Origin of the sequence: Psychrobacter sp. AOP7-B1-24 (assembly GCF_052376215.1) — a bacterium.
Taxonomy (GTDB): domain Bacteria; phylum Pseudomonadota; class Gammaproteobacteria; order Pseudomonadales; family Moraxellaceae; genus Psychrobacter.
In genome coordinates this window covers 1-92,399 of record NZ_JBQSVL010000004.1, presented here as the reverse complement: position 1 = coordinate 92,399, position 92,399 = coordinate 1, and the positions used below count along the sequence as shown (strand labels likewise).

The following is a 92,399-nucleotide window of genomic DNA, read 5'->3' as shown; positions in this document are numbered from 1 at the left end:
GTAGTTTCTCTGATTTTAAAAAAATATTGCCCGTAATAATGGCAAAGATTGATAAGTTGTCAGAGAAGTTTGATTCTCCTGTTGTTTGGTTGCGGCTTGAGTGGATCAATCAAGCTTCACTCACGACTTGGTCAGATTTTCGGCAAAGTCTAAAGAAATTTAAGCGGAACTATTACCGTTCAGGCATTGCCTTTGCAGGCCAGCGTGAGCCATGGTTATTGCTTACCGAAATGGAGTTAAATGCGAATGCTTGTCTGTATTTAGGCAATACCGTTTCGCATGCGGGGGTGAATGCCAACAACCTGAACGTGTATGTAAAGGCACGCCATGGTAGCAGCCAAATTCCAACGTTTAGCGATGACTTACCTGTTATCAATTTTAATACAGCTGGTGTATTTATTGATGAGGAGACGGGTGAGTGTCATAACCTCGATACACAGCCACGTTTTAAAGGCCATCGTAAATTGTTGCCTTTATCGGCAAGTAGCACGCAACCCATTATTGCGCAGGCCACGCAATACCTTGCCAAACAGGTCACTCCTTCGGGTCAGTATGTATATGGGCATTTTCCTTGTTTTGGTCGTACCATCAACACTTACAACAGCCTGCGCCATGCCAGTAGTACCTATGCGCTCATAGAAGGCTATGAAGCCTGCCGTAATTTTGATGCTGGCTATATGGGTGCTAAGACTAATTTAGCGGAGATAAAAAGTAATATTGATAAAGCTATGCACTACCTGATTCATGAGCTTGTCAATATATATGATGAAAAAGCCTATGTGATAGACACAGGCGACGAGATTAAACTGGGCGCCAATGCTGTTGCCATACTGGCACTGGTTAAATATTTGCAAGTATTTAAAGGCACACCATTGGCCGATGAGTACCACGATTTAGCCGCCAAATTGGCAGCGGGTATAGAAGCCATGCAACAAAGTGACGGTAGCTTTGTACACGTATTACATGGCCATGATTTATCGCTTAAGGCCAAAAATCGTATTATTTATTATGATGGCGAGGCCGCTTTTGCCCTCATGCGTTTGTATGGCCTAACCAACAACGAGCGCTGGCTTAACTGTGTAACGCGTGCTTTTGACTATTTTATTGATGCCAAACATCATCAAGCACACGATCATTGGTTGTCTTATTGCTCAAACGAGCTGATTATTTATAAACCAGAAAAAAAGTATTTTCAGTTTGCAGTCGATAACATTAAAGGTTATACCGATTTTATTAAAAACCGCATCACCACATTTCCGACCTTGCTTGAGCTCTCGATGGCATTTCATAAGATGCTAATCAAGTTAGATGAGCATCCCGAGTTTCATGACGTATTAGTGGGCTTTGATGTTCAAGGGTTTTATCAGGCGCTGCATGCTCGTGCTAACCACTTAATGAATGGCTTCTTTTTTCCTGAAATGGCGATGTTTTTTAAAGCGCCGCAAACCATCTTGCATGGCTTTTTTATTCGTCACCACTCATTTAGAGTACGAATTGACGATGTAGAGCATTATTTGTCAGGACTTATTAATTACGGTAATTTTTTACAAACAGTTAATTATCCAAAGCTTGCTGCAAAAAAGTACCAACCAAATCATAATGTAGTCCATGTTGGAAACGTAGACAAAAAAGAGCCAGTAGAATTAAATACTCAAGGCTCAACACAGTTTACGCTGACGGCTAACTCGCTTGTTTTTGCTATTAAAGGAAAGTGGCTAACCCAGCCGCCAGCAGGTTGGTATGCAACAGGCCTTTGTATTTGGCCACCGAGCTTTAAATCAGGTCAAGTTATCGTGGCTCGTGGCAAGCGAATGGACGTAGGTTACTTGTCTAAAACCGCCATTGAGTTGCTTGTCAAAAAAGGCGCGTCTGCCGTTATCACCGATGATGCATCGTCCTATCAACACTTGGGTGTGCCCGTATTGCACGTCAGCAACATACGCCAAGCGACCATAGATATTGGCCGTTATACTCGTCAGGCGTTTAATGGCAAGGTGATTGGCATCACCGGTAGTGCTGGAAAAACCACCACGGTTAATATGCTGGCACACACCTTAAATAGCTTTGGCGGAGCAGGTTACACGCAATCCAGTGCCAATCTGCCAGTAGGCATTGCTTGGAATTTGGCCTGTTTGCCGCAAACGGTTGACTATTGGGTGTTAGAGATGGCGATTGGGTCAATGTCTGCCAATACCGATTTGGTGCGCCCAAACATTGCTTTAATCACCAATATTGCGGCCGCGCATTTAGCGTACCATCATAATGTTGAAAATATTGCCCTTAAAAAATCGCGTATTTTTGAGGGCATGGCGGCAGGGTCTTTAGCCGTGGTTTGCCGAGATATTAAGCAATATGATTTGATTGCACAGCTGGCACATACGTGGGGCATACAGGTTGTCAGTTATGGTGAGCACCCTGACGCCACCATAAAACTGCAAGGTTATACAGAAAAAAACGGCCAAGCCCAAATAGCGATTGATGGGCAGGTACACACGCTAACTTTACAAGCGCGCGGCAAGCACATGGTATTAAACGCCATGGCCATATTGGCAGTGGTGAACCATTACCAGCTACCGGTTAATGAGGCCATTGTTAAGCTTGCCAGTTTTAAAGCCGTGGCGGGGCGCGGGCAAGTGCAGCAAACCACTTATAAAAATATCGCTATTACTTTGTATAATGAGGCTTACAACGCCAACCCGTTATCAATGCAAGCAGCACTTGAAACCTTTGAGCAACTAGACGTACCTGCGCAACATAAAGTATTAATTTTGGGCGATATGTTAGAGCTTGGCAATGACAGCCAAAAATATCACTTACAACTGATACCGATCATCAAACAAATGGCATTCAGAACCATTGTTTTAGTTGGTAAGCAAAGTGCTGCGGTGGCTGATGCGCTCAAGCAATCAAATATTGAAGTATGTCATTTTGATGATGCGCAGGCTTTAAGTCATAATCTTGCCTCGTTTGTTCAAGCGCATGACCATGTGTTTATCAAAGCATCAAATGGTATTGGGCTTAATAAATTGTTTTCGGCTAACACAAAACCTGTTATTCAGAATAAAGCCGATGAAGTGCATCAAAATGTCAACATGATTACTGCGGAAGATACTATTATAAGCAGGCTTGATACCAATACTGCCATACTGCTTGAGCGTTTTGATTTTCAAAATAACCAAATAGCCCATTGCCAGCGAATAACGTCTATACAGGTGGATACCCCAAAAATAATGGCGTCATTGGCCAAATTAATGACAGTGATGTTGGTATGGGATAAAGTAAAGCAAGATAACTTGGACCCTGCATTAACATTCGTTGAGATGCCTGTCGATTTATTAAAAGGCAGTAGTGAATACTATAAGTTTTATCAAAAAAACGAGAAAATACCGTTATCCGTTCTTGTGCAATCAGCATTGATTGCTAGCTCCAATGAGGCCGCTTTTGCATTAGCGTGTTGGCACTCTGGCGATGAAGCCAGTTTTATCACAAAGATGGTGCGAAAGTCACAGGTATTGGGTTTAACCAACAGCCGCTGGTGCAGTAGTTCTGGTTTAAATAAAAACGCCCATACCACGGCGCAAGACATGAGCACACTTGCGAAGGTATTTATCAGTCAATATCCTGAGGTGGCTGCTTATTGTGCATTAAAAAGCTTTACCTTTAATGGTAAAAGAGTGTTGAACACCAATAAGCTGATGCACACTCATGCAAATATTTTAGGTGTGAAAACAGGTAACTTGGTGGGGATTGGGTCTAATTTAATCAATCACTGGACTGATGATGGTGTGCATTACCTAAGTATTGTGTTGGGGGCTGAGAGTCGAAAAACCTGCTATGAGCTATCTACAAAAATGATGATCCAGTGCTGAAATCATCTGAGCAGTCACACTTGCTATTCTCGCTGGCAGGGTTTTACGCTATTGCAGCTGTTTTAGTAAGTTCTCTAAAAACAAGTCGCATTTATCCATTTCAGATATTTCTACATATTCATTGGGTTTGTGGCCTTGTTCCATTGAGCCGGGACCACAAACAAAAATAGGGCTATCAAAGGTTTGAGAAAATAAGCCACCTTCTGTACCAAAAGGTATTTTTCCAACGGTAGTGTCATCTGACAGTAATGACTTCAAGAACTTTAATTCAGGATGCTCATGACTGGTACTTAACCCTGGATAAGCATTCATAAATTGGATATTGGCATACTGACTGTAAGCGTGTTTTTGCAAGTTTGTATTGATAATATCGTTAATCGTGTCAAGACTGTCTTCTGCTATGTGTCGTATCTCGTAATCTATGGTGCAGCTGTCTGAAACCACATTTAACGCAGTGCCACCTTGGATTTTTCCAACATGAATAGTCGTGTAAGGGATGTCGTACTTATCATCACGTTGTCCGCTACGAGCCAATTCATTTTGACTATCTACCAATGACGCCACTACTTGTGTGGCGACATGAATCGCATTACGGTAGTTGGGTGCCATTGACGAGTGACCGTTCTCTCCGCTACAGTGCGCTTGATATACTGCTTTGCCTTTATGCCCAATCGCGATTTGCATAGAGGTCGGTTCACCAATGACAAAAAATCTCGGTGTCTTCATCAAAGTCGGTAACTTAGGTAAGATATTTCTAACACCTAAGCAACCAACTTCTTCATCGAAAGACAAGCATAAATGCAGTGGGATAGTCAGCTTCTGCTGGCTGGCTTGGCACATTATTCTAATGGCACAGGCGACAAAGCCTTTCATGTCTGTTGAACCACGCCCGTAAACTTTATCGTCACGTTCATCAGCAATAAAAGGATCACTGTCCCAACGGTCTTTATTGGCAGGCACCACATCGGTGTGCCCTGATAACAAGACACCATGCGCTTCTATTGGTCCAGTAGAAGCGAATAAATTGGCTTTGTTGCGGTCTTCGCTATAATCGACAATCACGAAAATGCTGTGGCTTTCAAATAGAGATTTAACGGCTTCAATCAAAGATAAATTACTTTTATAAGAAGTCGTGTCAAAACCAATCAAGGCTTTTAATATTTCTATACTGCTGTCTTTATTTATGAGTGTGCTAATTGATGACACGGCTTAGTATCCTTTGAAGTAAATGACTGAGTAAAATTTAGTATAGGTATACTCTAAAACCTTATCTATTCTGATTTTTTGTACTCCTGATTCAGAAATAGTAAACCAAAAAAATATCTGCCTTTATGCTTTGTCATTCATATGCTGTTTTCTGATGATTTTGTTTTTCTGAATCAAGAGTTATTTCAATTGCTGTGGGTTCCCATAGGATGTAAATAGATATTAATTTATAGGAGAAAAAGATGCAGACAACGGACAAGCTAGTATTACAGAAGCATGGTGTAGGCATCGTTTGGACTCTTTAGTTGCCAATGGTCCTTGCTGGCATGATCGTTTTCCTAGCATGTTGTTTGGCGCCGACTAAGAAGGGTTTGTTCATCATGACAAGGTTACTGTTGCTTCCAAAAATACGCTGAAAATATTGATGCGCGCATTCAAACTGACATTGCGGTGACCAAGGTTACGCCTTTGCAAAAAAGACAAGGCTACCATATCACTACTTCAAAGGGAGAGTTGGAAGCCAAGCGAATTGTGGTTGCAACAGGAGCGTTCCAAGTACCTTCTATTCCACCAATTATCCCTTCAATCGCTAGTGTGCAACAGATTCACTCGGATAGTTATAAAAACCCTGAACAGTTACCAGAGGTTGCTGTATTAGTGATTGGTAGTGGCTCATCGGGTGTGCAGATCGCTAAAGAATTAAACGCTGCTGGCAAAAAAGTTTATTTATCGGTTGGTGCGCATGAACGTCCACCACAACGCTATAGAGGTCGTGACAATGTCTGGTGGTTAGGTGTATTAGGTGGATGGGACAAAGAAAAACCAAATGATGGACAATTAAAAGGCTTTGCTGTCAGCGGTATGAATGGCGGAGAAACCGTTGATTTCCGTAAATTGGCCCATGATGGTATTCATTTATTAGGCCTACCTTTCTTATCAGGGCAGGAGTCATGGTTTATCTTGGGTGTTTGGCATGATGCTGGACGCATCACTGAACATATCGCTATCAAAAAAAATACCACAAGCACTGTTAGTGACACAGCATATGCTAATACACAGTGTTTCTATATCATCGGTTCATGCTTAGTTTGATGTGACTTTAGCAGTCAGCAGTCCTAATGTTGGAATGTTCAATAGATCCTAATATCAGCCTGCTTTTTATAACACCATTCAAAAAATTAATTACATCCATGCGTTCACATAAATTTTAGACAATAAAAAACCCTTACAAGTCAATGACTGTAAGGGTTTGAATTTGGTGGGCCCAGTAGGACTCGAACCTACGACCAAAGGATTATGAGTCCTCTGCTCTAACCAACTGAGCTATGGGCCCTAACGTTAGACGGACAATGATACCTGATTTTTTTAATTTTTCAAGTAAAAAATAAGCAGTAATCAAGATATTTTTTATTAAGCGCTATTTTATGAAATATGACCACCAGCCAAGGTTAGGCTGCGACCACCATCCACAGTGATAATCTCTCCAGTGATATATTTTGCCTGTACGAGGTACAGTACACTATGAGCAATCTCGTCAGGTCGGCCAACTCGCTGTAGAGGAATAGCATCGATAATGCTTTTCTGCTGCTTATCATCAATAGCTTGATCACTAGCAGAGTCAGGTAAGACATTCACCCCAGGCGCAACCCCATTGACTCGTATGTCTGGTGCCATTTCTAATGCCAGTGACTGTACCATCATACGGTGAGCAGCTTTTGCCATATTATAGACAGTATAATGGCTAAACGGTCTATCATGGGCGTGAATATCCAATAGACTGATAATACAGCCTCTTTGCTTTTTGAGATAAGGTGATAGTGCTTGGCTTAAAAACAACGGTGCCTTGGCATTGGTTAAAAACAACTCATCCCACTGTGCATGATCGATATTGCCGAGGGGGCTCGGGTAAAACCGTGAAGCATTGTGTACCAATACATCAAGCTGCCCAAAGGTCTCTATAATATCTTTAACGAACACATGTAACGCAGCGCTATCGTTGACGATGGTCAAATCAGCAACAACAACGGCTGCACTATTGGCACGAATATGATTTAACTCGGTGGCTAATTCTTTTGCTTGTTGCTCACTATGATGACAGTGAATGATGACTCGGTAGCCCTTATGATGTGCGGCCCTCACGATGGCTGCACCAATACGCTTAGCACTGCCCGTTACCAACATAACTGGAGAGTGATGACTGGCTGATGGCATGGTATGGGGTGCTTGGTTCATAATCATTGTATGCTTTTTAACGTTGGTTTTGCGCTTGTAAGTGCTCAGCTCTAGCTTGCCTTAGTGCCTCACCAATAGCTGGGCCTTTGAGGTCTGGTGCTATATCTGTCATGCCAATATCGTGAAAGCTATTTAGTGCTATCATCATTTGACGGTGTTGTATTGCCAGTTGTAATACCTGATTACACACGAGTAGTTGTGAGAGTTTATTAGGCTCTTTGTGCGCGCCGCAAGTTTGTAAAAGATCAATTTTTTCAAGAGCAGTAAGAGTGTTTATCTTGCTAAAGTTTTCGGCTTGTTGCACGAATAAACTGGCAAATTGGGTTTGTATTTTTGGTACCTTGGCGGTACTGCCTATATCGTTAATTTCTTTTATATTAGCTGTTTTATTAGTATTTGCATCTGTGCGCCCTAAAGTAAATAGAGATAAGTTCAGGCTAGTCATTAATAAGGCCCAACGTTGTGATAAGTTGAGCTGCATTTGACCTGCGAAATACAGCGCAGTCTGTACAGTCTCTCTTATCTGAGTATTGGCCCAAGCTTGATGCAGTGGCGTAAAATACTCTGTTAGCGCACCGATTTCGTATAATTGTTGCCAATAGACCTGAGGCGATAGCTGCATGGTTGCTCGGCTCGATTCTTGCCAAATACGTTCGCTACTTAAATGGCTAAGCTCTCCAGAGGCCACTAACTCACGCATTAATCTCAAGGTATCATCGGCGATGGTAAACCCTAAGTCATAATAACGGCTATAGAAGCGAGCCGTTCTAAGTACTCGTAGTGGGTCTTCGCTGAACGCACTGGATACATGGCGCAAATTTTTATTTTTGATATCAGCCAGGCCACCGTAATAGTCAATAACCTTACCATTGATAGGGGTGTCATCATTCAGACTGGTAACCTCTATTGCCATGGCATTGATGGTCAAGTCCCGCCGTTGCAGGTCCTCTTTTAAGCTCACATCGAGGCTAGCATGAACACTAAAACCTTGATAGCCTAAGCCTTGTTTGCGTTCCGTACGTGCTAGTGCGTATTCTTCATGGCTACTTGGATGTAAGAACACCGGAAAGTCTGCGCCCACTTGCAGAAATCCTGCATCAAGCATTTCTGCAACTGTCGCACCAACGACGACAAAATCTTTATCTTTGATAGGGCGACCTAATAGTCGATCACGTACCGCACCACCCACTAGGTAGATTTGCATAATATCCTCTTTTATTGAGTAAGCTTAGGCACTCAATTTTTACTGATAAAAAAACCAGTCTATGCCTTTTAAGAGCATTGACTGGTTTTTAGTATAGCAGACGGTTTCTATAAATAAGTAATAGTGACCGTCTTAATAATACGTTTATACTGCCTATGGCGTATTACTGATTTTCATTTTCTAAATCTTGAGCTTCAGTAACGGCCAGCGCAGTCATATTAACGATACCACGTGCAGTCGCTGATGGCGTTAGAATGTGTACTGGCTTATTAGAACCTAACAAAATAGGTCCGATAGAGGCACTGCCAGTGGCTGTTTTGAGTAGATTAAAGGCAATATTTGATGCGTCAAGCGTTGGCAAGATAAGTAGGTTTGCAGCACCTTTTAATGGACTCGATGGCATATGGTTTAGACGAATATGCTCATTCAGCGCGGCGTCACCTTGCATCTCACCATCAAACTCAAAATCTACATTCATATCGGTTAGTAGTTGATATACTTGACGCATTTTGGCAGCACTGGTACGATCTGAAGCACCAAAGTTAGAGTGAGAAACTAGCGCGACACGTGGGGTAATACCAAAACGACGTAATTGTTCAGCTGCCAAGAGAGTCATTTCAGCTAACTGTTCAGCGGTTGGATCTTCATGGATATAAGTATCCGCAATGAAAATATTACGGTCTTGCATGAGTACCGCATTCATAGCATAGAAGTCTTTCATGCCTTCTTTTTTACCAATGACACTTTCAACATATCTCAAGTGCAACTGATAATGGCCGAACGTACCACATACCATGGCATCTGCCGCACCATTATTGACCAACAATGAGCCAATCAATGTGGTCTTACGACGAACATCACGGCGAGCAAGTTCAATACTAACACCGCGACGCTTATTCTGTTCGTAGTAGCCTTGCCAGTAGTCTTTATAGCGAGAATCGTCATCAATATTGACGATAGTAATATTTTCGCCATCTTTTAGACGCAAGCCCAGTTTTTCAATATTGGCGGCAATGACTGAAGGACGACCAACCAAAATAGGCTTCGCTAGCTGCTCATCAACCACGACTTGTACAGCAAGTAAGATGTTATTATCTTCACCTTCACAGTAAACAATACGTTTTGGTGCAGACTTGGCACGAGCAAAGATAGGTTTCATCACGAACGCAGAGTTATAGACAAACTCAGATAGACGCTGACGATAAGCTTGCATATCAGCGATAGGTAGAGTAGCAACGCCTGAATCCATCGCAGCTTGAGCAACGGCAGAAGCAATCTCAATAATTAAGTTTGGCTCTAGAGGTCCTGGGATCAGGTAATCACGACCGAAGCTTTGCATTTTATCGATGTTTCTAACACTGGCAGTTGGTGTTGCTTCGACATGTGCCATTGCAGCGATTGCTTTTACACAAGCCACTTTCATTTCTTCATTGACGGTTGTTGCACCAACATCTAATGCACCGCGGAAGATATAAGGGAAGCATAATGCATTGTTTACTTGGTTTGGATAGTCTGAGCGACCTGTTGCCATGATGACATCTGGACGCACAGCATGCGCCAGTTCTGGCATGATTTCAGGTGTTGGGTTGGCTAGTGCAAAGACGATAGGGTCTTTTGCCATGCGGCGAACCATGTCTTCAGACAAGGTGCCCGGCATAGATAAGCCCAAGAACATATCGACATCGTCCATGACTTCTTCGATAGTGGTCGCAGTCGTCTCACGCGCATAGCGCTGTTTGGTTTCGTCCAGATTTTCACGAATGGTGGTAATGATACCGCGTGAGTCTGAAACAAAGATGTTGTTTTTATTTACGCCAAGTGCGCAAATGATATCCAAACAAGAAATAGCCGCAGCACCGGCACCTGAACAAACCACTTTGATTTCTTCGATTTTTTTGCCAGTAATCAATAACGCATTGAGCATTGCTGCAGCAACGATGATTGACGTACCATGTTGGTCATCATGGAATACTGGAATGTTCATGCGCTTACGTAGTTCACGCTCGATTTTGAAACATTCTGGTGCTTTGATGTCTTCTAGGTTGATACCACCAAAAGTAGGTTCAAGAGAGGCAACCGCTTCAATGAATTTGTCTGGATCGTTTTGTGCAATTTCAATATCAAAAACGTCAATACCTGCGAATTTTTTGAATAAAACACCTTTACCTTCCATGACAGGTTTTGATGCCAATGGACCGATATTACCTAAGCCAAGTACCGCAGTACCGTTGGTAATGACACCAACCAAGTTGCTACGAGCTGTATATTTTGCTGCTAGCGTTGGGTCTTTTTCAATTTCAAGACAAGGAACTGCCACACCTGGTGAGTAAGCCAGCGCTAAATCACGTTGGTTAGCCAGCTGTTTAATAGGGGTGACTGAGATTTTACCTGGACGTGGAAATTCATGGTAATGCAAGGCAGCTTGTTCAAACTGCTCTTTTTCCGAACTAAGGTTATCCGTATTCAAGTTGGTATCGTCATTCATAATAATTGCCATGGTTGGAATAAATTGGAATAAAGTAAATGGAGATAAAAAAACGTTTCGCCCTTAAAAAATTAAGGAATGACAATAATTTAAGGGGTCATTGGTACTAAAGGATTGATGGTCACAGAGATAGTAATCAGTGATTAAATACTGGCATCAAAAATGCAATCTAGCAAAAACTGTTATTCTATCACTATTGGCAATTCACGCCTAGTCAATAGCGATGAATTGCTTGAATAATACAATAAAATGATATTCGTTATTTATCTCGTTGATAATGCCAAAAAATAAGACTAAATACCAATCATAATCTCATAATGTTTCAAAATATTACAGAGTGATAGACTAGGGTATGTCCTAGATTAAGATGAACAGCTAATCGGCATTTGCGGTGCATCAGGCAAGGGTGGTGTGCTATCGAGATCGATGGCGATGTCTTGCAAACGATAGGGGTCAGCCAATAATTCAAAAACCCGGTTAACTTCTTCAAACTGACCTTGTTCTGCTGCTGTGATAGCACGCTGTGCCATACTATTACGTAATATATAAACAGGGTTATGGGTTTGCATATCGTGAATAGCTTGATCGATAGTGAGCTGTTGTACTTGTGCTATATAACGTGTCGACCAATCTTGCCATACTTGTTGTGCATCAATGCTCAATTCATTGGTCATAGTGACCAGTAGTGTTTGTTCGTAGGGATGATCGTTTGGTGAGACTAAACCGAGTAGCGCGCGGAAGCTATTTGTGTAGTCGAGTAGGTTGTCTTCTAGTAACGTCAACCATTCAAAAGCCAGTGTCAGACTTTGAGAACCATGAGGTAAGCCAAGTTTACGGCATAAGCCTTGCTGATAATGCTGCATAAAGGTCGCTTCATAAGGTGACAAGCAGTCTGCTAGTGTGTCACGCGTGACGCCTTCTAAACGCATAAAGTGTGGTAACCAAACATTGAGATTCCAATGACCGATAGCAGGCTGATTTTGATAAGAGTATCGACCTGTGTGGTCGGAGTGGTTGTTGATCCAAGCCGGATTAAACCGTTCCATAAAACCAAAAGGTCCAAAATCTAAGGTGCTGCCCGTGATAGATAGGTTATCTGTATTCATGACACCATGTGCAAACCCTATCAGCTGCCAATCAGCGATCATTCGCGCAGTACGCTCAACCACAGCAGTCAGAAACGCTGGCACAGGATTCTCACTATCACGGCACTCGGGATAGTAAGTGTCAATCATATAGTCAGTAAACTCACTGAGCACATCAGGTGCAAAGCTTGCAATCCACTCCACATGACCAAGACGAATATGGCTATCAGCCACGCGCATCAGTGCAGCACCGACTTCGATACGCTCACGGCGTACTCTTGTATCTGATACAACAAATCCCAACGCGTTAGATGAAGGAATACCAAGTTGAGTAAGTGCATGACCGCATAGATACTCGCGAATGGTACTACGCAGGACAGCGCGTCCATCACCCATTCGTGAGTAAGGTGTGAGACCAGCGCCTTTTAGATGTAAATCGTGAGGTTGGTTCTTACTATCGATTACTTGTGCCATTAATAGACCACGTCCATCACCCAACTGTCCTGCCCATTGTCCAAACTGGTGACCAGAATATGCCATAGCCAACGGCTTAAACTCTGCTGGCACGTATTGGCCACCAAGTATCTCAACCCAGCGTGTCATCAGATCTTTATCTTCTGTCCAGCCCAACTGCTCTGCAACTTGGGTGTTGAAATGACCAGCACGTGGGTTGTCTAATGGCGTGGGTGGTTGCTCATGATAGAGGCGTGTGTCTAGTTTGACATAGGTATTTTGATAACGCATACAAGCCGTTCCTATTAAAACATCAAAATGATGGGACCACTATAACATAGCCACCACAAGACAGCGTTTAGCTTTATCTATCTTGCTGTCTATTTATTATATTCAATAAAAAACCCTCCATCCATGACGGATAGAGGGAAGGAGAAGCTTTACAATAATGAGAAGTCAGCGACTAAGCGGTTGTTTTGTTTGTTCCAATCGCACGGAATGCTGTTTTTAGATTGCTGTTATGCTCAAGTATTTTTTGCTCAACTTTGGCGTAATCGTGCTTTAGCTTATCATCAACTTCATGTAAACGATCAGCAAACTCTGTTTTCTTCAGTTCAATAGTTTTGGTTTTTAGCGCTTGCCATTCTTCTACTGTTTTCGTAAAAGCCTCATATTCAAACTTGATGCGATCTTGAAAATTCTTCATTGCATGAGGAATATCAATACCGCTTGCTGTCGCTGTATCAATCTGCTGTTGAGCGGTTTTAAACTGCATTTGCACTTCAGCATGCTTGATAGTAGTGTCATCTACAGTACGTAGCTCACTGGTTAAACCAATTTTAGATAAGCCTGCAATCAACCATTTGGTAGGGTCATATTGCCACCATTTAACACCATTACGATAGTCGTATTGGAAGAAGTGATGATAGTTATGATAACCCTCACCCCATGTGAAGATAGCTAAGAAAAAGTTATCACGGGCAGTATTGGTATCGGTATAAGGACGTGTACCAAACATGTGGCATAACGAGTTGATGAAGAAGGTAAAGTGATGGGTTAGTACTAAGCGCAGCAAACCAGCAATCAGTAAAGTACCCCAAACATCACCTAATAACCAACCAATACCAGCGACCATACCGACGTTTAAGGCAACTACCCATAAGCCATAGTATTTATGCTGAATTTGTAACGTTTTATCTCTGGTCAAATCAGGAATATTTTTGTAATCAAACTTACCACTAGGATAATTGCGCAGCATCCAACCAATATGGCTAAACCAAAAACCACGTTTTGCTGAATATGGGTCATCTAAACGATCATCTACATGACGATGATGGCTACGGTGACCAGAAACCCAGTCAAACGCTGAGCCTTGTACGGCTAGGGTTGAGCCAAGCAATAAGAAGTTTTTGACAATCGGATGCGCTTTATATGCACGATGTGACAGTAGACGATGGTAACCAGCAGTAATACTAATACCTGTCCATACCATAAAGGCACCAAATACACCCCAAACCGGCGCGCTAACTTGATGAGTCAATAAATACCACGGTGTGATAACGGCAGCAGCAATTGGCGTGGCTACTAATATAGCCGCAGGGATCCAATTGATCGGCGCTTTGGTAAACTCAAACTCCCGTATATCGATCTCACCTTTTTCAGAGGTATCAATTTTTACGGTCGTATCAGCATAGTTGCGTTTAGCAACTGGCAGACTATCGATCGAATTACTCGTATCAAAACGCGTCTTAAAACGTGAGGCTTGAGTGCTGGCTGCTTTTACAAGCGTATCACCAGATTTGATAGCGAAACGTAAGCCTTTCAGCGGTAAGCCAAGTGCTTTTTTTGCGATCATATAATATCCCTAACGGTATTCATTTAAGTCTCTATAATACCCTAAAATTTTCATAAAGTGAACACTCATGCACTATAAAAATATTGCTAAATAACAACAACTTGTATTGATTATGGGATGTATTGACGTAAATAACCTGTGATTTATCAGGCATTAAGGATAAGTGTAAGCACTATATCAAAATATATGAATTTTTTGAGGTAGCTGAAATGAAAAATAGATTTACGAATTTAGTAATAAATGGCTTGGGAAATCGGTAATGATTACATCGGTGTGCCATTGAACCAGTTGTGCAATCGTATCGGTGTTATTGACGGTCCAAGCACTGACTGGTAAACCGTAGCGGTGGCTATGCTCAATAACGGCTTGGTTGATAAGAGGATGGTATATACCCAATTGACCACAGCCAAGCTGTAGTGCTGTATTGGTCGCAGCGATCAAGGCTTTAGGTGTGTCAATCAACAAACCACGCGGAATGTGCATAAGTGGCTTGCTGCGTTGCAACCGCGCATGTAATTCCATATCAAAACTAGTTAACGCAATAGGTAAGTTAGCAAATGAGCTGTCAACTAAATGACGGGTCAAGGCCTTTATTAATTTGGTGTAATTAGTACGGCAATGCGTTTTCACCTCAAGTTCGATATAAGTAAAATCACTGAGTAGGGGCGCTATACTTTCCAATGTCATAATTTGATGATTAAACTGTCGATGGCGCTGAATTTCCGCAATGCTGAGCTGATCAATGCGTGATTGCTGCTGACACATACGTGTTAGGTCGTCATCATGGAACACAACCAAATGGTCATCAGCACTTAGCTGTACGTCAAACTCAATTCCCGTTAAACCATGAGTGTTAAGACGTTGAGCATGCTCAAATCCTATCAATGTGTTTTCCAGTGCTTCACCACGAGCACCACGATGACCAAGTAATCGTGTGTTTTTAAAATTTATCATGGTTGTCATTTCGGCTATTTTTATGAGTAATCATATAGCGTCATATGAGTAGCGTCTAATAAAATTTGTTAAATAGAGCGTTGATATGATGTTTTCCATTATGTTGTTCAATGATAATACTTTGAAGGTGCATTTACATTGAGCGTCGAAGTACGTATTTGTTATGTTTTTGCAACTAAGTGTAGGTTTTACCCATTAAAGGGGGCGTTATTTATGTGTCCATAGGCTACACTAATGACCATTCAATACAAACACCGTATAATAGTCGGTTTTTCAAACCTATGGCAGCTAGGGTTGCGGTTTGGACATCAATCACTGTCCGTCAGTGGCGGTACGAATTAGTAAATTGGGAGCAAAATGAATATGAGCGTAGCAAATAAGGGTTTGAGTAAGTGGCAGAAGATTGCTGGAATTGGTATGGCATGTAGTTTGGTGCTTGCAGGCTGTGATCGCTCAGATAAAGAAGACACCACGGAGACAGCAGAGCTGACAGAGCAGGATTCGGATGCTATTGAAAATGCTGCGGCAACGGCCGTTAGTTGTGATGACCCAATGGTACAAGATCGTCTCAAAACGACGCTAAAAAACACACTCACTCAGCAAGCGCAAGCTTTGGCTACTAACTATGCCAACGATGCGGAGATTAATCTTGCCAGTGGTGCCATTACTGATAAAATCGACGGTATCGTGATTGATGTACAGAATGCCGCAGTTTTACAAGAAGCCAATAGCAATGGTCTGACGACTTGCCAAGCAAGTGTGAGTATGACGTTGCCAAGTGCAGACTTGTATCAATCCAGTCAAGTCCAAGCGGCCAATAATCAACCAAGTCTACAATCACGTTTAGCGGAAAACAATATTCGTATCAATAATAATATGCTCGTGGACGATTCTTTTACCTATGTCGTTGGCACTCAAAATGGTCAGGTACGTACACGTATTGCTGGACAGCCGGCACTGGTAGCTGTCGTTGCTGATGTGATGGCAGGCTCTGTATTGCAGTCAGCGATGAACAGTCAGAGTGCTCAAAGAGAAGCAACACAAAACAATAATACTCAACCTGCACCGATTCGCGAACCTAGAGAAGTCACACCGATTGAGCCAATTCGTCCTACTGAGCCTGCAACACCGCCAACGATTGATAATCCAAGCAATCCTACAGATAACAATACAGCAGCTAGCCAACCAGAAGTACTAAAAGAAGTACCTGAAGATGAAAGTATTGATATGGTTATTACTCAAGACGAAAATGCTACTTACTAATTAGTAAGAGTGGTGCAATTGCTAGGGCGTGTCCTCAATTCAATCGATAGTCATCTAAATGGGTTAAAAATGGCTAAATCTTGCCAAACGGCGTCAAATAGCTGATTAATATCTCGATATTATCTGCGCTATTTTCCTTGTTTAACTGCAGTTTATCTCATTTTTATCACCATTTTTAAAATGAGGACACGCCCTAAATACTAAGTATTAAAAGAGCCCGCGATGTCAAGTTGCGGGCTTTTCTTGATGTCTTAATAATTATGTATAGCTATTTTTTAGCATCAAAACCCTTTAACACTTGACTGTCCCAAAGTACTTCAGAGACTTGTTTTGGATCAGTGCAGAAACGTGCAGCGACGAACAACCAGTCAGATAAACGATTGATAAAGCTCACTGCTGTATTACGAATAGCTGTTGGACGTTGCTGTCTTAACAACACAGCTTGGCGTTCAGCACGGCGACAGACACTACGAGCCACATGTAACTGGCTTACTAAAACAGAACCCGTTGGTAAGATAAAATCCTTGAGCGGTGGCAAGGTGGCATTCATTGTATCAATTTGTTGCTCTAACCATTCAATATGAGTGGCATTAACACCTTCATATTCTGGCATAGACAGTTCACCACCGATATTGAACAGTAAATGTTGAATAATGATTAAGCCTTCAGAAAACTCCTTGGCGATCGATTGGCCTTTGTTGCGTTGTAATTGAGCACGCACTAGACCGATATGTGAGTTGAGCTCATCAATATCACCCATGACATTAAATAGATTGTCAGCTTTACTGATTCGACTGCCATCGGCCATACCAGTGCTACCATCATCTCCAGTACGTGTATATATCTTACTTAAGCGGTTGCCCATATCTAAGTCCTTAACTATTTTTTGATTGAGTGGTATTAGTTGCGTGCTCATTGTAGTATTTTACGGCTGTTTTCGCTAAGATAATGGGTCAAGTTTTATATAACAGTCGTTTTAGTGTTGTTCCTTATGATGAGGGCAATGATAAATCAGGGTTACTGGTTAACAAAACATGGCTAATATTTTAACTTGTATTTAATCTACTTTATTTATATGAAAAGGCTTTTTAATCATGACCACACCTCTTGCAGATGCGATGTCTCAGCTTGCGATTTATGACTCACTGACTGGCGGAAAACGCCAATTCGTACCACTCAAAGCAGGGCAAGTAGGCATCTATGTGTGCGGCATGACCGTTTATGATTATTGTCATATTGGTCATGCGCGGATGATGATTGGTTTTGATATGGCCGTACGCTGGCTAACACAATTGGGCTATGACGTTAATTATGTGCGTAATATTACCGATATTGATGACAAAATTATCGCTCGTGCCGCTGAGAATGGCGAAGAGATTGGTGCACTGACGCAGCGTTTTATTAGAGCAATGCATGAAGATTTTTCTGCACTTGGTTGCTTATCACCTAATGCCGAGCCGCGGGCAACTGATTATATCGATGAGATGCAGCAAATGATCGAGACATTGGTCGAAGGTGATTATGCGTACGCAGGAGACAATGGTGATGTTTATTACGCCGTTGATAGCTTTGCGGACTACGGCAAGTTGTCTAAGCGCAATCTAGATGATATGCAGGCAGGTTCGAGAGTTGATGTTGAAAATGACAAGCGTAATCCGTTTGACTTTGTGCTATGGAAAGCCGCCAAACCTGAGGAGCCTCAGTGGGCATCCCCATGGGGACAAGGGCGTCCAGGCTGGCATATCGAATGTTCGGCGATGTCGACTAAATGCTTGGGCAGTACCTTTGATATTCATGGCGGTGGTCATGATTTACAGTTTCCGCATCACGAAAACGAGATTGCCCAGTCTGAAGCAGCAACGGGTTGCGAGTATGCACGCAACTGGATGCACGTTGGATTTATCAACGTTGATGGCGAAAAGATGTCTAAATCATTAAATAACTTCTTTACCATTCGTGATGTTATGGCCAAGTATTTGCCAGAAACGCTGCGGTTTTTCTTATTATCAAGTCATTACCGTAGCCAAGTGAACTTTTCCGATAGTGCATTGGATGAGGCCCATCATAGCCTAAGCAGATTGTATAATGCATTGAAACTGGCTGAACAGCAAAAAGGGCAAACATTGGTTATTACGGATGATTTGATAAATAAAGCTTATAGCAGCAGCGCTGGACAAGACTTTATTAAAGCCATGAACGATGATTTTAATAGTTCAACGGCTATCAGTGTGCTATTTGGGCTGGCACGTGATATCAATAAAGCCATCAAAGCGGAAGAGGTCGATGTTGCATGGCATTTGGCGGAGCAGTTAAAAGCATTGGCACAAGTGCTCAATATTTTACAGCAGCCAGTACAGCAGTTTTTACAAGCTGTGATTGGTGAGCAGGTCGATAATGGCTTAACGGATGTGGCTATCGATGGCTTAATCAATGAACGCGCAGATGCCAAAACCAACAAAAACTTTGCGCGTGCTGATGAGATACGTGAGCAATTGAAGGAAGCAGGTATTGAGCTCGAGGACAGCCGTGCTGGTACGACGTGGCGCCGTGCTTAAAGCAAATGTGTTACAGAACACTCATACATATAGTCATAAACTAAGTCAGCTTTGAGCTGGCTTTTTTTGTAGACTTAATAAGATATAGGACTCTGATTCAGAATTATCTTCATGAAGGACAGCCTTTGTACGCGACTTTCACATAAACTACTGGCCGTTAAAATATGAATACTCTCAAAACCAGCACTATAGACAATCATAGTGTTGCCACTAATATTGCTACTTGTATTGACAGTGATGAACCTATCAATACTGTCTATGAGGGTGTGAGAAATAACACGCTACCATTATTACTCGCTTTTTTTATGATAGTAATAAGTGCGGTTTGTATGCCTACTTATGCGGCAAATGATAACAATGAGCGAAGTACAAATGAGCAAGAGCGCTCACAGTCAGCAAGCACACCTGATAACGTTACTGAGTATGTAAACGAGAAAATCAGTAATATAAAAGATGAAAGTGTGGGTCTGTCTGGTGTAGTAGGAGAGATGCTCGATCCTACTGAGCGTAGTGTTGTAGAGCAATCTGGACAATTGCAAGGGGATTCGGGACTAACGGGTGAGTACAATGAAAACTATTATTTATTAGATACACTCAATGCTAGCTTACCAACACTGTCTGAGCCACCGAATTTAACGACTCCTTTGGCGACTTTAGAGTTCTTTCAGTCAGCGGTCATGAAGCAACAATATGACTTAGCTGCTTATGCGCTTAATATGAATCTGATTGACCAAAAGATTCAGCGCAACCACGCGCTTGAGCTATCAGAGCGATTGGATTTTTTATTGTCAGAAAGAGAGCTCTATGTCTTTGATGATCTGCCAGATCGCCCAGATGGTTTAATCGAACCGCCACTGGGTAGCACCAGCAGTATCATGGGTGTTCCAAGACGTTCGATACAGTTGGGTTATATCGATTATCGTGAACGCCGTGTTCCTGTTTATTTACAGCGAGTCCGAGTGGGTGATAATGCGCCTATTTGGGTATTTTCTGATCAGACAGTGGGTAATATCGACAATCTTTATGAGCAATATCATCCAGCAGAGTTTGAGCGTTATTTACCCGCATGGTTGAAATTTAAAGTATTCAGTATTGCGTTATGGGAGTTTTTAGCATTATCACTGTTCTTTTTATTAACGATGGGAGTAGGGTGGTTACTGAGTAAAGGTGCTGGAAAAATTATTAGTCATTATATTGATGATGAGAAGTACCGCAATGATTTGGGTAGTATCCATGGTGTAGCAGATTTGGTCAATAAGCTGACGGTACCTTTGACTTTTACCATCAGTTTTTCATTGGTTTTTACGTTGGTTTCTGGTGGCTTTCCTTACTTAGATGCGGTTGCTGCATCGACTAGGCCGCTTATCTGGATAGGTTTGGTTTTTAGCACTATGTGGCTTGGCATACGTGTGATTAACTTTTTTGCCAATCGCTACCAAAATATGCAGATCGAAAATCTGGCTGCAGAGCATTTTGATAAAGAGCGCCGCCGTCGCACCTATGTGTCGATATTTCGCCGAGTTTTTATCTTTGTCATGATTTTAGGTAGTATCTGGATGGGTTTGAGTGAATTTACCAATATGGAAGGCCTTGGTAAAACACTATTAACCTCGGCAGGTATAGCGGGCGTGGTTATTGGTATTGCGGCACAGCCGATATTGGGTAATATTATCGCTGGAGTGCAGGTAGCAGTCACGCAGCCGGTACGGATTGGTGATAGTGTGATAATGGATGGCAATTTTAGTACTGTTGAAGATCTGCGTTACACTTATGCAGTACTAAAAACATGGGATGAACGTCGGCTAGTGGTGCCAATGCGTGAGCTGATTACAGACACGGTAGAAAACTGGTCACATACGGAGGTGCATCAAACTTGTCCTGTGTTTTTATTTGTGGATTATGGTGCAGATATTGATGCCATTCGCCAGCAGTTTATATCGGCGGCTAAAGATAATAAGCTGTGGGACAAAAAAACCGAGCCTGAAATATTTGTAGTCGAAGTGACCGAACATAGCATTAAACTGCGTGGCGCGGTGTCAGCGGTAGGCCCAATAGAAGCGTGGACACTGGCTTGTGAAATACGTGAGCAGATGCTTGGTTATCTATATCGCGAACACAAGCCTTATCTGCCAGCTGACCGTCTGGTGTTAAAAGATAAAGAGGCATAAGTAATCACATTTAAGTCCACATTATTTTAGATAAACGGCACTCTTAGTATATATAGCTTATATTGGTGAAATAATCTGCTAAATATGCATGCGACTTGTTTGCTTATTTGTTATAATGTGGCGTTATTTTTAAGGGATAACTGAGCGATTAAGCGTAAGATTGCACCATATTTATGTAAACTTATGATTCATCACTCAATTGCAGTTTTCGAGCGTTTGATTTAGCTGGTTTATTGCTAAAATCCCACCCATCAAAATAACCACCACTAGGGGTCTGTATGTTGCGAATTGTCGATGAAGCCTTAACCTTTGATGACGTTTTATTATTACCAGCCTATTCTGAAGTTCTGCCAAAAACTGCTGATCTGTCTACTCGTTTGACCAAAAATATCACACTTAATCTTCCGCTCATCTCTGCGGCGATGGATACTGTGACTGAGTCTGAAATGGCCATCACTATGGCGCAGCTTGGTGGCATGGGTATTTTGCACAAGAGCATGGACATTGAAAAGCAGGCCACACAAGTACGCCGTGTCAAGAAATTTGAAGCAGGTACGGTAGTCGATCCTATCACTGTACATCCAGAGATGACCATTGGTGAGTTGCTGCGTTTAACGCAGGATAATAATATTTCAGGTGTGCCTGTGGTAGAAAAGGGTACTGATAACGTGGTAGGTATCGTGACTCACAGAGATTGGCGTTTTGAGACCAATCTGTCGTTACCTGTCAGTAAAATCATGACGCCAAAAGATCAGCTGGTCACGGTACATGAAGGTGAGAGCAACGAAAATATCAAAAGATTGCTGCATGAGCATCGTATCGAAAAAGTTATCGTTATTGATGATAATTTCCGCCTACGTGGTTTGATTACGGTTAATGATTTTGCCAAAGCTGAAAACAATCCAAATGCCTGTAAAGACGAGCAAGGTCGCCTACGTGTTGGTGCTGCCGTTGGTACTGGCGCAGACACGCAAGCACGCGTTGAAGCATTGATTGCTGCTGACGTTGACGTTATCGTTGTTGATACAGCGCATGGTCACTCAAAAGGCGTGATTGATAAAGTTTCTTGGATTAAAAAGAACTATCCGCACGTACAAGTAATCGGTGGTAACATCGCAACAGGTGAAGCTGCTATTGCTTTACGTGATGCAGGCGCTGATGCTGTGAAAGTCGGTATCGGCCCTGGTTCTATCTGTACCACGCGTATTATCGCAGGTATCGGTGTACCACAAATTTCGGCCATTGATAATGTCGCCAGCGCTTTGAAAGACAGTATTCCATTGATTGCTGATGGTGGTATTCGTTTCTCAGGTGATATGGCAAAAGCAATCGCTGCTGGTGCATCATGTATCATGGTTGGCTCGTTAATGGCTGGTACTGAAGAAGCGCCAGGTGAGGTTGAGCTGTTCCAAGGTCGCTACTATAAGGCTTACCGCGGTATGGGTAGTTTGGGTGCGATGTCAGGATTAAACGGTTCTTCAGATCGCTATTTCCAAGATGCCAAAGATGGCGTAGAAAAGTTAGTGCCAGAAGGTATCGAAGGTCGTGTACCTTATAAAGGCCCAGTTGCTGGTATCGTTAATCAGTTGGTTGGTGGATTACGTTCATCGATGGGTTATACAGGTTCTGCAACTATCGAAGACATGCGTACCAATCCACAGTTTATCAAAGTAACTTCAGCGGGTATGAAAGAATCGCATGTGCATGATGTGCAAATCACTAAAGAAGCACCGAACTATCGAGTAAACTAAAGTATGTATTTTGACTAATACGTTTTTGCGGTTCATTTAAAAGATATTGACTAAGACGTAATGCTTTAGCGACTTTAAGATACAAACAGCCAACAATGATTTATTATTGTTGGCTGTTTTTTTTGTAAAATACAGAAACAGATTATTACAATAATAGTGTTGCTGACATATACGCTTGGATTTTTATTTTTTGACTTGAGGAGTGTGCATAATGAGCTATTTTGGTACAGATGGTATTCGTGGAAAATTTGGTGAGTTGCCAATTACACCTGACTTTATTTTGAAATTAGGCTATGTGACGGGACAAGTGCTTATAGAAAATAATAGTAATCCTGCGCGCAGACCTAGTGTGGTCATTGGCAAAGATACTCGCTTGTCAGGATATGTGATTGAGGGCGCGTTACAGGCTGGCTTTAATGCCTCTGGTGTCGATGTTCATATGCTTGGTCCATTACCAACACCTGCCATTGCACATTTAACTCGTAGCTTTAATGCTGATGCAGGTGTGGTTATTTCAGCATCACACAACCCTTATTACGACAACGGTATCAAACTGTTTTCAGGTGACGGTAAAAAGCTGACTGATGAGATGCAAAGTGCAATCAATGATAAGCTACAAGTTATTATGAGTATTGATAGCAGTGATGATGCTATGCCTATCCTTGATCCGTCACAACTGGGTAAAAATAATCGAATCAACGATGCGAAAGGTCGCTATATTGAATTCTGTAAAGGCAGCTTTCCTTATCAATACGATTTGAGTCATCTGACAGTCGTCTTAGATTGTGCCAATGGTGCAGGCTACAGTGTGGCACCAAGAGTCATGCGTGAGTTGGGTGCTAATGTGATAGCTATTCATAATACGCCTGACGGTCTCAATATCAATGCTGACTGTGGTTCTACGCATCCTGAAAGCTTACAGAAAGCAGTTCTTGAGCATAAGGCCGATGTTGGTATCGCCTTAGATGGTGATGGCGATCGTATTGTGATGGTGGATGAAGCTGGTAAGCTAGTCGATGGCGATGGTATTTTGTACGTACTGGCTACTCAAGGTCAGACTAAAGCCAAAGGTGTGGTTGGTACGCTCATGAGTAACATGGGTTTAGAATTGGCACTGAAAGCGGATAATATTGAGTTTACTCGTGCAAAAGTAGGTGATCGTTACGTGATGCATGAGCTTGAAGCCAATGGTTGGATACTAGGCGGAGAACCATCTGGTCACATTTTATGTTTAGATAAGAGTCGTACTGGCGATGCGATTATTGCCGGTTTACAAGTACTGGCTGTGATGCAAGCACGTGGTCGCGCGCTTAGCGATCTTGTTGAAGGGTTTGAAGTGTTGCCACAAAAATTGGTCAACGTCCGTTTGTCTCAGATGCAAGATCCTTTCAAACATCCAGAGCTGGTTGAAACCTTTGATAAGGCTCAGGCTACATTAGAAGGAAGAGGCCGCTTATTGATTCGTCAGTCAGGAACTGAGCCTATGATTCGAGTGATGGTTGAATCAGATGACGAAATAGAATGTGATGTTATGGCAAATGACTTGGCTGATCATATTAAAGCCGTACTGAGCTAGTAGCATATTTATTCAAGCTGAACAGTAGGGCGTGTTGAATATTCAAATATTAGGGCTGCTGATTGCTAAAATTGCACCAAACTAGGCACAAGCCGATGATAATGTCGAGACCTTAACTAGGCTTGTAACGACGTTTGGGGTGATTTTAGCATCAGCCCTTTGGGGCAGTACTCTTTTTCGCCAATATATGGCGAAATTGTTTCACCTAGAATGACTAGGCATCAAAAATTTCACTGCATATTGTCTGAAAAATAGTCGCTGCCAGCACCACATTTGAATGTTCAACACGCCCTAAACTTTAAATGGAATACGCCTTATAATAGCCGTACATGTAATAATGCATCAATATTAAAATAAGGAATGACCATGAGCATGGACTTTACCGATCAACGCCTATCTTATGAAAAAGGTGTACTAGATCAACAGTCAGTACCTGAATCACCCTTTGATCTTTTAAAGGCGTGGATGGATGAAGCAATAGCACAAAAAGTTCAAGAGCCTTATGCGATGAGCTTGGCAACCTGTGGTATCGACAATAAGCCTAGTGTACGTATTGTTCTTATGCGTGAGATTACGGAGACTGGTGTGGTTTTTTATACCAACTACGAAAGCGCTAAAGGGCAAGATATTGCTGAAAACCCTAATGCCGAGGTGCTGTTTTTTTGGCATGAGCTTGAGCGTCAGATTCGTATCAGCGGTAGCATTGCTAAGATAGATGCTCAAAAATCTGCGGCATATTTTCAAAAGCGTCCGCACGATAGCCAAGTAGGCGCTTGGGTCAGCCAGCCACAAAGTGGTGAAGTGACAAATCGTGAGGTTATGGATCAAACCTTTGAACAGCTACAATCAGACTACTCTAACAGTGGAGAAGTACCAACGCCAGAATTTTGGGGCGGCTATGAAATTACGGTTGAGCAGATCGAGTTTTGGCAGGGTCGCGCCAACCGTATGCATGACCGTATTGTGTACACTAGCGAAAATGGCGATAGCTGGAATACCAAGCGCCTGTTGCCATAAGACGGTAGCTGTAAACCTGTAGTTATGAGGTTTCAGCTATAAAATCACTTGGCTAGAATAAAAAATCCCTACTAGTAGCTGTGTTCAACACGCCCTAGTAGGGATTTTTTATGTTTAAGAGCCGCCACTAAAATTAATATTATACCATTCACAAGAATACGATTAGCTGTATCAAAATCGCTTAGCCTACAACGTGTAGTGCTTGCACTCTTTTTCCTTGCTACTCTAATTTTTGTGAATGGTATTATTTCATTTCAGTATCCACATCGACAGAAACGGACATGCCAGGGCGTAAGTTTGCCAGATTCGGTTGGCCTTTATCTAAATCGATACGTACCGGAATACGCTGGGCTATTTTAATATAGTTACCAGTGGTTGGATTTGCCGCTGCTGCACTAAACTCACTACCAGTCGCAGGCGAAATATTATTGATACGTCCTGTAAATTCAGTACCACCAAGGGCGTCAACTCGAATAGTAGCAGGCTCACCTATCGTCATGTTTGCGATTTGAGTTTCTTTAAAATTGGCAATAATCCATACGCCTTTCGGTACGATATACATAAGCTGTGTACCGGCACTAACGTATTGTCCTGACTTTACACTGACCTGGCTCAACTGTCCTGATTCAGGAGCGGTAATAATAGTGTTATCCAAATTTATCTTTGCTTGTTTTTTAGCCGCTTCTGCATTTTGGATATTGGCATCAAGTGAGGCTCGGCTACCATTGGTTTTTTTACTGGCCTGTTTTGCGGCTTGTAGATTGGCTTCTGCTTGCTGTACCGCTGCTTGCGCCTTGGCCAGCTCTGCTCTAGTATGTGCCACTTCCGCTTTTGATACTGCACCAATTGCATCAAGCCCTTGATAGCGTTTAATGTCTTCTTGGGCGCTGTTAACACTCACTTTGGCACTATATACGTCAGCTTCACGTGCTTCTATTTGTGCTTGGCTAGATTGAGTGTCTTGAGCATTGCTTGAGCGGTTGGTTACTGCTACCTCAATATTGGCTTGTGCTTGTTCGAGCTGTTGTTGAAAGGTACGGTCATCTATTTTAACCAGTGCATCACCTTCTGTGACATTTTCAAAATCTTGTACAGCAACGTCGGTTACGTAACCAGAAACCTGTGAGCTGATGATGGTTGTTTGGCCTTTCACAAAGGCATTATTGGTATGCTGTACGGTTGGGGTAAATGGGGGTAGTTTCCATGCATATAGAATTAGAAATACACCGATGACGATGAGAACAATAAAAACCCCTATATTAAAGAACGTTTTTTTCTTAGGGTTCCATCCCGAAGAAGAGGGAATGGGCTCGGTTGGTGGCATGGGTGTTTCATGGTCAGTGCCGCGCTCTATTACCTTTTCCTCAGTTCGGTTTTTATTGTCTTGAGTACTGGTTGTCTCATCAGTATTAGAAGACAGGCTATTGACTGGCGTCTGAGTTTTTTGGTCAGAGTCATTGGGTTTTTGTTGGCTCATGACGCGCTCCTAAGTGGTTAGATTAATATAGTAGATAACTGAATATTTATATAAGAAAAGGTTGCTTAAATTTGAGTGATTTTAGCAATCTGCAGCCTTAATATTTGAAGGTTCAACAGACCCTAAAGTATCTTATTTTTGCTCACGCATTTTGGCGATAACGGCCAGTTCTTTAGCCAATGGGTTGCGTTTATGATAACGATAGTAAAAATAATTGAGTAATAAAATAACAGTAGCACCAGTCGACAGAATGGCCATGATGAAAAACAAATCACCATAAGCAGAGACAGTGGCTTGACGCTGAATACCTTGTAACACTTGCAGCGTAGCTGCGGTATTGGCTTGGGTAGTGTCAGTAATTTGAGGTGATAAAATACTGCGTGCAGTGGTTATTTGTCCCACTAGATCCGGATCACCAAAATTGAGCGAGTTGACCATATTTGTATAATATGCCTGCGTACGAACCGTGGTAAACGCTTGAATAGCGGCTGCACCTGCTAATCCGCCTACCGTTTGTGAAATGCTAAAAATAACGGAAAAACTAATAATATAGGCAGGACCACTGGTAATCGCACGCAAAAACCCTTCAAAAACCAAAGGCCCCATGAAATACACCGCAGCAAAGGCAATCAAAAATTGGCTGAGATAAAACATATAGGGTGCTGAATTAATAGACACAGCCGTATCCATCCAAGAACCTATAGCAATCAATGCCACTGCAAAAATAACAGGTCGGCGCAAATCCATCGCATTGGTACTAAAAATACTGATCACTAAAGCCAATACACTGGCTACCAATATGACAGCATAAAAGGTAATCAGCTGATCGCTACCATAGCCTAAGTTGGCAAGCAATCCTGCAGCGCCGACATTTTGCTCAGATAGCAAAATTCGCATGACAGCGCCGGTAATCATAAAGGCAATAATATTTCGGCTACGCATCCAGCGCACTTGTAGCATCGGGTTTTTGCGATGCGTTTCAATCCATAACGCAACGCTAATACCGACGACGGCAATAATAAGTGGATAGATGAGCCAAGGTGTCGTCCACCATAGAATCCTACCTTGTACTAAAACGACAGCCAATGCAGCCAAACCACTTGCAAAAAAACCAAAGCTTAAAAAATCCAGTTTTTCAAATACTTTTTCTGTATGACCTGGCGGTAGCTCCAGCAAGTTAATCAGCCCAAAACAAATTAGTGCCAAACCAAATTGGAATAAAAATAAGCTTTCAAGCTGACCGTCAATGGTGAGGTAGGGCGAGATAATTCGTGATAATGGGATACCAAATTGTACCAAGCCAAACCCCAATATTAGACCGCTAGTGCGTTTAACGGTTGGCATACCTTGCAAACAGTAGAACAAACCTAATATGGTCATGGCGCTTGCTACCATACCACTCAAGCCACGCGCTATAAGCTCTAAGTAATAAGGGTCAAGCCACATGCCATCAGCAGCCGTCACCAAGCCACTGCTCACAAACCATTGTATACTGGTTGCTAATAGCAAAAAAAACAGGGTGATTTTACTGAATAATGCCATGCCAAATTGCTGACGAATCTTATATAACAATACGGTGATACAAGCATTGGTCATATTATAGGCAACCGATATCCATCCGCCTTCTATAGGCGTTAGGCTAAGGTCACCTTGGATTTGAGTTAGGTTGGCGACCAGCAGACCATTTTGGAAACTGGCAGTCAATCCAACAATAATACCAATGAGCAAGTAACAAACCTTGCGGCGTACAGGATGGTCAGGGTTGGCTGGAGAGCCTACCATCATCGGTTGTTCGTGGGGCTTGAATTGGTATTCATTATTCATGGTTGACGGTCTTTCTAGATGAGTGCTGGATGCAATGATAAGCAAATAACAACACGGTTGATCAAAAAATGAATGGCACCGTTAATGACGACGCAATTAGAAGTTATAGTCAAAGAAACATAAAACCGATACGATTGCATTATGGTGCTATAGTCAATCAATGTTATAAATGATACAAGGCAGACGAGAGCAAGTACTACAGTAGTAGGCTAAGCGAGTCTAACGCCGTAACACTTTAATAGTGGTTCGACTATACTGGTACAAATTTTACTTGCTTGCTGTATTCACAGAGGCCGCGAAAAATTTATCCCAGCAGCACTGTAGCGATTTAAAAATACTTTGACTATACGTGATCAATGATGACAATAGTTTGTAAAAAACAACAACAAAATAGCCCAAGATGGACTTGGGCTATTTTATCAGGATTTCTATAAAACGCTACAGATCAAACCGTTTTACAGCTATTTTGAATCATCATGTTCAGCTTCGAGGCGCATCGCACGCTGATAGCTATCGAGTTTGGCTAAGCTTTCTGCATACTGTCTAATATGTGGATAGTCATCTAGCTTCTGACGCTGTGCAAGAATAATCATATCAAACGATAGCATAAAGTCAGCACCGCTGAGCGTATCACCTACAATGAAAGACTTACCTTTGAGTGATGCGTCTAAATATTTGAACAGTCTGGTTTTTTCTACATCAATATAACCATTCAGAAATTCATTGTCATCGATGCCTGCTTTCTTGCTAAACAGTTCAAGCATGAGTGGCAACATGAGCGAGCTTTCAGCAAAGTCAATCCACTCCAGATAATGACCGTAGTCAGTACTATCAGTAGAAGGACGCAAACGATCTGGTGCGAAGCGCTCAATCAAGAGCTCAGTAATGGCACCTGACTCTGAGTATATTTGCCCGTCCATTTCTATCACTGGTGACTTACCCAATGGATGCACAGCTTTTAGGCTGTCTGGTGCTAAATGCGTTTTAGCATCGCGCTGGTGGCTTACGATTTCATAAGGCTCGCCCAGTTCTTCTAATAGCCATAAAATACGTAGTGAGCGTGACTGGTTCAGATGATGCAAGCGAATCATAATATTACCCTTTTATCTTAGCGATCAAACGTGCAGCAGCTTCTTCAGATGATGCTGGGTTTTGTCCAGTGATTAACAAGCCATCTTCTACCACAAATGATGCCCAATCAGCGGCTTTTTCATAGTGACCGCCGTTGGCTTTGAGTTCATCTTCTACTAAGAAAGGCACGATATCGGTAAGGCCAACTGCGTCTTCTTCTGAATTGGTAAAGCCAGTGACTTTTTTGCCTTTAACCAAATATTCACCATCAACTTTGACATTTTTTAGCGCGCCTGGTGCATGACAAACAAAAGCCACAGGCTTATCTTGCTTAACGAAAGTCTCAATTAGGTTAATAGAGGTTTCATCTACTGCCAAATCCCATAATGGGCCATGACCACCAGGGTAAAAGACCGAGTCAAAGTCTTCTGCTTTCACGTCAGCAAGTTTTTTGGTGCTGGCCAGATGCTCTTGAGCTTCGGCATCACCTTTAAATCGGGTGGTGTCTTTTGTTTGTGCATCTTCAGTATCGCTACTTGGATCAAGCGGCGGCTGACCACCAGCAGGTGACGCTAGTGTGACGTTAGCGCCTGCATCAATAAATGCGTAGTAAGGAGCAGCAAATTCTTCTAGCCAAAATCCCGTTTTTTTACCAGTATCGCCTAGACGGTCGTGTGAGGTTAGTACCATTAAAATATTCATTGTTGTCCTTATTTATTATTCATTAACGTTGAGAGCTGGTGCTGACAGATAAATAAAAAGCCTGTTATTAGGGCATGTCCTCAATTCAATCGATAGTTATCTAAATGGGTTAAAAATGGCTAAATCTTGCCAAACGGCGTCAAATAGCTGACTAATATCTCGATATTATCTGCGCTATTTTCCTTGTTTGACTGCAATTTATCTCATTTTCATCACCATTTTTAAAATGAGGACAAACCCTAGCAAGTCCATCACTAGATGATTAGCAGCCATCTTAAAGTTGTAATAGCAAATGATGACTGCTAATGAAATAACTATTAATAGTATCTATGTTTGTAATGGTATCTATGTTTGAGACTTAATATTCAGTTGTTAAAGACAGTATTTATGTTGTTAAGTAGTCATGTTTTGACGCAAACTATTTGACGTCAGCCACTTTTACAACCGTTTTGCCAAAGTTCTTGCCTTCTAACATATCAAAAAATGCTTGAGGGGCTTGTGCCAGTCCGTCTGTGATATGCTCTTTGGTTTTGATATCGCCTGACTCAACCCATTGCCCCATAGTTTTTAAGAATTCGGGGTAGTGATCGCCATACTCTTCAAAAATAATGAAGCCTTTAACCGTTAGACGGTTGGCCAATATTTGACCCATCAACATACTCAAGCGGTCTTTGCCATCAGGTAAGTCAGTTGCGTTGTACTGTGACACTAGGCCACACACAGGAATGCGTGCATGTGCGTTTAGTAATGGCAATACGGCATCAAATACTTTACCGCCAACATTTTCGTAATAGATGTCGATACCGTCTGGGCAAGCTGCTTTTAATTGTTCGGCGAAGTCTTCGGCGTGGTGATCGATACACACATCAAAGCCAAGTTCATTGACTGCAAAATCACATTTTTCTTTGCCACCAGCCACACCAACTGCGCGTACGCCAAGTTTCTTGCCTACTTGCCCAACGGTTGCGCCAACAGGGCCAGTAGCGGCAGCCACTACCAACGTTTCCCCTTTTTGTGGTTTGCCAATATCAGTCAAGCCCATATAGCCGGTAAAGCCTGGCATACCTAGCACACCAAGACCGTAAGAAGGGTGTGGCATGTTTTTATCAAGCTTTAGCACGCCTTCGCCATCACTGACGCTATAGTCCTGCCAGCCAGAGCCTGATACCACCAAGTCGCCTTTAGCAAAGCCATCGACATTAGATTCGACCACTTGTGCTACTGTGCCGCCCGTCATGACATCGCCAATTTGCAGTGGGTCGGCATAGCTTTTGGCATCACTCATACGTCCACGCATATATGGATCGAGTGATAGATAAACGGTACGAAGTAGCATTTGCTGGTCGTTCGGAGTTGGAATCTCACCAGTTGTTAGCTCAAAGTTGTCACTGGTTGGTGTACCGTGAGGACGGCTCGCCAGTGTGATTTGACGGTTGATTTCTTGGTTTTGATTATTATCAAAGCTCATATTATTATCCTTTTTAATTCTTGGGTTCTATTTCTAAGGTTTATTTAAATTTCTTTTTTTTAACGATCATAAGCTTGAGTAGCTATCCAGTGTAGGACAGCTACTATGAAACCATAACGATATGTAGCGCTTGTTACTATGATGTCTTTTTTAAGATGCTGGCTTGCGAGTGTTTATTAAGAAACTTTGCTAGTAACGGCGCGTTGTAAGATACGGCGTGACACATCTAAATCGTTAGTGCCATGTTCGCCCAGTTTGACCATATTGTGAGCTTCAAGCTGCTTAATGATTGGATCAATTGCTGATTCAGTCAAGTCAGCATCTTCTAAGCTAACTGGTAAGCCCAAGTCGCGGAAGAAGTTTTCTGTATAAACAATCGCTGTCTCAATGATGGCATCATCATCTTGATCGATATCAGTGATGTTCCATACGTTACGTGCATACTGAAGCAGTTTTTCTTTTTTGCTTTCTTTTAGCTCACGCATAACCGATGGCAACAAGATGGTTAGCGTGCGGGCATGGTCAATTGCATGTAATGACGTTAGTTCGTGACCAACCATGTGCGTTGTCCAATCTTGTGGTACACCAGTACCGATTAGACCATTAAGTGCCATTGTCGCTGTCCACATTATGTTTTTGCGGGTTTCTAAATTGTTTGGATCTTGCTTAACAACCAAGCCTTCATCGATAAGGATTTTTAGCAAACTTTCAGCAAATGCATCTTGAACTTTCGCATTGACAGGGTAGGTCAGGTATTGTTCCATTACATGAACAAAAGCATCGGCAACCCCGTTCATGACTTGACGCTCAGGCAATGTCAACGTTTTGGTAGGGTCTAGAATTGAGAATTTAGGAAAGGCAAGGGCGTTACCAAACGGTAGCTTTGCTTGACGTTCGCTATAGTTGATCACACCGCCCGAATTCATCTCAGAACCAGTCGCTGGAATGGTTAATACGGCACCCAAGTCAATGGCCGAGTCAATATCTTTGCAATAGCCAGTGAGTGCGTTCCATGCCTGTTCACGTGATACCGTACCATCTTTTTCTGTTAATGAAGATACTAGAGCCACAAACTTGCTACCGTCAATCACCGAACCGCCGCCAACAGGGAGTAGAAAGTTAATATTGTGCTCATTGACCATGTCGGCCGCTTTTAATAACGTGGTAAATTCTGGATTGGCTTCAATACCACCAAACTCAAATACAGTACGTGAGCCACTGGCTGATAAGGCATTTTTTACCTCGTCTAGTGTCCCAGTACGCTTGGCTGAACCGCCACCGTAAGTAATTAGTACGCGAGCATCGCTAGGCACCAATTCTGATAACTGTTTGATTTGGTTTTCGCCAAAAACGATACGTACTGGGTTGTAATATTGAAAGTTGTTCATAATATTCCTAAATGCGGTTGCAGATTTATTGAGTGTCATTTCCAAAAACGATACGGGCAGATACGTCACCTCGTTTTTGTATTTGCGTGCATTGTAAATATAATTAGACCGGTCGTCTAGTACTGTTTACAAAACTCTCTAATAACTCAATTCATCTCGTTTAAGAATGTCTATTTATAAATGGCTAAACCGTTTGTGTGACATTAACGTCCCAATTGTGAGGTCGTCATTTGCCATACTTCAGCAAGTGGCGTATTGGTCTGGCTGATCTTGGCAATTAAGCTGGCACCCAACCAAGCAAAGTACCAACGTTTTGCGATGCTCTCAGCTGCAATGTTATCAGGCTGTAGAATAGAGCCGTCTGCCCATCCTGCTTTGATTTGATCACTCAACCAATTAACGGTTTGCTGATATCCAGCATTGAGTGCGATACGCATAGGCTCTGACATATCTGCGACTTCAGCACTCAACTTAACTACCAAGCATTTTCCATCATCACAGCCGTTTTGTTGAGTGTCATACCAGTTCTGAAAGTAGTTATAAATCTTTTGCTGAGCATTAATATCTTGACGCTCAATAATATCTAGGCGGGTTTTATAATGGGTAAAGTAGGTATCAATAATGGCTTCGCCAAAGACTTCTTTTGAAGCAAAGTAATGATAAAAAGACCCTTTTGGTACGCCAGCTGTGTCCAGTATTTGTTTGATGCCAACGGCGGTAAAGCCCTTCTTAGCAATCAGTTGATAGCCAGTCTCTAGCAGGTGCGTTTTGGTGTCTGGTGCAATGTTGCTTGATTTAGCAGTGTTGGTAGACATAGTTGACATGTCCTCCTAGATTTCTTGTAAATGTATTTAATTGGGTAAATGTATAGCGAATATTTTTTGAACGTCGTTCAAGGTTGCCTATTATACGTTCTATTTGGGCGTCTATATCTTTTATCTTAGTATCTGTTTCATAGACTATTTATTAATAATACTTGTTACAGATAATCTAACGACAGCGTTACGTATTTTCAACAATATTGAATGGCGAGATATTATTGTTTCTATTACAACTATGTTAGCATTAGACCAGTCGTCTATCAAGTTGCGTTTTGATTCACCTCGTCAAGCACAGTAAATACATGCTGCTATTATATGAAGGTGACGAGACTGATTTTTTATTCGTATCTAGTTGCTCATTACTGAGCGTATTAAGTACTGAGCAACTACCAAACAACTGTGAAAAATCTTAGTTTGCTAAAACCATAAAATAAATAAGGACAACTATGTCAACTGATATTAATAATACACAAGCCGATGCCTATAGCGATTTTCATCTTCAATACATCGCTGGCGTGTGGCAAAAAGGTGCAGATGATAGCATCAATACCAACACCAATCCTTATAACGGCGAAACATTGGTCACCATTCAACAAGCAACAGAAGCACAACTGAATGAGGCTTACGATGCCGCGACCAAAGCCCAAAAAGAATGGGCTAAGCAAACGCCTGCTAGTCGAGCAGCGGTACTTTATAACGTGGTGAATATATTAGATCAGCGTCAAGACGAGATTGTCGATTGGCTCATCAAAGAGTCGGGCAGTACTCATGTCAAGGCAATGGTAGAGTTCAGCACTGCACGTGCCATTACGCTAGAGGCAGCCACGTTCCCTAATCGTGTGCATGGTGAAATTCGCCCATCCAATACTCCTGGTAAAGAAAACTTTATTTATCGCGAGCCTATCGGTGTGGTTGCCGTTATTAGCCCATGGAATTTTCCGCTACATTTGACTCAGCGTTCTATCGCGCCTGCATTAGCACTTGGTAATGCAGTGGTATTGAAACCTGCTAGCGATACGCCAGTAACGGGAGGTCTGTTATTAGCCAAAGTCTTTGAAGAAGCGGGTCTACCTAAAGGATTGCTCAATGTGATCGTTGGCTCTGGTAGCGAGATAGGGGATGCGATTGTTGAACACGAAGCGCCAAGTTTGGTTTCGTTCACAGGGTCAACTTCAGTGGGCAAGCATATTGGTGAGCTTGCCAACGGTGGCGAATACATTAAAAAAGTCGCGCTTGAGCTGGGTGGTAATAGCCCATTTGTTGTATTAAAAGATGCTGACATTGACCAAGCGGTAAAAGCCGCTGCCTTTGGTAAGTTTTTACACCAAGGTCAGATCTGTATCGCCATTAATCGTATCATTGTTGAAGATGCGCTATACGATGAGTTTGTGAGCCGTTTCCTTGACCACGTCAAAACGCTACAAGTGGGTGACCCAAGCAAAGCAGAAACCGCTGTTGGCCCAATCATCAATGAAAAACAAGTGAAATCATTAAAAGACAAAATTGCCAAAGCACAAGAAGAAGGTGCCAATATGATTTTAAGTGGCGAGATCAAAGGTCAAGTCGTGCCGCCACATATTTTCACCGAGGTGACACGTGAGATGGATTTGTCACGTAACGAAGTATTTGGCCCGTTAGTCGGTATCATTCGTGCCAAAGACGAAGATGATGCGTTGTCCATCGCTAACGACTCTATGTATGGTCTATCAAGTGCGGTATTTACGCAAGATTTGACTAAAGGTTTACGCTTTGCACGTGGTATCAAAGCTGGCATGACGCATATTAATGATATCTCGGTGAACGATGAAAGTAATACGCCATTTGGTGGTGAGAAAAACTCAGGTATTGGCCGCTTTAACGGCGAATGGGTACTAGAAGAGTTCACTAGGCTGCATTGGATATCTGTACAAAATGAGCCACGTGAGTATCTATTCTAAAAGAGCCACTTTTCAATTACTGTAAACTGATATGTGCATCATAAAAAAGACCGTTATATAGCGGTCTTTTTTATGGGTAAGATATAAACAATGACTATCTGAATTAAACGTCCTTCAGACAAGCCTTGCTATTTATTATGGTGAAAACCGAGCAGACCTTCAATCTCTTCGATACTGATGTGCCTGACGAGTGCTTGCTCTTCTACTGACAAGCGATTGGTGTGTTCTTTTATCATAGTATGAATGCTGCGAGAAACTTCGGCTGTCGTCGCATAATACATTTGTGGCTGCTCTTTGGTTAGTCTCATTAAAAACTTATTAATGATTTTACGCTTTTCGTCCGGTGCGTTTTCTTCAGTCATATTATTCTCCTAGGGGACAATCATTTCATTAGGCAGGTCATAGCAGCGGCTTAACACGCCTTATACTGTATGCCATATTTTAAACCATTATAGTTTGGGCTAAGCGATTAAATGATGCATTTAAGTATATGAGAGCCAAAATGGAAACCAAAATATGTTAAATCAGCAATCAGATAGTTTACCAAACAAGCTAGTAGATAAAAAAGTAGTATTGGTATTGTTTCATAATGATTTGCGTATCGATGATAACGCGACTGTGACCAAAGCGGCGACATTGGCCGAAAATAATAATGGATCACTGCTGTTGGTTTATGCCGATTCGTTAGCGGATAGTATTGAAGTTTCTAATGTCACTCAAGCCAGTGACAGCCAAGCATATCAATTCGATGAGCTGGGTGCTGCACGCGCGCAGTTTCTAGCAGAGAGTTTGGCTGATTTAGATGAATCGCTACAACGTCTTGGCAACAGATTGCTTTATTTGACATCGCGCCAGCCATCGAAACCAAACGATGAGTTGAAAACGAGCACCTTTGCTCAATTGTGCCAGATGATAGAGCAGCAGCACGTCACGGATATCTGCGTCAGCCGCACGGCAGACTACGCGCAAAACCAAGTCTATGCGCTTTTACAAGAAAAATATCCGCAAATAATGTGGCACAGTCAATCGACCAACACATTATTTGCGTTATTACCAATCGAAGAATTACCCAAAAGCTTTACCCAGTTTCGCAAAAAAATAGAATCAAATCATAACTTATTGAGCGCTAAAGATGATGTGGTTTTGAGCGGTATAACTGAGTTAAAACCACAAGCCTCGGAACCACAAGCATGGCCATCATTACCTAATAACTTACTTATCAATGATAGCAATCTGCTTTTTGAGATGCCTAAGACCGAGCAGCCGTCCACATCTGAGTTTAAGGGCGGGGCAACGAGTGCATTAAGTCATGTCCACGATTATTTTCATTCGGATGCACCCAGCACTTACAAAATCACCCGCAATGCTCTTGACGACTGGACAAGTTCTACCAAGTTTTCGGCTTGGCTGGCGAATGGGTCACTGTCGGTTAACCTACTGCTAAACCGCTTACGTCAGTATGAGCGAGAAGTGGTGGCCAATGACTCAACGTATTGGATTTGGTTTGAGTTACTGTGGCGCGAGTACTTTTATTGGTATGCACTGGTACATCAGCAGCGGCTATTTTGGTTCAAAGGTATTGCTCAGCAGCCACCAACGACCAGTTTGGACGAGACACGCTTGGCACAATGGAAGACTGGAACCACGCCATATCCTATTGTTAATGCTTGTATGAAGCAGTTGCTGCAAACTGGCTATATGTCTAACCGTGGGCGACAAATCGTTGCCAGCTGTTTGATTCATGAGTTGGGGCTAGACTGGCGTTATGGCGCGACGCATTTTGAGCAATATCTGATTGATTATGATGTGGCGAGTAACTGGGGTAATTGGCAGTATTTAGCAGGGGTGGGTGCTGATCCTAGAGGTTGTAGACACTTCAATCTGGCCAAACAAACTCAGCAATACGATCCGAGTGGTAGCTTTATTTTTAAATGGCAAGGTGATAATACCGATGATTATGTACTGAGCTAACCTTAGCGTTGCTGATAAGTTGTTAAAGATTTTTATATTTTATTGTTTGCTCAGTACGCCTTGAGTGTTTAAAAAATAAGAAGCTACCATTTTGGTGGTTTTTTTCTAAAGACCGCTGTTTAAAATGAGGTGGCTAGCTAAAAATATTGCATAACTTATAACATTCATTTAAAATGAATCTTTAAGATGGGTTTTGTCCAATTATCTAAGAAGATCATTATGCAATCTATCAATTTACCTAGTAAGTATCCCAGTTCCCCGCATCCTATTCTTAATTTAGGTTTTCGTGTTTTTTTTAGCACAGGTGCGATATTTGCTATTATCACGATGGCATTATGGGCATTTGTGTTTACAGGGCACACAGATATTAATGTTCAGATATTGAATCCCTTGTATTGGCATGGTCACGAAATGATTTATGGCTATGCACTAGCGATTGTGGCGGGGTTTTTACTGACTGCGGTAAAAACTTGGACAGGGGTGATGATGCCACACGGTTATAAGCTGCTTGGTATTTTTGTCTGTTGGGTGTTGGCACGTTTGGGTTGGCTACTATTTGGGTTGGGTATTGATTTCGGATTTGGGTCAGGCGCTGGATTGCTATATGCAGCGGCAGTGTTTGATTTGTTATTTATGGGTTTGATGGCCTTTGTAATATGTCGAGCAGTTTTGCAAGTAAAGCAATACAAGCAAATGGGGATATTGGCAAAGCTGATATTATTAACGTTAGGCAATGGGCTTTGCTACTGGGGTATTATTAATGCAGATATGAGTATGACCAAGATAGGTATTTATCTCGGATTTTACTTGATTATTGGTTTGGTGTTGACTATTGGTCGGCGTGTGGTGCCTTTCTTTATTGAACGAGGTCTTAGTACGATTAACGATAAAGGCGTTGCACAAACCGTCACCTTGCATAATGGTAAAATACAAGATATCTCAAGTTTATTATTATTTTTAGCATTTTTTATCGCTGATTTATTTTATCCCAATCCGTATCTTCTGACTGTGACAGCGCTTGGTGTGGCAATCGTGAATATCGCCCGTTTGATGGGATGGTACCATCGTGGTATTTGGCAAAAGCCATTGCTGTGGTCGTTATATGTCGCGTTTTTGGGGATGTGCGTAAGCTTTATTTTGTACGCACTGCAACCGTGGTTAGGTTATTCTCATAGTTTGGCGGTACATGGGCTTGCGATTGCAGGTATTGGCATGATGACTGTGGCGATGATGACACGGGTCTCACTTGGGCATACTGGGCGCAGTATTCATCAACCGCCCAAAATGGTCAGTCTGATGTATGGTCTGATGGTATTGGTGTTTATCAGTCGGGTATTGTTACCATTGGCCGATATGAGTCATTACCTATTATGGGTTATGGTCGCTCAAGGTGCGTGGATTGCCTGCTTTGTGCTATTTTGTATCAGTTATTTGCCAATGCTGGCACGCCCTAGACCTGATGGCCTGTTTGGTTAAGAAGCTAGTGGTTAATAATAAGCTTAGAGCTGGAGTGTTTATAAATGAGATTGACCAACTATAGTGACTATGCGCTACGCTCACTGATTTATCTGGCAGTCAAACCAGAGCCGCACACGCTCGCTAACATCAGTGATATTGCCAATAGCTATGATATTTCTAAAAGCCATTTGACCAAGGTTATTCATCAACTGGGTCAGCTAGGATATATAGAAAGTGCACGTGGTAAAAATGGCGGTATACGATTGGCACGCGCACCTAATGATATTAATTTAGGTGCGTTGATTAAACAGATAGAGCCTGATTTTGATTTGGTAGAATGCTTTGCTGTACCAGTGAGTAAGAATAAAGGCTCTCAATCAAAAGACTTACCAATGACCTTCATCGAAGAACAGACAGATAAATCTATAGGCTGTGTGATTACGCCAGTATGCCAGCTCAAAAGTGTGTTTTCTGAAGCGCTAACGGCTTTTATAAAGGTTCTTGAACGCTATACACTAGCAGATATCATCAATAATGAGGAGGAGCTGGCGGCTTTACTATCATAAATGCTTTGTGCTTTGTGCTGTTCTAAAGTTCGATAGTTATAGCTAAACTTGGTCAATGAGGTTGGTTAATCGGTATTGGCACAAAATTCACATTCTAATAAACTATTTAACGCCAATAAATTTTGTTGTGCTGTTGCATCTCCTTGACTTGCTGCTTTTTTGTACCAAAAGAGCGCTTTATTATTGTCGATAGCAACGCCTTCGCCTTGTTGGTACATCCATCCGAGGTTGTTTTGTGCTGATGCAAATTCTTGCTCAGCGGCTTTTTGAAAAAAACTCATTGCTTTGTCATAATCTTGGACAACACTGCGTCCATCACGGTACATGACGCCAAGGTTATATTGAGCTTCTACATATCCTTGATCCGCCGCTTTTTTATACCATTTAAGTGCGAGTTCATGGTTTTTGGTCACATCGATACCGTCGCTGTATAGTTTGCCAAGAACAAACTGTGCTTTAGCAAACCCTTGATTCGCTGATTTTTTAGCTAACGAAAGGGCTTTGGTAAAATCTTTTGGTAAAGCCTTACCTTCGGAGTAGACAATGGCTAAGTGGTATTGAGCGGCAGCATTTTCTTGTTCAACTGCTTTTTTATACCAAGCAAGTGCTTTGACGTAATCTTGTTCGAGGCCTGTACCTGTGTAGTACATAGAGGCAAGGTTGTCTTGGGCTTTTGCATAGTTTTGTTTGGCTGATTTTGTGTACCATTCAGCTGCTTTACTATCATTTTGACAGACAGTTTCTCCATCCTGAAACATAGCAGCTAATTCATACTGGGCTTTTTTATCACCTGCGTTTGCGGCATGTTGAGTGCTTGCGAATTCTGCGTTTGGTATATAGCTATCTTTACAGAGCCCTTTTTTTTCACGATTTAGATGAATTAGATTGTTACGCGCCAAGGCACTGCCTTGAGCGATGGCTTTTTGAAACCATTCGCTGGCTTTATCATAGTTCTGAGGTACGCCTTTTCCTTCATAATAAGCCCAACCAAGGTTGTTTTGTCCCATAGCTTCTCCCTGTTCAGCTGATTTTTGATACCATACAAGGGCTTTATCATAGTTCTGAGGTACGCCTTTTCCTTCATAGTAAGCCCACCCAAGATTGCTTTGGGCCAGTCCATAGCCTTGCTCAGCGGATTTTTGATACCATGCAAAAGACTTGGTATAGTCTTGTGTGACACCCCGACCATGAAAGTACATTGAAGCGAGGTTGTTTTGAGCTTTAGCTTGGCCTTGCTTAGCTGCTTTTTCATACCATTCGATAGCTTTGGCATAATTTTGAGGGGTGCCAATACCGTTTTCATACATAGTAGCGAGTTGGGTTTGAGCATTTTTGTGCCCTGTCAGTGCTACAGTATAAATATCTTTAAATAATGAAATGGGGTCACTAGCATTGCTAGGATCACCAAATATAACAATGTCTTCGCCATTTAGCATGTCAAGGTTTTGCTGCGCTAAGGTATTACCTTGGTCGGCAGATTTTTGAAACCATTGTAGGGCTTGCTTACGGTCCTTCTCAGTGCCAACACCTTTAAGGTACATCAAGCCAACAGTATTTTGGGCGTCAGCATGACCTTTATAAGCCGCTTTTTCTAACCATTCATAGGCCTTGCTATAATCTTGCTCAATATTTTTGTTCTCACCAGTATAGTAGAGTGTTCCAAGGTTATACTCATCTGTACCATTTATCTGTTGCGTTGAACTTTGGTTGCTTATCAAATCTGTATCGCAGGCACTGAGTATCAAACAAGAAGCTAAGCTTAAGATAAGCGCTTTATAAGTAATTATCTGTTTTAGCGTTGGCAATTTTTTATCCTTTGGACGTAAAGGTGTTTTTATTTTTGAGTACTACTATCAAGTTAATAATCAACTTAGGTTGGTATTTTAGCTAGTATGTTGTATGTTGTATGTTTAAAAGTATAAATATAAAATTTTTACATGAATAAAGCGGCTAAAACTAAGTAGCCGCCTTGTTTTATTACCTTAGATTGTTACTTCAAGCATTTTCTAGCTTAGGCCGAGCTTTATTAATTGCTTTCAATAATGCCTTTTCAAACTGACCTTCTTTAAATTGGACCAAATACGAATGCGCTGCACAGAAGTTGCGAACATCACGCCATTCATGGGCAAGATTGGTAGCCCAGTCGCAATAATCCTTGCCAGCACTTGGCTCATTTTTCAGTGCTTTTTTGGTCGTAGGATGTAGTATTAGCTCAGGTAATATCGCCTCTAGTAACTTAGTTGGTGGACTCATAAAAGTGTCATCCACGTGCAAGCTTTTGCTGGCAGGGTGGTAGGCCAATAATGAACCGGCATGAATCGCCTCGTTGGGCGAAATATAGTAGACGCCTTCTGACATAGAAAACTCAAGCTCGGGATAGCGTTCAGCGACTGCATTACTTTCGACCAAGTCATCTGCCCATTGTATCTCTGGCACTTTTTCGTGGTGTCGGCTACTGCCATAGAAAGTGGCTTGTGGGAAGTCTTTTGCCATTTGTGCACAGTGTACCGTATGAAATGGGTGTACGTTCAGTACGGCTTCGACATCTTGTCCATTACTGGTCAACCTCATTACTTCGTCTCGAACGTCGCCCGTTAAGGTGTAACTGTCTAAAAACAGAAACTTGCCTGAATTTAACTTTACTAGCGAGCAGTGTGTACCAATATTTAATACGCCACCAATGCGAAATGATCCGCGTATGTTCCAAAAACCCGACCCTAATTCATGAATTTTATTGCTCATCGATATACGTCCTTAAATATTTAATAATTAGATTTATAAGATTATTGTTGTACAGCTATTTTATGTAGCACTTTATGATTATGGCAATTTGCCTACTCAAAGTCTGTTACAAAGGTAAGACTTTGGTTATGGTTATTATTAATGACTTTTTTTGTGTCATAATTTTTGATATCAATAGATGTGATGGGCTGTGATACCATAATGTGCTTGTCGTTACAAACATAAAGCAATTATCATTGTTGACGCTCGTTTTACTTCTACCACTCACGCCAGTTCAGTGGCGCTCAATATAGTCAGCATCCTTGTGAACAATACTGTCAGTCAGAATAAAAATAACGCCTCATCACTAAACCCTTCAACCAATTCGCCATCGTGGATACTAAAGCTCACGATTGGTTTGATTGGTATGTTTGCTTTTTTGCAGGTGTACTCTATCCAAGCAGTGCTACCAGTCCTAATGGTAGATTTTTCAGCGACCGAAGTACAAGCAGGCATGGTTGTTGGTGCGACGATAATGGCAATTGCTATTATGTCGCCATTTCTAGGCATGCTCTCTGATGCAGTAGGGCGCAAACCCTTTATCGTTGGGGCACTGTTGTTTTTGGCGATACCTACTGCATTAATCGCGCAAAGTCCAAGTATTGGCTGGATGGGACTTTGGCGTTTTATGCAAGGGTTGTCTGTACCGGGCATTACGGTCGTGACAATTGCATATATCGGTGAGGAGTTTGAAGGACGAGTAGTGACGGATTTGATGTCATTTTATGTGTCGGGCTGCGTACTGGGCGGTTTTCTTGGACGGTTTTTACTAGGGCATTTACACGAGCTCATTGGCTGGCGTGCTGGGTATTATGTGATGGCGGCGATGACGCTTGTCGGCGCGATGTGGGTCTGGAAAATGCTACCGTCATCACAGCAATTCGTGGCCAACCCCAACTTTCGAGCAGCGATACAGACGCTTGGAGAGCATTTAACCAACCGTTATGTCGTGACGGCCTGTCTGCTTGGGGCTTGTGTGTTATTCTCGCTAGTGGGCTGTTTTACCTTTATTAACCTACATCTGGCCAATACGCCTTATGAGTTGAGTACAGGTGCACTGGCCAATATTTTTGCGGTTTATTTGATAGGGGTTATTATTACCCCTTTATCAACCACGATGTTACGTCGATTTGGCTCGGCACGCACCGTTAGAGTGGCTATCTTTATCTCTATGATTGGTGTATTGATCACATTAGTAACGCCATTATGGGGCGTGATAGTAGGTCTGGCTATTATGTCCTCTGGTGTGTTTGTTACCCAAGCGGCGACCATTAGTTATATCGCGGTCAATGTCAAAAAGGGTCGGTCCTTGGCATCTGGTCTGTATTATCTCGGCTATTATACGGGTGGAACGTTAGGGGCGTGGCTGTGCGGTATGGCCTATGCAAAAGGGCAATGGTCGCTGACGGTATGGCTGCTCTTATTTGTGCAGATATTGGCACTGTTGGTTGCCAGCTTTGGTATGGTAAAGACACAATCGCGTACTACTTAAAATCTAAGGGTTCATTAACACAACGATATAAAGCAGGAAACCATAATAAACGAATGCACAGTGTCATAGTGTTTACGTGTGCATACTTTACATGGTATGGATTTTTTCTTACTATCGATGAGTCTGTTTTGAAAATTTCATATCAGTCACACGGTCCATTTTTTATACTGACCTGACTATAGCAATAATAATAGGCAACAGTAATGGAGGCTCTTCAGAATATAATTTGTGAAAGCATTTTAATAATGTGAGCCGTTAACGAATTAATGCCAATCAACAAGGAAGTCAATTTTATGTCCAGTATTTATAACGGTGCACCATCTGCTTACGATTATCCACTATTGGTAAAGCAACTATTAAACCGTGCCAAAATAGTATCATTAGATCAAGAAATCGTTTATGCAGATAAGAAGCGATTTACTTATAAAGACCTGTTCAATCGAATCAATCGCTTGGCCAATGTTTTAGCTGATTTAGGGCTTGATGCTGGTGATGTAATAGCAGTAATGGATTGGGACAGTCATCGTTATCTTGAGTCTTACTTTGCGGTACCGATGTCAGAGTATATTTTGCAAACCGTTAATATCCGCCTATCACCAGAAAAAATCCTCTATACCATCAATCATGCTAAGCCTAAAGTACTGATGCTAAATTCTGAGTTTGCGCCATTGGTTAAAGACTATCAATTTGAGAACTCTAGCATTGAGCATATCATTTGGCTCGATGATGATGGCGTGTCATATGAGGGCGTTTTTGGTGGTAATCAGACTCGCGTTATCGGTGAGTATGAGGCATTATTAGAAGCCGCTAACGGTGATTTTGATTTTCCTGATTTTGATGAAAATACCATTGCGACGACTTTTTATACGTCAGGGACGACGGGCGATCCGAAAGGCGTGTTCTTTAGCCATCGCCAATTGGTATTACACAGTTTGGCAGAAGCGGCGACCTTAGGCATGCTCCCTGATAAGCAGGGTGTTAGCTATGGTGATGTGTACATGCCGATGACGCCGATGTTCCATGTCCATGCGTGGGGTTTTCCGTTCACCGCGACGATGGTGGGTCTAAAACAAGTCTATCCAGGACGCTATGCCCCTGATAGCTTGCTTGATTTGATTATCAATGAAAAAGTCAGTATCACTCATTGCGTACCAACGATTTTACAGATGGTACTCAAAGAAGCACAGGATCGCGCTGCGAGTTTTAATGGCCTAAAAATGATCATTGGTGGTTCACGATTGACAGAAGGCTTGGCAAAAGTAGCCATGAGCCAAGGTATCGAAGTCTATACTGGCTACGGTATGTCAGAGACAGCGCCGCTTATTAGCTTGACCGAATTCAGTCTCAATGAGCCTGAGATGTCTGATGATGAAGATATCGCGCGTCGTTGTATGACTGGTAAGCCTGTGCTTATGGTCGATGCCCAAGTTTGGGGTACAGACAATAAATCAGTTGGCACGGGTAAAGACAATACGGGTGAGCTGGTATTGCGGGCACCTTGGCTGACCCAAAGCTACTTAAAGAATGAAGATGCGGGTAAGGAGCTATGGGAAAACGGCTACATGCATACCCAAGATATCGCCTATATACGTCCTGATGGTTGCATTGGTATTACCGATCGTCTAAAAGACGTGATCAAATCAGGTGGTGAGTGGATATCGTCATTGGAGATTGAGACTATTTTATCACTGCATCCAGCCGTGGCAGATGTTTCAGTCATTGGCGTTCGTGATGCACAGTGGGGTGAGCGTCCATTGGCCTTGATTGTGTTAAAGCCTGACGCTCAAGATACCAAAGTTGATGATATCAAAGCCATTGCTGAAAAAGCGGTAGAGCGAGGTATGATTCCTAAGTATGGTGTGCCCAGTCAGTTTAAGTTTGTGGATGATCTGCCAAAAACCTCTGTTGGTAAACATGATAAAAAAGTCATGCGTAAGATGTATGCTGATCAGACTGAAGTATAACTTTATGTAGTTGACCTTTATCATTAGCTCTGCTACATTTTAAACCGATACGTAATGTATCGGTTTTTAGTTTTGGCAAGGATAGCCAGTATTACATTATGATAGTGTGTATATTATAAAGTAGTATTTTATTACTCATCGTTTACGCTAAGGACAGCCATTATGAGCGAGCAAGCCACCAATCAACGCACCGACCAAAGCAGCAATCACGTTTCTATTCAAAACTCACAAGCGCCATCCGATACCACTCAGAATTTTGCTGATATCTATCACGATTCCATCAATAATCGTGAGCAGTTTTGGGCTGAGCAAGCCAAGCGTATCTACTGGCATAAAGAGCCTGAGCAAATTCTCGATGACAGTAATTTGCCGTTCGCTAAGTGGTTCGTCGGCGGTGAGACCAATCTTTGTTATAACTGCGTAGATCGTCACCTCGAAGAGCGCGCAGAGCAAGACGCATTCATATGGTTGTCATCAGAGATTAACCAAGAACTGATCGAAACATTCCCCGCCGTTGTTGATTCGTTTAAAGATCTAGGCAACAACGTCGAGTTTTATACAGACTATACCAAGCGCCGCCTGACCTACAATGACTTATATAGAGAAGTTAATTACTTCGCTGATGTGTTGCAACGTCATGGTATCGGCAAGGGCGATCGTGTCATTATTTATATGCCGATGATATTAGAAGCGGCTTATGCCATGTTGGCTTGTGCTCGTATCGGCGCGGTGCATTCAGTTGTATTCGGCGGGTTTGCTGCACATAACTTGGCGATCCGTATGGATGATGCCGAAGCAAAAATGGTCATCACGGTGGATGCAGGTTTGCGCGGTGGCAAAGTTATTAACTATAAAAGTCTTGTTAATCAAGGGGTCGAACAAGCCAACGTGAAGCCCGAGCATGTGCTGGTCGTCAACCGAGGTGTATTGCCATTTGCAGCACAAGATATCGATGTGGACTATGCGACTGAGCGCCGTGTCAGTTGTGAAGCCAATGCGATTGTTGAGCCTGTTTGGCTTGAGTCCAATACACCATCGTATCTTCTCTATACTTCCGGAACGACAGGTACGCCAAAAGGGGTGCAACGTGATACAGGCGGTCATGCTGTAGCCCTGACGACATCGATGGATTATATTTATGATGGTAAGGCAGGCGAGACGTTTTGGGCGATATCTGATATCGGCTGGGCCGTTGGGCACTCTTATACCATCTATGCGCCATTGCTAGCTGGCATGACCAGTGTCATGTATGAAGGCTTACCACATCGACCAAATCCAGGTATCTGGTGGCGGATTGTCGAGGCCAATAAGGTCAATATTTTGTTCACCGCACCGACTGGTGTACGTATGCTCAAAAAACAAGATGAGGCTTGGATGACGCGCTACGATGTCTCAAGCGTTAAGTCGTTCTTTTTGGCAGGTGAGCCACTCGATGAATCAACAGCTAATTGGTTAACTAAGCATCTGGGTGTCCCTATTTTAGATCACTATTGGCAGACGGAATCTGGATGGCCTATTTTAAGTAATACGCCAAAGTTCAATCATAAACCGCATAAGCAAGGCTCGCCTGGTTATCCAATGTATGGCTATGATGCACAAGTTATCAATGAAGAAACCGGTGAGCTCTGTGCTGCGGGTGAAAAAGGCTTACTTGCAATCAAAGCGCCTCTACCGCCCGGCTGTCTAACCACGGTATGGCGCAACGATGAGCGGTTTGTCAGCAGCTATTTTGGTTTGTTCGATGGTCAGCAGTACTCTACATCAGACTATGCGGTGACGGATGAGGACGGGTATTTCTATATTTTAGGACGCACAGACGATGTGATTAATGTCGCTGGCCATCGCATTGGTACGCAAGAGATTGAAGAAGCGATCAGCATACATCCAGAGATGGCAGAGTGTGCGATTGTGGGTATTCAAGATCAGTTAAAAGGGGAGTTGCCCATTGCGTTCTGTGTGCTGAGAGATCATGAGCAGGTGGCAACGACTGAAAATAGATTCCGTATTGAGCAGCAAGTCATCGGTGCCGTGGTCAAATCTCTTGGTGGTATTGCAAGACCCGCTGCTATCTATTTCCCACAAGCGTTGCCAAAGACTCGCTCTGGTAAAATACTACGCCGTGCCATTCGTGCATTAGCAGAAGGCAAGGAAACAGGTGATATGTCGACACTTGATAATCCACCCGCGATTGATGCGATTAAGCAGTCTATGAAAGATTATTAATCAATGCGGAATATGAGGTGCCAATTTATTAATTGCTGACCAATAACGATACTCAATATTTTACAAAAGCTCATGAATTATCATGGGCTTTTTTGTTTTTAACTTTCCATAATATTCACTGATAAATATAACCGAACATAAAAGTTTGATAAAGCGCTTGACCCTAAAATTGATTTATTGTTATAGTCCATAACGATACATAATAAATCATTTTAAAATTATCTATGTTCGGTAGTTATTGATGAATCTTTAGTTTTTATCAATATAAAATATAATCTGTTTAATATACTTTGGATACAAACAGGCCAAGTGAAAGTACTACGATTTGTAGACTAAGCGAGGCTGATACCGTATTTAGTTTATAGAGGACTGACTATACTGCCGCATGGTAGTTTTGCAAAAAAGATAAGGATATCTTATGCACCACGTTCAGCAGCTCATCAATGGTCAATTCGTCGATTCTAATACCAGTGAATGGATTGATATCACCGATCCCGCCACGCAAGAAGTCATCGCAAAAGTTCCACAAACGACCAACGATGAAATTAACCAAGCAGTCGCTGCCGCCCAGACCGCCTTTCAAACGTGGCGCAAAACACCTATCACCACACGTGCCCGTATCTTTTTAAGGTATCAGGCACTGATTCGTGAGCATATGGACGAGCTAGCAGGGATTTTGACCGCTGAACAAGGCAAAACCATTGCAGATGCTCGTGGTGATGTGTTCCGTGGTCTAGAAGTGGTCGAGCATGCAGCAGGCATTGCAAATTTACAGATTGGTGACTTCGTTGAAAACGTCGCATCAGGCGTTGATACCTATAGCATCTGGCAGCCGCTAGGTGTCTGCGCTGGTATCACACCATTCAACTTCCCAGCGATGATTCCACTATGGATGTTCCCAATGGCGATTGCCACGGGTAACACTTTCATTTTAAAACCGTCTGAGCAAGATCCGATGGTCACCATGCGTTTGGTTGAACTAGCCGTTGAAGCAGGCGTACCTGAAGGCGTACTAAACGTCGTACATGGTGGCAAAGCTACGGTTGATGCCATCTGTGATCACCCTGATATCAAAGCGGTTTCTTTCGTAGGCTCTACTAACGTTGGCAAACATGTCTATGAGCGTGCCAGTCAGTCAGGCAAGCGTGCCCAGTGCATGATGGGCGCAAAAAACCATGGTGTTATTCTGCCAGATGCTAATAAAGAGCAAACCCTTAATCAATTAGCAGGCGCGGCATTTGGTGCTGCTGGTCAGCGTTGTATGGCGCTGTCAGTGGTGGTATTGGTCGGTGCTGCAGGCGAATGGATTGATGACATTAAAGCCAAAGCAACAGGTTTAGTGGTATCAGCAGGTAAGCACGATAAAGATCTAGGCCCACTGATTTCTCCTGCGGCAAAAGCCCGTGTCGAGCATTTGATTGGTACTGGGGTGGAAGAGGGCGCGAGTCTGATTCTGGATGGTCGTGGCATTACCGTTGAAGGATATGAGAACGGCAACTTCGTTGGTCCGACTATCTTCGATAACGTCACAAGCGATATGCAGATTTACCAACAAGAAATCTTCGGACCCGTACTTTGTATCATGCGTGCAGCAGACCTTGATGAAGCGATTGAGATGCTCAATGCCAATCCACATGGCAATGGTACGGCAATATTTACGCAGTCAGGCGCTGCCGCACATAAATTCCAACAAGACATTCAAGTCGGTCAAATCGGTATTAACTTACCGATTCCTGTGCCACTACCGATGTTCTCATTCTCAGGTTCACGTGCTAGTAAACTTGGTGATCTCGGTCCGTATGGTAAGCAAGCCGTGCAGTTCTATACTCAAACCAAAACCGTCACTGCACGTTGGTTTGATGATGAAGCGAGCCGCGGCGTTAATACGACCATTTCAATCTAATCGTTCGTTTGATATGTTTGCGGTATAGCGATAATCCTGCTTAGGGCATGTTTTAGTAAAGCCTGATTTTATGATTGTCGTTATGTCGCTGCTATACTATATAGCCAACGCTAGATAGTTATTGCAGTCACTCTTTTATAGAGGATTGACTATATAAAGAACATTAGAATGACAACTTATAAAATTCCCTACACCATATTTGCGATGCACGCACAAGGATGACCCTATGGATTTTTCATTGACCGATGACCAAATTGCCTTTCGTCAAACCGCTCGTCAGTTTGCCCAAAAAGAGCTAAAACCACACGCCGCAGAGTGGGATCGTACATCACACTTCCCAGTCGATGTCATCAAAAAATCAGGTGAGCTTGGGTTTTTAGGGTTATACACCAATCCAGAATATGATGGTTTAGGGCTACCACGCTTAGACTCTGCCATGGTATTTGAAGAGCTTGCATGGGGTGATACTGCCGTTGCTGCTTATATGAGTATTCATAACATGACTGCTTGGATGATTGGTGAATATGGTAGCGATGCTTTGTGCAAACAGTATTTACCTAACATGGTGAGCGGAGAGTGGTTAGGGAGTTACTGCTTAACGGAACCTAATGCAGGCTCCGATGCGGCTTCTCTGCGTACCAAAGCGGATAAGCAAGGCGAGCATTATGTACTAACGGGAGAGAAAACATTCATTTCAGGCGCAGGGTCTACCGATGTCTTAGTCGTCATGGCGCGTACAGGCGGAGCAGGCGCAAAGGGCGTTTCGGCTTTTGTGGTAGATGCGAATAGTACTGGTATCGAATATGGTAAAAACGAGCATAAAATGGGCTGGAAAGCGCAGCCAACACGTACGATTAGCTTTAAAGATGTGAAAGTTCCAGTAGGGAATTTGATAGGCGATGAGGGCCAAGGCTTTCGTATTGCGATGAAAGGTTTAGATGGCGGTCGTATCAACATTGGTATCTGTGCGGTTGGTACGGCGCAGTCAGCATTAGAGACAGCGGCCAATTACGTGCAAGAGCGTAGCCAATTCGGTAGCCAGATTGCTAATCTTCAGTCGGTACAGTTTAAACTTGCTGATATGCTCACCCAGACCATTAGCGCGCGACAAATGCTTTATCTAGCAGCGAGCAAAGTCGATAACAATGATGTTCAAGCGTCTACCTACTGCGCAATGGCCAAGCGTCTCTCTACTGACTTGTGCTTCGATGTCGCTAATGAAGCATTACAGCTACACGGTGGTTACGGCTATCTAAATGAGTATCCGCTTGAGCGTCATGTGCGAGACTTGCGTGTGCATCAGATATTGGAAGGCACTAATGAGATTATGCGAGTGATTGTCTCGCGTCAGCTATTACAAAATGATGCGTTGGATCAACTGCGTTAATTGTATTAGGGTATTTTCTCAATTTAATTGAAGACATGCCCTAACGTCTAACCATACCAAATTCAGATAAAATAAAGGATTATTTATGACGGATTATACCAATCTCAAGTTATCGATTGACGGTCATACTGCTACTGTAACATTGAATAACCCACCAGCCCATACATGGACGATGGACAGTTTGCCAGCACTCAAACAGCTAGTGACTGACCTAAATGCCAATGATGATATTTATGCTTTGATTATTCATGGTGATGGCGAGAAGTTCTTTTCAGCTGGTGCTGATTTAAACAATTTTTCAGATGGTGATAAAGGCCGCGCAATCAGCATGGCGATTGCTTTTGGTGAAGCGTTTGAGGCGCTATCTGCCTATCGTGGTGTCAGTATTGCTGTCATCAACGGCTATGCGATGGGCGGCGGACTTGAGTGTGCATTGGCCTGTGATATTCGTATCGCAGAAGCGCATGCGCAGATGGCATTGCCAGAGACCGGTGTGGGATTATTGCCATGTGCGGGTGGTACACAGAATCTAACTATGTTAGTAGGAGAAGGGTGGGCGAAGCGTATGATACTGTGCGGTGAGCGCGTTGATGCAGAGACGGCGTTACGTATCGGACTGGTTGAAGAAGTTGCTGCCAAAGGAGAAGGGTTAAAAGTGGCGCAAGCATTAGCGCAAAAAGTTGCTAAGCAGTCTCCTGTTGCCGTCAGTTATTCTAAAACGCTTATCCAAGCCGCGAGAAATACCCCGCCCGCACAAAACCTTATCCATGAGCGCGAAGCGTTTGTTAAGTTGTTCGATACCAACGATCAGCGTGAAGGCGTGCAAGCGTTCTTAGAGAAGCGCAAACCGAATTGGCAAAATAAATAAGCCGTAGGTAAGATATCCTAACAGTCGCTTTACTCATTTTAATTTTTGCAGGTACCTTTTATGACAGAACCCATGACAGCAGCGGATAACAATCAAAAAGTCACAGAAAAAACGGAGCAAGAGGCATCAGTATTGTTCAATACTGAACCGACAGATTGTGGTCATATGATTGGCGTCATGACGCTCAATACGCCAAAATCTCTCAATGCGCTGAGTGTTGATATGTGCAAACTATTAGCACAACAGCTAGATGCGTGGGCAAATGATGCTCAGATAGTAGCGCTTGTATTAAGAGGAGCGGGCGATAAGGCTTTTTGTGCTGGAGGTGATATTCGTAAGCTGTATGACAGTATGTCGACCAGTGCACCGTTACCGAATCCTTATGCGACAGAGTTTTTCAGTCACGAATACAGCCTCTATCGCCAGATGCATTTTTATAATAAGCCCTTAATCCTTTGGGGTGACGGTATTATTATGGGTGGTGGTATGGGCTTGATGGCAGGTTGTAGCCATCGTCTGGTCACTGAGCGTACTCGCTTTGCGATGCCAGAAGTAACTATCGGACTATTCCCTGACGCCTCTGGCAGTTGGTTTTTGCAGAATATGCCCGCCAAAACAGGTCTGTTTTTAGGCTTAACAGGTGCGATGTGTAATGGCAATGATGCGCTATTGGCCAACCTAGCAGAGTATGCCGTCGCTAGTAGTGACTATGATGCTGTCATGCAAAGTTTAAAACAAAGTGACTGGCAACCAGCTGTTAATAGTTCGGATAAATGCGATAACAATAGTGCTCATAGTATCGTTAGCCGTGCACTTGCCGCGCAATCAGTCTCCGAGTTGCCTGCCAGCAATTTAGCAAAATATTGGCAACCTATTCAGCAGTTGATGAATAGTGGTGGTTTAGGAGATATCGATGCCATATTGCAAAGTGATGAGGCATTAGCAGCGTTACATTCAGAATTTGCGGCAGATAGTTGGGTACAGCGAGCAGTCGCCACTTATCGACATGGTTGTCCCGTTACCGTCGCTTTGACTTATGCGCTATATCATAAAGTGACTGATTTATCATTAGAGCAAGTTCTGTACCTAGAAACCAATGTGGCGGTACATTGTGCGGCCAATCCTGACTTTAAAGAAGGCGTGCGCGCGCTATTGATTGATAAAGATAGAAATCCGCAGTGGTCGCGTTCATTAGCTGATTGTCTCAATACAGAGGGGCAGGCATATATCCAACAGCATTTTGTGAACCCTTATGCGACAGGTGAGCACCCATTAGATGATTGGTTGGGTACTGAAGCGGCAGGCAACCAGTTTGTGCGCTAACAATTCAAACTGTCCACTTGAGTGCTACTCGAACTGAACATACCACACTGAACGACATAATGGCATGACGTACACAAAACACAAGCGTCTGCCATGCTGACTATATAACCATCAAGGAATGATGAGATGAATACAAAGGATGTAAATACTGCTGATAATGGTAGTGCGAAGCCAAACATTGCTTTTATCGGGCTTGGTAACATGGGCGCACCGATGGCGGAGAACTTGTTAAAAGCAGGTTATTCGTTGTCTGTCTATGATTTGTCTGAAGATGCGACCCAGCGCTTACAGCAAGCAGGTGCTAGGGTGGCAGATAGTCCTAAAGCTGCTGCAAGCGATGCACAGGTCGTCATCAGCATGTTGCCTGCTGGCAAGCACGTCCATTCTGTCTATCTGGGTGAAAACGGAATAGATGGCTTGCTTGCGGAATTACCACAAGGCACATTGGTTATTGACAGCAGTACTATCGCTGCTGCTGATGCAAGGACAGTGGCAGAAGCGGCAAGCAAGCTGGGTATAGAGTTCTTAGATGCGCCAGTCTCCGGTGGTACGGGCGGCGCTATCGCAGGCAGTTTGACTTTCATCGTGGGTGGCAGTGCTGATGCGTTTGCAAAGGCAGAGCCAATACTGGCAGTGATGGGCAAAAACATCTTTCATGCTGGCGAGCATGGTGCCGGACAAGTCGCAAAAATCTGTAATAATATGCTGTTAGGTATTCTCATGGCTGGGACAGCAGAGGCGATTAATTTGGGCGTCAAAAACGGCTTAAATCCAAAAGTGCTATCAGATATTATGCTACAAAGCTCAGGCCGCAACTGGACATTAGAAGTATATAATCCTTACCCACAAGTCATGGAGAACGTACCATCGAGCAACGGTTATCAAGGTGGCTTTATGAGTAAGCTGATGCAAAAAGACCTTAACTTAGCCTTGCAAACCGCTCAGAACACAAACGTTGATACACCCATGGGGGCTAAGGCTGCAGAGTTATATGAAGCACATACAGTAGAAAATGGCGATAGAGATTTTTCTAGTATTATGGCGCGTCATGACAGTTCGGTATTATCTTAGCTTCAAAATACATCACAAAGATGGGTTCAACTATATAAAAAGGCCTGCACTAAGATATTAGTGCAGGCCTTTTTTTTCTTAATTATTTAACAGACAGTGTCGTTAGCTTTGTAGCTCATATACTAGCGACTGAATATCTTGTGCCGCTGCCTGTAGTCGAGGCACATGTGTCAGCAGCTCATCTAAAGACAGGCGTACGGTTGGCGCATGAATATATAATGAGGCCAGATAGCGTGACTTTTTATCCAAGATAGGTACGGACACAGCCACCATTTCAGAGATAAACTCTTCGTTGTCGATACCCACACCCATTTCAGCAATATAATCTAGCTCTTTATTTAACGCATCGATATCGGTGATGGTATTCTTTGTGAACTTATCTAGCGGCAGACTTTGCAGTATCTTGTTGCGACTGGTGGCAGATAACTGACTCAAATACAGCTTACCTGTAGCGGTACACCACATCGGTGACTTGGCACCTACTGGCAGATAGATCTGTAGTGGTAAAGGCGTCTGTGCACGGTTGGTGTAGAGCATATCCATATGATAAGGAATGGCAATACCACAAGTTTCTTTTAATTCTTCCACCAATTTATGCAAGATCACTTGTCTTTCATTAAAAAATTGGCGTTGCTGCCACAGCTCGACACTTAAGTTACGCACTCGCTTACCAGGGATAATACCACCACCTATGTCAACCGTCACAAACCCTTCATCGACCAAGTTTTGGATCAGTCGGTGAATGGTTGGCTTGGGGATGTTTAGCTGTTGTGATAACTCAAGTGGCGAAAGTGGCTTAGAAGCGTAGGATACTGCCTCGATGATTTCTAAAACACGGGTGATTGACGATACTTTAGGCATATAAGACACTCAATAATATTAAAAACAATACAGTAGGAAATACCACGATTTGTTAATCAACAAGACAGTAGGTAGTAGCAAAAAAATAAATTTGTGACATATTTATTACTACTTCTAATTTAGCATAATATCAAGTTCAGACAAGTGTTAGATAACCTATCTAATAGCCTGATGTAGCAATATTTGTATCATCTGTTTATGTATCTCAAATTGTGTTTAAAGTAATAATAGCTACACTAACTCACAAAGCATAACAAATCGTAGTAATAAGCTATATAACTATTATTGAGTTAGACAGTGAATTGTCACACTATGGTGACATGTTTTGTAATACCTTTACATAAACATTAAGCTGTCCGATATCGATGTTTACGCTATTAAGTTGCTGTAAGAGTGTTGTGTAACAGAAACTAAGAGTTTTACGGATTGATGTAGTAATTATTACAATACCTATGCAATCTTTACATAACGGCAAATAAAAAGCGCATCTATAGGGATGACTTTACGAGCCAGAATTGTTTTAATCTGCTCAACAAAATGATTGATATCAAAATCTGAACTGTCATTTTTTTACGGGAGATTTATCCCATACTTTTAGGAGAAGATTAATGAAAATTATCAAATTAACTGCTATTTCTGCTGCTGTTCTAGCATCAACTGCTGCTTTAGCTGCTGAGCCAGTTGTCGTCGTTGATGAAGCTGATGCAAGCGTATATGAAGCAGAGCCAGTTGCTGTCGCTTATGAAGCAGATCAAATGCAGACCGAATATGGAGAAGCATCTGCTGACACCAATACTGGTATTGTTGGTAAAACCACTGGTGCTGTCAGTAACGCCACTGGTGCAGTTGTTGGCGGTACTAAGACGCTTTTCAATACAGCAGTGAATCCAGCTGCTGTTAGTGCTGAAGTTGGTACATTAGGTTATGGTGCTAATGTTGGTTGGGCACTGAACGAAAATACTGAATTACAAGCTGGTTGGGCCGGTGGCGATGTTGCTGACCTATTCGGTGGTGATTTTGACGCTGGCGATGTAAATTATGATGTTGATGCAGACTTCAGCAACCCTTACATAGGTGTGCAACTACGTCCTACTGGTAACTGGTTCACAGTTGGTGGTGGTATCATCGTACCTGACAACGATTTTGATGTAACTGCTAATGCAGATGGTGGTTTCTTTAAAGTTGATGGTCAGCAATATAATGCTACTGAGACTGGTACTCTTGAAGGTACAATGGAGCATCGTAACAAAGTAGCACCTTATGCAACTATTGGTTTCCGTCCTAACATTACCAATAATTGGGGTGTGTTTGGCGAAATTGGTGCCGCCTATATGGGTAAAACTGATGCAACTGTCCAAGCTGTTAATGCAGATAGTGTAGTTAATTATACAGATGCAAACGGTGTTAGCCAGACAACCACAGCAGGCGATGTTGCTAAAAAAGCAGAAAAAGAGCTTGAAGATAAAGATTGGTTAGAGTGGATGCCAATTGTTAAAGTTGGTGCAACTTACCGTTTCTAATCTAGTCGCAGTCTAAGCACTGTTATTAGAAGAAAAGTAAGTATAAAAAAACGACCCTTTTTAGGGGTCGTTTTTTTTGTTTAAAATAAAGTGAAAGTCATTGTTTAAGGCAACAGGGTTATTGTCTACTTAAAAAACAACGATCGTTTGCTGCGTTGATAAAACAGCAATTTGGTATGGCGATTTATGGTCTGTTATGACAGTCAAAGAGGGTTGTTTTTCAATGGCATCAATCAACTCATCAATAAGATAGGCGTAGTCGACGCCCAAACCTTGTGCCAGTGTGTACTGATAAATTTTAATGAAGCTTTCTTTTATTTGCCATAGTAGTTTAGCGATTATGTCACGTCGCATCATGGGTAATGATTGTAAAATTGCAATCTCGCTGTTTGAGTAAAATCGTTTCGCCACATGCCATGCGACATTGTTGTTCTCTACATCGACACCTATAGGACGATGAGGACTAATCACCACAGCGACTGTACTGCTTAATGGTACATTGATGGTTTGATTCGCATTTTCGTTGAGCTTGCTTTTGCTTTTATTGCCTGTATGACTGAAGCATACATAGTGCCCAGCCTTGACAAGACGATATGGAAAGCTAGACTCATCTAACATATCGCTAAGCGCTAGATGATCGAGTAATTGCTGTAACAACAGACGTACGCCTTGACGCTGTCGTTGGCGTTGGGTGCGAGCAATATCACCCATTGATAAATTACCTGATGGTAGATGGTATCGCCAACTACATTTGTACCATGTATCAGTATTGATATATGCAGGGTTATTAATTGGTCGTTTCAATGACTTGCTCAACCAATCTTGATGTTTAAAGTATGGGGTTTCACTCACCTGTGCGGTGGCACACCAAGTCATGGGCTGTAGCTGATTAAATCGAATATGTGTCAAGCGTAAGGTTGGCATCATGAGTGATATCGGTTGGTATAAGTTTATTTTTTGGTTTAGTAGCACGTAAAAAGCCCAGCAATATAATATCGCTGGGCTTTTATAAATCAAGTTAAGCTTACTTGATTCTGATCGACTTTACGACTCTTAGTAAGACAATTCAGCACGGCGGTTTTGTGCATAAGCGGCTTCAGTATTACCCGCAGCAGCAGGGCGCTCTTCGCCATAACTGATGACACGGATATTATTTGCAGAAACGCCTTGAGCAGCAAGATAGTTGCGTGCTGCTTGGGCACGGCGTTCGCCTAATGCGATGTTATATTCACGGCTACCGCGCTCATCAGTGTTACCTGCGATGACAACACTTGCTGATGGGTTTGAGCGAAGTAAGTTTGCATGTTGATTCAAAACACTGGCTGCTTGTGCTGTGATGTCGCTGCTATCAAAGCCAAAGTAAACAACGGCTTGGAGGTTCTGAGCACTAGCAATAATAGCATTTGAGTTATTCATTGAAATAGCGCCATTGTAGCCACTTTGACCACCTGGAATACCTAGTGGAGCCACCACAACTTCAGAGGTAGCGCTTTTGGTCGCACAACCTGTAATGGCCACAGCACTTGATAACACAGCTAGAACGGCGATCTTAGAAAAATTAATTGACATACTGAGCTCCTAAAATTTTAATTAAATTTGTTTTTTTGAACTGCTTAGGATAAAACTTAGGCAATTGCTATCTATAATATACTAAATGTTACTTTATGTAATTAGTTTTACTGTAAATAATTCTAGAATTTACATATAGATATAAAGCCTGCTACCAGCGGTGCTTCCCCCAGTTTTCAGGGTTGGCCCAGTAGTCAGCATTCAGCCAATTTGGTAGTTGTTTATAGTCATATAAATTAAATTGCCAAAGTGTGGTTGTGGCTGATGATGGTATGTTCGATTCGACTGATTCAGCTTGATTAACGATTGTCATCTCTTCAGGTTTTTCGCTCAATATATCAAATGGCGTAAAGCCATAGGCTTTTAGATCGATGGTGTTGTTGATGGCAATAAGCAGATGTGCTGAATAAAGGTCACGATAGCGCATCAATAGGGGAATATAATGCTGCAGTCGTTCCACTGATAAAGTAGGGAGCCAAAAACAGGCGAGCTCATAACGTTCAGGTGTTTGTTGTTTAGTGAGCTCTAATAGAGTTGCGACCTGCAACATATCAGAATTTGCTATTGCTACGTCATTTTTTTGATGATGCAAGTAATTTTCGAGCTGCGCTTTTACAGCTAACTGTACATTTTTATCTTCTACCACCCATAATAAATCTGTAATGTCACAGGTCTGATCAGTCGTCTTTGGAACCTCTTCTTGTGTGGCTAATGAAGGTAGCAGGGCATCAACATAATTTATTAATAGTGGTAGTGTAATATCTGAGCGGCTGGCAGCGTGCTTTGTCATATAATAGACCGTTTATAGAAAGTGAATCATGGGTGAGTCTATTAAATCATTTTAATCACTATTATCCAATCATTGATTTATGCTGTTAGCTCTATTGCTTCACTAGGTATATCGCAAGTGATGAACATAATAATATTGAGATATACACTTGAAATTTGGCAGTTTAGGTCAATTTAGTTATAAGTCTAGTCAGTCCTAATATCAGTAACAGTACCAACACTAATTTTATATTTATATCATAAAAAATAATAGGAACTCATATGTCTACCGCTGAAACCGCTGCTCAAATAATCAATCCTGAGATGCCTGATGTACCACCAACTGCACCGAGCAAAATCAATTTAAAAGACTATCAACAGCCCAGCTTCGATGTCGAGACGGTTGATCTAGATATTCAGTTGTTTGCAGAGTATGCGCAAGTCAGTAGTACGCTAAAAATGGTACGTCAAGCAGCGGGTGAGCTCGTATTGTTTGGGGAGGATTTAGAGCTGCTTACCCTCAGCATGAATGGTAATGCTTTGACTACTGAGAAATATAAACAAGAAGACGGCAAGCTCATAATAGCGGACGCGCCTGATGCAGTAACGTTAGATATTGAAGTACGTATCTGTCCGCAGACCAATACCGCACTTGAAGGGTTGTACATGGCGGGTAGTGGTGACGACACCATGTTTGTCACGCAATGCGAGCCAGAAGGCTTTCGCAAAATAACTTTTTATCCAGACCGCCCTGATGTGTTAGCGATATTTACCACGCGTCTGGAGGCGGATAAGCGCTATCCTACGCTACTGGCCAATGGTAATTTGGTTGAAGCAGGTGAGGTTGCAGATGCGCCAGACCGTCATTATGCGATCTGGCATGACCCCACCAATAAGCCAAGCTATTTGTTTGCCTGTGTCGTCGCTGACTTGGATGTATTAAGTGACATTTATACGACGAGTGAAGGCCGAGAGGTGGCACTTGAGCTATATGCAAAATCTGCTGATATTGATAAGTGTGATGTCGGTATGCAAGCGTTAAAAGATGCCATGGAGTGGGATGAGGTCAATTATGGCCGCGCGTATGACTTAGATCGTTATATGATCGTCGCGGTTAGTCAATTCAATATGGGGGCGATGGAAAATAAAGGCTTGAACATTTTTAACACAGCCTGTGTATTGTCCAGTCCTGAAACGACGACGGATTCACGCAGCTTTAGTGTCAAAGCCATCATCGCTCATGAGTATTTTCATAACTGGACAGGCAATCGTATTACTTGCCGTGATTGGTTCCAATTGTGCCTAAAAGAAGGCTTCACCGTTTATCGTGATCAATCATTTTCTGCAGACCAGCAGTCGAGCGCTGTACAGCGTATCGATGATGTCGCGACATTGCGTGCGCATCAGTTTGCAGAAGATGCCGGACCGTTGGCACACCCTGTACGCCCTGAGAGTTTTGTGGAGATTAATAACTTCTACACGACGACTGTCTATGAAAAGGGTGCTGAAATTGTGCGTATGATTGCGAATACGCTTGGGCCAGATGATTTTCGTAAAGGAACGGATGAGTATTTCCGCCGCTATGACGGTCAGGCAGTCACGGTTGAAGACTTTTTATCTGCACTCAGTATTACTGACAGCAAGATTGAAGGCTTTATTGATTGGTATCGTCAACCAGGTACACCAGTGGTCTCTGGTCATCAAGATTATGATAGCGCAGCGCAGACATTGACTATTACACTCAGTCAGCAGACCCGTCATGTCAGTGGTTTTGATGCACCAAAACCATTGCCTATTCCGGTTGCGACCGCATTATTTGATCAAGAGTCCGGTGATATTATTGCTGAGCGTATGCTCTTGTTAGATCAGGCTACACAAACCTTTACTTTTGAAAATGTGACTAGCGAACCAGTCGTATCATTGCTGCGTGATTTCAGTGCGCCAGTACAGCTTAACTATGATTATCAAGACAAAGATTTGGCATTTTTACTTCAGCATGAGACCAATGGTTTTAACCGCTGGCAGGTGACACAAATGCTGGTCAATCGTATTTTACTACAAGGTCAAGGTGCGAAAAGCAGTCCTGAAGTATATCTACAAGCATTGGCTCAGACGCTACCCGAGTTAGCTGCTAATGATGCGATGCTTGCAGCGCGATTGCTTGATATCCCCTCAGCCCAAGAGCTGGCATCGGCTATCCATAGTAATTACGATCCAGCAGTAGTCAAAGCGCAGCGTGAGGGCTTGTATCAGCAATTAGCAGAGACGTTAAAAGATCAATGGCAAACGCTTTATGAGCAGTTGCCTATGCAATCTTATGAAGACAGCGCAGCAGCCCGTGGCATTCGTGCCCTGCGAAATGTGGTGTTAGACATGGCATTGACGGCGCAAGTCAAAGATGCAGCGGCATGGGCGCAGCAGCAGTATGATAATGCGAGTTGTATGACTGAGCGTTTTGGCGCATTAAAAGCCATGGTCAATCATCAAGTTGAAAATGCTGAGAGCTACTTGGCAGATTTTTATGAGCGCTTTCAAGCCAATGATTTGGTCATCGATTTGTGGTTCAGTGTGCAAGCGTCTGCTGATACTGTTACGCCTGATGTTATCAACTCGTTGCTCGATCATAACGACTTTGATTGGAATACACCCAATCGAGTACGCTCGGTCATTAGCGCATTTACATCACAGCCAACGGCGCTGTGGACAGCAGAAGGGTTGAGTCTCTATACAGGCGTGATTAAGAAGTTAGATGACTCTAATCCTGTTTTAGCCTCACGTTTGGTACAAGTATTGGCACGCTGGAATACGTTGGCTGAACCACTTCGTCAGATGGCGCATGAGCAATTTATGGATTTGCAAAAACAAGCTTCATCAAAGCATGTACTAGAAAGCTTAAACAGCGTATTAGGCTCAGCAAGTGAGTAGGGTGTAATGATATCAAGACCTGCCATAAACACAAAAATGATGATTGACAACATGAGCCTTATTTAATTGTCATTTTTGTGACTGGTATGAAGTATTTTATCAGTGCATACGCATAAAAAACCCCGCCCGACATTATTATGTCGGGCGGGGTTTTTTAGGTATTCAATAACGGTTTGTGATGACGGTTAACGGTTAGGCAATACGTCTTTTACCATATCGCGTAGATTGTATAATGCAGTCACTGTGCTATCCCAATCTAAGCAACCGTCAGTGATAGACTTGCCATACTCGAGCTGACTTAAATCAGTCGTTAGTTTCTGATTACCACCTTTTAAGTGGCTTTCAATCATCATGCCAATAATAGATTTATTGCCATTTTGGATTTGTTCAGCGACGTTATTAATAACCATAGGCTGTAGGTACGGGTCTTTACCCGAGTTGGCATGACTTGAGTCAATCATAATCTTGCCACTGGTTTTGCCTTTAGCCAGTGCGTTTTCTGCTTCAGAAACTGCCGTTTCATCATAGTTAGGTTTGCCATTACCGCCACGCAATACCACGTGTGCATATGGGTTGCCTTTAGATTTGATGATAGATACTTTGCCGTCTGATGACAGACCTAAGAAGCTATGACCTGCTTTTACGGCTTGCATCGCGTTGACTGCGACAGTCATGCCACCATCAGTACCGTTTTTAAAGCCCACTGGGCACGATAGACCAGAGCTCATTTCGCGGTGAGTTTGGCTCTCAGTCGTACGTGCGCCAATCGCTGACCAGCTAATCAAATCTTGCATGTACTGCGGGGTGTTTGGGTCTAATGCCTCCGTCGCACAAGGCAATCCTTTTTCATTCAAATCCAGTAGCAGCTTACGAGCCATACGTAGGCCTTTTTCGATATCAAAGCTATCGTTCATATCAGGGTCGTTAATCATACCTTTCCAACCAACGGTAGTACGCGGCTTTTCAAAATATACACGCATAACCACAAAGATACTGTCTTCGATTTCTTTTGCCAATACTGCCAAACGATCGGCATATTCGTGGGCGGCTTTGATATCGTGGATAGAACAAGGACCGATGACTACAAACAGGCGTTTGTCTTTACCATCCAAGATATCTTGGATGGTATTTCGACCTTTTAAAACCGTTTGATAGGCTTTGTCTGATAAAGGTAGCTCAGTTTTTAGCTCAGCTGGAGTGACTAAGGGGATGAATTGTTCAATATTCACGTCATCAATATCTGCATTATGGGTAGCTGGTGTCGTCATGATTATATCGTCTAGCTAAATTATAGGAACAATCATTATGCGGACAAAACAAGCGGTTGACAAGGGTAGTCGATGAGTTTATTGACTCATAACTGGAATGATAAAAACAAAACTTAGTTATACTTGTATATTTTTCATTTTGAATTGGCATCTATCGATAGCAAACTTCTATTTATTATAAAATACAAACGTTGCCTTTAAATCACTATAACACTACTTTTATCAGCTAATTTAGCTATTTATACCATCGTCACGTATGATGGCAACATAAATGGTATCTCTCGTGTCTTGCATGTTCGTGGATCACAGCATTTTGGCGTAGAGAATATCTTATAATACGATTTATTTATCATTTACCTTATTTTGATAAACCACTATATTTTTACTATTTCAATATTGAGAGCGTGTCATGACAGATTTTGTAACAGCTGATACACATACTGGTCTAGCAGCACAGACAGGGGCTAACCCTCAGCTTTCTGAGTTGAAGGCTGGGCCACTAGTCATCGGTATCGTTGCAGGCGAAGTTTCAGGTGACAGCTTGGGTGCAGATTTTATGCAGCAGATGAATAACTTGCGCGATGATATTGTCTGGGTAGGTGTGGGCGGTAGCAAGATGCAAGCGCAAGGGCTACAAAGCATCTTTCCTTTGTCACGTTTGGCAGTGATGGGTTTAGTAGAAGTCATGTCACAGCTACCTGATTTGCTAAAAGCGCGGCGTGAGTTGTTGAGCGCATTTAAATTGGTTGATATCGATTGGTTTGTCGGTATTGATGCACCTGATTTTAATCTTAGAGTGTCTAAAAAATTAAAGCCACAAGGCATATTTTGTGTGCAGTATGTCAGCCCTTCTATTTGGGCGTGGCGCGAGTCGCGTATTCATAATATTAAAGCCGCGACCAACCTAGTACTTTGCCTATTTCCCTTTGAGCTATCCGTATATGAGCGCCATAATCATCCTGCCATCTGTGTTGGTCATCCGCTACTGCACACCATTGATCAGACAGTGTTAGAGGTTCCAATCAATCAGCGCCGTAGCGAGTTGGTTTGGCACAATGATGGCTTACAACAGTTTTTTGTTGAACGATTTGATGATGTTAGTCAGCTGATCTGTGTGATGCCAGGCTCTAGACGCGGAGAGATTACGGCTATTTTGCCATTGATGTTAGATGGTATTCAAAAGCTCATACTGCTAGATCCTAAGCTGTGTTTTATCATTCCAACGGTTGACCAAAATCATCAATATATTGTTCAAGAGGTAATAGACAAACGCTCAGAGCAGCTTCGTGCCGCAATCGTCGTGGTATACGACGATAGCCAGCCAACATTTAGTCAGCAGGCGATGGCTGCATCAGATATTGTGATGCTAGCATCTGGTACGGCAACGTTAGAAGCAATGCTATTGGAACGGCCAATGGTGGTGGTTTATCAATTAAACAAGCTAACTTATCAGATAGCCAAACGCTTAGTGAAAGTGCCTTATGTGGCACTGCCCAACATCTTGGCGGGTACTGCAATCGTTCCTGAGCTGATTCAAGAGCAGGCAAGTGGCAATAATATTTGTCGTACGGTCATGCGCTTATTACAACCACGTGCCTATGCTGAGCAACTAAACGACCTCGTGGCTACGAAGCAATCGCTGCAACAGCAGAGTAACCATAGCCCCGCCAATAGCGTGATTGAGCAATGGTTTATGCAAGAGAATAATTAGGGTATGTTCTCAACACCTACTATATTTTAAATGATCTAAGCATGATTAGATTTTTATCACCATTTTCTAAGTGGGGCACATCCTAGGGCGTGTCCTCAATTCAAACGAGTGTCCTCTAAATGGGCTAAAAATAGCTAAATTTTGTCAAACATCGTCAAATAGTTGGTCAATATCTTGATATTATCTGCACTATTTTCCTCATTTGACGGCAATTTATCTCATTTTTATCACCATTTTTAAAATGAGGACACGCCCTAATACAAATGAGATTAATTGACTATTTTGATAAAAAGACATCACATGACTATGAATAATCAGCACTGTACTGAAAGCACTATGACACCGATTGAAATGAGCATTCAGGCAATTGACATAAAAGGTCAATATATCCAATTGGCAGCACCCATTCATTTATTTGGGGGGCTCAATGTCACAGAGCTGTTGGCTCAATATTCGAGTACGGCCAGTCAAAAATTAACACAGTCAGCACTACAGATTGGTGTTGATGAGGCAGGACGTGGGCCATTACTTGGAAGCGTCAATGTTGCTGCTGCGATATTACCTGAGAATGGGTCAGGATTGATAGAAGATCACCCGTTAAAGAACACACCGCTGTCGATACTGACGGATTCTAAAAAGCTGAGTGAAAAAAAGAGAGATGTATTGTATCCGCTGGTTCAGCAGTATGCAGTTGGCTATGTCGTTGCTAACATCCCTGCCGCGGTTATCGATCAAGTCAATATATTACAAGCGACCATGTTAGGTATGCGTTTGTGTAGCGAAACCTTGATAGAGGCTATTGCTCAACATTTTGCCATGGTTTTTGAAGTGGAAGTAGGGGCTGCGAATCCGTTGCAAGTTGAGGTGTTGTTCGATGGTAATCGTTGCCCAGAGTTGAATTACGCCAACCTTGGTAAGTGTGGTGTAGGGCAGGCGAATATCGATTGCCAAGCTTGGGTGAAGGGCGATGCGCGTCATACTGCTATTGCTGCAGCCAGCATATTGGCAAAAGTAAGCCGTGATCAAGCCATGTATGCGCTCGATGCTCAGCACCCAGAGTATGGAATTGCGAAGCACAAAGGTTATCCGACGCGTGCACACATGGAGGCGATTGAAACACATGGCGTACTACCTGAGCATAGGCGTAGTTTTGCACCTGTTCGCAAAGTACTAGAAAGCTAGTGCATATCCTTATGGTCAATACATTATCAATAGCCTAAGCAATTTTGTATTGATTACAATTAACGTACGTTAACCTCTAAAACGACGAGTTTGGTTTTTGTAAAAACACTTCTTCCTCATAGGTGGATTCGCGATCTAACATATTATTGCGATGAGGATAACGCCCAAACTTATCAATGATTTCTTTATGGCGATGTTCAAAGTCTAAAGTCGTTGCATCATTCAGTTGTTGAAATAGCGGCAGATAGCGATCGTGAATAACTGCTGATTCAGAGTGCATAAATGGCATAATTATAAACTTACGCCACTCCATCGGCAGCGAATCAAAGTAGGGCTGTTGACTGGCTTCTTGTGCCAAAACGATTGCCATACCATCCTGTGCAAAGGCGGTAGTTTGTCCGCGATACAGGTTACGTGAAAACTGATCTAAAATAATGATTTCTGCCAATCGTCCCGCCAGTGCTGTAATCGCGCTGTTGTTGTCTGTCGACAGTTCTACGACTCGCCACGTTCCATATTCACCGAGTTTCGCTGCCTGCCAAATGCCGCTAAATCTACTTTTTATTTGTTTGTCAAAGTGACTGTTTTGTTTGAACCAATAAGGTTCGTTTCTTTTGTCAAACCAAAAGTCTAAGACAGCACGTGCATCAGGATTGAGATGGCTCAAATCAATATTTTTAGGATCTAATAAAGATGCTTGAGTCTTGCTAACAGAGGATGAGTAATCGGTTGAAAGTGCCATAAACTATTCTAATCATGATAAATTTAGTCTACTATAGCGAAAAATATTATTCGCTACTGTTATCAAATGCTATCGGGTGAACCCTCATGAATACATCGTCTACTAATCCATCTTTTCACAAACCTACCAGCCCGTCTATCAGCGTACCAACGCCGTACTACTTGCTTGATGAAGCGGCTATTGTGGCTAATATGCAGATTATTGCGCGATTGTGTGAGTTGTCAGGTGCCAAAGCCTTGCTCGCGTTAAAATGCTTTGCGACATGGGGTGTATTTGATGTGATGCAGCCATACTTGCATGGTACAACTTCGTCATCACTCAATGAAGTCCGTCTGGGCTATGAAACTTTTGGTAACAACAGTGCTGACAATGAAACAAGCAACGAAGTAAGTCAAGAAGCAAGCGATAAAGACAAAAAAGAAACGCATGCCTATAGCGTGGCGTATAGTGCAGATGAAATTCCTGAGGTATTAAAATACGCGGATAAAATCATCTTTAACTCTATCTCGCAGCTTAATGCTTTTGGCGAGCAGGCACGTGCACAAGACATTCCTGTCGGTCTGCGTCTAAACCCAAAAACCAGTAACTCGTCGTTTATTATTGCCGATCCAGCTCGTCCTTTTAGCCGTTTGGGTGAGCATGATAAAGCTAAGATTGCAGCGGTACTTGGTGACATCACTGGCGTTATGATTCATAACAACTGTGAAAATGACAGCTTTGAAGCGTTTAGTGACAGTCTGGCGGATATTGAAAACAGATTTGGCGATATTCTGGCGCAATTAGAGTGGGTAAGTTTAGGCGGTGGTATTCATTTTATCGCGCCTGATTATCCACTAGAAAAGCTCGCTGAAAGGTTAAAAGCATTTAGCGAACAATATGGCGTGCAAGTTTACCTTGAGCCGGGTGAGGCGAGCATTCATGGTGCTGGCTCGTTGGTCACGACTGTATTAGATACCATGCATAATGAAAAGCATCTTGCTGTAGTTGACTCATCTATTGAGGCACATATGCTTGATTTACTGATTTATCGCGAGTCAGCACCCATTGCCGCTATCAATAATACAGCAATGGATATCGCTCCTATTGGTCATTCAGTGATTGAGACGTCAGAATCTGTTATCGACAGTGAGATAGACAGTACGCTCATTTATGGTCGTTCTTGTTTGGCAGGAGATATTTTTGGTGAGTACGACTTACCAAGTAATTTACAGATAGGCGATCAGATTACCTTTGGTAATGCCGCAGGTTACACCATGGTAAAGAAAAACTGGTTCAATGGTGTTAACATGCCAGCTATCGTTATTCGTCGTCTTGACGGCTCGATTGATGTACAGCGTGAGTTTGACTATCAGGATTATAAGGCAAGCTTGTCTTAACATCTAGAATTGATTGTTAGCCAGCGTTATACTTACATTGTTAATAAGATTGATATTTATTCACGAATTTCTGCCAAAAATAGATTAAAAAATTGTTATAATCGCTTCGGGCAAACAATCATTGGCAGAAAATGATACTTGTCCGACGGGTGCGTGGGTTTTCCTCGGTCTTCCTTTTTAATTCACGCATATCATTCACTCGTTTCTGTTTTGCATAGCCAGTATTAATGGTATCGACAGGGACACAAAGGAGGATTTTTCATTGAACATAAACCAACAAACTAAAGCCAGTAAAAAAGACGTGCTCATCATTGGCGCGGGCGGTGTCGCTCAAGTGGTTGCGCATAAATGTGCCATGCATAATGACGTGCTTGGCAATATTCATATTGCGTCGCGCACGGTAGATAAATGTGATTCTATCGCCCAAAGTGTGCAAGAGAAAGGTAGCTTTAAGCAGCCAGCGACTTTGCATACGCACCAAATCGATGCCATGGATATCCCTGCGCTGATACAGCTGATAAAAGACACAGGCATCCAAATCGTCATTAATGTTGGCTCACCTTTTTTGAATATGAGTGTGCTAGAAGCTTGTATCGAAACGGAAGTTGCTTATATTGATACGGCTATTCACGAAGACCCTCGTAAGATTTGTGAGACGCCGCCATGGTATAACAACTATGAGTGGCAGCGTAAGCAGCGTTGTGCGGACAAGAAAATCACAGCTATCTTAGGTGCAGGATTCGATCCCGGTATGGTCAACGCTTATGCGCGTCTTGGCTATGACATGATGGATGCAGGCTCAGTCACAGACATCGATATCATCGATATCAATGCTGGTAGCCATGGCAAATATTTCGCTACTAATTTTGATCCTGAGATTAACTTCCGTGAGTTCACCGGTACGGTTTACTCTTGGCAAGACCGTAAGTGGCAGTCAAACAAAATGTTTGAAGTAAAGCGTACGGATGATCTACCTGTCGTAGGGATGCAAAACAGCTATCTGAGTGGACATGACGAGATTCACTCGTTGTCAGCCAACTTGGACGTGCCAAACATTCGCTTTTGGATGGGTTTTGGTGAGCACTATATCAATGTCTTTACCGTGCTTCAGAGCTTAGGTCTATTGTCTGAGCAGCCTGTTATGACGGCTGAAGGGCAAGAAGTCATTCCACTAAAAGTGGTGAAAGCGGTACTACCAGATCCAAGCTCTTTAGCAGCAGAATATACGGGCAAAACTTGTATCGGTGACAAGGTTAAAGGCAAGATAGATGGCGTAGATAGTGAGGTATTTATCTATAATGTCTCTGACCATAAAGACGCCTTTGAAGCCATGGGTAGCCAAGGTATTTCTTATACTGCGGGTGTGCCACCTGTCGCGGCTGCCATGCTTATTGCTACCGGTGAATGGGATGCAGGCAAGATGGTCAACGTCGAAGAGCTTGATGCCAAGCCACTTATCAATCTATTGAATAAGATTGGTTTGCCAACTCGTATTAAAGACGAGAATGGCGATAGAGCGCTTGAATTTGATATTTAGCTTGAATTTAATATCTGGTTAGTCGTAATTTGTATCCCAAAGCCCCTTTGACTCAATAGTGAGTCAGAGGGGCTTTTTTTGTTTCTACAAAATTTTGGGTTCAAGGGTTTGCAGAAATGTTAAGCCGTTGTTAGGCATTCAATTTATAAAGTTTAAATGAGAATGATTTTTAATATCCTTAATAAGGAAAGTAAGGTAGTATTTCACCTTTGTATCATTTGCTAGGACACGCCCTAGAAATCTTGTAACGGTAGAGGTTAGATATTTGTCAGTGAATAGAATAAGGAGCAATGGATGACATACACACGATTTTTCTCTAATAAATGGGCGATAGCAGGATTTACTTGTTTGTTATATTCGACGTCATTTTCGGCATTTGGTTCGGAGTCAGCGATGCTAACGATTGAAAATTCTTTGAAGGGTGAGCTAAGCAATCTCAACAGTGAAAATAGTAATGCTAAGTCACAGTCACAGCATAAGTCATTAGACATAAGAGTTCCCTGTGAAAAAGGCGATTATCTAACTGGGTATGTGGAAAGTGGTAAAAATATGGTGACGATGGATATCATCGATGCCACAGGAAAATTATCGCGCCGTTTGGTTGATCATAAAAGTGGCAAACAAAAATTCTATTCAGTAGCCGAAAACTGCCCAGAGACGTGGCGACTGTCTGGCTCAGGTGCTTATCAGATAGTGCTCGAACAACGTATTAGTTTGGCTGAGCAGGATTTAGAAGGCTCTTTAGGAAATTCTTTAGAAAGTTCTGATACGTTACTCAGCCCAAAAGTATCTGCATTACGTGAATCACTGCAAAAGGGTGAGAGTACTGACAGTTTTTGGTCAGATGTAGAAGCATTAGGCACGCCGCTGATCGAAGAGACACCTTCGGGCACCTTGATGACGTTTTTGGCGCGAGGCGACTATCGTAATATCAAGCTAATGGGTGGCCCGTCCAATAATCATGATGCATTGCAACGATTGGCGGACTCTGATACTTGGTACAAAAGTTTTATTGTGCCAAACAATACGCATTTATCTTATCAAATCGCTCCAAATGTACCTCAGCCACCATTGTCTGGGCGTGCCCGTAGAATTGCCATAAAAGCCGTGGCTCAGGCCGATCCTTATAATCATCATGCATGGCCTGATTCAGCAATCGACAAGTACACAACCAAATCTACTGTTACGTTAAAAGATGCGCCAAAAAGGCCTTGGGTAGATGTGCAAAAAGAAACCCCCAAAGGCGAGCTTTCTACTTTTAAGTTTACCAGCAGTACGTTAGACAATACCCGTGACATTACTATCTATTCTCCTGCTCTTGATGACAGCCAAAATAATAGAGACGATGCGGTGTTGCTGTATATATTTGATGCCGAGTCATATATCGACACTGTTGGATTGCCAACGATATTAGATAATTTAATCGCAGAAGGTGAGATTCCACCGGTGACGGCAGTGCTTATCAGTAATCCTGATGGTGATGCCCGTGCGCGTGAATTGCCTGCCAATCCTGTATTTGCAGATGTATTGGCCAATGAGCTGGTGCCGCAAGTAAATAAACGGTTGCCAGTAGCGATACCAAAGGACAGAACGGTCATTGCAGGGTCTAGCTATGGCGGATTGGCTGCCACGACGATTGCGCTACGTCATCCTGATATATTTGGCAACGTTATCTCTATGTCTGGGTCTTACTGGTGGAAGCCAAAGGAGCAAATCGCAGATGATAAGCACTTTGTGGCGTCTGAAGTTATCAGAATGGATAAAGTACCTGTTCGGTTTTTTTTGAGTGCTGGCGTGTTTGAAACGGCTCGTGGGGAAAGTAGTAGCAATGGTATATTGGGAACCAATCGTCATCTGCGTGATGTGTTATTGGCAAAAGGGTATGACACTCGTTATGAAGAGTATGGTGCAGGGCATGATTACTTTTCTTGGCGAGGAATAATAGCAGATGGTTTGATATCGCTTTTTGGGTCTGAGGAAAAGAAGTAGCTAAGGCGTGTTTTTAAATAATCAAATCCTCATGCATGATTAGAATCCTAGATACGCTACATTTCAATGCAGTATCAAAAATTATTTATGATGAATGAGGTTTGATCTTATATTTTACTAATGGGAATAAGTATGGATATGGATGAGGTGTTCGCTGCTATAGCAGGTGAAACATTAGAAATTCATCAGGAAAAATATAAGTTAAGCTCAAGAATATCAAGTGAGGCAAGTCATTATATGGAAACAGATTCTTCAGATTGGCCACCCATTACCTTTAATTGGGATTTGTCAGAAGAAGGTGGACGTTTCTCTTTAGATGGTGAAAATGAATTAAGTTTTAAAACTCAATATCCAGAAGGTTTGATATTGGGAAAAGTTAAATTAGATGCTCTAGATAAAAAACTATGCCATTTTAGCCGTAGAGACGAAGGTGAGCTGTGGACGGTAGGGTCTAAAAGTAGCTTGGCATATTTGATTGTCTATTTATCTGAAAAAAGACCTATATCGCCGCCACTGGTAAAACCTCACCTTATGGGCGAGGTTATGTTAATGGGCGGACATCACCGGTATGCTATCGCAAAAGAAATAGGAGAAAAATATATTCCCATTTATGTTGAGCCAAAGTATAGAAAAGAAATCGATAAACTTATGGAAATAGACTGGCTTAGCTAGAGTAGTGAAATACGCACTGTATGCTATATAAGCTTTTTAATGACAGCGTAATTATATTTTCTTCATTAACTTTCACTAGGATTATATTCTCTCAACGCCGCAATACGGTCATCCAGCGTTGGGTGCGAGCGGAATAGATTGGCAATACTAAAGCCTTGCGTTTGCCCAGATGAAATCGCAAATGCTTTCATACTCTCAGGCATTTGGTCGGGGCGCTGTGCAGAAGGACGTAACGCATCAAGCGCACTGATCATTTTTTCACGGCTGGCAAGTTTTGCCCCCATTTGATCCGCACGAAATTCACGTAAGCGTGAAAACCACATCACGATGGCAGACGCCAAAAACCCAAGCAGAATATCCATCACAATACTGGTGATGAAATAACCAATACCTGGGCGACCACTGGTGTTTTTAAATACAGTACGGTCAACGAAACTACCGATAATACGTGCGAAGAACATCACAAAAGCGTTAACCACGCCTTGAATGAGGGCAAGCGTGATCATATCGCCATTGGCCACATGACCAATCTCATGCGCCAATACCGCCTCGACTTCATCTTGATTCATATTCTGTAGTAGACCAGACGACACTGCCACCAGCGCCTTGTTTTTATTCCAGCCAGTCGCAAAAGCATTTGGTTGCGAATTATTAAAAATACCGACCTCAGGCATACCGATTTTTACTGCTTTGGCTTGTTTGGTGACCGTATCGATCAGCCATTGCTCAGTAGCGTTGCGCGGGGATTCTATGACGACCGTACCCGTTGATCTTTTCGCCATCCACTTTGATATAAATAGCGATACCATCGAGCCAACCATACCGTAGATACCACACATAATGGCAAGGCTAACATAATTAAGCCCGCCTGCACCGTGCACACCGCCAAGCCCGAAAAACCTCGATAAAATACCAAACACAATGCTAAATACCACAATCACTGCTAAGTTGGTCAATAAAAATAATCCAATGCGCATCATGACGCTAACTTCCTATGTAAAGTGTCGGTATTACCTCGATAGACGGTTATCTAAGAGGTTTTTTTGCTATAGTCAAGTCCATATAAATCCGCTACATCGTTATCCTCGCTAAGCATACTAATGTATCACTTGCACTCGGCTTCCTTGTATCGAAATTATTTGAATTCAACTATATAATAGATTTTACGGTGATTCTGGCTGTTATGTCATTTTAACCAGGGTGTCTTGGGTAATGACAATGGCGCTCACATCGACTATCGAATCGACTGTGTTAAATACTATTGTAAACAAAAGAACGTATGGCGATTGATTTAATTATTATAAATTGGAGTGATTATTATGGCGAACCGTAGTTATCTGTACTCGACCAACATTATCCCCGAACCAAATCAAGATGATAGTAGCCGTGTGCTAACTGGTATTTCAGAATATAATTATGACATTCCAATCGTCTTTAAAGTTTTGCTTTCTGGTAATCCGCAAGCCTGTCTATCAGTGATTTGGGAAAACTCTGAAAAGATTGCTCTCATTGGGGATTATGCCAGTGGTTTGCAAAACCTTGAAGCATTCTTAGCAGGTATTATGTTACCTGCTGCTCAGGCCCCAATTATAGAAGCGCTTGAATTTTTGAAAATGCCTGAGAACCAAAATCAGTATTTTATTTTGGAGTGTGGCGAGATTTTTGAGATGAGTGAGACGCCAGTAGAAGCGCAAAATTTGGCACTTCTCAATCAAGTACAGAACCTGCAGCCTGAGATAGAGGCAGCATATCAGTCACTGTTGTCGCCTGCGCCAGTAGTGAGCGAGCAGCCTAAACCTATTGGGTTTTGGGCAAAACTATTCGGTCGCAGCCTAACACCACCGCCATTATTGCCTACGAATAACTCAGAACAAGCCATCTACGATCTCGGCCTTGGACTTTGGTCAAATATTCTGTATTTTGACTTTTCTGAAGAAGATGATGGCCAAGATTAATCTTTAGAAATACTGTTAGTACTTTGTGTGTTATAAGCTGGATGGACTATTTTTTTTAATAAGAAGTCGACATGTTTTTTAGAAACAATTTTTTATATAGATAAGTCATTATAAAATTGATTATTCATCTTCGTCATAGGAAGTTGAACTGTATTGTTTCATTCTGCTAAATCAAGGTCTTGCAACTCACGCTTAACTTTGAAAGACGTCTCGTATCATAAGTATTAATCGTTAAATACTTCTTTTCATCCAAATGTAGATTCCTAGCAGGGTGCCATTGAGTGTCGAGCGAGTTTATGTGATGTTCTATGTCTGAAGTACATTGCGGATCAAGTGCCGCTTGCCAAAGCCGTAAGTGTGCATTGGCATCTTGAAGGTTGTGCTGATAAAACGTGTAATTTGGCATTAGCAAATTGAGAAAATCACTACCGATTCTGTTAAATAGGATAGGGCTATACTCTTCTATTGTTGGAGTCTGCATTGGTAAGTCCTCAGCCACTTTTTCAAGCCATGTAGTTTTACAATAAGGGCGCTCCCACTGGTTGATCTGTTTTATACTTGCACGGCGACTAAATAGTATAGGAATACTAGCTGTTCCCACTATCTCATTTATGAGAGGTTGATTTTCGGACTTAACCAAAGGACACATCGAAATGTTATCTGTGGTCATTGGTTGCAATGCGTTTTTGCAATTTTGAGGTAATGGGTTAGATGAGGTTGCCAAAATATCAAGTTGGCTGTGTAATATAGATTTACCAATCATTGATGATATTAAGCTTTGTTGTGAAGTTATGAGTGATTTTCCAAAAGCTATATCTTCACAAATTTGTGCTGATACCTGCTCTGAGTTTCCTGATTTTTGGGAATCATGATATGCAAGGGCATTTTTCGTTAATAACGGTGTAGGTAGCATCTGATAACTAGGTAAATGCATCCCCAACAACTGTAAATGGCTTGGAAATATACTCTTTAGCTGACGACTGTCACTTTGCCGTAATTTATCGATATCTATTAAGACAGGCTTTAGTTTTTTTATGCTTTGGCGGTAAGGTTTTGGGTTTTTACTTATTTGTGTAAGGCAATCTTCTGATGCGTTGATGTCACATAATGTCATATCTCGTATGTCGATGCTAGGATAATCATCACGCTTAGACTTTGGGGTAGGGTCCGTCGTTTGATTGAAAAAAGTAGAGTCTATACGTTTTTGCTGATACTTCTCAAACGCGGCAATATCTTGCGCTACTACATTAGCGCGTTGGTGCTTAGGAATGTCATAACCAAGCAGATATAGTGTAGTTGTAGGAGATTCTGCATGGACTGAAGTTGATAATGCTAACAAGCCAGTCATTAAAATTCTAATGTATAGCTTCATGTTTTTCTTCTTTATGATATATATGTTCAAGTATTTTGTTCTAAAACTAACATTAGTCAATTAAAAATAACAGCATGTCAGCAAAAAAGAGTCGTCTTGATAAACTTTATCAATTGTACTTTCTCTTGATATAAGATTTTTACTTGAGTTCTTATATAAATTTAATAGAAATAAAAAAGGCCTAATCATGAACGTTCTAGAGCTCAAAATCCCACCTGTAGCGCAAGTTATTATTACAGCAGCTGTTATGTATGGCGCTTCTAGAATTATACCTGGTTTACAGTTCGATTTTGATGGATCAAATACGCTGGCGATTGGTCTGAGTATCATAGGGTTGGGCAGTGGAATCATGGGTGTGGCTCAATTTAAAAAAGTACAAACCACTGTGAATCCGCATACGCCAGAAAAATCTACAAACCTAGTAACACGTGGTATTTATCAATACACCCGAAACCCAATGTATTTAGGATTGGTACTTATCCTATTAGGTTGGGCTTTTTATCTGTCTCACTTTTTATCATTTGTGCCAGTGCCTGTTTTTATGATTTATATGACGCGCTTTCAAATCAAACCAGAAGAAAGAATGATGACACAAAAGTTTGGTATAGAGTATCAGGATTATATAGCTAAAGTACGCAGGTGGATATAAGTAATATAAAGTTTTAAGATATACAAATGTTTGTCTTTAATGTTTAGTCAATACTGTCTCGTACTATTAAAGCGATTTAAAAAAGGCCTTATGATGTGTCAAAAAAATAAGAAGCAAAGACTGTGTTATAAATTTATGGTATTCGGTTTGTCATTCGGCTTATCGTTCTCAGCATTGGCAATTGACTTTTCAGCTATTGAAACTAAGGCACTGCAGGGTGATGTTCAGGCTCAGTTTGATATTGGGGCGATGTATTTAACAGGTGAAGGTGTGCAGCAAGATTACGCTAAATCCTTGAAGTGGCATCTACAAGCTGCCAATCAAGGACACCCTACTGCTCAGTATAATTTGGGTTGGATATATGAGGATGGCATGGGTGTCACGCAAGACTATAACCAAGCTGTCAAATGGTTCGAAAAGGCAGCTGAACAGGGTTTGGTTGATGCACAGATTAGTGTGGGTGTACGGTACGCTAGAGGCCAAGGTGTCGCGCAAGATGACACCAAAGCATTTGAATGGTTTAAAAAAGCAGCCGAGCAAGGCAGTGCGGATGGTCAGGCTAAGATTGGTGACGCGTTTTATATTGGTTCAGGTGTCGCAAAAAACGATGTTGAGGCTGCAAAGTGGTATCAAAAATCCGCAAGTCAAGGGTATGAGTATGCCCAGCAAACGCTCGCCATGATGTATTACAGCGGCGAGGGCGTGACGCAAGATTATGATAAAGCCATGGCCTTACTACAAGAAGTTGATCCGCGTATGGCAGCGCAAGCGCAATATAGCCTAGCAGTGAGATACGAGTTAGGCAATGAAATAGAAAAAAATGCGCTGCTATCACAGAAGTGGTTCAAGAAATCATGTGATAACGGGCATCCGGATGCTTGTAACCATGTTGATTAGGTGAGTAAATAAGGAGGATTTATGTCAATAATAAACAATTTCAAAAAAAAGAGAGCCATTAAATCTTATCTTGTAAAACTGCCTAAAATACTGTCAAAAGACTATGGAAAATCTGAATTCTACACTCCAGAGCAAGTCAGTAAAAGTATTGAGCGCTCAGGTCTTCAAACTATTTATGCTTATTTTGCTATTTCAATATTTTGCGTTCGTGACGCTTATGACAACTATTATCAGACGTCTGATGAAACAGTGAGCTACGATGAGAGCCGTGCTGCAATAGCAGACACTTATTTTAATGGATATAGTGATTTTAGTCCCAAGCATGTAGATGCTGTTTCTGAAGATTATAATAGTAAAGTATCGTTTGAAGATATTGCTGATGGTGCATTTTTTGACAGCGGTGACGGTGGAGGCGATGGCTAGGTTTTATTATCATTGAAGAGTAGTGAGTGAGGAGTAGTAAGTTTTGACAGAATTAAAGACCGTTGGGCTGTTTGCGCTTACTGCATTAGCAGAAATTATCGGTTGCTATCTGCCTTATTTATGGCTGCGAGAAGGTAAGTCAGTTTGGCTTTTGATCCCTGCTGTACTGAGCTTGGCAGCCTTTGTTTGGTTGCTGACATTGCATCCAACGGCTGTAGGTAGAGTCTATGCCGCTTATGGTGGGGTGTATGTGGTCATGGCAATTTTATGGTTGTGGGCGGTGAATGACATACGTCCAACCACTTGGGATATCTTGGGTTCGATAGTAGCACTGATAGGAATGGCGATTATTATGTTTGCACCGCGTAATGGCTAGGGCATGTTCTCAATTCAAATAATAGTCAAAAAAATGCCAATCAAACGGTTAGGCTTGATTGGAATATTGATGCACTTGTTATCCCAAAATGCGTCATGTCAATTCGTATAATAAATATGAGTATTTATAAGTGCTTACTTACGGATACATAGTGATTTGCTATAATAAGCGCTAAGCCGATGAATAGACGCGGCAAACCCTTACTTATCAACATTTAGCACAACGCTGCTTACAGCTTTGGTCAAATTATTATGCGTATTCGTAAACTCTTCAAATTTGAAAATGCCCATATCGTTCGCAACTGTAGTTCTGAACGTTGCAAGCATTCTATCCATGGTCACAGTTATCAGATTGAGCTGATTTTAGAGGCCAAACGTTTAGATCATGGTCAGATGGTCTATGATTTTGGTCTATTAAAGTCTTCGATTAAAGACATCATTGACAGCTTCGATCATGCTATTTGTTTTTGGAATAAAGACGATCCTGAATATATCGATGCTTGTAAAAAGTTCAGTGCGCGCTGGATAAGCCTGCCAGTGTCACCATCGGCAGAGCAGTTTTCACGAGTGATATTCTTTTGGGCACAAGAGATTTTGCGCCAAACTCAAATGCAAAACGGTGAGTCGGATGTCAGTGTGTACTCAGTTATTGCACACGAGACAGCGACAGGCTATGCGCAGTGTTTCGCTGATGATGTAGCCAATGAGCAAATGGGTAAATTGGTTTTGGAAGAGTTTGCGTTCAGCGACCAAGTTTCCAAAGAATGGCATGACCCTGAGCTGTATGCCAAACTGATTCGCGGCGAGCGTTTTATGAATCCATCCGTGACGATGCAGGTTCAGACAGAACCAACACAGGCAGGTTCAGACTGATGCAGACTGATAAATTGATAAAAGACAGTAAACACTCGCAAACATTGATACTGAACTCTGAGCAAGACACTCAGGCATTGGCGCAGCAGTTGGCTGACTTACCATTGACGGGTAGTGTGTGGCTGGCAGGAGACTTGGGTGCAGGTAAGACCACGTTGACTCGCTATTGGCTGCAAGCGCTTGGTCATACAGGTGCAGTAAAGAGCCCGACCTATACGTTGGTTGAGCCTTATAATATTGAACAAGGCGATGGCAAGATTAAGCCAGTCTATCATGCAGACTTATATCGTCTTCAAGATCCAGAAGAGCTGTCTTTTATAGGATTTGATGAGTATTTGGATGAGCCAAATGCACTGGTCATTATCGAATGGGCAAGCCGTGCAGATGGTTATTTGCCTCAGCCGACGTTGTTTATTGATATAACTCAAGGTGATGGCGATACTCATGGTAAAGAGTCTCGTCTGGTTGAGCTACGACTGTCAAAAGCAGGTCAAGCGCTGGATTTGGATTTATCAGCGCTCAAGATTTAATGTTGTGAAAAATGGCTGTAATCCAAAGTGTCTGTAATTCAAAATGCTTTTAATTCAAAGCGCCTGTAATCCAAAACATACGATGCTCATCCATGTCTGATAATTATTCTAATACACGTATTAAAAAACTGTCGCCATTGCTCATTAATCAATTAGCAGCGGGTGAGGTCGTAACGCGTCCGGCAGCAGTGGTCAAAGAGCTACTTGAAAATGCCATCGATGCTGGTGCTACCAATATCGAGATACACATTACCCAAGGCGGCATGGGTATGATTGAAGTGGTAGACAATGGCGTTGGTATCCATCCCGACGATATGGTCATGGCGATTACTCGTCACGCAACCAGTAAGGTCGCTGATGTGGCCAATCTTCATGGTATCGCAACATTGGGTTTTCGCGGTGAAGCATTGGCAGCGACGGCAGCGGTTTCTCGTCTAACATTGTCCAGTAGTCATGATGATAGCGGTGTTGGTCGTCAGCTACAGGTCTCTGGTGTCCTAGCGGATGAGCCAAAACTGATACCCATCGTTCACAATCGTGGTACGACCATTACTGTCAAAGATTTATACTTCAATGTGCCAGCACGTCGCGGTAACTTAAAGTCTATTGCCACTGAATTTGGTCATATTGAGTCAATGGTTCGTGATGTTGCCTTGGCTCGTGCCGATGTAGCGCTCACACTGTTTCATGATAACAAGAAACGCATGTCGCTATCTTCTCATGAAGCGTCATCAACTTTGCAAGCTACAAGTGCTATCTCAAACCATCATGACAATGTAGTAGGTTATTTGCCTTTATCGCGTCTTGAGCAAGCAACAGGTATGGCATTGATTGACAATGCGATACAGATAATGATAGACCTTGCTAGCTTGCTACCACCAACCATGGTAGAGGGTGGTGATAGCGGTTCCAGTCATGACGCCAGTATTCGTGGTTGGATATGGCCCATGCTGCGTCAAGAGTCACAAGATGCATTACCAAAATTGCTGTATGTGAATGGTCGTTTGGTAAAAGAGCCAATCCTGAGCAATCAGTTGCGCCAACTTAGCCACAGTGCTGGACTAAATAGTATTGGCTATGCCTTGTATTTTGATTTGCCAACGCAATGGCTTAATATCAATGTGCATCCATCTAAGCAGCGTATTAAAATTGGCTCGCTTAATAATATTATGGCGCATTTAAATCATGCGATTCAATCAAAACTAAAGCATATTGACGTACCAGAGCAGCCTGCCACACATGACAAACCATTAATAAAAGATAGTACGTTTATAACTGATGCAGGGATAGGTGTTGTACCTACCACACAATCTTACGAAAGTGCTCTATCTCCGAACCGAAACAGGCAGGTGAATACTGCTAAACAGCCATATGAGCACCCAGGCCGTCAGGCAATGTCGCAACCTCAATATCTAGTAGAGTCAGCGTTAAATGGTAGTGAGTCTACAGGTCAGTATGCTAATATCTCAAACAATATATTGGCGGCAACAGCAGATTTACCAACTTGCTTAGAGGTCATTAGTGACTTGGATACGTTAGCACCTGATACTGATACTGATACTGATACTGATATTAGTTTTGCTAAATGCGTTGAGGACACATCATTACCTTGGTTGTTATTTTTTCATCAAGGACAGTGTTTTCTTATTGGAGAGCAGGACTGGCAATCAAAGTTAAGTCAACTGTTTGAAGCAAAGATACTGAGTGGTAATATATTGCAGGAAGCTAAGCAAGCCAATACTGCAAAAGATGTTAATCAACAACTTGTGACTATAAGTCAGCAGATGTCCGCGCAAGACTTGATGCTGTTTATGACAGATATTGAAACGTTGCTCAATAAGCATTCGATTAAAGCTATTAGTACTCATCATTTGGCAGCACTGATGCTTCTATAGTCAAATTCATATCAATCAGCTACATCATTATCCTCGCTAACCATGCTAATGTATCGCTTGCACTCGGTTTGCTTGTATCGAGATTATTTGAGCTCAACTATATTTATCCCTGAAGAAATAATCAATTAGGTTTGATGCTAGCTCCTAACTACTCACTTATAAATAATGATTAAAGGCAATCCTATGGGACAGTCGTCTGAGGGTTTATCTCAACAGCTAACAGATAATAGCGTGGTATGTTTGATGGCACCAACCGCAAGTGGCAAAACCGCACTGGCCTATGAGCTATACGATACAGGGCGCTACGAGCTGATTTCGGTAGATTCAGCGCTGATATATCGTGATATGAACATCGGCACAGCCAAACCGTCAGCTGATGAGCTGGCACGCTACCCACATCACTTGGTTGATATCATTGACCCGATACAAAGTTATAGTGTTGCCGAGTTCGTTAGTGATATTGCCCGTCTTATTGATGAGTGTCACCAAAAGGGTAAGATTCCATTACTAGTGGGCGGTACCATGATGTATTACATGGCGCTACTGGATGGATTGTCACCGGTGCCTGATAGCGATGACAGCGTACGTGCGCGTGTGGAGCAGTGGCGGCAAGAGGAAGGTATTGAAGCTTTGTATGACTACCTTGGTCAAGTTGACCCGATAAGTCATAAGCGCCTTAATGCAACTGATACTCAGCGCATTACCCGAGCAGTTGAAGTGTATCTGCAAACAAACATCCCAATCAGTGACTGGCAACGTCAGCCTAAGCAAGCATTGGCACACAATCCAAATCAGCAATGGTATGCATTGGCGATTATGCCTGAGCGCCCATGGCTGCATGAGCGTATTGCTCAGCGTCTAGATATTATGTGGGATGAAGGATTGGTAGATGAAGTGATTGGTTTACTTGAGCGGTATCCATTGACGCCTAATTTGCCTGCTATGCGCTGTGTGGGTTATCGACAGGTATTGGAGTACTTGGTACATATTAATCATCCAATATTTGAATTACCACATTTGGATAAAGCACAGTTTTACGATGTTTTTGGGCAATATTCAGAATCAGTTGATGGACAAGTAACATCAAATAATACCGCTGTGCTATCAAACCAATTATTGCTACCCAGTAAAGAGGCTGAGGCGCTTGCTTGTCAGCAAATGCAAAATAAGGCATTATATGCTACAAGACAGTTAGCAAAACGTCAGTATACTTGGTTACGTAAAGTGATACAGTTGCCTAATGAGCAGAACCACTCTGAACCTAATAATGTAACGATAAAAACATTCACAACGATGGCACAGGTAAAAGATTATCTGTACTAAAAATTTATAAAGTCTGACTGCTATTCAAATGCTTTCAGAACCATTTTACTAGGGTGTTTCCTCATTTTTGAAATAAGGAAACACCTTAATATGGAATATGAATTTACACATAGAAACCATGATGTATAAATTCATCAGAAAGTAGTGACAATTAGTTTCAAATCATAACGCAGATAACTGTTATAATTTTAATCTATCACAATGAGGGCTATTGTAAATCTATCACAATGAGGGCTATTGTATGGCACTACTGCTTCTCTAATCGTTACTTACTAGTGCGTGTTGATAAAAACAAGCAATGACACAAGTAGTTACTTAATTATTTACAATAATAATGTATTCGCGATAAAGTGGAATCACTTAATAAGAGTTAGGATCTATTTAGATACGTTTTACAAAGATAGCTTATTATTGTATCTACCTTCAGCCATTATAATTAAAGCGACACTTAAAATAATTGGCGCCCAAAATATAACTATATAATATTTAGGAGAGATTTCATGTCAAAAGGACAAACTTTACAAGATCCGTTCTTGAATTCGCTGCGTAAAGATCGCATTCCTGTTTCTATTTTTTTGGTCAATGGCATCAAACTGCAAGGCCAGATTGAATCATTTGATCAATATGTTGTTCTGCTCAAAAATACTGTTAGTCAAATGGTCTATAAGCATGCTATTTCAACGGTAGTGCCAGCTCGAAACCCTCGTAGTAGTACGACACCAAGCACTAGTGCGCAACCCCAAAGCACTCCAGCTAATTATCAAGGTGGTGGATTTGAACGTGGTAGCAATCCTGCTAGCACAGGTGGTTTTGAAGAGCGCGGTTTTGCTTCTAACCGCAGCGGTTTTAATCGTGGTGGTTTTAGCCAAGGTCAAGAACGCGGCTTTGAACGTGGTAGCTTTGGTCAGAGTCAAGAACGTGGCTTTGAGCGTGGTGGCTTTGGTCAAGATCGTGGCTTTGAGAATCCAGCAGATAACGGCGGCTTTGAAGACAGGTCAAACGATGGATCTAATGACAATAATGGCTAAATGTTCACATGCATGATTGAATGTGCATTGTTAAGACCTAATTTATTCGATTAAGACCTGCTTTTATAGTGGGTTTTTTTGTATAAATAAACGTATGACAATGCATCTAGTATAGATATAGTTCAAAGAACTTCTACATGGCTACCACGGTCCCTTTTCTAGATGTAGTACTTGTACAATCTGTAGTCAGCTGCCTTGCACCCATTTGATATTTCTTTGACTATAGTTATTTCTTTCATGTGACGGCAGCTAATTTATTACCGTTTTTGAAATGAACCCACGCACTAGGCATAGTGTAGTAAAATATCTTATTTTTTAGAAAAACAGAGCATATCTATGAACAATTCTCAAACCAATCTAACTCACAAACAATTTATTAGCACAGCTGTTGAAGCAATTAATACCGAGATATCTGCGTTAGCATTATTGACAGAGCAGATAGACGATAGATTTGCGCAAGCCTGTGATATTATTTTGGCTTGCCATGGCCGAGTCGTAGTGACTGGTATGGGGAAGTCAGGGTTAATTGGTCGTAAGATAGCAGCTACGTTTGCCTCCACTGGTACACCTTCTTTTTTTATGCATCCTGGCGAAGCAGGGCATGGTGACTTGGGTATGTTAGTACAGGGCGATGTTTTGCTTGCCATTTCTAACTCTGGTGAGTCCGATGAGATTAAGATGCTACTGCCTGTCGTCAAGCGTTTGAATATACCTTTGATTAGTATTAGCCGTGATAAGCGTGGCATGCTACCACGTGCTGCTGATATCGTCTTGACACTGGGTAAGTCACAAGAGGCATGTCCGCTTAATCTGGCACCAACTTCTAGTACTACAGCGACCTTAGCACTTGGTGATGCCTTGGCAGTTGCGTTAGTGCATGCCCGCAATTTTACGTCAGAAGATTTTGCATTGTCACATCCAGCAGGGGCATTAGGTCGTCAGTTATTGACGCGAGTTGAGGATTTAATGCACCCTAGCTCTGAGCATTTACCGATTATTCACCAGCAAGCACCTTTACAAGATGCGCTTTTTACCATGTCGGCAGGGCGTTTAGGTATGACGGTAGTGACAGATGAAAATGAGAAGGTCGTTGGCGTGTTTACAGATGGAGACCTACGTCGTGGTCTCGAAAAAGGCATAGATTTGCAAACGCCGATGTGCGATGTAATGGTGAGCAATCCACGCCGTATTAGTAAGTCCATGCGTGCATCGGATGCTCTTAGTGTAATGAATGAAAATAGTATCAGCCAGTTGTTAATCATCGATGATGAAGACCATTTAGAGGCTATTATTACGGTACATGATTTGCTACAAGCTGGTGTAAAGTAAGTAAACGGATACGGTAGGTTTAACAATAAAACTTAATAAATAGCCTTAAGTAAGAGGTATGTGATGCAAGACTTAATTAAAAAAGCAGGGCAAGTAAAGTTATTGGTTATGGATGTTGACGGTATCTTATCAAATGGTCAAATTATTTATGATGCCAATGGTATTGAAACCAAAGCATTTTCTGTTCAAGATGGCGTTGGAGTTAAGTCTTTAGCACGCTATGGTGTTTTAACGGCTATTATTACTGGCCGCAGCAGCGCCATGGTAGATAAGCGCACCAAGGAGATGGGTGTTCACTATGTGGTTCAAGGCCGTGATGACAAACTGATTGCCCTAAATGAATTGCTATCAATGCTTGACCCAGCGCTTAATATTACAGCAGCCGATTGTGCTTATATGGGTGATGATTTGCCAGATATTAAAGCAATGCAGACGGTAGGATTTGCTGCAACCGTTCCCAATGCACATGCGGAAGTGATCAGTCGCAGTGACATGGTGACGACCCGTGCAGGTGGTACAGGCGCTGTACGTGAAATATGTGATCTTATTTTGAAAGGTCATGGGCACTATCAAGACTTTATCGCGGATTATACGCTTGATGAAGTAAATAATCAGGGTGAGTCGCCATGAATACTCGTTTATTAATAGTTATTGCCTTGATTATTGCTGGCATTGCAGGTTGGTTTTTTCAGCAGCAAGACGAAGTATCACCGCCAGTTAGTATAGAGGCACCGGATGTTGATTATGAAGCAACAGAGATTAAGGCGGTGCAAACTAACGAGGAAGGTGAAACAGAGTATAAGCTGACCGCTGAATCTTTGACGCATAATCCCGAAACCAATTTAGATGAGATGTCAGGTATTACTATGAATTGGGAGCCTTCTGCAGAAAGTCGCTATCTGATTGAGGCGGGTACGGCTGCCATCAGTCAGCAGACAGGAGATCTGAGTTTGTCAGGTGGCTTCTCACTCATTAGTGAAAACAAGAAAGAATCATCTGATATTGAACCGATAAAGGTGACAGGCAGTACGCTCAAAGGCAATACAAAATCAGGTAAAATATACAGTGAAGAGCCTGTACAGGTCGAGCAAGGAATGAACCGTTTTGAGGCTTCTAGTATGACTGCCAATCTAGAAACAGGTGAATACGAGTTTGGTCAAGTTGCCGTCTCTTTTACCTCTGCTGAACGCCAAGATAAAGCATTGTTTTAATCCTAACAATGCTTATTGTTTATATAATAGAACAGCAGCTCGTATAAAGTTTGCAAATTCTACTACCCATTATAAAACGAGTGATTTTATGAAATCTAAATTTTTGCCTACTTTGCGCTCAAATCCAAAAGTGTATGGCTTCAGCCAATTGCGGATATTGTCAATGGTTATGCTATTTGCATTACCGATTTATAGTCATGCGCTGCCATCAGACTCCAATCAAGAAATAAAGCTATTGGCTGATAAAGCGACTTATAGTGAGCGCACAGGTGTAACCAGTTATTCTGGTAATGTCAGTATTACTCAAGGCACATTTAAGATGACGGCAGATAATATTACGGTCAATTTATCACAGCAGCGTAGTATTAATTCAGCAGTAGCCACTGGGCGTCCAGCTACTATGCAGCAGATAGTTACCCAAGAGAAAGGCCTAGCAAAAGGTCAGGCTAGCAAAATCGACTATAATGCAGTCACTGGTATTATCACTTTGACAGGCAATGCTAAATTGGTTCAAAACGGTGCAAGTTTTGCAGGTAATGTCATTCGCTATAGCCTAAAAGCGGGTGATGTCGAGGCGACTGCCGGTGGTAATCAGCGAGTAGAGCTGGTATTCCCACCTAGTAATAATAGTAGCCAAAGCGGCGTACGTTAATAAGCTAGTTCGTATATTTGTTAATATAGAAACAAGTCTGTTTTCATGTATCCGCGCTTGAATTTTCAACAGTATGAGTAAGTTATGAGTGATAATAAAAGTCTAGATTCTGTAGCAATACATAATAATACAGCACCTGCTGTGCGACTCACGATGCAAAATTTAGGCAAACGCTATGGCAAACGTTGGGTTGTAAAAGATGTCTCATTCTCGGTTGAACAAGGACAAGTTGTAGGATTATTAGGGCCTAATGGTGCAGGTAAGACAACCAGTTTTTATATGGTAGTAGGATTGGTGAACATGGATAAAGGCCGTGTAACCCTAGGAAAAATGGACTTGTCTAAATATGCGATGCATGAGCGTGCTCGTGCTGGTATTGGTTATTTGCCACAAGAAGCGTCTATTTTTCGTAAATTATCTATCGAAGATAACATCCTAGCTATTTTACAAACTCGTAAAGAGTTAAGCAAAAATGAGCAACAGCAAGAGCTTGAAAAATTAATTGGTGAGTTTCATTTACAGCATGTACGCAAATCTTTGGGTATGAGTGTCTCTGGTGGTGAGCGCCGTCGCTGCGAAATTGCTCGTGCATTAGCGGCTGATCCAAAATTTATCTTGTTGGATGAGCCTTTTGCTGGTGTTGACCCAATATCAGTGGGTGATATTAAAGATGTGATTTTAACACTTAAAAACCGCGGAATAGGGGTGTTGATTACCGATCACAATGTTCGAGATACCTTAGCAATATGTGAAAAAGCTTATATCGTCTCAGAAGGTGCGATTATCGCAGAAGGCAGTTCTTCTGAAGTTTTAGAAAATGATTTAGTCAAATCTGTCTACCTAGGTAAAGACTTCCAAGTGTAAAAGTAGTCCGTGCATCTATGGTTTCGCCACTAATGCTGGAATAAATGACTTTTTTATCAATACCTATTTCATTCTTGCTCTTTTTTAGGCTTTTATAAAATATTATCTCTGTATTTCTATAGAGCAATATATATCGTATTAACGGCCAGTTTGCCTCATAAAATGCTCAAGTCAACACCGACAGCAGTGTCAACATATTCTATTTGCACTCTTAACTGATCAGCTTAATAAGGCTTATATGCTATGGCAAAAAGTAAAAGCAGCTATGTCTGTCAGCATTGCGGTGCTCATTTCGGTAAATGGGCAGGGCAATGTGCAGATTGTGGAGAATGGAACAGCTTGGTTGAAGCCCCAAATGTTAGCATGCCACATCATAACAAAAGTTCGGCTAAGCCAGCTGCAAATCGAGCAGCGTCTCGTGTATCAAGTAGCTCACCAGCTGGTAACTATTCTGGTACACATAGTGCAGTCATGCCACTTAATGCAGTTAGTGTGACATTAGATACGCGCTTACCAACAGGCATTAGTGAGTTTGATCGCGTACTTGGCGGTGGCTTGGTTGCTGGTTCTGTGGTACTGATAGGGGGCGACCCTGGTATTGGTAAGTCAACCATTCTATTGCAAACTGCGACAAATATGGCGCGTGCGGATTCATTGGCTGGTAGCGCACTTTATGTAACAGGTGAAGAATCGCTTGCACAAGTAGCTATGCGTGCCAAGCGTCTAGATTTGCCAGCAGATAGATTGCGTGTGCTTGCAGAAACCAACGTGGAAACCATTTGTGCAGCATTGACACAAGAGCAGCCAGCCATTGCTATTATTGACTCTATTCAGACTATTTATACCGATGCTATCAACTCGGCACCTGGTGGCGTCAGCCAGATTCGTGAGTCAGCTGCTATTTTGACTCGCTACGCTAAGCAAACTGGCACAGCTTTATTTTTAGTGGGGCATGTGACTAAGGAAGGTACGCTCGCAGGGCCTCGCGTGCTTGAACATATGGTTGATACCGTTTTGTACTTTGAAGGTCAGTCTGACTCGCGTTTTCGTATGATACGTGCGGTAAAAAATCGCTTTGGAGCGGTTAACGAACTTGGTATTTTCGGTATGACCGACATGGGACTTAAAGAAGTTGCCAATCCATCGGCGATATTTTTGAGTCGTTATGACAAACCTGTGGCTGGATCTGTGGTTATGGTTAGCCGTGAAGGTACCAGACCGTTGTTAGTGGAAGTACAAGCCTTAGTCGATGACTCTCAAGGCTCGCCTAGGCGAATGGCCTTGGGATTAGATTTTCAGCGCCTGTCGATGCTGTTGGCCGTCATGCATCGTCATGGTGGTATTCATACCAGTGGACAAGATGTATACGTTAATGTCGTTGGTGGTGTAAAAGTGATAGAGACAGGGTCTGATCTGGCAGTATTGTTGGCTTGCGCATCAAGCATTAAGGAACGAGCATTACCTTCTTCATTAGCCGTATTTGGTGAGGTAGGACTGTCTGGCGAAATTCGTCCTGTACCTAATGGTCAAGAACGTCTCAAAGAAGCGATGAAACATGGCTTTAAGCATGCCATTATTCCCAAAGCCAACGCGCCGGCAAAGGATGCTCTTCAATTTAAGGGTATCAATGTCATCGCTGTTGAACGTCTTGATGATGCAATTGAGAGTGCATTTGAATTATAGTCAAAGTATTTTTAAATCGCTGCAGCCTCTGTGAATACAGCAAGAAAATAAAATTTGTACCAGTAGCACCATAATACAATCGTATCGGTTTTATGTTTCTTTGACTATATAAACTTATTCGTATAACGTAGAGCAGATAGTAAACTTGAGCATAGGGTCTGTTGAACATTCAAATATTAGGGCTGCTGATTGCTAAAATTGCACCAAACTAGGCGCAAACCGACGATAATGTCGAGACCTTAGCGAGGTTTGTAACAACGTTTGCAAAAATGTTTGGAAGTATTTTAGCATCAGCCCTTCGGGGCAGTACTCTTTTTTGCCAATATATGGCGAAATTGTTTCACCTAGAATGACTAGGCATCAAAAATTTCACTGCATATTGTCTAAAAAATAGTCACTGCCAGCACCACATTTGAATGTTCAACAGACCCTAATAAAAAGCGCCTAGCTATTAGTAGTTAGGCGCTTTTTATTATGTAATCTACATGATGATTTACTGATTCATACTAGACTGATAAATTTACGTGATTATCAGTCTAGTATGAATCAGCCTAGCATTAAGGCGATTTAGTACTAAGGGCCTGCAACTCGCTCGATAGAAACGTTGCCAACACCTTTGCTGGTAATACCCAGTTGCTTAGCGGCACCATAAGATAAGTCTAGTACACGGTTACCATGGAATGGCCCACGGTCATTTACTTTGACGACGACAGTTTTACCATTGGTATTGTTGGTTACTTTGACATAGCAGTTCAATGGTAGTGAACGATGGGCAGCTGTTAAAGCATTCATATCAAACGTTTCGCCACTCGCTGTTTTGCGCCCATGAAACTTACGACCATACCAAGAAGCTAGGCCAGTCTGTTTGAACTTACTAACAGAATTAGAGGCAACGGCTGTTAGACGCTCTAATACATCTTCATCATTGGTTACTTGAGCCGTATCAGCAGCTAATAATGAGCTACTAAGCGCCAATGAAGTAGGTTGGCGTGCTGATTTAACTAGGCTTGATGCACCATCATGTTGGCGGCTGAGCTCACCAAGGACGCGGTCGATATGGGAGGCGTTATCTTGTGAAATCATCGCAAGAGATGTGTTTGTTTCTACAGCGTTTGCATTAGTGATAACTGCAGAGCCAGCAAACAATACTGCTGACATGGTAAATAAACCAGATACACGCTTATTCATAGATACCTCTATAGCTTATACATTAAAATCTAACTCTGATCATATTAGATTGCGTGTGAAAATATCAGATTGACCTGACTATGTCGCATGTTTTAAAGCCTCATTATCAATTTGATCTTATATCATAATTGATACCAAACAAGACTTTTATAGATTTTAATATAGAGTAATTTTTCTATTATCATAAGTGTTCGACTGTAACATGACGGTAGATGCTTATGATACGCTCAAATGATAGTCAAGAATATTGGTAAAGCACATCATCTAAATATGTAAATTGAATACTAAGGTACGTCCTAAACTAATAATGGTTTTCAGTACGACTTTTAGATTAAAACATTAATTAAGTAGTTTATTTAAAAGCTCTAAATCTATAATCGACCAATTATACGGACTAGCCATAACCAGAATATAATTGGGTGAAAACTTTTTTAGTAGCTATGTACAGATTTTGTATCAAAGTACATTTAATTGAGGTTAACGCAATTGTTTATAAAAAACAAGGGCTAAAACCTATCAGTAATGATTATCAAATATAGATTTTAGTAGGGGGTTTTCAAGGATTCTTATTTTTATTTTATTAAAATCAATAATTTGTGCTGCTTGGACATATGGCTGCGCGTGCTTTTTATAGCAATATAAATATCGCATTATTAAAATAATT

Annotated in this window: 70 protein-coding genes, 1 tRNA gene and 1 pseudogene; 44 read left to right on the top strand and 28 right to left on the bottom strand. The window is 42.1% G+C overall.

The window, feature by feature from the left end; all coding sequences use genetic code 11:
• Positions 1–38: 38 nt before the first annotated feature.
• The gene (locus ACT3QP_RS01825) at positions 39–3,869 is read left to right on the top strand and encodes a Mur ligase family protein (protein WP_444524244.1); all 3,831 of its coding nucleotides are present in this window, start codon (positions 39–41) and stop codon (positions 3,867–3,869) included.
• 48 nt (positions 3,870–3,917) lie between these two features.
• On the opposite strand, the gene argE is transcribed toward ACT3QP_RS01825, so the two are convergent.
• Positions 3,918–5,075, bottom strand: coding sequence for an acetylornithine deacetylase (gene argE, locus ACT3QP_RS01820; RefSeq protein WP_444524243.1), 1,158 nt, complete (start codon positions 5,073–5,075; stop codon positions 3,918–3,920).
• A gap of 450 nt (positions 5,076–5,525) precedes the next feature.
• Here argE and ACT3QP_RS01815 point away from each other — a divergent pair, with 450 nt between their 5' ends.
• Positions 5,526–6,167, top strand: a complete 642-nt coding sequence (locus ACT3QP_RS01815) for an NAD(P)-binding domain-containing protein (protein WP_444524242.1) — start codon at positions 5,526–5,528, stop codon at positions 6,165–6,167.
• A 164-nt stretch (positions 6,168–6,331) separates the two neighbouring features.
• Here the strand turns inward: ACT3QP_RS01815 and ACT3QP_RS01810 are convergent.
• From ACT3QP_RS01810 to ACT3QP_RS01780, 7 genes are all read right to left on the bottom strand, one after another.
• Positions 6,332–6,408 (bottom strand) — tRNA-Ile (locus tag ACT3QP_RS01810).
• A gap of 89 nt (positions 6,409–6,497) precedes the next feature.
• A complete protein-coding gene (locus ACT3QP_RS01805) occupies positions 6,498–7,307 on the bottom strand; it encodes a pteridine reductase (RefSeq protein WP_444524241.1) in 810 nt (269 codons plus the stop codon).
• 16 nt (positions 7,308–7,323) lie between these two features.
• Positions 7,324–8,511: a tRNA nucleotidyltransferase gene (locus ACT3QP_RS01800; protein ID WP_444524240.1), complete on the bottom strand. Its 1,188-nt coding sequence runs from the start codon at positions 8,509–8,511 to the stop codon at positions 7,324–7,326.
• Between the two features lie 163 nt (positions 8,512–8,674).
• Positions 8,675–10,996 carry an NADP-dependent malic enzyme gene (locus ACT3QP_RS01795; protein ID WP_444524239.1) on the bottom strand — a complete coding sequence of 774 codons (2,322 nt, stop codon included), beginning with the start codon at positions 10,994–10,996 and terminating at the stop codon, positions 8,675–8,677.
• Positions 10,997–11,358: 362 nt separating this feature from the next.
• The gene (locus ACT3QP_RS01790; protein WP_444524238.1) at positions 11,359–12,825 is read right to left on the bottom strand and encodes a protein adenylyltransferase SelO; all 1,467 of its coding nucleotides are present in this window, start codon (positions 12,823–12,825) and stop codon (positions 11,359–11,361) included.
• A 172-nt stretch (positions 12,826–12,997) separates the two neighbouring features.
• Positions 12,998–14,176, bottom strand: coding sequence for an acyl-CoA desaturase (locus tag ACT3QP_RS01785; RefSeq protein ID WP_413469393.1), 1,179 nt, complete (start codon positions 14,174–14,176; stop codon positions 12,998–13,000).
• A gap of 435 nt (positions 14,177–14,611) precedes the next feature.
• A complete protein-coding gene (locus ACT3QP_RS01780) occupies positions 14,612–15,343 on the bottom strand; it encodes a glycerophosphodiester phosphodiesterase (RefSeq protein ID WP_444524237.1) in 732 nt (243 codons plus the stop codon).
• Positions 15,344–15,706: 363 nt separating this feature from the next.
• Between ACT3QP_RS01780 and ACT3QP_RS01775 the strand changes: the two genes are divergently transcribed.
• The gene (locus ACT3QP_RS01775; protein ID WP_444524236.1) at positions 15,707–16,606 is read left to right on the top strand and encodes a hypothetical protein; all 900 of its coding nucleotides are present in this window, start codon (positions 15,707–15,709) and stop codon (positions 16,604–16,606) included.
• A gap of 268 nt (positions 16,607–16,874) precedes the next feature.
• On the opposite strand, the gene ACT3QP_RS01770 is transcribed toward ACT3QP_RS01775, so the two are convergent.
• Entirely contained in the window at positions 16,875–17,471 is a 597-nt protein-coding gene (locus ACT3QP_RS01770; protein WP_444524235.1) for a cob(I)yrinic acid a,c-diamide adenosyltransferase, read from the bottom strand.
• A 229-nt stretch (positions 17,472–17,700) separates the two neighbouring features.
• On the opposite strand from ACT3QP_RS01770, the gene cysS reads away from it, so the two are divergent.
• From cysS to pdxH, 5 genes are all read left to right on the top strand, one after another.
• A complete protein-coding gene (cysS, locus tag ACT3QP_RS01765) occupies positions 17,701–19,161 on the top strand; it encodes a cysteine--tRNA ligase (RefSeq protein WP_444524234.1) in 1,461 nt (486 codons plus the stop codon).
• Between the two features lie 164 nt (positions 19,162–19,325).
• Positions 19,326–21,329 (top strand): mechanosensitive ion channel family protein, encoded by a 2,004-nt coding sequence (locus ACT3QP_RS01760; protein ID WP_444524233.1) that lies wholly within the window; start codon positions 19,326–19,328, stop codon positions 21,327–21,329.
• Between the two features lie 278 nt (positions 21,330–21,607).
• Positions 21,608–23,080, top strand: coding sequence for an IMP dehydrogenase (guaB, locus tag ACT3QP_RS01755; RefSeq protein WP_444524232.1), 1,473 nt, complete (start codon positions 21,608–21,610; stop codon positions 23,078–23,080).
• Between the two features lie 211 nt (positions 23,081–23,291).
• Positions 23,292–24,656 carry a phosphoglucosamine mutase gene (glmM, locus tag ACT3QP_RS01750; RefSeq protein WP_444524231.1) on the top strand — a complete coding sequence of 455 codons (1,365 nt, stop codon included), beginning with the start codon at positions 23,292–23,294 and terminating at the stop codon, positions 24,654–24,656.
• A 372-nt stretch (positions 24,657–25,028) separates the two neighbouring features.
• Positions 25,029–25,673: a pyridoxamine 5'-phosphate oxidase gene (gene pdxH, locus ACT3QP_RS01745; RefSeq protein ID WP_444524249.1), complete on the top strand. Its 645-nt coding sequence runs from the start codon at positions 25,029–25,031 to the stop codon at positions 25,671–25,673.
• A 244-nt stretch (positions 25,674–25,917) separates the two neighbouring features.
• Here pdxH and ACT3QP_RS01740 read toward each other — a convergent pair whose 3' ends face one another.
• From ACT3QP_RS01740 to ACT3QP_RS01710, 7 genes are all read right to left on the bottom strand, one after another.
• Entirely contained in the window at positions 25,918–27,150 is a 1,233-nt protein-coding gene (locus ACT3QP_RS01740) for an HlyD family secretion protein (protein WP_444524230.1), read from the bottom strand.
• A 132-nt stretch (positions 27,151–27,282) separates the two neighbouring features.
• Positions 27,283–28,974, bottom strand: coding sequence for an MFS transporter (locus ACT3QP_RS01735; RefSeq protein ID WP_444524229.1), 1,692 nt, complete (start codon positions 28,972–28,974; stop codon positions 27,283–27,285).
• A gap of 461 nt (positions 28,975–29,435) precedes the next feature.
• Positions 29,436–30,065, bottom strand: coding sequence for a glutathione S-transferase family protein (locus ACT3QP_RS01730; protein WP_444524228.1), 630 nt, complete (start codon positions 30,063–30,065; stop codon positions 29,436–29,438).
• Positions 30,066–30,069: 4 nt separating this feature from the next.
• Positions 30,070–30,747, bottom strand: a complete 678-nt coding sequence (locus ACT3QP_RS01725) for a type 1 glutamine amidotransferase domain-containing protein (RefSeq protein WP_444524227.1) — start codon at positions 30,745–30,747, stop codon at positions 30,070–30,072.
• Positions 30,748–31,165: 418 nt separating this feature from the next.
• Positions 31,166–32,215 (bottom strand): NADP-dependent oxidoreductase, encoded by a 1,050-nt coding sequence (locus ACT3QP_RS01720; RefSeq protein ID WP_444524226.1) that lies wholly within the window; start codon positions 32,213–32,215, stop codon positions 31,166–31,168.
• A 176-nt stretch (positions 32,216–32,391) separates the two neighbouring features.
• Entirely contained in the window at positions 32,392–33,603 is a 1,212-nt protein-coding gene (locus tag ACT3QP_RS01715; protein ID WP_444524225.1) for an iron-containing alcohol dehydrogenase, read from the bottom strand.
• A gap of 203 nt (positions 33,604–33,806) precedes the next feature.
• Positions 33,807–34,418, bottom strand: a complete 612-nt coding sequence (locus tag ACT3QP_RS01710) for a TetR/AcrR family transcriptional regulator (RefSeq protein ID WP_444524224.1) — start codon at positions 34,416–34,418, stop codon at positions 33,807–33,809.
• A gap of 452 nt (positions 34,419–34,870) precedes the next feature.
• Between ACT3QP_RS01710 and ACT3QP_RS01705 the strand changes: the two genes are divergently transcribed.
• On the top strand, positions 34,871–36,361 hold the full coding sequence (locus tag ACT3QP_RS01705; RefSeq protein ID WP_444524223.1) for an aldehyde dehydrogenase family protein: 1,491 nt from the start codon (positions 34,871–34,873) through the stop codon (positions 36,359–36,361).
• A gap of 128 nt (positions 36,362–36,489) precedes the next feature.
• Here ACT3QP_RS01705 and ACT3QP_RS01700 read toward each other — a convergent pair whose 3' ends face one another.
• Positions 36,490–36,723: a hypothetical protein gene (locus tag ACT3QP_RS01700; RefSeq protein WP_444524222.1), complete on the bottom strand. Its 234-nt coding sequence runs from the start codon at positions 36,721–36,723 to the stop codon at positions 36,490–36,492.
• A gap of 154 nt (positions 36,724–36,877) precedes the next feature.
• Here ACT3QP_RS01700 and ACT3QP_RS01695 point away from each other — a divergent pair, with 154 nt between their 5' ends.
• From ACT3QP_RS01695 to ACT3QP_RS01685, 3 genes are all read left to right on the top strand, one after another.
• Entirely contained in the window at positions 36,878–38,332 is a 1,455-nt protein-coding gene (locus ACT3QP_RS01695) for a DASH family cryptochrome (RefSeq protein WP_444524221.1), read from the top strand.
• 219 nt (positions 38,333–38,551) lie between these two features.
• Positions 38,552–39,808, top strand: a complete 1,257-nt coding sequence (locus ACT3QP_RS01690) for an NnrS family protein (protein ID WP_444524220.1) — start codon at positions 38,552–38,554, stop codon at positions 39,806–39,808.
• A 44-nt stretch (positions 39,809–39,852) separates the two neighbouring features.
• Positions 39,853–40,356, top strand: coding sequence for an Rrf2 family transcriptional regulator (locus tag ACT3QP_RS01685; RefSeq protein WP_444524219.1), 504 nt, complete (start codon positions 39,853–39,855; stop codon positions 40,354–40,356).
• 65 nt (positions 40,357–40,421) lie between these two features.
• Here the strand turns inward: ACT3QP_RS01685 and ACT3QP_RS01680 are convergent, their stop codons facing one another.
• Positions 40,422–42,161, bottom strand: coding sequence for a tetratricopeptide repeat protein (locus ACT3QP_RS01680; protein ID WP_444524218.1), 1,740 nt, complete (start codon positions 42,159–42,161; stop codon positions 40,422–40,424).
• Between the two features lie 190 nt (positions 42,162–42,351).
• Positions 42,352–43,098 (bottom strand): hypothetical protein, encoded by a 747-nt coding sequence (locus tag ACT3QP_RS01675; protein ID WP_444524217.1) that lies wholly within the window; start codon positions 43,096–43,098, stop codon positions 42,352–42,354.
• Between the two features lie 376 nt (positions 43,099–43,474).
• Between ACT3QP_RS01675 and ACT3QP_RS01670 the strand changes: the two genes are divergently transcribed.
• From ACT3QP_RS01670 to mmsB, 8 genes are all read left to right on the top strand, one after another.
• Positions 43,475–44,629, top strand: a complete 1,155-nt coding sequence (locus tag ACT3QP_RS01670) for an MFS transporter (RefSeq protein ID WP_444524248.1) — start codon at positions 43,475–43,477, stop codon at positions 44,627–44,629.
• 293 nt (positions 44,630–44,922) lie between these two features.
• Positions 44,923–46,593 (top strand): fatty acid--CoA ligase, encoded by a 1,671-nt coding sequence (locus ACT3QP_RS01665; protein ID WP_444524216.1) that lies wholly within the window; start codon positions 44,923–44,925, stop codon positions 46,591–46,593.
• Positions 46,594–46,755: 162 nt separating this feature from the next.
• On the top strand, positions 46,756–48,816 hold the full coding sequence (locus tag ACT3QP_RS01660) for a propionate--CoA ligase (RefSeq protein WP_444524215.1): 2,061 nt from the start codon (positions 46,756–46,758) through the stop codon (positions 48,814–48,816).
• A 418-nt stretch (positions 48,817–49,234) separates the two neighbouring features.
• Positions 49,235–50,719, top strand: a complete 1,485-nt coding sequence (locus ACT3QP_RS01655) for a CoA-acylating methylmalonate-semialdehyde dehydrogenase (protein WP_444524214.1) — start codon at positions 49,235–49,237, stop codon at positions 50,717–50,719.
• Positions 50,720–50,945: 226 nt separating this feature from the next.
• Positions 50,946–52,106 (top strand): acyl-CoA dehydrogenase family protein, encoded by a 1,161-nt coding sequence (locus ACT3QP_RS01650; RefSeq protein WP_444524213.1) that lies wholly within the window; start codon positions 50,946–50,948, stop codon positions 52,104–52,106.
• An 85-nt stretch (positions 52,107–52,191) separates the two neighbouring features.
• On the top strand, positions 52,192–52,974 hold the full coding sequence (locus tag ACT3QP_RS01645) for an enoyl-CoA hydratase (RefSeq protein WP_444524212.1): 783 nt from the start codon (positions 52,192–52,194) through the stop codon (positions 52,972–52,974).
• A 60-nt stretch (positions 52,975–53,034) separates the two neighbouring features.
• Positions 53,035–54,297, top strand: a complete 1,263-nt coding sequence (locus ACT3QP_RS01640) for an enoyl-CoA hydratase/isomerase family protein (RefSeq protein WP_444524211.1) — start codon at positions 53,035–53,037, stop codon at positions 54,295–54,297.
• A gap of 126 nt (positions 54,298–54,423) precedes the next feature.
• Positions 54,424–55,368 carry a 3-hydroxyisobutyrate dehydrogenase gene (gene mmsB, locus ACT3QP_RS01635; protein ID WP_444524210.1) on the top strand — a complete coding sequence of 315 codons (945 nt, stop codon included), beginning with the start codon at positions 54,424–54,426 and terminating at the stop codon, positions 55,366–55,368.
• Between the two features lie 102 nt (positions 55,369–55,470).
• Here the strand turns inward: mmsB and ACT3QP_RS01630 are convergent, their stop codons facing one another.
• Positions 55,471–56,229 carry an IclR family transcriptional regulator gene (locus tag ACT3QP_RS01630; RefSeq protein WP_444524209.1) on the bottom strand — a complete coding sequence of 253 codons (759 nt, stop codon included), beginning with the start codon at positions 56,227–56,229 and terminating at the stop codon, positions 55,471–55,473.
• Between the two features lie 608 nt (positions 56,230–56,837).
• Here ACT3QP_RS01630 and ACT3QP_RS01625 point away from each other — a divergent pair.
• Positions 56,838–57,749 carry a hypothetical protein gene (locus ACT3QP_RS01625; protein ID WP_444524208.1) on the top strand — a complete coding sequence of 304 codons (912 nt, stop codon included), beginning with the start codon at positions 56,838–56,840 and terminating at the stop codon, positions 57,747–57,749.
• Between the two features lie 129 nt (positions 57,750–57,878).
• Here the strand turns inward: ACT3QP_RS01625 and ACT3QP_RS01620 are convergent, their stop codons facing one another.
• The 3 genes from ACT3QP_RS01620 to ACT3QP_RS01610 form a co-directional block, all read right to left on the bottom strand.
• Positions 57,879–58,676: a 4'-phosphopantetheinyl transferase family protein gene (locus ACT3QP_RS01620; protein ID WP_444524207.1), complete on the bottom strand. Its 798-nt coding sequence runs from the start codon at positions 58,674–58,676 to the stop codon at positions 57,879–57,881.
• A gap of 126 nt (positions 58,677–58,802) precedes the next feature.
• A complete protein-coding gene (pal, locus tag ACT3QP_RS01615) occupies positions 58,803–59,318 on the bottom strand; it encodes a peptidoglycan-associated lipoprotein Pal (protein WP_444524206.1) in 516 nt (171 codons plus the stop codon).
• Positions 59,319–59,469: 151 nt separating this feature from the next.
• Positions 59,470–60,108, bottom strand: a complete 639-nt coding sequence (locus ACT3QP_RS01610) for a DUF6231 family protein (protein ID WP_444524205.1) — start codon at positions 60,106–60,108, stop codon at positions 59,470–59,472.
• 302 nt (positions 60,109–60,410) lie between these two features.
• On the opposite strand from ACT3QP_RS01610, the gene pepN reads away from it, so the two are divergent.
• Positions 60,411–63,011 (top strand): aminopeptidase N, encoded by a 2,601-nt coding sequence (gene pepN, locus ACT3QP_RS01605; protein WP_444524247.1) that lies wholly within the window; start codon positions 60,411–60,413, stop codon positions 63,009–63,011.
• Between the two features lie 185 nt (positions 63,012–63,196).
• Here pepN and ACT3QP_RS01600 read toward each other — a convergent pair whose 3' ends face one another.
• Positions 63,197–64,279 carry a 3-deoxy-7-phosphoheptulonate synthase gene (locus ACT3QP_RS01600; protein WP_444524204.1) on the bottom strand — a complete coding sequence of 361 codons (1,083 nt, stop codon included), beginning with the start codon at positions 64,277–64,279 and terminating at the stop codon, positions 63,197–63,199.
• 409 nt (positions 64,280–64,688) lie between these two features.
• Between ACT3QP_RS01600 and lpxB the strand changes: the two genes are divergently transcribed.
• A complete protein-coding gene (gene lpxB / locus ACT3QP_RS01595; RefSeq protein ID WP_444524203.1) occupies positions 64,689–65,990 on the top strand; it encodes a lipid-A-disaccharide synthase in 1,302 nt (433 codons plus the stop codon).
• Positions 65,991–66,290: 300 nt separating this feature from the next.
• Positions 66,291–67,172, top strand: a complete 882-nt coding sequence (locus ACT3QP_RS01590; RefSeq protein ID WP_444524202.1) for a ribonuclease HII — start codon at positions 66,291–66,293, stop codon at positions 67,170–67,172.
• Between the two features lie 76 nt (positions 67,173–67,248).
• On the opposite strand, the gene ACT3QP_RS01585 is transcribed toward ACT3QP_RS01590, so the two are convergent.
• Positions 67,249–67,914 carry a DUF924 family protein gene (locus tag ACT3QP_RS01585; RefSeq protein ID WP_444524201.1) on the bottom strand — a complete coding sequence of 222 codons (666 nt, stop codon included), beginning with the start codon at positions 67,912–67,914 and terminating at the stop codon, positions 67,249–67,251.
• Between the two features lie 86 nt (positions 67,915–68,000).
• On the opposite strand from ACT3QP_RS01585, the gene ACT3QP_RS01580 reads away from it, so the two are divergent.
• The 4 genes from ACT3QP_RS01580 (at position 68,001) to ACT3QP_RS01565 (ending at position 73,488) form a co-directional block, all read left to right on the top strand.
• The gene (locus ACT3QP_RS01580; RefSeq protein WP_444524200.1) at positions 68,001–69,290 is read left to right on the top strand and encodes a carboxynorspermidine decarboxylase; all 1,290 of its coding nucleotides are present in this window, start codon (positions 68,001–68,003) and stop codon (positions 69,288–69,290) included.
• A 262-nt stretch (positions 69,291–69,552) separates the two neighbouring features.
• Positions 69,553–70,827, top strand: a complete 1,275-nt coding sequence (locus tag ACT3QP_RS01575; protein ID WP_444524199.1) for a saccharopine dehydrogenase NADP-binding domain-containing protein — start codon at positions 69,553–69,555, stop codon at positions 70,825–70,827.
• Between the two features lie 294 nt (positions 70,828–71,121).
• Positions 71,122–72,816 (top strand): alpha/beta hydrolase-fold protein, encoded by a 1,695-nt coding sequence (locus ACT3QP_RS01570; RefSeq protein ID WP_444524198.1) that lies wholly within the window; start codon positions 71,122–71,124, stop codon positions 72,814–72,816.
• 132 nt (positions 72,817–72,948) lie between these two features.
• Entirely contained in the window at positions 72,949–73,488 is a 540-nt protein-coding gene (locus tag ACT3QP_RS01565) for a hypothetical protein (protein ID WP_444524197.1), read from the top strand.
• 65 nt (positions 73,489–73,553) lie between these two features.
• Here ACT3QP_RS01565 and htpX read toward each other — a convergent pair whose 3' ends face one another.
• On the bottom strand, positions 73,554–74,468 hold the full coding sequence (gene htpX, locus ACT3QP_RS01560; protein ID WP_444524196.1) for a protease HtpX: 915 nt from the start codon (positions 74,466–74,468) through the stop codon (positions 73,554–73,556).
• Between the two features lie 339 nt (positions 74,469–74,807).
• Here htpX and ACT3QP_RS01555 point away from each other — a divergent pair, with 339 nt between their 5' ends.
• Positions 74,808–75,443, top strand: coding sequence for a DUF7822 domain-containing protein (locus tag ACT3QP_RS01555; RefSeq protein ID WP_444524195.1), 636 nt, complete (start codon positions 74,808–74,810; stop codon positions 75,441–75,443).
• Between the two features lie 166 nt (positions 75,444–75,609).
• Here ACT3QP_RS01555 and ACT3QP_RS01550 read toward each other — a convergent pair whose 3' ends face one another.
• Positions 75,610–76,815 (bottom strand): hypothetical protein, encoded by a 1,206-nt coding sequence (locus tag ACT3QP_RS01550; RefSeq protein WP_444524194.1) that lies wholly within the window; start codon positions 76,813–76,815, stop codon positions 75,610–75,612.
• Between the two features lie 187 nt (positions 76,816–77,002).
• On the opposite strand from ACT3QP_RS01550, the gene ACT3QP_RS01545 reads away from it, so the two are divergent.
• The 15 genes from ACT3QP_RS01545 (at position 77,003) to radA (ending at position 90,547) form a co-directional block, all read left to right on the top strand.
• The gene (locus ACT3QP_RS01545; RefSeq protein WP_444524193.1) at positions 77,003–77,464 is read left to right on the top strand and encodes a methyltransferase family protein; all 462 of its coding nucleotides are present in this window, start codon (positions 77,003–77,005) and stop codon (positions 77,462–77,464) included.
• A gap of 93 nt (positions 77,465–77,557) precedes the next feature.
• On the top strand, positions 77,558–78,361 hold the full coding sequence (locus ACT3QP_RS01540) for an SEL1-like repeat protein (RefSeq protein WP_444524192.1): 804 nt from the start codon (positions 77,558–77,560) through the stop codon (positions 78,359–78,361).
• 21 nt (positions 78,362–78,382) lie between these two features.
• Entirely contained in the window at positions 78,383–78,784 is a 402-nt protein-coding gene (locus ACT3QP_RS01535) for a DUF6559 family protein (RefSeq protein WP_444524191.1), read from the top strand.
• Between the two features lie 43 nt (positions 78,785–78,827).
• A complete protein-coding gene (locus ACT3QP_RS01530) occupies positions 78,828–79,160 on the top strand; it encodes a YnfA family protein (protein ID WP_444524190.1) in 333 nt (110 codons plus the stop codon).
• A 251-nt stretch (positions 79,161–79,411) separates the two neighbouring features.
• Entirely contained in the window at positions 79,412–80,032 is a 621-nt protein-coding gene (locus tag ACT3QP_RS01525; protein ID WP_192519580.1) for a 6-pyruvoyl trahydropterin synthase family protein, read from the top strand.
• Positions 80,032–80,562 (top strand): tRNA (adenosine(37)-N6)-threonylcarbamoyltransferase complex ATPase subunit type 1 TsaE, encoded by a 531-nt coding sequence (tsaE, locus tag ACT3QP_RS01520; protein ID WP_192519581.1) that lies wholly within the window; start codon positions 80,032–80,034, stop codon positions 80,560–80,562. The genes ACT3QP_RS01525 and tsaE overlap by 1 nt, the downstream gene beginning before the upstream one ends.
• A 92-nt stretch (positions 80,563–80,654) precedes the next feature.
• Positions 80,655–82,457 carry a DNA mismatch repair endonuclease MutL gene (gene mutL / locus ACT3QP_RS01515; RefSeq protein ID WP_444524189.1) on the top strand — a complete coding sequence of 601 codons (1,803 nt, stop codon included), beginning with the start codon at positions 80,655–80,657 and terminating at the stop codon, positions 82,455–82,457.
• A 183-nt stretch (positions 82,458–82,640) separates the two neighbouring features.
• The gene (gene miaA, locus ACT3QP_RS01510) at positions 82,641–83,780 is read left to right on the top strand and encodes a tRNA (adenosine(37)-N6)-dimethylallyltransferase MiaA (RefSeq protein ID WP_444524188.1); all 1,140 of its coding nucleotides are present in this window, start codon (positions 82,641–82,643) and stop codon (positions 83,778–83,780) included.
• 500 nt (positions 83,781–84,280) lie between these two features.
• The gene (gene hfq, locus ACT3QP_RS01505) at positions 84,281–84,808 is read left to right on the top strand and encodes an RNA chaperone Hfq (protein ID WP_444524187.1); all 528 of its coding nucleotides are present in this window, start codon (positions 84,281–84,283) and stop codon (positions 84,806–84,808) included.
• Positions 84,809–85,144: 336 nt separating this feature from the next.
• Entirely contained in the window at positions 85,145–86,137 is a 993-nt protein-coding gene (locus ACT3QP_RS01500; protein WP_444524186.1) for a KpsF/GutQ family sugar-phosphate isomerase, read from the top strand.
• Positions 86,138–86,200: 63 nt separating this feature from the next.
• Entirely contained in the window at positions 86,201–86,767 is a 567-nt protein-coding gene (locus ACT3QP_RS01495; protein ID WP_444524185.1) for a KdsC family phosphatase, read from the top strand.
• A complete protein-coding gene (gene lptC / locus ACT3QP_RS01490) occupies positions 86,764–87,348 on the top strand; it encodes an LPS export ABC transporter periplasmic protein LptC (RefSeq protein ID WP_444524184.1) in 585 nt (194 codons plus the stop codon). Before ACT3QP_RS01495 ends, lptC begins: the two co-directional genes overlap by 4 nt.
• A 163-nt stretch (positions 87,349–87,511) precedes the next feature.
• Positions 87,512–88,000 (top strand): lipopolysaccharide transport periplasmic protein LptA, encoded by a 489-nt coding sequence (gene lptA / locus ACT3QP_RS01485; protein WP_444524246.1) that lies wholly within the window; start codon positions 87,512–87,514, stop codon positions 87,998–88,000.
• A gap of 153 nt (positions 88,001–88,153) precedes the next feature.
• The gene (lptB, locus tag ACT3QP_RS01480; protein WP_444524245.1) at positions 88,154–88,864 is read left to right on the top strand and encodes an LPS export ABC transporter ATP-binding protein; all 711 of its coding nucleotides are present in this window, start codon (positions 88,154–88,156) and stop codon (positions 88,862–88,864) included.
• 243 nt (positions 88,865–89,107) lie between these two features.
• Positions 89,108–90,547, top strand: a complete 1,440-nt coding sequence (gene radA, locus ACT3QP_RS01475) for a DNA repair protein RadA (RefSeq protein ID WP_444524183.1) — start codon at positions 89,108–89,110, stop codon at positions 90,545–90,547.
• 573 nt (positions 90,548–91,120) lie between these two features.
• Here radA and ACT3QP_RS01470 read toward each other — a convergent pair.
• Positions 91,121–91,462 (bottom strand): annotated as a pseudogene (locus ACT3QP_RS01470) (septal ring lytic transglycosylase RlpA family protein); the annotation flags it as partial.
• Between the last annotated feature and the right edge of the window lie 937 nt (positions 91,463–92,399).

Excerpts from the sequence above, each read along its gene's own strand:
- ACT3QP_RS01825 (WP_444524244.1), top strand. The coding sequence starts at position 39 with ATGGCAAAGATTGATAAGTTGTCAGAGAAGTTTGATTCTCCTGTTGTT.
- ACT3QP_RS01805 (WP_444524241.1), bottom strand. The coding sequence starts at position 7,307 with ATGAACCAAGCACCCCATACCATGCCATCAGCCAGTCATCACTCTCCA.
- ACT3QP_RS01800 (WP_444524240.1), bottom strand. The coding sequence starts at position 8,511 with ATGCAAATCTACCTAGTGGGTGGTGCGGTACGTGATCGACTATTAGGT.
- ACT3QP_RS01795 (WP_444524239.1), bottom strand. The coding sequence starts at position 10,996 with ATGAATGACGATACCAACTTGAATACGGATAACCTTAGTTCGGAAAAA.
- ACT3QP_RS01790 (WP_444524238.1), bottom strand. The coding sequence starts at position 12,825 with ATGCGTTATCAAAATACCTATGTCAAACTAGACACACGCCTCTATCAT.
- ACT3QP_RS01780 (WP_444524237.1), bottom strand. The coding sequence starts at position 15,343 with ATGATAAATTTTAAAAACACACGATTACTTGGTCATCGTGGTGCTCGT.
- ACT3QP_RS01775 (WP_444524236.1), top strand. The coding sequence starts at position 15,707 with ATGAGCGTAGCAAATAAGGGTTTGAGTAAGTGGCAGAAGATTGCTGGA.
- ACT3QP_RS01770 (WP_444524235.1), bottom strand. The coding sequence starts at position 17,471 with ATGGGCAACCGCTTAAGTAAGATATATACACGTACTGGAGATGATGGT.
- cysS (WP_444524234.1), top strand. The coding sequence starts at position 17,701 with ATGACCACACCTCTTGCAGATGCGATGTCTCAGCTTGCGATTTATGAC.
- ACT3QP_RS01760 (WP_444524233.1), top strand. The coding sequence starts at position 19,326 with ATGAATACTCTCAAAACCAGCACTATAGACAATCATAGTGTTGCCACT.
- guaB (WP_444524232.1), top strand. The coding sequence starts at position 21,608 with ATGTTGCGAATTGTCGATGAAGCCTTAACCTTTGATGACGTTTTATTA.
- glmM (WP_444524231.1), top strand. The coding sequence starts at position 23,292 with ATGAGCTATTTTGGTACAGATGGTATTCGTGGAAAATTTGGTGAGTTG.
- pdxH (WP_444524249.1), top strand. The coding sequence starts at position 25,029 with ATGGACTTTACCGATCAACGCCTATCTTATGAAAAAGGTGTACTAGAT.
- ACT3QP_RS01740 (WP_444524230.1), bottom strand. The coding sequence starts at position 27,150 with ATGAGCCAACAAAAACCCAATGACTCTGACCAAAAAACTCAGACGCCA.
- ACT3QP_RS01735 (WP_444524229.1), bottom strand. The coding sequence starts at position 28,974 with ATGAATAATGAATACCAATTCAAGCCCCACGAACAACCGATGATGGTA.
- ACT3QP_RS01730 (WP_444524228.1), bottom strand. The coding sequence starts at position 30,065 with ATGATTCGCTTGCATCATCTGAACCAGTCACGCTCACTACGTATTTTA.
- ACT3QP_RS01725 (WP_444524227.1), bottom strand. The coding sequence starts at position 30,747 with ATGAATATTTTAATGGTACTAACCTCACACGACCGTCTAGGCGATACT.
- ACT3QP_RS01720 (WP_444524226.1), bottom strand. The coding sequence starts at position 32,215 with ATGAGCTTTGATAATAATCAAAACCAAGAAATCAACCGTCAAATCACA.
- ACT3QP_RS01715 (WP_444524225.1), bottom strand. The coding sequence starts at position 33,603 with ATGAACAACTTTCAATATTACAACCCAGTACGTATCGTTTTTGGCGAA.
- ACT3QP_RS01710 (WP_444524224.1), bottom strand. The coding sequence starts at position 34,418 with ATGTCTACCAACACTGCTAAATCAAGCAACATTGCACCAGACACCAAA.
- ACT3QP_RS01705 (WP_444524223.1), top strand. The coding sequence starts at position 34,871 with ATGTCAACTGATATTAATAATACACAAGCCGATGCCTATAGCGATTTT.
- ACT3QP_RS01700 (WP_444524222.1), bottom strand. The coding sequence starts at position 36,723 with ATGACTGAAGAAAACGCACCGGACGAAAAGCGTAAAATCATTAATAAG.
- ACT3QP_RS01695 (WP_444524221.1), top strand. The coding sequence starts at position 36,878 with ATGTTAAATCAGCAATCAGATAGTTTACCAAACAAGCTAGTAGATAAA.
- ACT3QP_RS01690 (WP_444524220.1), top strand. The coding sequence starts at position 38,552 with ATGCAATCTATCAATTTACCTAGTAAGTATCCCAGTTCCCCGCATCCT.
- ACT3QP_RS01685 (WP_444524219.1), top strand. The coding sequence starts at position 39,853 with ATGAGATTGACCAACTATAGTGACTATGCGCTACGCTCACTGATTTAT.
- ACT3QP_RS01675 (WP_444524217.1), bottom strand. The coding sequence starts at position 43,098 with ATGAGCAATAAAATTCATGAATTAGGGTCGGGTTTTTGGAACATACGC.
- ACT3QP_RS01665 (WP_444524216.1), top strand. The coding sequence starts at position 44,923 with ATGTCCAGTATTTATAACGGTGCACCATCTGCTTACGATTATCCACTA.
- ACT3QP_RS01660 (WP_444524215.1), top strand. The coding sequence starts at position 46,756 with ATGAGCGAGCAAGCCACCAATCAACGCACCGACCAAAGCAGCAATCAC.
- ACT3QP_RS01655 (WP_444524214.1), top strand. The coding sequence starts at position 49,235 with ATGCACCACGTTCAGCAGCTCATCAATGGTCAATTCGTCGATTCTAAT.
- ACT3QP_RS01650 (WP_444524213.1), top strand. The coding sequence starts at position 50,946 with ATGGATTTTTCATTGACCGATGACCAAATTGCCTTTCGTCAAACCGCT.
- ACT3QP_RS01645 (WP_444524212.1), top strand. The coding sequence starts at position 52,192 with ATGACGGATTATACCAATCTCAAGTTATCGATTGACGGTCATACTGCT.
- ACT3QP_RS01640 (WP_444524211.1), top strand. The coding sequence starts at position 53,035 with ATGACAGAACCCATGACAGCAGCGGATAACAATCAAAAAGTCACAGAA.
- mmsB (WP_444524210.1), top strand. The coding sequence starts at position 54,424 with ATGAATACAAAGGATGTAAATACTGCTGATAATGGTAGTGCGAAGCCA.
- ACT3QP_RS01630 (WP_444524209.1), bottom strand. The coding sequence starts at position 56,229 with ATGCCTAAAGTATCGTCAATCACCCGTGTTTTAGAAATCATCGAGGCA.
- ACT3QP_RS01625 (WP_444524208.1), top strand. The coding sequence starts at position 56,838 with ATGAAAATTATCAAATTAACTGCTATTTCTGCTGCTGTTCTAGCATCA.
- ACT3QP_RS01620 (WP_444524207.1), bottom strand. The coding sequence starts at position 58,676 with ATGATGCCAACCTTACGCTTGACACATATTCGATTTAATCAGCTACAG.
- pal (WP_444524206.1), bottom strand. The coding sequence starts at position 59,318 with ATGTCAATTAATTTTTCTAAGATCGCCGTTCTAGCTGTGTTATCAAGT.
- ACT3QP_RS01610 (WP_444524205.1), bottom strand. The coding sequence starts at position 60,108 with ATGACAAAGCACGCTGCCAGCCGCTCAGATATTACACTACCACTATTA.
- pepN (WP_444524247.1), top strand. The coding sequence starts at position 60,411 with ATGCCTGATGTACCACCAACTGCACCGAGCAAAATCAATTTAAAAGAC.
- ACT3QP_RS01600 (WP_444524204.1), bottom strand. The coding sequence starts at position 64,279 with ATGACGACACCAGCTACCCATAATGCAGATATTGATGACGTGAATATT.
- lpxB (WP_444524203.1), top strand. The coding sequence starts at position 64,689 with ATGACAGATTTTGTAACAGCTGATACACATACTGGTCTAGCAGCACAG.
- ACT3QP_RS01590 (WP_444524202.1), top strand. The coding sequence starts at position 66,291 with ATGACTATGAATAATCAGCACTGTACTGAAAGCACTATGACACCGATT.
- ACT3QP_RS01585 (WP_444524201.1), bottom strand. The coding sequence starts at position 67,914 with ATGGCACTTTCAACCGATTACTCATCCTCTGTTAGCAAGACTCAAGCA.
- ACT3QP_RS01580 (WP_444524200.1), top strand. The coding sequence starts at position 68,001 with ATGAATACATCGTCTACTAATCCATCTTTTCACAAACCTACCAGCCCG.
- ACT3QP_RS01570 (WP_444524198.1), top strand. The coding sequence starts at position 71,122 with ATGACATACACACGATTTTTCTCTAATAAATGGGCGATAGCAGGATTT.
- ACT3QP_RS01565 (WP_444524197.1), top strand. The coding sequence starts at position 72,949 with ATGGATATGGATGAGGTGTTCGCTGCTATAGCAGGTGAAACATTAGAA.
- htpX (WP_444524196.1), bottom strand. The coding sequence starts at position 74,468 with ATGATGCGCATTGGATTATTTTTATTGACCAACTTAGCAGTGATTGTG.
- ACT3QP_RS01555 (WP_444524195.1), top strand. The coding sequence starts at position 74,808 with ATGGCGAACCGTAGTTATCTGTACTCGACCAACATTATCCCCGAACCA.
- ACT3QP_RS01550 (WP_444524194.1), bottom strand. The coding sequence starts at position 76,815 with ATGAAGCTATACATTAGAATTTTAATGACTGGCTTGTTAGCATTATCA.
- ACT3QP_RS01545 (WP_444524193.1), top strand. The coding sequence starts at position 77,003 with ATGAACGTTCTAGAGCTCAAAATCCCACCTGTAGCGCAAGTTATTATT.
- ACT3QP_RS01540 (WP_444524192.1), top strand. The coding sequence starts at position 77,558 with ATGTGTCAAAAAAATAAGAAGCAAAGACTGTGTTATAAATTTATGGTA.
- ACT3QP_RS01535 (WP_444524191.1), top strand. The coding sequence starts at position 78,383 with ATGTCAATAATAAACAATTTCAAAAAAAAGAGAGCCATTAAATCTTAT.
- ACT3QP_RS01525 (WP_192519580.1), top strand. The coding sequence starts at position 79,412 with ATGCGTATTCGTAAACTCTTCAAATTTGAAAATGCCCATATCGTTCGC.
- tsaE (WP_192519581.1), top strand. The coding sequence starts at position 80,032 with ATGCAGACTGATAAATTGATAAAAGACAGTAAACACTCGCAAACATTG.
- mutL (WP_444524189.1), top strand. The coding sequence starts at position 80,655 with ATGTCTGATAATTATTCTAATACACGTATTAAAAAACTGTCGCCATTG.
- miaA (WP_444524188.1), top strand. The coding sequence starts at position 82,641 with ATGGGACAGTCGTCTGAGGGTTTATCTCAACAGCTAACAGATAATAGC.
- hfq (WP_444524187.1), top strand. The coding sequence starts at position 84,281 with ATGTCAAAAGGACAAACTTTACAAGATCCGTTCTTGAATTCGCTGCGT.
- ACT3QP_RS01500 (WP_444524186.1), top strand. The coding sequence starts at position 85,145 with ATGAACAATTCTCAAACCAATCTAACTCACAAACAATTTATTAGCACA.
- ACT3QP_RS01495 (WP_444524185.1), top strand. The coding sequence starts at position 86,201 with ATGCAAGACTTAATTAAAAAAGCAGGGCAAGTAAAGTTATTGGTTATG.
- lptC (WP_444524184.1), top strand. The coding sequence starts at position 86,764 with ATGAATACTCGTTTATTAATAGTTATTGCCTTGATTATTGCTGGCATT.
- lptA (WP_444524246.1), top strand. The coding sequence starts at position 87,512 with ATGGTTATGCTATTTGCATTACCGATTTATAGTCATGCGCTGCCATCA.
- lptB (WP_444524245.1), top strand. The coding sequence starts at position 88,154 with ATGCAAAATTTAGGCAAACGCTATGGCAAACGTTGGGTTGTAAAAGAT.
- radA (WP_444524183.1), top strand. The coding sequence starts at position 89,108 with ATGGCAAAAAGTAAAAGCAGCTATGTCTGTCAGCATTGCGGTGCTCAT.